Annotated in this window: 101 protein-coding genes, 1 tRNA gene, 2 pseudogenes and 2 riboswitches (1 of these 106 running past the window's edge); of the genes and pseudogenes, 30 read left to right on the forward strand and 74 right to left on the reverse strand. The window is 67.3% G+C overall.

The genetic code is table 11. From position 1 onward, the window contains the following. Positions 1-124: 124 nt before the first annotated feature. The 3 genes from ABLE94_RS17005 to ABLE94_RS17015 all read right to left on the reverse strand — a co-directional run bounded on the left by ABLE94_RS17005 (position 125) and on the right by ABLE94_RS17015 (position 3,228). Positions 125-781 carry a GNAT family N-acetyltransferase gene (locus ABLE94_RS17005; RefSeq protein WP_348809355.1) on the reverse strand — a complete coding sequence of 219 codons (657 nt, stop codon included), beginning with the start codon at positions 779-781 and terminating at the stop codon, positions 125-127. Positions 782-841: 60 nt separating this feature from the next. Continuing rightward, a complete protein-coding gene (glp, locus tag ABLE94_RS17010; RefSeq protein ID WP_348802994.1) occupies positions 842-2,146 on the reverse strand; it encodes a molybdotransferase-like divisome protein Glp in 1,305 nt (434 codons plus the stop codon). Between the two features lie 128 nt (positions 2,147-2,274). Beyond that, positions 2,275-3,228, reverse strand: a complete 954-nt coding sequence (locus tag ABLE94_RS17015) for a UTP--glucose-1-phosphate uridylyltransferase (protein ID WP_348809356.1) — start codon at positions 3,226-3,228, stop codon at positions 2,275-2,277. 74 nt (positions 3,229-3,302) lie between these two features. Between ABLE94_RS17015 and ABLE94_RS17020 the strand changes: the two genes are divergently transcribed. Further along, positions 3,303-3,887, forward strand: coding sequence for a 5-formyltetrahydrofolate cyclo-ligase (locus ABLE94_RS17020; protein ID WP_348809357.1), 585 nt, complete (start codon positions 3,303-3,305; stop codon positions 3,885-3,887). 52 nt (positions 3,888-3,939) lie between these two features. On the opposite strand, the gene ABLE94_RS17025 is transcribed toward ABLE94_RS17020, so the two are convergent. The 3 genes from ABLE94_RS17025 to nhaA all read right to left on the reverse strand — a co-directional run bounded on the left by ABLE94_RS17025 (position 3,940) and on the right by nhaA (position 6,342). Next, the gene (locus tag ABLE94_RS17025) at positions 3,940-4,371 is read right to left on the reverse strand and encodes a hypothetical protein (RefSeq protein WP_348809358.1); all 432 of its coding nucleotides are present in this window, start codon (positions 4,369-4,371) and stop codon (positions 3,940-3,942) included. Between the two features lie 173 nt (positions 4,372-4,544). Next, on the reverse strand, positions 4,545-4,874 hold the full coding sequence (locus ABLE94_RS17030) for an FmdB family zinc ribbon protein (RefSeq protein ID WP_348809359.1): 330 nt from the start codon (positions 4,872-4,874) through the stop codon (positions 4,545-4,547). A 106-nt stretch (positions 4,875-4,980) separates the two neighbouring features. Further along, positions 4,981-6,342, reverse strand: a complete 1,362-nt coding sequence (gene nhaA, locus ABLE94_RS17035) for a Na+/H+ antiporter NhaA (protein ID WP_425476231.1) — start codon at positions 6,340-6,342, stop codon at positions 4,981-4,983. A gap of 263 nt (positions 6,343-6,605) precedes the next feature. Between nhaA and ABLE94_RS17040 the strand changes: the two genes are divergently transcribed. Then, entirely contained in the window at positions 6,606-7,262 is a 657-nt protein-coding gene (locus ABLE94_RS17040; protein ID WP_348809361.1) for an SAF domain-containing protein, read from the forward strand. Positions 7,263-7,427: 165 nt separating this feature from the next. Continuing rightward, positions 7,428-8,279: a large conductance mechanosensitive channel protein MscL gene (mscL, locus tag ABLE94_RS17045; RefSeq protein WP_348809421.1), complete on the forward strand. Its 852-nt coding sequence runs from the start codon at positions 7,428-7,430 to the stop codon at positions 8,277-8,279. A gap of 54 nt (positions 8,280-8,333) precedes the next feature. Here the strand turns inward: mscL and ABLE94_RS17050 are convergent, their stop codons facing one another. From ABLE94_RS17050 to ABLE94_RS17095, 10 genes are all read right to left on the reverse strand, one after another. After that, positions 8,334-8,765, reverse strand: a complete 432-nt coding sequence (locus ABLE94_RS17050; RefSeq protein WP_348809362.1) for a hypothetical protein — start codon at positions 8,763-8,765, stop codon at positions 8,334-8,336. Positions 8,766-9,017: 252 nt separating this feature from the next. Beyond that, the gene (locus ABLE94_RS17055) at positions 9,018-9,632 is read right to left on the reverse strand and encodes an MspA family porin (RefSeq protein WP_348809363.1); all 615 of its coding nucleotides are present in this window, start codon (positions 9,630-9,632) and stop codon (positions 9,018-9,020) included. Positions 9,633-9,755: 123 nt separating this feature from the next. Beyond that, the gene (locus ABLE94_RS17060) at positions 9,756-10,415 is read right to left on the reverse strand and encodes an MspA family porin (RefSeq protein ID WP_348809364.1); all 660 of its coding nucleotides are present in this window, start codon (positions 10,413-10,415) and stop codon (positions 9,756-9,758) included. Positions 10,416-11,054: 639 nt separating this feature from the next. Continuing rightward, the gene (locus tag ABLE94_RS17065; protein WP_348809365.1) at positions 11,055-11,684 is read right to left on the reverse strand and encodes a MogA/MoaB family molybdenum cofactor biosynthesis protein; all 630 of its coding nucleotides are present in this window, start codon (positions 11,682-11,684) and stop codon (positions 11,055-11,057) included. 84 nt (positions 11,685-11,768) lie between these two features. After that, positions 11,769-13,346 carry a S1C family serine protease gene (locus ABLE94_RS17070; protein WP_348809366.1) on the reverse strand — a complete coding sequence of 526 codons (1,578 nt, stop codon included), beginning with the start codon at positions 13,344-13,346 and terminating at the stop codon, positions 11,769-11,771. A gap of 151 nt (positions 13,347-13,497) precedes the next feature. Then, on the reverse strand, positions 13,498-14,916 hold the full coding sequence (locus ABLE94_RS17075; RefSeq protein ID WP_348809422.1) for a HAMP domain-containing sensor histidine kinase: 1,419 nt from the start codon (positions 14,914-14,916) through the stop codon (positions 13,498-13,500). Positions 14,917-15,098: 182 nt separating this feature from the next. Next, on the reverse strand, positions 15,099-15,785 hold the full coding sequence (locus ABLE94_RS17080; RefSeq protein WP_348803008.1) for a response regulator transcription factor: 687 nt from the start codon (positions 15,783-15,785) through the stop codon (positions 15,099-15,101). 102 nt (positions 15,786-15,887) lie between these two features. After that, positions 15,888-16,259 carry a DUF2834 domain-containing protein gene (locus ABLE94_RS17085; protein WP_348809423.1) on the reverse strand — a complete coding sequence of 124 codons (372 nt, stop codon included), beginning with the start codon at positions 16,257-16,259 and terminating at the stop codon, positions 15,888-15,890. Positions 16,260-16,276: 17 nt separating this feature from the next. Continuing rightward, positions 16,277-17,860, reverse strand: a complete 1,584-nt coding sequence (locus tag ABLE94_RS17090) for an FAD-dependent oxidoreductase (protein ID WP_348809367.1) — start codon at positions 17,858-17,860, stop codon at positions 16,277-16,279. Next, on the reverse strand, positions 17,860-18,822 hold the full coding sequence (locus tag ABLE94_RS17095) for an AurF N-oxygenase family protein (protein WP_425476227.1): 963 nt from the start codon (positions 18,820-18,822) through the stop codon (positions 17,860-17,862). Before ABLE94_RS17095 ends, ABLE94_RS17090 begins: the two co-directional genes overlap by 1 nt. Positions 18,823-18,989: 167 nt before the next feature. On the opposite strand from ABLE94_RS17095, the gene ABLE94_RS17100 reads away from it, so the two are divergent. Next, complete coding sequence (locus ABLE94_RS17100; RefSeq protein WP_348809368.1) at positions 18,990-19,760, forward strand: SDR family oxidoreductase; 771 nt, start codon at positions 18,990-18,992, stop codon at positions 19,758-19,760. Positions 19,761-19,792: 32 nt separating this feature from the next. Here ABLE94_RS17100 and ABLE94_RS17105 read toward each other — a convergent pair whose 3' ends face one another. From ABLE94_RS17105 to ABLE94_RS17120, 4 genes are all read right to left on the reverse strand, one after another. Further along, entirely contained in the window at positions 19,793-22,081 is a 2,289-nt protein-coding gene (locus tag ABLE94_RS17105) for a CocE/NonD family hydrolase (RefSeq protein ID WP_348809369.1), read from the reverse strand. Between the two features lie 428 nt (positions 22,082-22,509). Further along, the gene (locus ABLE94_RS17110; protein ID WP_348809370.1) at positions 22,510-23,151 is read right to left on the reverse strand and encodes a trimeric intracellular cation channel family protein; all 642 of its coding nucleotides are present in this window, start codon (positions 23,149-23,151) and stop codon (positions 22,510-22,512) included. A gap of 83 nt (positions 23,152-23,234) precedes the next feature. Beyond that, on the reverse strand, positions 23,235-23,408 hold the full coding sequence (gene rpmF / locus ABLE94_RS17115) for a 50S ribosomal protein L32 (RefSeq protein WP_348803012.1): 174 nt from the start codon (positions 23,406-23,408) through the stop codon (positions 23,235-23,237). Between the two features lie 151 nt (positions 23,409-23,559). Continuing rightward, positions 23,560-24,243: a DUF4190 domain-containing protein gene (locus ABLE94_RS17120; RefSeq protein WP_348809371.1), complete on the reverse strand. Its 684-nt coding sequence runs from the start codon at positions 24,241-24,243 to the stop codon at positions 23,560-23,562. A 148-nt stretch (positions 24,244-24,391) separates the two neighbouring features. Here ABLE94_RS17120 and ABLE94_RS17125 point away from each other — a divergent pair, with 148 nt between their 5' ends. Continuing rightward, the gene (locus ABLE94_RS17125; RefSeq protein WP_348809372.1) at positions 24,392-25,324 is read left to right on the forward strand and encodes an AEC family transporter; all 933 of its coding nucleotides are present in this window, start codon (positions 24,392-24,394) and stop codon (positions 25,322-25,324) included. Positions 25,325-25,370: 46 nt separating this feature from the next. Here ABLE94_RS17125 and ABLE94_RS17130 read toward each other — a convergent pair whose 3' ends face one another. Further along, a complete protein-coding gene (locus ABLE94_RS17130; protein WP_348803015.1) occupies positions 25,371-26,876 on the reverse strand; it encodes an MFS transporter in 1,506 nt (501 codons plus the stop codon). Between the two features lie 84 nt (positions 26,877-26,960). Here ABLE94_RS17130 and ABLE94_RS17135 point away from each other — a divergent pair, with 84 nt between their 5' ends. Beyond that, entirely contained in the window at positions 26,961-27,605 is a 645-nt protein-coding gene (locus ABLE94_RS17135; protein WP_348803016.1) for a TetR/AcrR family transcriptional regulator, read from the forward strand. Positions 27,606-27,614: 9 nt separating this feature from the next. Here the strand turns inward: ABLE94_RS17135 and ABLE94_RS17140 are convergent, their stop codons facing one another. Next, the gene (locus ABLE94_RS17140; protein WP_425476232.1) at positions 27,615-28,223 is read right to left on the reverse strand and encodes a DUF1707 SHOCT-like domain-containing protein; all 609 of its coding nucleotides are present in this window, start codon (positions 28,221-28,223) and stop codon (positions 27,615-27,617) included. A 144-nt stretch (positions 28,224-28,367) separates the two neighbouring features. Here ABLE94_RS17140 and ABLE94_RS17145 point away from each other — a divergent pair, with 144 nt between their 5' ends. Beyond that, a complete protein-coding gene (locus ABLE94_RS17145) occupies positions 28,368-28,943 on the forward strand; it encodes a hypothetical protein (protein WP_348809373.1) in 576 nt (191 codons plus the stop codon). Positions 28,944-28,976: 33 nt separating this feature from the next. Here the strand turns inward: ABLE94_RS17145 and ABLE94_RS17150 are convergent, their stop codons facing one another. Then, a complete protein-coding gene (locus ABLE94_RS17150; protein WP_348809374.1) occupies positions 28,977-30,962 on the reverse strand; it encodes a vWA domain-containing protein in 1,986 nt (661 codons plus the stop codon). A 12-nt stretch (positions 30,963-30,974) separates the two neighbouring features. Beyond that, positions 30,975-32,420, reverse strand: a complete 1,446-nt coding sequence (locus ABLE94_RS17155; RefSeq protein WP_348809375.1) for a sigma 54-interacting transcriptional regulator — start codon at positions 32,418-32,420, stop codon at positions 30,975-30,977. A gap of 196 nt (positions 32,421-32,616) precedes the next feature. Between ABLE94_RS17155 and ABLE94_RS17160 the strand changes: the two genes are divergently transcribed. Further along, complete coding sequence (locus ABLE94_RS17160) at positions 32,617-33,093, forward strand: OsmC family protein (protein WP_348809376.1); 477 nt, start codon at positions 32,617-32,619, stop codon at positions 33,091-33,093. Positions 33,094-33,098: 5 nt separating this feature from the next. Here the strand turns inward: ABLE94_RS17160 and ABLE94_RS17165 are convergent, their stop codons facing one another. The 3 genes from ABLE94_RS17165 to ABLE94_RS17175 are packed head-to-tail and all read right to left on the reverse strand — an operon-like array spanning position 33,099 to position 34,536. Then, positions 33,099-33,683 (reverse strand): TIGR03086 family metal-binding protein, encoded by a 585-nt coding sequence (locus ABLE94_RS17165; RefSeq protein WP_348803022.1) that lies wholly within the window; start codon positions 33,681-33,683, stop codon positions 33,099-33,101. Then, on the reverse strand, positions 33,680-34,174 hold the full coding sequence (locus tag ABLE94_RS17170) for an SRPBCC domain-containing protein (protein ID WP_348809425.1): 495 nt from the start codon (positions 34,172-34,174) through the stop codon (positions 33,680-33,682). Before ABLE94_RS17170 ends, ABLE94_RS17165 begins: the two co-directional genes overlap by 4 nt. After that, positions 34,168-34,536, reverse strand: a complete 369-nt coding sequence (locus ABLE94_RS17175; protein WP_348803023.1) for an ArsR/SmtB family transcription factor — start codon at positions 34,534-34,536, stop codon at positions 34,168-34,170. Before ABLE94_RS17175 ends, ABLE94_RS17170 begins: the two co-directional genes overlap by 7 nt. 288 nt (positions 34,537-34,824) lie before the next feature. On the opposite strand from ABLE94_RS17175, the gene ABLE94_RS17180 reads away from it, so the two are divergent. Beyond that, the gene (locus tag ABLE94_RS17180; protein ID WP_425476228.1) at positions 34,825-35,631 is read left to right on the forward strand and encodes a hypothetical protein; all 807 of its coding nucleotides are present in this window, start codon (positions 34,825-34,827) and stop codon (positions 35,629-35,631) included. 87 nt (positions 35,632-35,718) lie between these two features. On the opposite strand, the gene ABLE94_RS17185 is transcribed toward ABLE94_RS17180, so the two are convergent. The 13 genes from ABLE94_RS17185 to ABLE94_RS17245 form a co-directional block, all read right to left on the reverse strand. Next, on the reverse strand, positions 35,719-36,615 hold the full coding sequence (locus ABLE94_RS17185; protein WP_348809377.1) for a TauD/TfdA dioxygenase family protein: 897 nt from the start codon (positions 36,613-36,615) through the stop codon (positions 35,719-35,721). Positions 36,616-36,936: 321 nt separating this feature from the next. After that, entirely contained in the window at positions 36,937-37,683 is a 747-nt protein-coding gene (locus ABLE94_RS17190) for a sulfite exporter TauE/SafE family protein (RefSeq protein WP_348803028.1), read from the reverse strand. A gap of 138 nt (positions 37,684-37,821) precedes the next feature. After that, positions 37,822-39,399 carry a bifunctional phosphoribosylaminoimidazolecarboxamide formyltransferase/IMP cyclohydrolase gene (gene purH / locus ABLE94_RS17195; protein WP_348803029.1) on the reverse strand — a complete coding sequence of 526 codons (1,578 nt, stop codon included), beginning with the start codon at positions 39,397-39,399 and terminating at the stop codon, positions 37,822-37,824. Then, positions 39,396-39,977, reverse strand: coding sequence for a phosphoribosylglycinamide formyltransferase (gene purN, locus ABLE94_RS17200; RefSeq protein WP_348803213.1), 582 nt, complete (start codon positions 39,975-39,977; stop codon positions 39,396-39,398). The genes purH and purN overlap by 4 nt, the downstream gene beginning before the upstream one ends. Before the next feature lie 117 nt (positions 39,978-40,094). Next, complete coding sequence (locus tag ABLE94_RS17205) at positions 40,095-41,708, reverse strand: cell division protein PerM (RefSeq protein ID WP_348803030.1); 1,614 nt, start codon at positions 41,706-41,708, stop codon at positions 40,095-40,097. Positions 41,709-41,855: 147 nt separating this feature from the next. Further along, positions 41,856-43,133, reverse strand: a complete 1,278-nt coding sequence (locus ABLE94_RS17210) for a DUF5336 domain-containing protein (RefSeq protein ID WP_348809378.1) — start codon at positions 43,131-43,133, stop codon at positions 41,856-41,858. Positions 43,134-43,620: 487 nt separating this feature from the next. Next, entirely contained in the window at positions 43,621-45,624 is a 2,004-nt protein-coding gene (locus tag ABLE94_RS17215; protein ID WP_348803033.1) for an acetoacetate--CoA ligase, read from the reverse strand. After that, the gene (locus ABLE94_RS17220) at positions 45,621-47,270 is read right to left on the reverse strand and encodes an AMP-binding protein (RefSeq protein ID WP_348803034.1); all 1,650 of its coding nucleotides are present in this window, start codon (positions 47,268-47,270) and stop codon (positions 45,621-45,623) included. Before ABLE94_RS17220 ends, ABLE94_RS17215 begins: the two co-directional genes overlap by 4 nt. Positions 47,271-47,274: 4 nt before the next feature. Further along, positions 47,275-48,153, reverse strand: a complete 879-nt coding sequence (locus tag ABLE94_RS17225; RefSeq protein ID WP_348803035.1) for an HpcH/HpaI aldolase/citrate lyase family protein — start codon at positions 48,151-48,153, stop codon at positions 47,275-47,277. A 58-nt stretch (positions 48,154-48,211) separates the two neighbouring features. Further along, on the reverse strand, positions 48,212-48,706 hold the full coding sequence (locus tag ABLE94_RS17230) for a MaoC family dehydratase (protein ID WP_348803036.1): 495 nt from the start codon (positions 48,704-48,706) through the stop codon (positions 48,212-48,214). After that, positions 48,703-49,848 carry an acyl-CoA dehydrogenase family protein gene (locus ABLE94_RS17235; protein ID WP_348803037.1) on the reverse strand — a complete coding sequence of 382 codons (1,146 nt, stop codon included), beginning with the start codon at positions 49,846-49,848 and terminating at the stop codon, positions 48,703-48,705. The genes ABLE94_RS17230 and ABLE94_RS17235 overlap by 4 nt, the downstream gene beginning before the upstream one ends. 61 nt (positions 49,849-49,909) lie before the next feature. Then, complete coding sequence (locus tag ABLE94_RS17240; protein ID WP_348809379.1) at positions 49,910-52,027, reverse strand: acetyl/propionyl/methylcrotonyl-CoA carboxylase subunit alpha; 2,118 nt, start codon at positions 52,025-52,027, stop codon at positions 49,910-49,912. 8 nt (positions 52,028-52,035) lie between these two features. Next, positions 52,036-53,631 (reverse strand): carboxyl transferase domain-containing protein, encoded by a 1,596-nt coding sequence (locus tag ABLE94_RS17245; protein ID WP_348803039.1) that lies wholly within the window; start codon positions 53,629-53,631, stop codon positions 52,036-52,038. Positions 53,632-53,875: 244 nt separating this feature from the next. Between ABLE94_RS17245 and ABLE94_RS17250 the strand changes: the two genes are divergently transcribed. Beyond that, positions 53,876-57,412 carry an indolepyruvate ferredoxin oxidoreductase family protein gene (locus ABLE94_RS17250; protein ID WP_348809380.1) on the forward strand — a complete coding sequence of 1,179 codons (3,537 nt, stop codon included), beginning with the start codon at positions 53,876-53,878 and terminating at the stop codon, positions 57,410-57,412. Positions 57,413-57,465: 53 nt separating this feature from the next. On the opposite strand, the gene ABLE94_RS17255 is transcribed toward ABLE94_RS17250, so the two are convergent. Then, the gene (locus ABLE94_RS17255) at positions 57,466-58,197 is read right to left on the reverse strand and encodes a DUF5336 domain-containing protein (RefSeq protein WP_348809381.1); all 732 of its coding nucleotides are present in this window, start codon (positions 58,195-58,197) and stop codon (positions 57,466-57,468) included. A gap of 228 nt (positions 58,198-58,425) precedes the next feature. Between ABLE94_RS17255 and ABLE94_RS17260 the strand changes: the two genes are divergently transcribed. After that, complete coding sequence (locus tag ABLE94_RS17260) at positions 58,426-59,934, forward strand: serine/threonine-protein kinase (protein ID WP_348809382.1); 1,509 nt, start codon at positions 58,426-58,428, stop codon at positions 59,932-59,934. A gap of 8 nt (positions 59,935-59,942) precedes the next feature. Here the strand turns inward: ABLE94_RS17260 and ABLE94_RS17265 are convergent, their stop codons facing one another. The 7 genes from ABLE94_RS17265 to ABLE94_RS17295 all read right to left on the reverse strand — a co-directional run bounded on the left by ABLE94_RS17265 (position 59,943) and on the right by ABLE94_RS17295 (position 65,683). Further along, positions 59,943-60,599, reverse strand: coding sequence for a hypothetical protein (locus ABLE94_RS17265; RefSeq protein ID WP_348809383.1), 657 nt, complete (start codon positions 60,597-60,599; stop codon positions 59,943-59,945). Continuing rightward, positions 60,596-61,255, reverse strand: coding sequence for a TetR/AcrR family transcriptional regulator (locus tag ABLE94_RS17270; RefSeq protein WP_348809384.1), 660 nt, complete (start codon positions 61,253-61,255; stop codon positions 60,596-60,598). The genes ABLE94_RS17265 and ABLE94_RS17270 overlap by 4 nt, the downstream gene beginning before the upstream one ends. A gap of 58 nt (positions 61,256-61,313) precedes the next feature. Next, positions 61,314-61,934: a nitroreductase family protein gene (locus tag ABLE94_RS17275; RefSeq protein WP_348809385.1), complete on the reverse strand. Its 621-nt coding sequence runs from the start codon at positions 61,932-61,934 to the stop codon at positions 61,314-61,316. 82 nt (positions 61,935-62,016) lie between these two features. Further along, entirely contained in the window at positions 62,017-62,427 is a 411-nt protein-coding gene (locus ABLE94_RS17280) for a hypothetical protein (RefSeq protein ID WP_348809386.1), read from the reverse strand. Between the two features lie 55 nt (positions 62,428-62,482). After that, positions 62,483-64,333: a carboxyl transferase domain-containing protein gene (locus ABLE94_RS17285; protein ID WP_348809387.1), complete on the reverse strand. Its 1,851-nt coding sequence runs from the start codon at positions 64,331-64,333 to the stop codon at positions 62,483-62,485. Continuing rightward, positions 64,330-64,929 (reverse strand): RDD family protein, encoded by a 600-nt coding sequence (locus ABLE94_RS17290; protein ID WP_348809388.1) that lies wholly within the window; start codon positions 64,927-64,929, stop codon positions 64,330-64,332. The genes ABLE94_RS17285 and ABLE94_RS17290 overlap by 4 nt, the downstream gene beginning before the upstream one ends. Beyond that, the gene (locus tag ABLE94_RS17295) at positions 64,922-65,683 is read right to left on the reverse strand and encodes a hypothetical protein (RefSeq protein ID WP_348809389.1); all 762 of its coding nucleotides are present in this window, start codon (positions 65,681-65,683) and stop codon (positions 64,922-64,924) included. Before ABLE94_RS17295 ends, ABLE94_RS17290 begins: the two co-directional genes overlap by 8 nt. Positions 65,684-65,794: 111 nt before the next feature. Between ABLE94_RS17295 and ABLE94_RS17300 the strand changes: the two genes are divergently transcribed. Then, positions 65,795-66,265: an SRPBCC family protein gene (locus ABLE94_RS17300; RefSeq protein ID WP_348809390.1), complete on the forward strand. Its 471-nt coding sequence runs from the start codon at positions 65,795-65,797 to the stop codon at positions 66,263-66,265. Between the two features lie 79 nt (positions 66,266-66,344). On the opposite strand, the gene sucD is transcribed toward ABLE94_RS17300, so the two are convergent. Continuing rightward, positions 66,345-67,247 (reverse strand): succinate--CoA ligase subunit alpha, encoded by a 903-nt coding sequence (gene sucD, locus ABLE94_RS17305; RefSeq protein ID WP_348803052.1) that lies wholly within the window; start codon positions 67,245-67,247, stop codon positions 66,345-66,347. A gap of 13 nt (positions 67,248-67,260) precedes the next feature. Further along, a complete protein-coding gene (gene sucC / locus ABLE94_RS17310) occupies positions 67,261-68,424 on the reverse strand; it encodes an ADP-forming succinate--CoA ligase subunit beta (RefSeq protein WP_348803053.1) in 1,164 nt (387 codons plus the stop codon). A gap of 363 nt (positions 68,425-68,787) precedes the next feature. On the opposite strand from sucC, the gene ABLE94_RS17315 reads away from it, so the two are divergent. Continuing rightward, positions 68,788-69,903 (forward strand): M23 family metallopeptidase, encoded by a 1,116-nt coding sequence (locus ABLE94_RS17315; RefSeq protein WP_425476229.1) that lies wholly within the window; start codon positions 68,788-68,790, stop codon positions 69,901-69,903. Positions 69,904-70,251: 348 nt separating this feature from the next. Here ABLE94_RS17315 and ABLE94_RS17320 read toward each other — a convergent pair whose 3' ends face one another. Continuing rightward, on the reverse strand, positions 70,252-72,732 hold the full coding sequence (locus ABLE94_RS17320) for a UvrD-helicase domain-containing protein (protein WP_348803055.1): 2,481 nt from the start codon (positions 72,730-72,732) through the stop codon (positions 70,252-70,254). A 343-nt stretch (positions 72,733-73,075) separates the two neighbouring features. Between ABLE94_RS17320 and ABLE94_RS17325 the strand changes: the two genes are divergently transcribed. Then, the gene (locus ABLE94_RS17325) at positions 73,076-74,659 is read left to right on the forward strand and encodes a hypothetical protein (RefSeq protein WP_348809392.1); all 1,584 of its coding nucleotides are present in this window, start codon (positions 73,076-73,078) and stop codon (positions 74,657-74,659) included. A 24-nt stretch (positions 74,660-74,683) separates the two neighbouring features. On the opposite strand, the gene ABLE94_RS17330 is transcribed toward ABLE94_RS17325, so the two are convergent. Beyond that, positions 74,684-76,654, reverse strand: a complete 1,971-nt coding sequence (locus tag ABLE94_RS17330; protein ID WP_425476230.1) for a hypothetical protein — start codon at positions 76,652-76,654, stop codon at positions 74,684-74,686. Positions 76,655-76,701: 47 nt separating this feature from the next. On the opposite strand from ABLE94_RS17330, the gene ABLE94_RS17335 reads away from it, so the two are divergent. Beyond that, a complete protein-coding gene (locus ABLE94_RS17335) occupies positions 76,702-77,076 on the forward strand; it encodes a chorismate mutase (protein WP_348803059.1) in 375 nt (124 codons plus the stop codon). A 56-nt stretch (positions 77,077-77,132) separates the two neighbouring features. Continuing rightward, complete coding sequence (gene pgi / locus ABLE94_RS17340) at positions 77,133-78,806, forward strand: glucose-6-phosphate isomerase (protein WP_348803061.1); 1,674 nt, start codon at positions 77,133-77,135, stop codon at positions 78,804-78,806. A 23-nt stretch (positions 78,807-78,829) separates the two neighbouring features. On the opposite strand, the gene ABLE94_RS17345 is transcribed toward pgi, so the two are convergent. Beyond that, positions 78,830-79,366: a hypothetical protein gene (locus ABLE94_RS17345; RefSeq protein ID WP_348803062.1), complete on the reverse strand. Its 537-nt coding sequence runs from the start codon at positions 79,364-79,366 to the stop codon at positions 78,830-78,832. Positions 79,367-79,384: 18 nt separating this feature from the next. On the opposite strand from ABLE94_RS17345, the gene ABLE94_RS17350 reads away from it, so the two are divergent. Further along, on the forward strand, positions 79,385-80,065 hold the full coding sequence (locus tag ABLE94_RS17350) for a hypothetical protein (protein WP_348803064.1): 681 nt from the start codon (positions 79,385-79,387) through the stop codon (positions 80,063-80,065). Between the two features lie 5 nt (positions 80,066-80,070). Here the strand turns inward: ABLE94_RS17350 and ABLE94_RS17355 are convergent, their stop codons facing one another. Genes ABLE94_RS17355 through ABLE94_RS17370 form a run of 4 tightly spaced genes read right to left on the reverse strand, consistent with a single transcriptional unit; the run spans position 80,071 to position 83,048 of the window. Then, the gene (locus ABLE94_RS17355) at positions 80,071-80,589 is read right to left on the reverse strand and encodes a hypothetical protein (protein ID WP_348803065.1); all 519 of its coding nucleotides are present in this window, start codon (positions 80,587-80,589) and stop codon (positions 80,071-80,073) included. 10 nt (positions 80,590-80,599) lie between these two features. Next, the gene (locus ABLE94_RS17360; RefSeq protein WP_348803066.1) at positions 80,600-81,343 is read right to left on the reverse strand and encodes an SDR family oxidoreductase; all 744 of its coding nucleotides are present in this window, start codon (positions 81,341-81,343) and stop codon (positions 80,600-80,602) included. Positions 81,344-81,360: 17 nt separating this feature from the next. Then, positions 81,361-82,131, reverse strand: coding sequence for a N5-glutamine methyltransferase family protein (locus ABLE94_RS17365; RefSeq protein ID WP_348803067.1), 771 nt, complete (start codon positions 82,129-82,131; stop codon positions 81,361-81,363). Between the two features lie 14 nt (positions 82,132-82,145). Beyond that, entirely contained in the window at positions 82,146-83,048 is a 903-nt protein-coding gene (locus ABLE94_RS17370) for an Fpg/Nei family DNA glycosylase (protein ID WP_348803069.1), read from the reverse strand. A 25-nt stretch (positions 83,049-83,073) separates the two neighbouring features. On the opposite strand from ABLE94_RS17370, the gene ABLE94_RS17375 reads away from it, so the two are divergent. Further along, positions 83,074-83,817: a 3'(2'),5'-bisphosphate nucleotidase CysQ gene (locus ABLE94_RS17375; protein WP_348803071.1), complete on the forward strand. Its 744-nt coding sequence runs from the start codon at positions 83,074-83,076 to the stop codon at positions 83,815-83,817. A gap of 20 nt (positions 83,818-83,837) precedes the next feature. Here ABLE94_RS17375 and cobF read toward each other — a convergent pair whose 3' ends face one another. The 3 genes from cobF to ABLE94_RS17390 all read right to left on the reverse strand — a co-directional run bounded on the left by cobF (position 83,838) and on the right by ABLE94_RS17390 (position 85,540). Beyond that, positions 83,838-84,593, reverse strand: a complete 756-nt coding sequence (gene cobF / locus ABLE94_RS17380; RefSeq protein WP_348809393.1) for a precorrin-6A synthase (deacetylating) — start codon at positions 84,591-84,593, stop codon at positions 83,838-83,840. A gap of 3 nt (positions 84,594-84,596) precedes the next feature. Continuing rightward, a complete protein-coding gene (locus tag ABLE94_RS17385; protein ID WP_348809394.1) occupies positions 84,597-85,430 on the reverse strand; it encodes an SDR family oxidoreductase in 834 nt (277 codons plus the stop codon). Positions 85,431-85,467: 37 nt separating this feature from the next. Further along, a tRNA-Arg gene (locus ABLE94_RS17390) sits at positions 85,468-85,540 on the reverse strand. 313 nt (positions 85,541-85,853) lie between these two features. Between ABLE94_RS17390 and ABLE94_RS17395 the strand changes: the two genes are divergently transcribed. The 4 genes and pseudogenes from ABLE94_RS17395 to ABLE94_RS17410 all read left to right on the forward strand — a co-directional run. After that, a complete protein-coding gene (locus tag ABLE94_RS17395) occupies positions 85,854-86,468 on the forward strand; it encodes a hypothetical protein (protein WP_348809395.1) in 615 nt (204 codons plus the stop codon). Beyond that, on the forward strand, positions 86,465-87,499 hold the full coding sequence (locus ABLE94_RS17400; protein WP_348809396.1) for an XRE family transcriptional regulator: 1,035 nt from the start codon (positions 86,465-86,467) through the stop codon (positions 87,497-87,499). The genes ABLE94_RS17395 and ABLE94_RS17400 overlap by 4 nt, the downstream gene beginning before the upstream one ends. 492 nt (positions 87,500-87,991) lie before the next feature. Next, entirely contained in the window at positions 87,992-88,717 is a 726-nt protein-coding gene (locus tag ABLE94_RS17405; RefSeq protein WP_348809397.1) for a M24 family metallopeptidase, read from the forward strand. Positions 88,718-88,798: 81 nt separating this feature from the next. Continuing rightward, positions 88,799-88,939: pseudogene (locus ABLE94_RS17410) on the forward strand (NAD(P)-binding protein); the annotation flags it as partial. Between the two features lie 47 nt (positions 88,940-88,986). Here ABLE94_RS17410 and ABLE94_RS17415 read toward each other — a convergent pair. Then, the gene (locus ABLE94_RS17415; RefSeq protein WP_348809398.1) at positions 88,987-89,439 is read right to left on the reverse strand and encodes a MarR family winged helix-turn-helix transcriptional regulator; all 453 of its coding nucleotides are present in this window, start codon (positions 89,437-89,439) and stop codon (positions 88,987-88,989) included. A 56-nt stretch (positions 89,440-89,495) separates the two neighbouring features. On the opposite strand from ABLE94_RS17415, the gene ABLE94_RS17420 reads away from it, so the two are divergent. Then, the gene (locus ABLE94_RS17420) at positions 89,496-89,864 is read left to right on the forward strand and encodes a cupin domain-containing protein (RefSeq protein ID WP_348803081.1); all 369 of its coding nucleotides are present in this window, start codon (positions 89,496-89,498) and stop codon (positions 89,862-89,864) included. Between the two features lie 3 nt (positions 89,865-89,867). Here the strand turns inward: ABLE94_RS17420 and ABLE94_RS17425 are convergent. The 7 genes and pseudogenes from ABLE94_RS17425 to ABLE94_RS17455 all read right to left on the reverse strand — a co-directional run bounded on the left by ABLE94_RS17425 (position 89,868) and on the right by ABLE94_RS17455 (position 98,649). Further along, positions 89,868-91,234 (reverse strand): annotated as a pseudogene (locus ABLE94_RS17425) (NtaA/DmoA family FMN-dependent monooxygenase). A gap of 12 nt (positions 91,235-91,246) precedes the next feature. Beyond that, on the reverse strand, positions 91,247-92,440 hold the full coding sequence (locus ABLE94_RS17430; RefSeq protein WP_348803083.1) for an LLM class flavin-dependent oxidoreductase: 1,194 nt from the start codon (positions 92,438-92,440) through the stop codon (positions 91,247-91,249). Beyond that, positions 92,433-94,004, reverse strand: coding sequence for a dipeptide ABC transporter ATP-binding protein (locus ABLE94_RS17435; RefSeq protein WP_348809399.1), 1,572 nt, complete (start codon positions 94,002-94,004; stop codon positions 92,433-92,435). The genes ABLE94_RS17430 and ABLE94_RS17435 overlap by 8 nt, the downstream gene beginning before the upstream one ends. Next, a complete protein-coding gene (locus ABLE94_RS17440; protein ID WP_348809400.1) occupies positions 94,001-94,891 on the reverse strand; it encodes an ABC transporter permease in 891 nt (296 codons plus the stop codon). Before ABLE94_RS17440 ends, ABLE94_RS17435 begins: the two co-directional genes overlap by 4 nt. Continuing rightward, positions 94,884-95,879: an ABC transporter permease gene (locus ABLE94_RS17445; RefSeq protein WP_348809427.1), complete on the reverse strand. Its 996-nt coding sequence runs from the start codon at positions 95,877-95,879 to the stop codon at positions 94,884-94,886. Before ABLE94_RS17445 ends, ABLE94_RS17440 begins: the two co-directional genes overlap by 8 nt. 8 nt (positions 95,880-95,887) lie before the next feature. Then, positions 95,888-97,516: an ABC transporter substrate-binding protein gene (locus tag ABLE94_RS17450; protein ID WP_348809401.1), complete on the reverse strand. Its 1,629-nt coding sequence runs from the start codon at positions 97,514-97,516 to the stop codon at positions 95,888-95,890. Further along, positions 97,516-98,649 carry an LLM class flavin-dependent oxidoreductase gene (locus ABLE94_RS17455; RefSeq protein ID WP_348809402.1) on the reverse strand — a complete coding sequence of 378 codons (1,134 nt, stop codon included), beginning with the start codon at positions 98,647-98,649 and terminating at the stop codon, positions 97,516-97,518. The genes ABLE94_RS17450 and ABLE94_RS17455 overlap by 1 nt, the downstream gene beginning before the upstream one ends. Positions 98,650-98,656: 7 nt before the next feature. Then, a riboswitch (SAM riboswitch) is annotated at positions 98,657-98,740 on the reverse strand. A gap of 136 nt (positions 98,741-98,876) precedes the next feature. After that, a riboswitch (ZMP/ZTP riboswitch) is annotated at positions 98,877-98,956 on the forward strand. Positions 98,957-98,978: 22 nt separating this feature from the next. On the opposite strand from ABLE94_RS17455, the gene ABLE94_RS17460 reads away from it, so the two are divergent. Further along, entirely contained in the window at positions 98,979-100,349 is a 1,371-nt protein-coding gene (locus ABLE94_RS17460) for an NAD(P)/FAD-dependent oxidoreductase (protein WP_348809403.1), read from the forward strand. A gap of 4 nt (positions 100,350-100,353) precedes the next feature. On the opposite strand, the gene ABLE94_RS17465 is transcribed toward ABLE94_RS17460, so the two are convergent. Together ABLE94_RS17465 and ABLE94_RS17470 are read right to left on the reverse strand one after the other, a co-directional pair. Further along, positions 100,354-101,205, reverse strand: a complete 852-nt coding sequence (locus ABLE94_RS17465) for an SDR family NAD(P)-dependent oxidoreductase (RefSeq protein ID WP_348809404.1) — start codon at positions 101,203-101,205, stop codon at positions 100,354-100,356. 5 nt (positions 101,206-101,210) lie between these two features. After that, positions 101,211-101,642, reverse strand: a complete 432-nt coding sequence (locus ABLE94_RS17470) for an SRPBCC family protein (protein ID WP_348809405.1) — start codon at positions 101,640-101,642, stop codon at positions 101,211-101,213. Positions 101,643-101,780: 138 nt separating this feature from the next. Between ABLE94_RS17470 and ABLE94_RS17475 the strand changes: the two genes are divergently transcribed. Next, positions 101,781-102,344, forward strand: a complete 564-nt coding sequence (locus tag ABLE94_RS17475; protein ID WP_348809406.1) for a TetR/AcrR family transcriptional regulator — start codon at positions 101,781-101,783, stop codon at positions 102,342-102,344. On the opposite strand, the gene ABLE94_RS17480 is transcribed toward ABLE94_RS17475, so the two are convergent. Then, on the reverse strand, positions 102,333-103,943 hold the full coding sequence (locus ABLE94_RS17480; protein ID WP_348809407.1) for a GMC oxidoreductase: 1,611 nt from the start codon (positions 103,941-103,943) through the stop codon (positions 102,333-102,335). The genes ABLE94_RS17475 and ABLE94_RS17480 overlap by 12 nt on opposite strands. Positions 103,944-104,196: 253 nt before the next feature. On the opposite strand from ABLE94_RS17480, the gene ABLE94_RS17485 reads away from it, so the two are divergent. Continuing rightward, on the forward strand, positions 104,197-105,714 hold the full coding sequence (locus tag ABLE94_RS17485) for an LVIVD repeat-containing protein (protein WP_348809408.1): 1,518 nt from the start codon (positions 104,197-104,199) through the stop codon (positions 105,712-105,714). Continuing rightward, positions 105,711-106,358: a DUF305 domain-containing protein gene (locus ABLE94_RS17490; protein WP_348809409.1), complete on the forward strand. Its 648-nt coding sequence runs from the start codon at positions 105,711-105,713 to the stop codon at positions 106,356-106,358. Before ABLE94_RS17485 ends, ABLE94_RS17490 begins: the two co-directional genes overlap by 4 nt. Positions 106,359-106,380: 22 nt before the next feature. Here ABLE94_RS17490 and ABLE94_RS17495 read toward each other — a convergent pair whose 3' ends face one another. Beyond that, positions 106,381-107,673, reverse strand: coding sequence for a DUF2254 domain-containing protein (locus ABLE94_RS17495; RefSeq protein ID WP_348809410.1), 1,293 nt, complete (start codon positions 107,671-107,673; stop codon positions 106,381-106,383). 17 nt (positions 107,674-107,690) lie between these two features. Then, positions 107,691-108,149, reverse strand: a complete 459-nt coding sequence (locus ABLE94_RS17500) for a MarR family winged helix-turn-helix transcriptional regulator (protein WP_425476233.1) — start codon at positions 108,147-108,149, stop codon at positions 107,691-107,693. A gap of 103 nt (positions 108,150-108,252) precedes the next feature. Between ABLE94_RS17500 and ABLE94_RS17505 the strand changes: the two genes are divergently transcribed. The 3 genes from ABLE94_RS17505 to ABLE94_RS17515 all read left to right on the forward strand — a co-directional run bounded on the left by ABLE94_RS17505 (position 108,253) and on the right by ABLE94_RS17515 (position 113,448). Then, positions 108,253-109,377, forward strand: coding sequence for an FUSC family protein (locus ABLE94_RS17505; RefSeq protein WP_348809412.1), 1,125 nt, complete (start codon positions 108,253-108,255; stop codon positions 109,375-109,377). Between the two features lie 147 nt (positions 109,378-109,524). Further along, the gene (locus tag ABLE94_RS17510) at positions 109,525-111,696 is read left to right on the forward strand and encodes a glutamine synthetase III family protein (RefSeq protein WP_348809413.1); all 2,172 of its coding nucleotides are present in this window, start codon (positions 109,525-109,527) and stop codon (positions 111,694-111,696) included. 120 nt (positions 111,697-111,816) lie between these two features. Continuing rightward, entirely contained in the window at positions 111,817-113,448 is a 1,632-nt protein-coding gene (locus ABLE94_RS17515; RefSeq protein WP_348809414.1) for a PucR family transcriptional regulator, read from the forward strand. Here ABLE94_RS17515 and ABLE94_RS17520 read toward each other — a convergent pair whose 3' ends face one another. Then, on the reverse strand, positions 113,449-115,343 hold the 3' portion of the coding sequence (locus tag ABLE94_RS17520; protein ID WP_348809415.1) for a DUF222 domain-containing protein. 94 nt of this gene lie beyond the right edge of the window; only the last 1,895 of its 1,989 coding nucleotides appear in the window; its start codon lies off the right edge, out of view; the stop codon is at positions 113,449-113,451.

Genomic DNA, 115,343 nt, shown 5'->3' on the forward strand with positions numbered 1-115,343 from the left:
CGTTTCCACCAACCACCCACAGTCAAACGACCGCAGCAACGCGTCGCCATCAACCTGCACCACCAACCCACCGCATAACACAACAAAATCGGGAACTGACTCACCACAGCTTGACACTCACCGATCAGAGGAAACTGGCCCGCCCGGACCGCACCAGGGCCTCGGCGACGCTGCCCTCGACCTCCTCGACGGTGAACCCGAACAGGTAGTGATCACGCCAGCGCTTGTTGACGTCCATGTAGCGTTCCAGCAGGCCCTCACGCCGGAACCCGAGTTTCATCAGTACCGCCTGCGAGGCCGCATTCTCCGGCTGCACGGTGGCCTCGAGTCGATGCAGCCCGACGGGACCGAAGCAATGGTCGACGCCGAGGGCGACGGCGGCGGTGGTGATCCCCTGCCCGGCATGTCCGGCGTCGATCCAGTAGCCGATCCACGCGGTGCGCACGGCGCCGCGCTGGATGTTGCCGACGGTGAGTTGGCCGACGTATCGGCCGTCGAGTTCGATGACGAACGGCAGCAGGGTGCCCCGCTTCGCCTCGGATTTGAGCACCGAGAACAGCGGCGGCCACGAACTGACCTGGTGTCGCGACGCCCATGACCCGGTGCCGGTCGGTTCCCAGGGCAGCAGCGAATTCTGGTTCCGAATCCGCAGGTCGCTCCAGTCCTTGGCATCGCGCAGTTTCACCGGGCGCAGACTCACCGCGCCGGCCCGCGTACCGAGCGGACCGAGCGTCGCAGGCCACCCCGGGCTGACCGGATCACCACTCAACCACCTGAACACATCTGGGAGTCTATGCGGTGACGATCACACAGCGGGCGGGTAACCGCCGCGCCGATCGCCTCAGCCCCGCTGGGCCAGGAACGCCACCTCGACCTCGTCGCCGATGCCCAGTTCCTCCACGTCGGATTCGACGATGATCAGGCAGTTGGCCTCGGCGAGTTCGGCGAGCAGGTGACTCGATCCGGTGGGTGAGGCGCCGAGTACCTGCACCAGGTACTCCCCCGACCGTTCGTCGCGCATCAATTGACCGCGCAGATATCCCTTGCGGCCCTTGACCGATGCGATGGGACCGATGGTGCGGGCCGTGATGACCCGGCGCATCGGTTGCCGCTTGCCCAGGGCGATGCGGATCAGCGGCCGGACCATCACCTCGAAGGACACCAGGGCACTGACCGGGTTGGACGGTAGCAGGAAGGTGGGCACCTCGTCGCGGCCGAGGCGTCCGAAGCCCTGCACCGAGCCCGGATGCATCGCCACCCGCACCACCTCGAGGTCACCGAGGTCCGAGAGCGCATCGACCACCGAGCGGCCGGCCTGACCGCCGATCGCCCCGCAGATCACCACGATCTCGGATCGGATGAGTTGCGCCTCAACGACTTCGCGCATGCGGGAACTGTCGCGTTCGGCGATGCCGACGCGGTTGACGTCGGCACCGGCGTCGCGGGCCGCGGCGGCCAGCGCGTAACTGTTGACGTCGAAGATCTGTCCGGGCCCGGGGGTGCGGTCGATGTCGACGAGTTCACTGCCGATCGAGATCACCGACAACCGCGGCCGCGGATGCACCAGCACTCGTGAATGTCCCACGGCGGCAAGCAGTCCCACCTGGGCGGGGCCGATGATGGCACCGGCGCGCACCGCCACGTCGCCGGGTTGGACGTCGTCACCGATCCGCCGGACGTAGTCACCGCTGTCGACGCCGTGGCCGACCTTGACCTTGGAGTCACCGCCATCGGTCCAGCGCAGCGGCACCACCGCGTCGGCGAGAGTGGGCATGGGCGCACCGGTTTCGACGCGGACGGCCTGCCGTGGCTGCAGTCGGGTGGGGGTGCGGGCTCCGGGTGCGATCTCGCCGACCACCGGCAGCGACACGATCATCGGTTCACCGGCCTCGAGGTCGATCAGGTCGGCGCCACCGGCGTCGAAGTCCTCGAGGTCCTCCGGTGCCGGTTCGCCGGCCAACACGACGTCGACCGCGCGCACCGCGTACCCATCGACGGCGGCCTGGTCGAATCCGGGCATCGGCGCCTCAGTGAGGACTTCCTCGGCGCACATCAGGCCCTGCGCCTCAGAGATCGCCACCCGCACCGGACGGGGTGCGACCGCAGCGGCCGTCACCAACGTCAGATGATCTTCAACCGAACGCATCTCACCTCACCTACCGCCGGGCCCGGCTCCATCGCATCGAGGTTAGTAGGCCCGCGATGCCCGATGTGTCAGGCGCGCGGGGACCCGACCGAGGTGACCCGATGCGGCGAGCGCGTCGCGGTCGACTGTCAGTCCTCGGCGAGCCGCTGGGTCAGCCACTCACGCAGGTCGGGGCCGTAGTCGTCGCGGTCGAGGGCGAAGTCGACGGCGGCCTTGAGGTAGCCGCCGGGGTTGCCGAGGTCATGACGGGTGCCGTGATGAACCACCACATGCACGGGCTCGCCCTCCTCGATGAGCAGGGCGATCGCGTCGGTCAGCTGCAGTTCGCCGCCGGCGCCGGGCTTGATGCGGCGCAACGCGTCGAAGATCTTGCGGTCGAGGATGTAGCGACCGGCCGCGGCCAGATTGGACGGCGCGTCCTGCGGTTCGGGCTTTTCGACCATGCCCTTGAGGCGTTTGACGTTCGGGTTGTTGGCGTCGGGCAATTCCTCGACGTCGAAGACGCCGTAGGCGCTGATGCGGTCCGGCGGCACCTCGATGGCGCACAGCACCGACCCGCCGCGGCGCTGCCGGGTGCGGGCCATCACCTCGAGGACCCCGCCGGGCAGGACCAGGTCGTCGGGCAGCAGCACCGCGATGGCGTCCTCGTCGTCGTCGAGGTAGTTCTCCACGCATCCCACGGCGTGGCCGAGTCCCAGGGGCTTGTCCTGGACCACCGAGGCCACCTCGAGCAGCGACGGCGCCTTACGCACCTTGGCCAGCATCGCGGCCTTGCCCCGCTTGGCCAGGGTGTTCTCCAGGACGAGGTCTTCGACGAAGTGCGCGACGACGCCGTCCTTACCGGGCGACGTCACGATCAGCAGACGCTCGGCGCCGGCGGCTTTCGCCTCTTCGGCGACGAGTTCGATGCCCGGGGTGTCGACGACGGGCAGCAGTTCCTTCGGGACGGTCTTCGTCGCCGGCAGGAATCGGGTACCCAGACCGGCCGCCGGGACCACCGCGGTGCGCGGAATCGGCGGAGTGTCGGGTACGTCGCTGTACTCGGGGAATTCGGTGGGCGAAGACTTCGTGCTGGCCGTCATGACCCCACCCTAATGTTGGATGCTGGCAACCAGCCACAGGAGCGGTGTGAGATCACGGGGCGAAGGGTGTTGAGGTGGGTACCACCAAGAGGCAACTGCGCGAGGAGTTCGTCGCGCGACGCGCGGCGATGTTGGCGGACGATCGGGATGCAGCTGCGGCACGGCTCTCCGCGCACATGGCAGCCACCCCGTTCGGACTCGATGAGCACGCGACGGTCGCGGCGTATGTGCCGGTGGGGACCGAACCAGGATCGGTGGCCATGCTCGATGCCCTCGCCAACACCGGCGCTACGGTGCTGCTACCCGTCGTACCGCCCGGAGATCCGCAACCCCTGGACTGGGTGCGATACGGGGGTCCGTCGTCGTTGGAGCGTCGACGCTGGGGTCTGCTGGAACCGACCGGACCGCACCTGGGCACCGATGCGATCGGGTCGGCGTCGGTGATCATCGTGCCCGCGCTGGCCGTCTCGAGGTCGGGGGTGCGGTTGGGACGCGGCGCGGGGTATTACGACCGGTCGATCGCAGGTGTGTCGGCGGAACTGGTGGCCGTGGTCTATGACGGGGAGTTGGTCGACGAACTCCCCGGCGACGCCTACGACGTTCCGATGGGGTGGGTGGTGACGCCGGGGGGCGGGTGCAGTGAGATCGAGACTCGGTAAGCAGAAATGCGCCCCCAGACAGTGCTGGGGGCGCATTTCGGAAGAGCGTCGATCAGTAGATAACGATACAGGTGCCGTCGCTCAGATTCTCGTTGGAGATCGCGAAGGTGCCGACCGTCAGAGGGTCAGTGCTTTTCGCCGCGGAGCTCGGCTGCTTGGCAGTGATCACATAGCTACCAGGTCCATCCGGCGTCCAAGTGAACTTGGCGGAATTCCCGGTTGGCGTGACATCTTCGGTCTCAACCGTCGCGCCACCGCTGGTGACGGTGAATGTCACTTTCTCACCCAAGTTCTGGTTGTTGACCGTGGCCTCTACCGTGTACTCACAGCCCGGGCCGTAAACACCCTCAGATGAGCCGTAGCCTGACGGAGTGGTGACCTCGACGCCGGTCACGTCTGCTGATGCGGGCGCAGCCATCGCGCTTGCTCCGGCAATTGCGGCGGTTGCTCCTGCGAGGCGGATGCTGCGACGTGTCTTACCCATGAAATTCTCCTTTTACGGAACTGCCCTCCCCGACTGAAAGGGGTCTGGATAGGAACCTAGCAAAGGACATAACTCACGCAACCCGAGACCGGGTTACGCATTACTAACCCATCGGCCAGACGACACGGTTCACCTCAACGTCACCAAGCGTCCACAAAGATTTCGGACAAGACTCACGCCGACGCCGGCGCTGCCGCCTTCTTATCGCTCGACGACGAGGACTTCGACTCACTGTTCGATGACGACGTGCTACTGCTCGACTCGCTCGATGAACTTGAGTTGGACGACGACTCGCTCGACGAGCTGGTCTCCGACGAGCTGGACCCGCCCCGGGAATCGGTGCGGTAGAAGCCGCTGCCCTTGAACACGATGCCGACGGAGTTGAACAGCTTGCGCAGGCGGCCGGTGCACTGCGGGCACTCGGTGAGGGAGTCCTCGGAGAACGACTGAACGATGTCGAACTTGTTGTCGCACTCTGTGCACGCATATGAGTAGGTGGGCACCGTAAACCTCCGCAGGAAATGTAATGACTGCCGCATAGTTTAACCGAAGTTGGCACTCCAGCATTCCGAGTGCCAACCTCGGCGTTCTCTGCAGGTCAGCGGTTGATCAGCCGCCGATGACCTCGATGTCACGGTCGGGGATGCCGTCGCGGTTCATGTCCGGGTCACGGGCCTGCCGCGCATCCCAGCGCAGCAGCAGCGCCGCGATGCCGGCGGCGAGGACCGAGCCGATCAGAATGGCCGCCTTGGCGGGTGCGGAGTGCACGGCGTCGTCCTCGAAGGACAACTCCGCGATGAGCAGCGCCACCGTGAAGCCCACACCGGTGAGCATGCCGACCGGCACCAGGTCACGCAGGCCGATCGCGTCGGGCAGCCGCAGCGGCGTGAACCGGACCATCACCGCGGTCGCGGCCATCACGCCGACGATCTTGCCGACGATCAACCCGGCGACGATGCCGATGGAGACGGGCTGGACCAGACTGCCCTCACCCCCGACAACGGAGACCCCGGCAGCGGCGAAGGCGAACACCGGCAACGCCACCGACGACGACCACGGCCGGATGGACTCCTCGAATAGCTCTGTGCGACTGAGCTTTTCACCGCGAATCGGTTTGGCCGGAACCACGAAGCCCAGCAGCACACCGGCGACGGTGGCGTGCACCCCCGAGGCGTGCATGAATCCCCAGGCCACCAGCGCGATCGGGAGCAGCAACCACCAATGGGTGCGTCGGGCACGCACGGCGGCGGCGAAGACGACCACCGCGATGATCGCGGCGCCGAGCATCAGCAGATCGATGGTGTCGGTGTAGACGGTGGCGATCACGATGATGCCCAGCAGGTCGTCGACCACCGCGAGCGTCAGCAGGAAGGTGCGCAACGCCAACGGCAGGCCCCGTCCGCAGATCGCGAGGACCGCGAGCGCGAACGCGATGTCGGTGGCCGTGGGGATCGCCCAGCCGTGCAGCGCCGACGAATCCCCGGACAGTCCGACGATCAGCAGGTAGATCGCGGCGGGGGTCACCATGCCGCCGACGGCGGCGGCGATGGGCACGCCGGCCAGGCGCATGTCACGCAGACTGCCGGCGACGAATTCGTGCTTGAGCTCCACGCCGACGACGAAGAAGAAGATCGCCAGCAGACCGTCGGCGGCCCAGTGCGCCAGCGACAGATGCAGGTGCAGCGCCTCCGGCCCGACCTCGATGGCCAGCAGATCGTGGTAGGTCTCGCGCCACGGGGTGTTGGCCCAGATCACCGCGACGGCGGCGAAGGCGAGCAGCAGGATGCCGCTCGTCGTATCCAGGGACAGGGTTCGGCGGAAGCGTTCTCGTCGATTCAGCGTGCGCCAGCGTCCGTCACCGGTGTCCGGGGTGTCGGCCGTCGGCGTGTCGGTGGCATCTGAATCGGCAGGGTACGGATCTGTCGAATCGGTTTCGGAGGACTGGGTCGTTCCGGACCGGGGATTGATCATGGGACCTGTCACGGGCGGCTCCTGGTAGCTGGGATCGCACGCGGTGACGCGGCGATCGGGGTCGTTGAGTAGAGCATTCCCGCCCGCGTTGTGGGGCGGAGCCGACCAGACTTCCCGGCACACCTGCGACAATTCTCCCAGTTCACTGCATGCCTCGTCCATTCGAACGGGTGACCTGTGCAGATGTCACCGGTGGGCGGTGTCTGTCCACAGGTTCGGGCTTCGTCGTTCCGTGGGCCTCACACCGCACTTACCGTGCCCGCATGCGGTTACCTCTGACCCGGACCACGATGGGTCCTCGACTGCGCGATCGGGCCGCCCACGCGATGCGTCCGGGTTGGGCGCGATCGGTGGCGATCCGTCGAACAATGTCCCTGGTGTTGATCGCCGCGGCGGTGGCGGTGGGCCTCCACGGTCAACGGACCGAGACCCACACGTCGGTGCTGGTGGCGGCGCACGATCTGGCACCGGGCCACGCGCTGGTCGCGGCCGATCTGCGGCAACAGTCGGTTCCGGTCGAACTCGTCCCCGAGGGTGCGCTGCGCCTGGCCGCCGACGGTGAGGCGCACACCGTGACCGGCCCCATCGGCTCCGGTGAGATCGTCACCGGATCGCGATTGCTGTCGCCGCGGTTGCCCGTTCAACTGACCGGTGACGACGACGCGCGGCTGGTTCCCGTCCGGCTCGCCGACGACACGGTGGCCTCGCTGGTGCGGGCCGGTGACGTCGTCGACGTGCTCACCGCCGACACCGATGTACTCGCCACCGGCGCGATCGTGGCGGTGGTGCCGACCGCCGTCGGCGCGTCACCGACGCGTGCGAGCGCCACTCCCCCGATCCTGCTCGCCATGGGCCGCACCGCCGCACATCGCGTGGCGGGAGCCGGTCTGGATGTGCCGTTGGCGGTGGTACTGCACTGATGTGACCCTGCGAAACTTCGCTGTCAATCGAACGCGCCCGCGAATTCAACCGAGCAGAAGGCGTCGCCTCGTTTACCATCCTGGATAGAGTTCCCTCAAGTCCGTGCCTTCTTGAGCACCCGGCATGGATGCCCGGCACCAATGATCAATCAGGAAGGACCGGAAGTGCTCAAGGGTTTCAAGGACTTCATACTCCGGGGCAATGTCGTCGAACTGGCCACCGCGGTCATCGTCGGCGCTGCCTTCACCGGGATCGTCACCGCCTTCACCACCGGAATCATCAATCCGCTGCTGGCGGCAATCCCGACCGGCAACGACAGTTGCGGACAGGCATCGAGCGACCCGGATGCCGTCCAGGCGCCGGTCTCGGTCTGTGGGCTCGGCTTCAAAGTCACCGATAACGACGCGACCTACCTGGACTTCGGCGCGTTGATCGCGGCGATCATCAACTTCCTGATCGTGGCCGCGGTGATCTACTTCATCATCATCGTGCCGTACAACAAGCTCGCGTCGCTGGGCAAGAAGCCCGACGAAGCCGAGGTCACCGAGATCGCGCTGCTCACCGAGATCCGCGACATCCTCGCTCCCGAGGACAGCTCGTCGGCCAAGGAGCAGGCGCAGGCGGTGCTGCCGCCGCATCTCAACGATCCGGGTGGTCCGCCGTCCGGTGGTCTTCCCGAGGGCGTCGGCGACCCGAACAAGACCCAGGTGATCGAGACCAAGCGGGTCACCCCGCCGCCGGCGTCGTTCTCGTCGGAGCCGGCGCCGTACTCCGATCCCTCGCCGTCGGGTCCGTTGACGCCGCCCGGATCGACTCAAGGTGTGTCCTACCCGGGAGGACCCGGTGGCGCCACGCCGCCGCCGGCTCCGGGCAACTACCCGCCGCCCGGCAATTACCCGCCCCCCGGCCAGGGCAGCTACCCGCCGCCGGGAACGTATCCGCCCGGCCAGGGATACCCGGGAGAGGAATTCCCCGGCGACTATCCGCCGGATGCCCCCGGACGGCATTCGCGCTGACAGTCACATCATGAACGGCCCCGCGTCTTCGGACGCGGGGCCGTTCGCTTCTGCTCAGGGCAGGACCGGGGTGGCGGGTGAGACAGTGCCTGCAGGGGTGACCGGCACTGCGGGAGTGACGGTTCCGGTCGGGGTCACCGGCACCGCGGGCGTCACGGAAGGCGTGACCGGGACAGCGGGCGTCACCGTCGGAGTCACCGGTACGGCCGGGTTGAGGGTCGGAGTCACCGGTACGGCCGGGTTGACGGTCGGAGTCACCGGTACGGCCGGGGATACCGACGAGCTCGACGACGGGGCGGTGATCGACGATGCGGGTGTCGCCGCTGCGTGGCTGTGGCCGGTCATCGTCACGCCGAACAATGCCGCGCCGGCGACTGCGACCCCGGCGATGCCGAACAGAATCGCATTGCGGCGGCGGGGGTCCTGTCGGGTGGACGCTGCGTCGCTGGTGGACCGCGGGGCCTGATTGCTGGTTGTGGTGCTCATGGTGGTCGCTCCTTGTTGGCCGAATCTCTGTGAACACCATTGAGTTTCGTCTCGGAAGGAGCGGGTCGACATCGACCGGGTGGTGGATCTGCCGGGGGAATCCGGCTTCCCCCGATTGGGGGAGGCCGGCCGTCAGCAGCAAGCACTCAGTGCACGCGACCCCCATCCTGCGGCACCAATAACGAAGGGCGGGAACCTGCTTCGAGGTTCCCGCCCTTGTTGTGTTGCGTCAGATGGTCCTGACGGCAGCTGTCAGCCGATGCTGAACGGCTGGCCGTACAGGGTCACGACACCCTTGACCGAGTCGGTGTCGACGGTCACGGTGACCTTCGCCTTGGCCTCTGCGTACCCTCCGCAGTTGTTCTCGGTCTTGAACGTCTCCTGGCTGTACGCGACGCCACCGGTGTTGCCGGTGAATGTGTAATCCGTCACGCCGTCGTCATCGCTGTCCGTGGTGTCGATGATCGGCACGTAGAAGGCTTGGCCTGGCCCGAGCGCAAGAGTGGTGTTTGCACCCGCCGACGGTGTCGCACTCGTATCGAGCCCGCCACCGGTGCTCGGCGCTGCCGAACCCTCGGCTCCACCGTCAGCGCCAGCCCCCAGTCCGATGTTGACCTGGCACCCGACGATGTAACCGGCAGCGATCGTTCCGCCGGTGGCCTCGCCGCCCACAGTGACGCGAACCTTGCCCGAGACCCAGACCTCGCGAACAAGGTTGAAGGACTCGACAATTGCGTTCTGGTAGCTGACGTCCTGACCGAACAGCTCGATCTTGACGGGCGTGCCGTCGACGAGCGTCTTGGTGATCGTGGTGTTCGCGACCGGAGCTGCGGCTGCGTCGCCGGCGCCGGTCGCGGTGACGGCCATCAACGCAGCGCCGGTGATACCGACGCCCGCCGCAACGCGACGCGTGATGATCTTGTTCATGATTCCCCTTCGTGGAAAGTAGATCTGCCCGGAGCAGATAGTTCGGTGTGGTTATCTGCTCGGTCAGCTGACGAAGAAGGGCTGGCCGTAGAGCTTGGACTTGAGGAACGTGCCTTCACCCGTGACGGTGTCGTCGTCATCACTGATCTCGTAGCCCTTGCCACCCATCACCTGGGCGATGGTGCGTGCCGAAGCGTACCCGCCACAGTTGGGGAATTCGATCTCGAAGTCTTGGAGTTGGACGTAGGCCTTGCTGCCCGCATCGAAGCTCTTGCTGACGGAGACCGGCTGGATCGTGGCCTCGCCCGGAGCGATGGGGAGTGAGATTCCCCCGGAAACCGTCAGCGACGGGGACGGGAGCACCGACAGCGTGCCACCGGTCTCACCCGAGAATCCACTGACATCGACCTGGCAACCGGCCAGAATGTAGATGGTCAGCTTGCCGCTGACGCCCTCGCTGCCCTCGGCCGAGAAGGTTCCCGACAGCAACGCGGTGCGGCCGAGGCCATTGTTGGCGACGCGCGCCACCGAGTACTGCGAGTTGAACTCGCTCTTCGTGGTGATCTTCTCGCCGTCAAGACCGCTGACGGACTTGGTTCCGTTCGCGAGCGGAGCCGCTGCCGCGTTCCCCGTTCCCATGCTTGCCAGACCGATCGCCGCCACGGCGGTGATGGCGCATGCCCCCGCAGCACGGCGCAGCCCAAGCTTGCTGAACTTGCTCATTCGTTCCCTCTCACAGGATTCGGTGTTTTCTGAGAATCGCACCCGCAATTCTCAGGTTGACCATTGGTGACCGACCCCGCCGCACTCGTAACCGTTCCCCCCAGAAACACCAGGAGCCATTACATGTGGACGATGTATGCCACCACAGCGGACCACAACCAGCTGCGTTCCGCAGGACTTGTACCGACACGCCACGTTGGGCACCGGTGTCGTCCAGGCGAACGCTATCTGAGAGGTCACGAAGAGGGCAACAGCTGGAATCAGCCGTGTCTCAGCCTTCCCATTACCGATCTCGAATACGACATCAGCAACGATGGAATCCAGAAATGTTAACGGAAGGAAAACTCCCTGAACCTGGCGTCGAGACGGTGCCAGAGCATTACAAATAATGCGGCGGACGGTCGCGGTCGTACGACGAACGATCGGATTCTCTGTGACTCAGATCACGTTCATCGGAGGTAACGCTGGGCAGGTCCTCGCCAAAGATCGCGTCCAGATCACGGCGCCTGCGCGCGGATCGTCGCGAACATCCGGACTGCCAGGCCGCTGACTGTTCATCTGCCGTTGGCTCGGGATTCGGCTCCTGACCGTCAGATGCGGACACGCCTATATCCTTTCGCCATTGCCGACCGTAGCGGATCAGAACTCGCTGATGTTAGAAATCACATATTTTGCGAGTGGTGCGACGGTGGCCATTCCGTCCCGTACCGCCGCCCGGGAATCGGCGATGTTGACCACCAGGGTCTGACCCGAGATCCCCGCCAGGCCACGCGAGAGCCCACCGTCGGTGGCGCCGGCCGCCAGCCCGGAACTGCGAACCGCCTCCTCGATACCGCGCAGACGACGATCCAGGAGTGGTTCGGTGGCCTCGGGGGCCACGTCGCGCGCTCCCACGCCCACACCGCCCACCGAGACCACCAGATCGACACCACCGATCACGGCGGTGTTCAGCGCGTTGCGGATCTCCACCTCGTCACCGGAGACGACGATCGTGGCGTCGACGTGAAAACCGGCCTCCGCCAACAACTCCCCCACCAGCGGGCCGAGCGGGCTGTCGACCTCACCGTGGGTGGCCCGGTCATCGACCACCACCACCAGAGCACGCCCCACCTCGTCGCCGGTGGGTTCATGCTCGGCACGTCCCTCGCGGGCGGCGGACGCACGTGCCGCGGCGTCGGCCGCGACCACGTCGGCGGGATCCAGATCCACGTCCAGATCGGCACCGTCCCCGACGGGATCGGCCACCTGAAAGCCGGAGTTGCTCGTCATTGCCCTCGTCCTCTCCGGCGGTCACCGACCGCCCGGCGCGCTGTGCTCTGGTGTTTCGTTCTCTGGTGATTCGATTGTGCGTGCTCAGTTGGATTGCAGTGTGGCCAGGGTGACCTGTGCCGTCCTCTCCTGCCCACCCGCCTGATAGGTGATGGTCACCGTGTCCCCGGGGTTGTAGGAGCGCACCGCCGCCACCAGGGCATCACCGGAGGTGATGTTGCGGTCATCGATCTTGGTGACGATCGCACCCTTGGGAATGCCCGCCTTGTCGGCCGGGCCGTCGGCGGACACCTCGGCGATCAGTGCGCCGGGGATGTCCGGGTCGGTGCTGGGCCGGACGGTGACGCCGAGTCCGGCGTGGGTGGCCTTGCCGGTGTCCCGGAGTTCATTGGCCACGCGGATCGCCTGATCGATCGGGATCGCGAAGCCCAGACCGATGCTGCCGGTCTGTTGCTCCTGGCTGCCACCGAGGGTGGCGATCGCGGTGTTGATACCGATCAGCGTGCCCTTGGCGTTGACCAGTGCCCCACCCGAGTTGCCCGGGTTGATCGCGGCGTCGGTCTGGATGGCGTCGATCACCGAGGTGGTTCCACCCTCCCGCGACGTCGACACCGGGCGATTGAGGGCGGAGATGATGCCGGTGGTGACCGTGCCCTCCAACCCGAGTGGCGCGCCGATGGCGATCACGTCCTGACCGACGGCCAGGTTCTTCGACGTACCCACGTCGATCGGGGTCAGTCCGGCCTTGTCTACCTTGATGACCGCGATGTCGGAAATGGAGTCGGCGCCGAGAACCTTTGCGGTGGCCCGGGATCCGTCGTTGAAGTTCACCACCACGTTGCTCGCCAAGCGGCCGTCGCTGCCGCTGACGACGTGATTGTTGGTCATGATGGTGCCGTCGCGGTCGAGCACCACACCCGAGCCCTCACCCTGCTCGTTGCCGGCCGTGACGTCGATGGACACCACCGACGGCAAGGTCTTGGCCGCCACTTCCTGCACCGAGCCGGCCGGAGCCGGAGCGGGTTCGGTGTCCTGCGCATTCGGATCACCGCCGAGCGGTTGCGAAGTGGCCGTGTTGGTCGCGGAATCGTCGCCGACTCGCGAACCCACGTACCCGCCGATGCCACCGGCCACCAGGCCGACGACGAGGGCGCCACCGATCAGCCCGGCGACGAGCCCGCCGCGCCCCTTCTTCTTCGGCTGGGGCGGCTCACCGGCCGGCACCGGATCGCCGAATCCGGTCGGCGGCGGCGTGGGTGGACCGGGTGGGGTCGACGGGCCCGAGACGGCCGTACCGTACTCCGGCGGCACCCCACCCGAGGGCGGCTGTGCGCCGTAGGGCGAGGACGATCCGTAACCAGGGCCCCCGTAGCCGGAGCCCGGTGCGCCGTAGGTCTGGGTCGGCGGTTCATAGCCGGACGCCGACGCGGTCTGTCCGGGGTCGGCGGCCGAGGAGGGGTCCGACGCCCCGTACGGGCTCGTCGACGGCCCGAAACCGGCCGTGCGTTCCCACGGCGCTCCCCCGTAGGCCGGGAACTGCCCACTGTCCGTCGAGCCGTCGCCGCCTGCGCCCTGGCCGTGTCGGCCCGACGCGGGCCACCCGGATCCGCCCGGATTCTGCGCATCGTCGAAGGGTCCGCGCTGCGAACCTCCACCGGTCATCCTCGTCGTCCCCACATCTGCTTGTTCCTTCGTTTCTCCTCGACGGCCCGGGCTGGACCGTGGGCGCCGCGCGGCGTGATTCGGCAGCGCAGACAACCCTAGGTGATCGGTACCGCGAACCGCCGGTAGAACGTCGTTCGCGTCCACTGATCTAGTGACGAACCACCTGCGGTGAAGGTTCCACCGGGACCGGATGCCCGGGCAGGGTCATTCGGATGAGTGCACCGCCGAGGTCGGATTGTTCGGCACGCACCGTCCCTCCCAGCCGGGTCACCACCTGACGCACGATCGCCAGCCCCAGACCCGATCCCGGCATGGATCGCGACTGGGTGGAGCGGTAGAACCGCTCGAAGACGAGGTCGCGGTCTTCCTCGGGGATGCCCGGGCCCGCGTCGGCGACGGTCAGCTCGGCCGTCGTCACGGTGATCTCGGTGAGAGTGACCACCACGGCACGTCCGCGGGGCGACCATTTCGCGGCGTTGTCGAGCACGTTGAGCACCGCACGCGCCAGGCCCTGCGGTTCGCCGAAGACATACCAGGGGCTGACCTCGACGGTGAATTCGACGTCGGTGCGCCGCCGACGGACCCGTTCGAGAGCATTATCGATCACCTCGGCGAGGTCGATCTCCTCGAGCACCACCTCCGGCGCATCCTCGCGGGCCAGGTCGACGAGGTCACCGACGAGCGTGGACAGCTCCTCGATCTGGGCCATCACATCCGAGCGCAGTTCCACCATGTCGGCCACCGGCACCGGCGGCGCCCCGGGTTCGCTTGCCGCGATCAGCAATTCGAGGTTGGTGCGCAAGGACGTCAGCGGCGTGCGCAGCTCGTGCCCGGCGTCGGCCACCAATCTCGCCTGCTGGACCCGTGATTCGGCCAGCGCCCGCAGCATGGTGTTGAAACTCTCTGTCAGACGTGCCAATTCATCGTTGCCGGTGACCGGTATCGGCGTGAGGTCCTGGGTGCGGGCCACCCGTTCGGTGGCCCTGGTCAGCCGGGCCACCGGTCTCAGACCGGTGCGTCCGACGGTCATCCCGGCCAGGGCGGCCAGGGCGACGCCACCGCAGCCGACGACGAACATCACCCACGCCAGACGTTTGAGGATCCGATCGGTGTGCAGCAACGACTGCGCCAGGACCAGGGTGTTGCCGTCGTCGAGTTTGCGGGCCAGCACCCGTTGTCCGTTGACGGTGCGCAGGCTCTGATTGTTGGTGCCCGGGCTGTTGGTCGACTCCGCGATGGCACGTTCGGTGTCGCCGAAGGGAACGATGCCGATCCGCAGTGCCGACCCGTCGGGCCGGACCAGGGCGATCGAGATGTTGGTGGAGAACACCGTGCCGGTGATCAGCGCGGTCGGACGCTGGTTGAGCGTGCCGAGTTTGGCGAGCAAGGTCATGCCGTCGGCACGGCTCTCGAGCCCGGAGTCGATCTCGTTGTACATCGCCCGATAGACGACGAAGTAGGCGGCGCCGGCCATCAGGCTGACCGCCAGCAACACCACCGTCGCCGACAGCAACGTCACCCGGACCCGCAGGGAGACGGTGCGGGTGAGGGTGAGCGGATCGCGCATCTCTCCGTCGTCCCTGCCGTTGCCGTTGCCGCCCAGCCGGAATCGACGCTTGGCAGCCGGCGGCGTCACCCGGTGTGCGCCGGTGGCCGACCCCGATGCGGCAGCGTCGGGCACCGACGCGTGCCGCTGCGCCGCGCCGGGCACGGGATCGAGATTCACCATGAGATCGTCCGGGTCACCCACTACGGCGGAGTCTCTCGCAGGACGTATCCGACACCGCGCACGGTGTGGATCAGCCGCGACTCACCCTCGGCCTCGGTCTTGCGTCGCAGATAGCCGACGTACACCTCGAGGGCGTTGCCCGACGTCGGGAAGTCATAGCCCCACACCTCCTCGAGGATGCGGCTGCGGGAGAGCACCCGACGCGGGTTGGCCATCAGCATTTCCAGCAACGCGAACTCGGTGCGGGTGAGGCTGATCTGCCGCTCGGCGCGGTAGACGTCACGGGTCACCGGGTCCAGGGACAGGTCGGCGAAGGTCAGCGTCTCGGATTCGGCTCCGTCGTCGGGTGCGGCGCGACGCAGCAACGCCCGCAGCCGGGCGAGGAGCTCTTCCATCGCGAAGGGTTTGGGGAGGTAGTCATCAGCTCCGGCGTCGAGCCCGGCGACCCGCTCGGACACCGAATCACGGGCCGTCAGCACCAGGATCGGGAGGTCGTCGCCGGTGGAGCGCAGCCGGCGGCACACCTCGAGTCCGTCCAGACGCGGCATCATCACGTCGAGGATGGCGACGTCGGGTCGTTCGGCGACGATCTTCTCCAGTGCCTCGATGCCGTCGCCCGCGGTGTCGACGGAGTATCCGTTGAACGTCAGCGATCGGCGTAACGACTCTCGGACAGCACGATCGTCGTCGACCACGAGTATGCGCATGTGTCTAGTTTTATCCACAACGTCTGAGATGTGGCTGAGCAACACCCGATGTCATCCGTGCAGGATGACGGGTACGGCGTCCGCGCCGGGCACGTGGCGCACTCAGCCCGCCAGCGCCCGTTCCCGCGCCATCAGGAAGAAGGGGATGGCCGTGGCGATCCCGACACCGAAGGTCAGTGCCACCGACGGCAGCCACCACCGCAGGATGCCCAATGAGCGCGCCTCGGCGAAGGCCCAGAGGTGGAATCCGATCACCACGAAGGCCAGGTCGACCATGGCGAACCGGCCGGGCGTCGACCGCAGGATGTCGCCGACGAAGAAGTCCTTCACCGAACCCGGGCCGTTCTTGATGACGTAGGGCACCGCGATGGCGTTCTGGGTGACCAACGCGGCCACGAACACCGCGAGCAACGAGCGTCGGTACCACGCCGGGTGGACGTCCGGCGTGGTACCTGCCGCCGTCGTCGCCGGCACCGTCACGTCCGGCACCATTACTTCCGACGTCTGCCCGCCGCCCCGACCATGTCGGGGATGTGGGTGAACTTCACGCGCGGACGGCCCTGCTCCTGGCCGCGTCGACGTTCGATCCGATCGATGGCCCGCATGCCGCGGTACCCGATGACGTGACGCGTCCGGGCCCGCAGCAGTTTGCCGAAGTCACCGGGTTCCCGGGCGCTGCGCGGCAGCACACCGTTGGCCGCGTCGGAGATGAAGTCCTCCACCGTGTTCTGCGCGCACAGCTTGTTCGCGCCGATGCCGCCGCTGGGGCCGCGTTTGGCCCAGCCGACGACGTACGCGCCGGGCATCACCGCGCCGTGCTCGTCGAGCATGCGGCCGTCGTCGTTCGGGAAGACGCCCCGCTCATGGTCGAACGGCAATCCGGCGATGGGCACCGAGCGGTACCCGATGGAACGCACGGCGAGGTCGGCGGCAATGCGGTGGTCACGTGTACCGGTGGTGACGTCCACTCCCTCGACACCGGCGGTGCCGAGGATCGCGGTGGGCGCGCTGTGGAACAGGAATACGATGCGTCGCGTCGACGGGTCGGCCGGACCCGACAGATCCGGCAACGGGGCCTCCGGGTCGTCGTGGACGACCACCTCCACTCCCGGAATGGTGGACAGCGCACGGTATTCCGCCGAGGTGTAGGCGGCATGGGCCTGATCACGACGACCCAGCACGACGACCTCGTGAACGTTCTGCTGTTCCAGGATGTGCAGTGCGCGATCGGCGATGTCGGTGGTGGCCAACAACTCCGGCGGCGACACCAGGATGCGGGCGACGTCGAGCGCCACATTGCCGGTGCCGACGATCACCGCGCGGCCCGATGCCGAGTCGTCGTGGCGGATCGGCGGGGCGACGTCCGCACCGGGCACCGCGTTGTACCACGCGACGAGTTCGGTGGCCGACGTCGAACCGGGCAGGTCTTCACCCGGAATGCCCAGGCGCCGTGACTCACTGGCGCCGACCGCGTAGAAGACGGCGTCGAAGTGCTCGGCGAGTTCGGCCGGCGTGATGTCGTTCGGGCCCTGTCCCACAGAGACATTGGTGGCCATCGTGACCCGCGGATCGCGGTAGAGCAGGTCGAAGCCGTGCAGCACGCCCTTGGTGCCGGGATGGTCGGGGGCGACGCCGGCGCGGACCAGTCCGCCGGGGGTGGGCAGCCGGTCGATGACGGTCACGTCGGCCTCGGTGCGATCGAGCAGAGTGCGCAACGCGTAGCCACCCGACGGCCCGGTCCCGACCAGTGCAACACGCAGTCCCGCAGGCAGTTTCGGGATGTCGGGGTAGGTGACGTCACTCCAGCCCGACGTCACGTCCGGGTTGTTCTTGTAGTAGTCGGCGTTGATGTCGAGGAAGACCTTGTCACGGGTGCCGAGCTTGTCGGCCGGGAAGATCGCGTCGACGGGGCAGGCGTCGGCGCAGGCACCGCAGTCGATGCAGGCGACCGGGTCGATGTGCAGAATGTCGGAGCTGCCGAAGCCGCGCTCTTCGGGGGTCGGGTGGATGCAGTTGACCGGGCAGACCGACACGCACGCCGCGTCGCTGCAGCAGGATTGAGTGATGACAAACATCAGAGCATGTTGGCTTTCCGGTAGTAGTACATCGCCGGACGGGTCAGCAGGCCGACCTCGTCGAGGAACTCCATCAGGTGCGCGCAGCTGCTGCGGATCATCGAGTGGAAGTGCGAGTTGGCGTTCATCTCGGCCACGGCGCGGTCGGCGTCGAGGCCGGCATCGACAAACGCCTGGCGCTGAACCAGATTCGACACGATGGTGTAGGCGCCGATAGAGATGTAGAGGGCGCTGAAGGCGCGTCGCGCGCGGCCGACACCCTCGAGGGCGTCACGGACTTCCTGGCGCGCGAACTTCATGTGACGGGACTCTTCGAGGACGTGGATCTCGTTGACGGTCCGGATGAACGGGAGCACCCGATCGTCGCGCATGCACCCGCGCTGGAACACGTCGAGCACCTCTTCGGCGACGAGTATGCCGGCGTAGGCGACCTCGTTCTTGGCGGTGGCCTTGAAGAACTTGCCCAGTCGGCCAACGAATTTGGACGGGCGGTAGGAGGTGCCGACCATCTTCTCGCTGGCCTTGGCGAACATGATGGAGTGACGGCATTCGTCGGCGATCTCGGTGAGCGCGAACTGGAACTCGGGGCTGTGGTACTCGCCGAGGTACTGGTCGCGGACGACCATCTCCTGCAGGATCATCTCGAACCAGATCCCGATGTTCATGATCGACGCGAATTCGTGGCGGGTCACCGAGATGCGCTGCTCCTCGGTGAGTTCGTCCCAGTACGCGGTGCCGTAGAGCGACGACCATTCCGGGCTGCACCCGTACTTGGTGGGGTCCATCGGGAGGTCCCAGTCGATCTCGGTCATGGCGTTGCGCGAAAGACGGGCGGCCGACGCCAGCAGCCGGGCCGACACCTCGTCGGTGTCCTGATCCTGCATGCTCACCACGACCGCATCCTGCTCGTCGCGGTCGCGGTTGTCGTGATCATGTGCGGCGTGTTCCATTGCGGCGGTCATATCGCGTGCCTCCGAATCATTTAAGTTGATGACAACAGACGTTGTCTTATCAACGCTTGTTGTCAAGATAGCAGGGCTGTGTGACGGAGTAAACAGACACGGACATATACTCGTGAGTAAGTTCTGCGGAGCGAAGCATCTATGCAGTTCAGACGCTAGGAGAGCGCATGTCATCGATCTTCATCACCGGCGGTGCGGCCGGTATCGGGCTGGCCACGGCCGAGCGATTTGAGCGGGCCGGCTGGACCGTCGGGATCTACGACGTCAATCAGGATGCCGTCGACAAGGTCAAGGCCAACCACCCGGACTTCATCACCGGCGTCCTCGACGTCCGCGAGCCCGAGCAGTGGCAACAGGCACTGGCCGAGTTCACCTCGCACACCGACGGCACCCTCGACGTGCTCGACAACAACGCCGGCGTGCTGGTGGCCGGTCGCCTCGACGAGATCTCCCCCGCCGCGATCCGCGCGCAGATCGACATCGACGCCCTCGGCGTCACCCTCGGCGCGCAGGCCGCCTACCCCTACCTCAAGGCCACCCCGGGCGCCCACCTGGTCAACATCGCCTCGGCGTCGGCGATCTACGGCCAGCCGGGCATCGCCACCTACAGCGCCGCAAAGTTCTACGTCGCCGGCCTGACCGAGGCCCTCGAGCTGGAGTGGGAGCCCGACGACATCCGCGTCGTGAGCATCTGGCCGCTGTGGGCCAAGACCGCCCTCGCCGACAACGACGCCAAGTCCACCAAGACCCTCGGCGTGCATATCACCCCAGAACAGGTGGCCGACAAGGTCTTCGAGTCGGTCCACCCCAACCGCGTCGATCGGCTGCTGCATCGCACCAGCTACTCGGTGGGCACCCAGACCCTGGTGCTGGGCAATGCCGCCAAGTTCATCCCGAACGTCGTCAACCGGACAGTCAACAAGTTCCTGGCCCAGTAGTCACCCTTCTCGGTCCAGCGACTTCCCGTCCCCTATCCGCCGTTGAACGCGGCGCGGTAGGGACGGCAGGGTTGACCGCGCAGTCCTTGGCACCCGGCCGGCGGCACACCCGCCGTCGCTCCCGGAACCACGGGCAACACCAGGGATGAGCCACCCGCACCGAGTGCCAGGGTGTCAACGACACGACCGCCGGTCTGCGGCGTGGCGAATCTCCACGAGGTGCGGTCACCGCCCGGTGCGGTGATCACGACGCGAATCCGGGAACCCTTCCGGAAGGCGTAGGCGATCGGATTCAGCGCGATCCGGACCGTCTGGAATCCCGCGGCGAGCGGTTGCGGGGACAACCAGTCGCGGCTCGGATTCAATGCTGTCGCAGCCGAATCGACGCTCCGCATCGATGCCCTGAGCCAGCCCGAGGTGACGTAGGTTTCCGAGCCGTCGGCCCGGACCTCGGAGATGGTGGCCTGCAGATCGGTGTCCGGTGCCGACGACGCGAGCCGCAGATCGAGTGACGCCGACCCCACGACGACGGCATCGCGCTGTTGAGGCGCGCCGAGGAATCCGACGCCGGTGTCACCGGCGACCGGTTCCCAGTGATAGGGCGGCTGCGCCGTCCACGGGAGCATCGACGGACCGATCACATCCAGCGTCCCGGCCGGACGCGATGTGGGATCCGGCCGGAATGCCACCTGCCCGGCGGGACCCGGATCGCCAAGGCGCCCCCCAGAATTCAGTGCCAGTCGGGTCCCCGATCCCACCGAGCCGGGTGGCCACGACGAGTACCCGTGCGACCACGGCGCCGACAGGTTGCCGACGGGGAGCGTCGAGGTGCCGTTGCCGAAGAACACCGTGACACGCGGCGTGCCGGCGAATTGCGCCCGTGCCGCGGCCGGGGAGGGCGCTCGGGCGAGCCGGTCGGTCACGATCGGGATACCCGGGGTGCCGGTGATGACTTCGTACATCACCGGCCCCAACGCGGTCAGCGCCGGACTCGGCGGTGGAACCCGTTTGGCCACAAACAGATTGAGGAACTCGTACCAGGAGGACATGATCTGCGGGTGTGCGGAGTCGAAGTGGGCGCCGTTGATCATCTGTACCCACACGTTCGGATTGCCGGCGAGCCGCGGGATGATCGAGGTCCACTGCGGTCCGGTCTGCTCATCCTGCAGGGCGCCGGAGAGGAACACCGGCACCCTGATCCGCGACGCCCAGTACGCCGGCGACCGGTGATCGTGCAGCGACGGGGTACGTGTCGGGTTGTCCTCGATGATCTGCTTGATGTCCTGCGTCTGCAGCCGCAGCCGCTGATTCGCGGCGCACGTGCGATCACCGGCAGCGATCGCCGCACGCGGATACGGTTGTCCGCCTTGCGGTGCGGGCTGCGCATCGTGCTGCCGGTCGGTCAGCCAGGTGTTGGCGAAGCCGGTGTTGAAGATGCCGCCGGGGAATCCGGTGGAGTACAGATCGTCGGTGATGCTCATCGGCGCGATGGCGGCCAGGCTCGGCGGTCGGGTACCGGCGACCGCCATCTGCGAGATACCGGAGAACGAGATGCCCACCATCCCGACCTTGTGACCCGACACCCAGGGTTGCCGCGCCACGGTCTCGATGGCGTCGTAACCGTCGTAGGTGGTCGGATAGTCGAACAGATCGAAATCCCCACCGGAGCAACCACTTCCGCGCATCTGCACCCCGACGGTGGCGAATCCCGCCGCCGGGGCGAGGATGGCACTGAACATCGCCGAGATGGATGGCGCCGTCGGGTCCGGCCGTTTGGCGAGGGCACCGGCCGCACCGAGGACGAAGTCACCGGGCGCCGCGGTCTGGTATCCGGAGTATTCGATCAGTGTCGGGAACGGTCCGTCGGCGAGTGTCTTGCCCGGTGGTAACCGCACCTCGGCGGCCAGGGTGATGCCGTCGCGCATCCGGATGTAGTTGAACCCGGGATGCAACTGCTGGTCGTACAGGTCGGTAGACGGGGCGGCCTGGTCGAGGACGGTGAACGCATTGCCGGCCCGGCCACCGACGACGAACCGGTATCCCCCACCCGGCGCGAGGTCACGCACCAGGAACGATCCGAGGTCGTCGACTCGACCCGCGCCGACCTGCCGATTGCCGCCGTCTCGCAGCACCACCGACGCACCGCGGGTGGCATCGGTCAGATATGCCTGTGTGACGCTCCCGGCGCCCGTCCCCACCGACGGCGCGGCCTGAGCCGGGGTCACCGACACGACCGCGATCCCGATCCCCAGCAACAGCAACAGCACGACGATGGCGACCACGAAACGACCTGCGACGCCCCGACCCATCTCGCTCGCCATGCATGGCAACGTTACGACAGGGAACTCCCGGCAGCGTGTTGATCGACTGATTCACTCGCGCAGAGTGAAACCCGGCCCCGTTGACAGCGCTCTCGCTTCCGTTGACAGCGCTCTCGTTTCCGTTGACAGCGCTCGCGTCGACGTTCACAGCGCTCACCTCGACGCTGACAGCGCTTGCCTTCCGTCGGTCGAGACTCCCTTCCGCCGGTCGAGCCCGTCGAGACCCCCCACACGACGTCTTTGGGCCGGAACCAGCAGCCGCACAGGAGGTCTCGAGGCTCGTCGCTAGCGCTCCTCGCTCCTCGACCAGCGGAACGGGTGGGCGGGAGCCGACGAGCGGGCGGGGTGGGCGGGCGCCAGCGGCGTGGACGGAAACCGGCGGGGTGGGCGGAACGGGTGGCCGGCTGACCACCGGACGGGGCCGTGGGTCAGGACCGCCGACTGCGCCTCGGCCACCGGACGATGTTGGGTGCGGTGGGCAATCCCCAGCGCCACGCCAGCCCGGCCAGACGCAGGGCGGTGGCCGTGATCGCCGAGACGATGAGGACGATGTTGTGGAACTGCGGCAGCCACGTCTCGCCGGCCACGTACAGGCACGCACCCACCAGCGCGGGCACCGCGTAGAGGTCGGCCGGTTGGAGCAGCAGCGGGATCTCGTTGGCGACAGCGTCACGCAGGACGCCGCCGCCGATCGCGGTCAGCATTCCGACCAGGATCGCCGCGAACACGCTGGCGTCGACGTCGAGTGCGATGCCGGCGCCCGTCGTCGCGAACAGACCCATTCCGAAGGCGTCGAGCACCAGGATCGTGCGTCGGAGTTCGGCAAAGGCCGGGTGAAAGAAGAACACGACGAGACTCGCGATGACCGCGGTGAGGATCGGCGGCCAGTTCTGCACGGCTGTCGGCGGGGTGATGCCGAGCAGCACGTCGCGCAGGATGCCACCGCCGACACCGGTGAGCACGCCGACGGTGAGGATGCCCCAGAGGTCGAAATCCTTGCGGACACCGAGGAGTGCGCCCGACGCGGCGAACACCGCGATGCCGGCGATGTTGAGTATCTCGAGAAGCATGGAAGCCTACGACCAAACAAAACGACCGCCCCGGTCTCCCGGAGCGGTCGTGGTGTCAGTGACCGGTGACCGGTCGGCCTAACTCAGCGGCGGTCGAGATCGATGATCCCGGCCTGCGCGGCCCTGGCGTAACGGCGCGGGATGCGCTGCGCAACGCCGGCGACCTTCACCTCTTGGAGTGCGGGGTTCTCCGCCTTCCACTGCGAACGACGGGTACGGGTGTTCGCCCGCGACATCCGGCGCTTCGGTACAGCCATGATCGTGCCCTTCTCTACGTGGTCTCGCGTACCATCCGCTCCACGAGGGGGATGGTTGCTCCTGGTCAGCGCGTCGTCGGCCAACTCGCGCGACACGCAACCCGACCAGACTACAACCCCGGCGGGCCGGGATCCAAAACGGCCGGGAGAGTCAGTACCCGCTCGACGCGGCGAGACCGATGAGGAACACCCAATAGATGCCGTACGCGATCACACCGACGAGGCTGATCGCGCCGATGACGATGCCGGCGATCGCCATCCCGTCCCCGTCCTCGGTGCCTTGGGACTCGCGGATCTGCTTGCGGCCGATCAATCCGAAGACAATGCCCAACCAGCCCAGGCACATGCACGAACCGACGAGAGACACCACGAGCGCGGCAACCGCCATCCCGTTGGTGCGTCGGGCCGGCGCACCGACCACAAGCGGCGTCACATAGACCGGTTGCCCGTACGCGGGGACACCGATCGGCGGCGGAGCCGACGGTGTGCCGTAGGTGGGCAGCGGCGGTTGCGGCGCGCCGTACACCGGTGGCGGCGTGGCCGCGGCAGGCGGCGTGGCCGCGGCAGGCGGCGGCAGCGGCGGGAGGGCCGGCGGCTGAGGCGGACGGGGCGGCTGCTGCGGCGGCGACGGTGTCGGCGCCGACACCGGATTGAGCCGGGTCGGCTGCCACTGCGACGAGTCAGCACCCGACGGCGTCGACGATCCGTGCGACGACCCCGGCGACGGCTTCTTGGAGAAGTCGATACTCGGCCGCGGCGCGATGGTCGTCTTCTCGCTCTCGACGGGGTCGAACGGACCCGACCCCGGCACGGGATTGTCGGTCGGTTCGGGCATGGAACGGCCTCCCTGCATCACTGTCACACGTCGTGTGTGCGCGCCCAGCGTAACCAGCCGTCGACGCTGCGCAAGCGCCGGAGCCACTCGATTCATCCGAACGCACGCGTCGCGTCCGGCCCGGACGCGCGGTCATAGACTCACTCGAGTGTCAGGAGTCGTGTCCGGTTTCACCGCCATCTTCATCATGGTCGGCGTCGGCTTCCTCCTCGGCCGCACCGGCGCGCTGGGCGAGCACGCCCACGAGGTGCTCTCCCGACTGGTCTTCTTCGTGTCGACGCCGGCGTTGCTGTTCTACTCGCTGGTCACCACCGATCTGTCGACCATCTTCTCGGCAACGCTGGTCATCGCGGGTGGCTCGGCGCTCGCGGTGGGCGCACTGTACGCCGTCGTCGCGAAAGTGATCCTGCGTCGCGACACCCCCGACCTGGTGATCGGCGCGCTCGCATCGTCGTATGTCAACAGCGTGAACCTCGGCGTCCCGATCGCGATCTTCGTGCTCGACGACGCCTCGTTCATCGCGCCCCTGCTGTTGTTCCAGATCCTGATCTACTCGCCGATCGCGCTCGCGGCACTCGACATGACGGCCCTGGAACGCGGGACCGGGCACCCGTTCCGGGACGCGGTGGTGTTGCCGCTGACCAACCCGATCGTCATCGGTGGGCTCGCCGGCGTCGTCATCTCCGCACTCGGATGGCACCTCCCGCAGGCGGTTCTGGAACCGCTGAAGATGCTCGGCAACATGTCGGTGCCGGGTGCGTTGCTGGCGTTCGGTCTGTCGCTGACGGGTGCGGCGATCTTCAAGAAGGGTGAGAGTCCGCGTCGCGACATCGTGCTGGCGACGGTCCTCAAGATGGTGGCGATGCCCCTGCTGACCTACGTGATCGCCCGCTGGGGTTTCCACCAGACCGGTCACCAGCTGTTCGCCCAGACCGTCATCGCCGCGCTGCCGACCGCACAGAACGTCGTGGTGTACGCCACCCGCTATCGGCGAGGCCAGATCCTGGCCCGCGACACCGCGCTCATCACCACCCTGGCCTCGATCCCGGCCATCGCGATCATCGCGTGGCTGTTGGCCTGAGTAGCCGGCGCCGACCGACCGCCGACGTATCAGTCGACGTCGCGCATCAGTCGACGTCGACCGACGCGGTGGCGAACTCGCCGGCCGCGCCGAGGGCGATCTCCTCCTCGCGCTGATGGGCCGTCAGTTGATGCGCCGCATGCCGTGGGATGGCGAACGCCGCCAGCAACGCCGCGAGCGCGAACGCGCCGGCACCCAGCAGGAACGCCACCCGGTAGGCGTTCTCGGTGGGCAGTGACACCGACGTACCACCCACCGCGTGCGACGCGGCCTCGGCGGCCAGCACCGTGATGATGACGGCACTGCCGACCGCCCCGCCGACGGTCCGCATGATCGAGTTGATCGAGTTGGCGATGCCGGTTTCGTGCGGTTCGACGTTGCCGACCAGCAGCGCGGGCATCGCCGCGTACGCCGCCGCGACAGCGACGTTGGCGATCACCAGCCCGACGATCATCTCGCCGGTGTTGGCGTGCAGGAAGGTCAGCAGCAGCATGCCGATGATGCCGACGACCGCGGCGACCAGCAGCACCACGCGCGGACCGCGGCGGGCCACCGCCGCACCGGCGACGGGTCCGACCAGGATCGAGACCACCGCGCCGGGAAGCATGAACACCACGCTGGTCGTCAGCACCGACGCACCGAATCCGTATCCGGCGATCGCGTCGGGGGTTTGCACGAAGTAGGTGGCGCCGAGGAACACGCTGAACATGGCGAATCCGACGCACAGCGAGGCGGTGTTGGTGGCGAGCACCGCGCGCCGGGTGAGCAGGTCCACCGACACCAACGGAGAACGCTTGCGCGACTGCAGAATCCAGAACCCGACCAGGACGACGACGGCCGCGACGTAGAGGCCGATGACGCGGGCCGATCCCCAGCCCCAATCGTGGCCCTGCGAGGTCGGCAGCAGCAGACACACCAGCCCGACGGCCAGGACCAGGGCACCGACGTAGTCGACGCTGCCGCCGGCGCCCCGACGATCCGGGACCGCGAACACCATCATCACCAGCACGATCGCCGTCATCGCGACGCACAGCCAGAAGATGCGCCGGTAGTCGGCGTCGCCCTTGGTCAGCAGCCCGGTCGCGACCAGCGCCAGACCACTGCCCACCCCGAGCGCCGAGGCGGTGATCGCCATGGCACCGGTGAGCCGCTGGTGGGGAAGTTCGTGCCGGAGCACGCTGATCGCCAGCGGGAACAGGCCGAAGCTCGCGCCCTGCAACACCCGCGCGACGATCAGCACTCCGATCGAATGGGTCAGTGCCGCAAGCAGACTGCCGACCAAGGTGATCACCAGCGCGATCAGGATGATGCGCTTGTGGCCGTAGACGTCACCGAGACGGCCGAGCAGCGGCGTCAGCGCCGACGCCGAGAGCATCGTCGCGGTCGTCACCCATCCGACCGTCGTCAACGAGACACCGAGTTGCTCTCCGATCTGCGGTAGCACCGGCACCGCGAGGGTCTGGATCATCGCGAGAAGCAGCACCGACGACGCGGCGGCGACGAGGATCAGCGTCGGCGACGACGCCCTCGTGGAGGTCTGAGATGCGGTCATGACGACCACCATAAGACGAAAGTCGACATCGTGTCGATTCGAGTCGACACAGTGTCTGTTTTGGGCGGGTTCTACGATGAACTCATGGCCAGTAGCACCGCGCGGACCACCTCCGCCCGTCGCCGGGGTACCCCCTCCAAGGGTGACCAACGCGAGGAGCAGATCCTCACCGCCACCCGGTCATTGCTGACGCACCGTCCGATGGCCGACGTCACGATCGACGAGATCGCTTCGGCCGCAGGCATTTCCCGAACGAGCTTCTACTTCTACTTCCCCTCGAAGCAGGCCGTGCTCGCGACGCTGATGGAGCAGACCTGGGATCAGTTCTCCACGACCCACGAGTGGTTCGACTCCGACGGCCCGCACCCGGACCTGCTCCGCGCCCAACTCGACGCGATCGCCGACATCTGGCGCGCCAATGGCCCGATCCTGGCATGCGTCGGCCAGTCCCCCCAGGGTTCGGGCTATCCCCCACTCGAGGACTTCATCGGTCGTGCGCGGCAGCGGTTCATCGAACGACTGGCCACCAAGATCGACCGCGACCGGGCACTCGGGCTGGCGCCGGACGGCCCACCGGCGACCGAATTGGCCACGTTGGTCTACATCGTGCGTGACGGACGTCTCGCCGATCTGACGGCCACCACCACGACGTCGGAGACGGCCTACATCGCCACCCGGAATGCTTTGGCGGAGGCCATCATCCGCATGATCTACGGAATACTCGACTGACTCACCCGATCAGCCACAACCCCAGAACTTCTTGGGCGCCTCGCCCCGTTCCCTGCGTTTCACCTCGACGCCACCCATCAACGCGAATCCGGTGACGCGCACGGCCGGAGCGCCGGGTGCCCCCGGTCCCGCCGCCTTGCCGCCGAAGCCGCCCATCACCGCCGATCCGTCAATCTCGACGGTGACATCCGGCGGCACGGTGATGTCGACGCCACCCATGATGGCCACGCACTGGATCGTCAGGTGCGGCTCGGTGAACTCGACCTGGCGCAGGTCGATCTCGACGCCACCCATGATGGCGGTGGCCGACAGATGCTCGGCGACGGCCGCCTGCCCCTTGAGTTCGCTGCCGGACATGATCGCCAACCGCGACCGCACCGGCTCACGACCACTGTGCGGGGTGACCCGCGACGGATACGGCGCCCCGGCGGCCGGCAGCCGCACTCCGAGCTGGGTGACCGGCAGATCGTCGGTCAACGCGTCGAGATCACCGAATGTCTTCGCCGTCAACGCTTTTCCTGCTCGGTCGGAGTACTCCTCGGGAGACAGACTGCCCTGTTCCATCGCCGCCGACAGGATCTCGTGCACGAGTTCCCGATCGGCGTCGGCGGCACGCATCCGCGCCGCGCGGTCGTCACCGAATGCCGTCGAATCGTCAGAAGTGGTCACGCCACCAAGGTTAGGCGGGTCGGTCGCCCCGACGCATGAGTGATGACCCTGAGATACACCCTGAGTCGGCCGGTTTTCTGGCACGATCGCCTGATGACACGAGTCGGCAAGGTCCTCACCTTTCTGGGCGTCGTGGCGCTGGTCCTCAGCGTCGGTGCCGGAGTGCTCCTCGCGGTCACCGGCATCTCCAAGGTCACCGATCAGACCAACAGCGCCTTCGAGATCCACGGCCCGACCACCAAACACTTCTGGGCCGATGAGAGCCTCGCCCTCTACGCCCCCGGCACCCAGAACGCCTTCGAGGACGCACTGCCGCAGTGCACCATCACCGGACCCGGTGTGCAGAGACAGGCTTCGAACGTCGCGTCGTCGTTCACCTACAACCACACCACGGTGCGTTCCTTCGCGCAGTACTCCTTCACCGAGACCGGCGATTACGTCATCGACTGCGGCAACGGCTACGTCGTCGGCGCACCGCCCCTGGCCGTGGGCGGCGTGCTCTCCGGGGTCGGCGGTATCCTGCTGGCCGTCTTCGGCGGACTGTTCGGACTCTTCATCGCCATCGTCGGGATCGTCCTGTGGGTCGTCGGCCGCAATCGCGACCGGCGCACTCCACCACCCCTCGGTCCGCCCGAAGGTCCTGCCGCCCGGCCGGGATTCACGCTCTGACCCCGCTTCACGCTCTTCCCCGCGACTGCCCGCCTATCCGCGTCGACGACCCCGCCGTGATTTCAGGTAATCGCCGACGACGGCCGCGCCGAGTCCGTCGACGTCGGGGGCCACCACTCGCCCACCGATGCGCCGAGCGATCTGATCCATGAAATGCGCGAGACCGGGATCCTCCCCCAACCGGAAGAAGGTGACCTGCGCACCGAACCGGGCGACGTGGTCGAGTTCGCGGACGGTCAGCGCGATCGTCTGCGGATGCGGCGGATAGAAGAAGAACGGTTCGCCGCTGGGATCGAGGTGGGCGGTCGGCTCGCCATCGGTGACCACCAGCACCACCGGCTGGGCGTTCGGGAATCGCCGCAGATGCCGCTGTGCGAGCAGCAGCGCGTGATGCAGGTTGGTGCCCTGCTCCATACGCGGTTGCAGCCCGGTCAGCTCGGCGATGTCGATGGACCGCGCATACCGCCCGAACGCGATGAGGTGCAGCTCATCGCTGCGGAATCGGGTGGAGATCAGGTGATTCAATGCGATCGCCGTGCGCTTCATCGGCGTCCAGCGACCCTCCATCTCCATCGAGAACGAGGTGTCGACCAGCAGCACCACCGCCGCCTGGGTGCGCGCCTCGGTCTCGGCGACCTCCACGTCGCGGACGTCGATCCGCACCGCCGGCTGCCCGGCGGTGCTCGGCGCGCCTTCGGCCGCCGTCCGCAGCACGGCGTTGGACACCGTCCGCGACACATCCCACGGATCGGTGTCACCGAACGCCCACTCGCGGGTGGCTCCGGTCGGTTCACCGAGCAGCCCACTGTTGCGGGTCTGACGGTCGCCGCGGCTGTGCATCTGATCGGCGATGTCTTTGAAGATCGACTGTCCGAGTTGACGCATCGCCTTGGGGCTCAGGCGAAGTCGGCCGTCGGAGGTGCGGTCGAAGAAACCCTCCTCCCGCAGCGCCTTCTCGAGTTCTTGCAGCGTGCGCGCGTCGACACCGGCCTGCTCCCCGAGCTGACGTTCGAGGGCGTCGATGTCGATGTCGTCCATCTGCGCACCGGCATACTGCTGCGAGAGTTGTTCGGACAGCGCCTCGAGTTCGGAGATGTCGCGTAAGGCCGCGGCGCCCTGCCCGAGGCCCATCTGCTGATCCCCCGAGAACTCTTGCGAGCCATCCCAATCCAGCCCGGGACGCGCCTGCCGCAACGCCGAATCCATCTGCGCGAGTTGACTCATCAGCTCCGGCGAACCGAACGCCTGCTGGGCGAGCTGGTCGAGTTCGGCGCGTTGTTCAGGGCTCAGCGAGTTGTAGAACTGCTGCGCCGCCGCGGCCCGCTGCGCCAGCGAATCGATGAGTTCTTCGGTGTTGCCGGGGTTTTCGGGAAAGTGGTCGCCGTGTTTGTCCATGAAGTCGGCGAACTGTTCGGTGGTGTCCTCACCACGGTTGTGGGCGTCGAGGAGTGCGTTGAGATCCGACAGCATCTGCGAGATCTGTTGGCGGTCCTGCTCGGTCGCCCCTTCGAGCGCCTCCTTCATGCCGGCGAATCGTTGGTCGAGCAACTCCCGGCCGAGCAGATCCTTGATCTTCTCGTAGTCCTCGCGGGCCTGCGGGCTGCGCCACCGGTAGTCGGCGAGTTCCTCGACGGCCTGCGCGGTGGACGGCGGCAACGACCCGATCTGCATCTCGGCGAAGCGCGCGTCGTCGTCGAGGTCGCGGGCGAGTTGTTTGCGCTCCTCGAGTACCGCGCGGTCGAGCAGTTCCCGGATCTCGGTGAACGTCCCGTCGAGGTTGCGTTTCTTGAGCAGTTCCTGGCGTCGCCGGTTGACCTGCTCACGCAGCTTGTCCAGACCGGTCATGTTCTGCGATCCGCGGCGCAGGAATTCCCGCAGCGCCCGCTGCGGACTCGCGCCGCTCATCACGTCGTCGCCGATCTCGCTCAGCGCCTCCCGCAGATCCACCGGTGGCGCAAGCGGATCCGGCCCACCGGTGTAGCGCTGATAGCGGGACCGGTGAAAGTTCTTTCCCACCACGGGGTTCTCCCCTCAGCCGTAGATGGTCTGCCCCGACTCATCGGCTTCCTTGCCGATGCGTCGGGCGAGGAACAAGCCCTCCAACGCGAGTTCGACGGCGCTGGCGCGTTCACCGTCGGAGGTCGCCTCGAGCCGTTCGGCGATGTCGTCGATGACCTCGCCGGTGGTCTCCGGTGACGGCAACGAGTCGAGGAAGTCCGCGGCGGTGATCCGGTCGCCGGTGACGACGAGGTCACCCGATTCCAGCGCGGACACCAACGGCGCCATGTCGATTCCGCCCAGGTGCGCCCGCACGGTGTCGGCGACCGACTTGCGCATCAGGTGTTCGAGGATCTCCAGTTCGCGGCCTTCCTCCCCGGATTCGAATTCGATCTTGCCGCGCAGTACCTCGATCACCGACTCCAGGTCGACGACGCGGGCAACGGGTGTCTCTTCGCCGGTGACCGCGGCGCGATGCAACGCGGCGGCGGCGACGGTCTCGGCGGCCGCGATCGAGAAACGCGCGGACACACCGGATCGTTGGTCGATCGACGGATGATCACGGGCGTAGCGGGTGAACCGGGCGAGGATCTCGATCAGGAAGGTCGGCACCGTCGCGGTGAGGTCGGCCTCCTGCTCGATGACGGCGATCTCGTCGTCGAGTTCGAGCGGATAGTGCGTGCGGATCTCCGCGCCGAAGCGGTCCTTGAGCGGGGTGATGATGCGACCGCGGTTGGTGTAGTCCTCCGGGTTCGCGCTTGCCATCACCAGGACGTCGAGGGGCAGGCGCAGCGTGTAACCGCGGACCTGGATGTCGCGTTCCTCCATCACGTTGAGCATGGAGACCTGGATGCGTTCGGCGAGGTCGGGCAGTTCGTTGATGGCGACGATCCCGCGGTGGGCGCGTGGGATCAGCCCGAAGTGGATGGTCTCCGGGTCACCGAGGCTGCGGCCCTCGGCCACCTTCATCGGGTCGATGTCGCCGACGAGGTCGGCCACCGACGTGTCCGGGGTGGCGAGTTTCTCGCTGTAGCGTTCGCTGCGGTGTCGCCATTCGATCGGCAGGTCATCGAGCAGATTGGCGGCCTTGCGGATCGACGCGGGGGTGATCGGCTCGTACGGATGCTCACCGAGTTCGGAGCCGGCGATCACCGGCGTCCACTCGTCGAGCAACCCGACGAGCGTGCGCAGCAGTCGCGTCTTGCCCTGACCGCGTTCGCCGAGCATCACCACGTCGTGACCGGCCAGCAACGCACGTTCGAGCTGCGGCACGACGGTGGCCTCGAAGCCGACGATGCCCGGCCACGGATCGTTCCCCGCCCGCAGGGCGATCAGGAGGTTGTTGCGGATCTCGTCGCGCACGCTGCGCTGAATGTGGCCGCTCGCGCGGAGTTCACCCAGCGTACGGGGTGAGGGGTGGCGGGTTTCGGTTCTCTGAGAGGTGGTCGCGATGGTGTTCTCCTCTGGCACCTTCTCCACGGTACTCCCGTTGCCGAGGCGGGCAGGCGGTTCGCGATCGGCCCTCCCCTCGGGGTGCGGCGGGCCGCGGCGACGCCGGCGGGCCGGACGGCTTGCGCCCAGCACGCGCACAACCCTGGGCGCGCAGCCGCCTCCCCGGGAAACTCGTGACGTTCCCGCGACCCAGTTGCCACCCCATCGGCCCCGAGGAGCCCACATGACATCCACCATCCGTACCTCCGTCGTCCCGTTCGTGGTCAATGCGACCGGCACCGGCGTCGCGCAGCATCTCGTCGTCGACGGCGACGCCGGCCACGAGTTCGACACCGACGCCTACCCCGCCTTCGGTGGTCGCGACGAGGCGCCGAGCCCGCTGTTCTACGCCCTCGGCGCCCTCACCTCGTGTAATCAGGTGACCGCCGCTCTGGTGGCCAAGGACCTCGGAATCAGGCTGGGCTCATTCGACTTTCGCATTCAGGGCGATCTGGACACCGCGGTGCTGGTCACCGGCGCCGACGGCAACGCGAACTTCGAGGCGGTCACCGTCGAGGCGACCGTGAGCTCCGATGCGTCTCCGGAACAGTTCGACCGCTTCGTCTCCGAGGTGGAGCGTCGGTGCCCGGTGAGTCAGCTGTTCATTCGCAGCGGTCTGCGTTTCACCAATCGTTGGACTCAGGCGCCGCTCGACGTTTGAGCGTGTCAGGTGCCCCGACGCCACTGCGGATCGCGGCCGATGAACCCGACGAGACGGGTGACCGGGTCGGCGTCGGGGTCCACCGGCACCGCCGGTCCGTACTGTCCGGATGATCGCAGGATGTCCTCCATCCCGACCATCCCGTCGAGGAGGTGTTCGGCGAAGCGGGCGTCCAGGTCGGGTGTGATGCCGACCGCTGTGGCCAGGTCCCAGGTGTGCATGAAGACGTCGGCGGTGTAGAAGGTGTCGATGGCATCGGCGAGTGGGAACCGCCCCACCATCGGGTGGCTGAAGGTCTGGCGCGCCGACGGCCCGTCGAGCAGGTCCTGCACGGCGGCGGCGTGCGCTCGCCAGGCGGCGACCGGGCGGTCGGCGGGGTGCGGCGTCGGCGGCAGCGTGATACCGCCGCCGGCAAGGAATCCGGGGAACCATTCGACGAGGTGGGCGACGACATCGCGCGCGGTCCATTCCGCCACGGGCGTCGGCGCATCCCAGTCCGAAACGGCGACAACCACATTGGTGAATCCGTCGGCGATGAACCGGTGGCGTTGCGCCGCAGGCAGATCGGTCACCGCCGGTGGCGCGTTCACATCTGTCCCGATTCGATCAGCGACTGGAGGGCGGCGTATCCCTCGTTGACCCCGACCTCCATCCCCGACGCCAGCCAGCCGTCGCGGGCGGCGAACGAGTCGCACAGCGACTGGGCGTGCAGGCGGGTCATCCCGTCGCCGAGGTCTTCGAACCAGAGTGTCTCCAGCGCAACCTGATCGGGCATGCCCTCGAAGGTGAAGGTCTGAACGATCGTGTCGTCGGAGACGGTGTGGAAGCAGCCACGGAAGCCGAACTCGTCACCGTCGCGTTCGGAGACGTAACGCCAGCTGCCGCCGTCGCGGACATCCCAGTCGATGATGCGGCTGGAGATCGACGACGGCCCGACCCAGCGCACGAACAGTTCGGGATCGGTGTGGGCGCGCATCAATTGCGCTGGGGTACCGCGGAAATCGCGGGTGATCCGGATGATGGGTACCTCGGCGTCGGCTTCGATGACGGCTTCGGGGTAGCGGGTGGACGTGCTCATGATGCGCGGCCTTTCTGGTGGTGGGGTGATGCGTCATCGTTCATGTCGTTCATGTCGTCCAGAAGTGCGTCGAGGCGGCGGTAACGCTCCTCGGCGGCATGCTGGTATCGGTCGATCCACGCGGCCATCAGATCGAAGACCTGCGCCTCCAGGTGGACCGGACGTTTCTGTGCCTCACGGGTTCGGGAGACCACCCCGGCGTCCTCGAGCACCTTGAGGTGTTTGGAGACCGCCTGGATACTGACGTCGTAGGGTTCTGCGAGTTCGCTGACCGTCGCATCGGAGACCGCCAGCCGCGCGACCATGTCGCGTCGCGTCGGATCCGCCAGTGCGGCGAACACTTTCGAGAGCTCGTCGTCGGCCACCCTGCCCTCCTCAACCGTTTGGTTGAATACGACTCTGCGCCGGTACGGCCTGTTTGTCAACCTTTTGGTTGAATTCGGCGGGTCTGGTCGGAGCCGGACACCCGAGACCGAAGGGCACCGGCGCCGATGACCACAAACGTCCCCGTGGCACCGGCTCACCGGAATATTGCGACGAGACCGCGTCACGGGGACGTTTGTGGGCATTGCGCGTTGCGCCACCTTTTCCCACGGTTCCGACGGAACCGTCGCGGCCCGCCGCGCGTCCAATCCCGCATGAACCTCGGAATCATGTCCCGCGCCGAACTACTCGCATCCGACCTCACCGACAACGACCTGCGCCGGATGGTGCGCAGAGGCGAACTGACACAGGTGCGGCGCGGTTGGTACGCAAAGCCCGATGCCGACACCACCGCACTGTCCGCATGCCGACGCGGCGGAAGCCTGAGCTGCGTCTCGGCGCTGAAGAAGCACGGGGTATGGGTGCCGCCCGGCTATGACTCCCTGCACGTTCGGGCCACCAAACACGCTCAGTGCCGTCGCCGTGACTTCTGCGTACTGCCCGGACGACCGCTGCCGATCGACACGATTCTGGACTCCGTCCCGGTCGCACTGGCCTGCGCCGCGAGATGCATGACGGACGAGGACTGGATCGCCTGCGCCGACTCGGTGATGAACTCCCAGGGCATCAAGGTCGCCGAGTTACGCTCCCAGTTGCCCTACGTCAGCGCCCATATCGACCGACTCCTGCTGCGGTGCGACCATCGTTCCCAATCCGGCACCGAGAGCCTCGTTCGAGATCGCCTGTACCTGAGAGGCTTTCATGTGGAGGTGCAGCCGGCGATCGACGATGTCGGCCACGTCGACCTCAAGCTCGGACGCTTACTCCTCGAGTGCGACAGCAAACTGCACCACACCAGCCTCGAGAGCTACCGAAAGGACCGGCGACGTGATCGAAAATCGGTCGCGCAGAACCTCATCAGCATGCGCCTGACCTACGACGACGTGCTATACGGCTGGGACGAGACACTCGAGGACATCCTCGCCATCACCAAGCCGGGGAAGCACCGTCTGTCACGACCGAAAACGTCCCCCTGAGCCGGTCTCACCGCAATAATCCGGCGAGACCGTCCCACGGGGACGCTTTCAGTCACTCGAGTTGGCGCCTCGCTCGGGTGGACCGGATCAGCGTGCGACCCCGCGCGGCTCATCGCCACGCAACGTGATGCGATGCATGACGCGGCGGTTGTCGCCGTAGTCGCGGTTGGCGTAGTGCAGGGTGTTGCGGTTGTCCCACAGCACCAGGTCACCGGCACGCCAGCGGTGGCGCACAATGTGTTCCGGTTTGGCGAGGTGGGCATACAGCAGATCGAGAATGCCGCGGCTCTCGGCGTCGGACACATCCTCGATGTGGGAGGTGAAGCCCGGGTTGACGAACAGCGACTTACGTCCGGTCTCCGGGTGCACGCGCACCACCGGATGGCTCACCGGCGGAAGCTCGGTGACTTCCTTTCCGTCCCAGACATTTCCACGCCCGCTACGCCGTTGCTTGAGGTAGTACCCGAATTCCCGGCTACCGTCGTGCACCGCCCGGAGCTGCTCGACGAGCGCCTTCACCGGCTCCGACAACGACCGATACGCGAGTTCGGCATCGGCCCAGTTGGTGTCACCGCCGTTGCGGGGCAACACCACCGGGCGCAGGATCGATCCCATCGGCGGACGCGGCATGAACGTGACGTCGGTGTGCCAGACGTCGGCGAAACCGTTGTCGGCACTGTCGAGGGCGTACACCTCGTCGGGCACATCCCCGCTGTCCCACACCGGATGTCCGATCGTGAGATCGCCGAGTCGGCGACCGAACTCGATGTGCTGGGCGTCGTCGAGGTGCTGATCGCGCAGCACGAACACCTTGTAGTCGATGAGTGCCGCCCGGATCGCGCGGACCTCGTCGTCGGTGGCCAGCGCCGCGTTGGTGCCGCGGATCTCGGCACCGAAACTGGGGCCGAACTCGTCGATGTCGAGTTCGACACCGGAGGTGACGATCGCGTCAGAAGCGGGCCGGCCGGGGATGGAGATGGTCATGCGGGTTCCTTCTCGGATGCAGGTGAGTGATTCCGGGGATTCCGAGAGCCCACGGTGGTGATCCGTGATGCGAACCGTCCGACCAGTTCATGCGATGGCCGATGCCGTACCGAGTCATCGCGTACCTTCCCTGCCGCCGTCGAAGCGCGTATCGAGATCCGCATCGACCGACCGCTGGTAGAGCGAAGTGTCGCACGGATGACGACGGGCGGCACGTCGAGGCGGGTCGGCTGGATCGGGTCACCCCACCTGTTTATCCGGTCCCGGCACATCGGCGAAGGGTTGGCGTCAGCGTGGGAAAAACCCTCGAACACCGAACCGTCAGGGATTGACGGCGAGCCACACCGCCAGGCCGAGTCCGCCGATCCCGACCGCGATCCGCAACGGCCCGGCGGGCAGGCGTTTGACGACCGGTGGTCCACACCACCCACCGATCAGACATCCGATGGCCATCGCGAATGCCGCCGGCCAATGCACCGGCCCGAAGAAGGCGAACCCGATGGCGGCGACGAGATTGGCGACGCCGAGAAACAGTGACTTCAACAGCGTCGCCCGCCACAGCGGTTCGTTGGTCACCACCAGCGCGAGGGCCAGCAGCAGGATCCCCGCGCCGGCCCCGAAATAGCCGCCGTACACCGAGATCATACCGAGCCCGAGGAACCAGATCCACGGGCGGTCGGCATGTTTGGCGGCGATGCGCCGCAGTTGCGGCTGGATCAGCAACGCCACCGCGGCCAGCGCCACCAGGTAGGGAACGATGATCTTGAAACTGTCGGCCGGGGCGAGCAGCAGGATGAGCGCACCGACGGTTCCGCCGATCAGCGACGCGACCACGCCGGTGTACAGGCGACGACGGTCACCGTCGAGCAGAATCCGACCGGACTGCCCCATGCTGCCGACGCCGACCGTCACCAACGCCACGGTGTTGGTGACATTGGCCGCGATCGGGCTCAGGCCGACGGCCAGCAGCGCGGGATAGCTGACCACCGACGCCAGGCCGGTGACATACCCGATGAGACCCGCCCCGAAGCCCGCCAGGATCAGCAAACCGAATTCGAGAACGCTCACCCGCGGCCCCGTCGAGTGGGCGCCATTTCCCGTCGAGTGGGCGCTATATCCCGTCGAGTGGGCGCAATACCCCGTCGAGTGGGCGCTATATCCCGTCGAGTGGGCGCCATATCCCGTCGAGTGGGCGCCGCAGGTCGGTCAGTGTGCGAAATGTCGTGCACCCGTGAGGTACAGGGTGATCCCGGCCTCGTTCGCCGCTTCGATCACCTCGTTGTCGCGGATCGATCCACCCGGCTGGACCACGGCGCTGACTCCCCCGGCGATGAGGACCTGCAGGCCGTCCGGGAAGGGGAAGAACGCGTCGGACGCACCGACGCTGCCCACCGAACGCTCACCCGCACGAGTGACCGCGAGGTGTGCCGAGTCGACGCGGTTGACCTGACCCATGCCGACACCGACCGACGCGCCGTCCTTGGCCAGCAGGATCGCATTGGACTTGACCGAACGGCATGCCCGCCAAGCAAATTCGAGATCGGCGAGGGTGTCATCATCGGCGGGGGCACCGGCCGCGAGGGTCCAGTTGCCGGGATCGTCACCGTCGGCGTCGAGGATGTCGCGGTCCTGCATCAGCAGACCACCGGTGATGGGACGGGTCTCGATGCCGCCGCGGACCGGGGGAACCGCACGCAGGATGCGGATGTTCTTCTTGCGCTGCAGAACCGAGAGTGCACCGTCGGCGAAACCGGGGGCGATGATGACCTCGGTGAAGATCTCGGCGACCTGTTCGGCCATCTCCACGGTGATCTCACGATTCGCCGCGATCACACCGCCGTAGGCACTGACCGGGTCGCAGGCGTGCGCCTTGCGGTGCGCCTCACCGATGTCGGCGCCGACGGCGATGCCACAGGGGTTGGCGTGCTTGATGATCGCGACGGCCGGGACGTCGAAGTCATGGGCACTACGCCACGCCGCATCGGAGTCGGTGTAGTTGTTGTAGCTCATCTCCTTGCCGTGCAACTGTTCTGCCGACGCCAGACCCTCGTAGTCGGAGGTCGACAGATACAGCGCTGCGGCCTGATGCGGATTCTCGCCATAGCGGAGTACCGCCGAACGACGGTAGGTCGCACCGGCCCACTCACCGAACTCCGAGCCGTCCGCTGCGGGCGAGACCACCTCCGACATCCAGGACGCCACCGCCACGTCGTACTCGGCGGTGTGCCGGAATGCCTTGGCGGCGAATCCCTGTCGTTCGGCGAGGGTGAATCCGCCCGCCCCGGCAGCGGCGGCCACCGCGTCATAGTCGTTGGGGTCGACGATCACCGCGACGCTCGGATGGTTCTTGGCCGCACCACGAACCATCGACGGACCGCCGATGTCGATCTGCTCGATGCACTCGTCCGGCGTGGCACCGGAATTGACGGTGTCGGTGAACGGATAGAGGTTCACGACGACGAGATCGAAAGCGGCAACGCCCAATTCGGCGAGTTGCTCGACGTGCGAGGGCTTGCGGCTGTCGGCCAGGATGCCGGCATGGACCTTGGGATGCAGGGTCTTCACGCGACCGTCGAGGCATTCCGGAAAACCGGTGACGTCTGCGACCTCGACCACCGGAATGCCCTCGGCGGCGATCGTCTTGGCGGTCGAACCGGTCGACACGATCTCCACGCCCGCAGCGTTCAGCGCGGCCGCGAGCTCGGCGAGTCCACTCTTGTCGTAGACACTGACCAGTGCGCGGCGGATGGGGCGACGAGTCGCGTCGGTGCTCGGTGCGTTCACGGAATGTGGGCCTTTCGTCCGTCGATGACAACTCCTCGGGTGACAAGTTCTGTCACCACGTCGGTGAGCAGCACGCGCTCCACCGATTTGATGCGTTCGTGCAGGGATTCTTCGGTGTCCCCGGTGTCGACGGTCACCGCGACCTGCGCCAGGATCGGGCCGGTGTCGACGCCGGCGTCGACGAGGTGCACCGTGGTGCCGGTGACCTTGACCCCGTAGGCGAGTGCGTCGGCCACACCGTGCGCCCCGGGAAACGCGGGCAGCAATGCCGGATGCGAGTTCACGATCCGGCCGGCGAACCGTTCGAGAAAACTCGGCCCAAGGATCTTCATGAAGCCTGCCGTGACAACCCAGTCGGGTCCGACCGTGGCCACCGCATCGCGCAACGCGACGTCCCACGCCGCACGATCAGGGTGATCACCGACCTTGCAGGTGAGGACGTTGATGCCGGCCTGCGCGGCGAGGTCGCCTGCGCGGCAATCACGGTCGACGACGACCGCGGCCACCGTGAACGGCGCCGCCGGACCGGCGGCCCGCGCCAGGATCGCCTCAAGCAACGACCCGGTTCCCGAAGCCATCACGACGATCGCCGCGCGCGGGGCGAAGGTGCCGTCGGATGGAGCAGGTGTCACGACGCAAAGCCTAGTGGGCGGGCACCGACCCGGATGCGCCGGGGCGGCATGACGATCGTTCGATCAAGATTGGGTCGGGGCCTGCCGGTCGCCGGTGGAATGGCCGAGATCACGTGTGGTGGTGTCCCACTCCCCATCGCCGTCCTCATCCCACTCGTCGGCGGGATCGGAACGCGGACCCGCACGGTGTCGCGCGGCGTCGACGCGGTCGTCGGCGGTCGGGGCGGCCATGTCTTGCGGGTCCCGATCAGCGGCGACATCGACTGGCTCGTCATCACCGTCGACCGATTCCGCATCCAGAACGGCTTCGTCGTCCGGGTCCTGGTCGTCCCAGGCCTCGTCGTCCCGGAGTTCGTCGTCCGCGGCCGCCTCGTCGTAGTCCTCGGCCAGGTAATCCTCGTCGTAGTCGTCGTCGTAGTCCTCGGCGAGGTAGTCGTCGTCGAAGTCCATCTCGTCAAGCCAGTCATCGTCGTCTGCGACAGGGGCGGAACCACGGCGCAGCATGGGCACGATGTTGTGAATCAATGCGACAACGATTCCGGCCGCGGCGAACCATCCCAGGGTGAACACGCCGGCGGTGACCACCGTGACCCCGGTCGTCCCGATCTCGCCGAGCGATCCGCCGGCCAGCCACCCGAAGAACACCATTGCCGTGGCGGCGAGGGCTGCGGCCATCCCCACCGACCGCGCGTACCCGGCCAGATCCGCCGACCGGCATTTCCACGCCGCGAACATAGCGATGGCGGCCGGCACGACCAACCCGAATGCGGCCCACCACACCGACTGCGTCGGGAGCACGGCCAGGACGGGAAGCGGGGGTACCGAACCACCCCGCACCGCGAAGAGATCCGCGGACACCGGCCCCACATGTACCTGCGAGCCGACCAGCACCGCGGCGGCCCCGATCATGATGTTGGGCAGGTACAGGATCGACAGCATCGTCAGACCGAGATGGCCGTCGAAGTCGACGCCGGTCGCGATCAGGTCGCACAGAACACGGAATCGCAGCACGAGGCGGAGGACGACGAACAGTCCGCCGGCCGCGAAGAGCGCGAGGACGGCGACCACGCCGTAGCGGATTCCCCGCCGATCGGCGGCGCTCGCCCGGTCGCGCAGATCGCGGTGTCCCAGGATCACGCCGAGTCCGGCGGCCAGCCCTTGGATCAGCAGGGTCAGCGCGAACGCCTTGAGCGGGCTCGGACTCTGGATCGGCAGCGACGACGACCCGTCCATCACCACGGCCAGCGCGATGGCCGTGACCAGCAGTGACCCGCCGACCGCGGCAGCACCCGCGGAAACGAGCTCCGGCAGGCGACGGCGACTGCGACCGCTGGACGCCACCACTTTCACGGTGCCCCCGGCGACGAGGAAGGTGGGCAGGAGCGGGAGCACCCCGACGGTCACACCGCTCACGGTGATCGGGGTCTGGTTGATCGCCAGCCAACAGGTGGCGACTGCCGCACCCACGCCGGACAGTCCGCTCCCCGCCATCAGCAGCACGGCCAACACGATGACGAGGCAGGCCAGGGTGGTGATGACCGGTACGGCGAAGGCGATCAGAACCAGTTCACGTGGCCGGTGTTCGGTCGCCTCCGTCTGCGCGCGACGGGCCCGCCGCACATCACGGAGGCGGGATGCGAGGTTGTCGGCGACCGGGACGGATTTGAGCGTGGGCATCGAATCGAGAGTGACATGTGTGACCAGTGAGGTCCCGTAGACGCGCCGCGTCGTCAGCAGAAAGCGACCGACGACACCCGTGGAGAAACGAGTCGGCCCCCGATCCCGGCAGGGATCGGGGGCCGATGTCGATGTGCTGAGCGTCGCTCACGGGGCCTTCGGCGGCTCCGGCTTCTGGAAGATCGACGTCGCGTTCTCCGAACCGGGTGTGGCCTCGCCGGCGGCCTGCGGACTCGCCGACGCTCCCGGGGTTCCGGGGAACGACGCGCCGGGAATCGAGGCGTCGGGAACGGAGGCACCGGGGACCTGGGCTCCGGGCGTCGACGGCGATGCGGCCGCGTGCTGACCGTGACCGTATCCGGCATACGCCGACGGGTCATAGGCGGACGGCGCCGGGGCTGCGGCCGTCCCCGGCTGCGAGGCCGTGGCCGGCGTGGCCGCTGCCGGGGTCGACGCGGCCGGAGCCGACGCTGCCGCGGACGGGTACACCGTCGTCGCATGCTCGGAACCGGCCGGGATGACGCTGGTGGCCTGCGGCTGCGACACCGCTCCGTAACCGGCCGGCTGGCCGTATGCCGACGCGGCGGGTGCGGTCGGGTCGGTGGACGCCTGGTCGGTGACAGTGGCTGCGGTGGCTCCGGCGGCGGTCGCGTCGGGCACGGGTGCGGTCTTGATGACCTTGAGGTCGAGGAGCAACCAGAAGATGGCCAGCAGGAAGATCAGGATCGACAGCACGAGCAGGATGATGGCGCCCGCGCCGTGCTCCGTGTTCTCCTGCAGATCGGAGCCGACGTAGGTGAGGATCGTGATGAACACCCCGGCGACCGACGCCGCTGCGACTGCCGGAGCCACACGATAGGACTTGAGCAGCCCGGTGAAGGCGAGAAATCCGGTGAGGACGACAAGGACGTAGGCCGCGTTCAGATAACTCGCGAACAGTTCGATGGACCCCTGGACTTCCTGGCCGGTGAACGGATCCGTCTCGCTTCCGGTCAGCCCTGCGGCGAAACCGCAGAACAACACGACCACGCCGAGGACACCGATGGTGGCGGCCAGCACGGGTGCAACGATCGGCGGGAACCCGGCAAACGGCTGCTTGGGAGCGGCGGGCTGGCCGTAGCCCTGCTGGCCATTCCCTTGTTGGCCGTATCCCTGCTGACCGTAGGACGACGGATCACCGTATCCCTGCTGGCCATATCCCTGCTGGCCATAGCCCGATTGGTCGCCATAGCCCTGCTGGCCGTATCCCTGGGGATAGCTCTGCTGCCCGTACGTGGACGGATCACCGTAGCCCTGGCCGTACTGCCCGTAGCCCTGGGACGCGGACGCATCGCCGGGCTGGGAGTATCCCCCGCCCTGCTGTCCATAGGACTGTCCCGGATCGGGTTGCTGCCCGTAACCGGCACCTCCGGATGGGTAGGTCATCTACTTCTCCTGCCACAAAGACGTCTTGGTTTCGCTGCACCCCCGAACGCCATGCGTTCACCGCACCCCGGGGCACACTTTTGACCACGCTAATACATCTCGCGCACGGGCCACAGGGCCGACGTCGACGTTGTGGATCATTCCGGCAATCCCGACCCGCGGTTCGGTCGCCTGAATGACCCCGCGTCGTTGACAGCGCTCTCGTCCTCACTGACAGCGCTCCCCTCTTCACTGACAGCGCTCTCGTCGACGTTGACAGCGCTCTGGTCTCCACTGACAGCGCTCTCCTCCTCACTGACAGCGCTCTCGTCGACGTTGACAGCGCTCTCCACACCGCCACCGGACGTCGGGAGTGCTTGTCACACAGTCGAATCAGCAGCGATCACCGTCGGAACGTCGACGAGGCAAGCGCTGTCAACGACCAGCAAAGCGCTGTCAACGCCAGGGAGAGCGCTGTCAACGACAGGGAAGCCCGACGATCGCGGGCTCACCACCGATGTTGGGCGCCCTGCTGCGCGTACCAGTCGATCAGCGAATGATCGTCGACGGACCGCGGGTCGATGTCGACGGGACGACCGGCCAGCACCGAGGTCACCGGCACCTCGAGCTTCTTTCCGGTCCGGGTGTGCGGAATGCCCGGCGCCAGGATCACCTCGTCGGGGACGTGGCGCGGCGACAGCCGTTTCCGGACGTCGGCGGCGATGCGCGCGCGCAGGTCGTCGTCGAGTTCTGCTCCGGGGACGAGGGTGACGAACAGCGGCATCCAGTAGGCGCCGTCGGGTCCGTCCACTCCCAGGACGAAGGCCTCGGCGATCTCGTCGATGCTCTCGACGACCTCGTAGATGTCGGCCGAACCCATCCGGATTCCGTGACGATTCAACGTCGCATCACTGCGTCCGTGGATGATCAGCGATCCGCGATCGGTCACGGTCACCCAGTCGCCGTGCCGCCACACCGGGGACGAGTCGGCCCCACCGTCGGTCCATTCATGCTCGAAATATGCTGCGCGATAGCGCTTTCCTTCGTCATCGCGCCAGAATCCGACGGGCATCGACGGCATCGGTGCGGTGATGACCATCTCGCCGACCTCACCGATCAGCGGCGTCCGATCCGGCGCCCAACTCTCCAGTGCCACAGCGAGATAGCGCACCGAGAGTTCACCGGGAACCACCGCCACCCCGACCGATCCGCCGGCGAACGCGGTGACGACGTCGGTGCCCCCACTGATGGACGAGACGGGAAGTCCGTGTGCCACATTCTCTTCGACCCAGTCGAACAGGTCGCCGGCCAGCGACGATCCGGTACTTCCCAGGGCACGCAACGCCGACAGGTCGTGATCACGTCCGGGCACGAGTCCCGCCTTACGCGACGCCTGCAACTGTCCGGGGCTCGTGCCGAAATACGTGACCTTCTCGTCGGCGACGATCCGCCACAGATGGTCGGCGTCCGGATAGAGCGGAGATCCGCTGTAGCACACGATGGTCGACCCGCACAGCAGACCGGCCACCTGGAAGTTCCACATCATCCAGCTCAGCGCGGTCTGCCAGAAGAACACGTCGGATTCGCCGAGCCCGGCATGCAGACCGGCGGCCTTCAGGTGCTCGAGGACGACGCCGCCGTGTCCGTGCACGATCCCTTTCGGCCGTCCGGTGGTACCCGAACTGAACAGCACCCACAGCGGGTGGTCGAAGGGCACCGGCTCCGGCCGCACCACCGCGTCGGCGGCCACGGCTTCCACATAGGAGAGCACCCGAACGCCCGAATCCTGGTGACGCGCAGCATCTCCCACCACGATGTGGGCCACCAGGCCGGGCAGCGACGACGCCAGCGCCGCACTGTCGGCGACCTTGTCGACATCTTTGCCGTTGTAGCGGTACCCGGAGGCACTGAACAGGACCTTGGGTTCGAGCTGGCCGAGTCGGCCGGCCGCTCCCTCGGGTGCGTAGTCCTGCCCGCAGCCCGACCAGATGGCACCGAGAGAGGCGGTCGCGAGGAAGGCCACCACCGCCTCGGGCACGTCGGGCAGGTAGGCGGCGACGACGTCACCGGCCCCGACTCCCAACCCGCGCAGCGTCGAGGCCAATCTCCCGACGAGGTCCGGCAACTCCGCCCACGTCACCTCCGACCGCACGCCGTCCTCGTCGATTCCGACGATCGCCGCGCGGGCACTGTCGGCCGACCCGATGGTCACCGCATGACGCAACACCTGATCGACGTAGTTGAGGTGAACGCCCGGAAACCATTGCGATCCCGGCATGTTCGTGGACGCGAGAACCGCAGCATCGCCGTCGTCGAGTTCTCCGCCGATCTCCACCAATGCGTAGAACTCCCACACGGCCCGCCAGAACTCGGCGGGCCGCGTCGTCGACCACTCCCACAGCGACGCGTAGTCGCCGACGTCGACCCCGTACCGGTCGGCGACGGCCGCCGCGAAGGCGTCGAGTTGTGCGGTCTCCCCCACCTCGACCACGTCCGGGACGCTTCCGGTCATCGCAGCAGTCCCAGGATCTCGACGGATTCTTCGCGCATCTGCACCTTGCGAACCTTTCCGGTGACCGTCATCGGGAACTCCTTGACGACGTGGACGTAGCGCGGGATCTTGTGCCGGGCGATCTGTCCGGTCGCGAAGTCCCGGACGTCGTCGACGGTGAGTTCGGTTGCGCCCTCCCGCAACCGGATCCACGCCATGAGTTCCTCGCCGTACTTCGCGTCGGGAACGCCGATCACCTGGGCGTCGAGGATGTCGGGATGGGTGTAGAGGAACTCTTCGATCTCACGCGGATAGATGTTCTCACCACCGCGGATCACCATGTCCTTGATGCGGCCGGTGATGCGCACGTAGCCGTTCGGGTCCATCACCGCGAGGTCGCCGGTGCGCATCCACGGTCCGCCGTCGGGATCGTCGGCGTCGGGCACCAGTACCTCGGCGGACTTGTCCGGCTGATTCCAGTATCCCTTCATGACACTGTAACCGCGCGTGCAGAATTCGCCGGTCTCGCCGCGCTGCAGGGTCTCGCCGGTCACCGGATCGATCACCTTGATCGACAGGTGCGGACCCACCCGCCCGACGGTGCCGACCCGCAGGGACAGTTCGTCGTCGACGCGGGTCTGCGTGGACACCGGCGAGGTCTCGGTCATGCCGTAGCAGATGGACACCTCGCTCATGTGCATGCGGTCGACGACCTGGCGCATCACGTGTTCGGGGCACGGCGAGCCCGCCATGATGCCGGTGCGCAACGTCGACAGATCGAACTCCGCTCCCGAATCCAGCAGGGCGAGTTCAGCGATGAACATGGTGGGGACGCCGTACAAACTGGTGCAACCGTATTCGGCGACCGCCCGCAGCGACGCCTCGGGATCGAAGGTGGGCGCCGGGATGACCATGGCCGCACCGTGACTGGTGGCGGCGAGATTGCCCATCACCATGCCGAAGCAGTGATAGAACGGCACCGGGATACAGATCCGGTCATCGGCGGTGTAGTTGAGCAGTTCACCCACCAGGTAGCCGTTGTTGCCGATGTTCGCATGCGACAGGGTGGCACCCTTCGGGAACCCTGTTGTGCCGGAAGTGTATTGGATGTTGATGGCGTCGTCGGGACGCAACGACGCGGCCCGCTCGGCCACCGCGTCGAGCTCCGCATCGGTCGGAGTGCTCGTCACCGACGCCCACTCCGCCGAGTCGAACAGGATCACCTCACGCAACTCGGGCGCGTTCGGGCGGGCGGCCGCGAGCATCCCGGCGTAGTCGGAGTCCTTGTATCTCGACGCGGCGACGACGACGCTCGCGCCGGACTGGGTCAGCGCGTACTCGATCTCGTGTTGCCGGTAGGCGGGGTTGAGATTGACCAGGATCGCCCCGATCTCCGCGGTCGCGTACTGGGTGAACACCCATTCCGCGCGGTTGGGTGACCACAGTCCGACCCGGTCACCGGCCTGGACACCCAGCCGAACCAGCCCCGCCGCGAGGGCGAGCACATCCCGCCGGAACTCCGCGTAGGTCCACTGCCGACCGCTGGGCGCATCGATGAGGGCGATGCGATCACCGTGGTCGGCGGTGATCCGCGCCAGGGTCTGCCCGATCGTCTCCGTCAGCAGGGCAGGCTCGGATTCGCCATGGGCGTAGGCCAGTTCGGACATCGGTTCACTCTTCCTTCGTTGACTCGGTGGTGGTGGCCGCACGCGAGAGAACCGCCTCGGCCTGGCGGAATACGGGACCGTCGATCATCTGCCCGTCGATACTGAAGACACCGCCCCCGAAGTCCGCCGATCCGTCGATGACGCGCCGGGCCCAGGCGACCTCGTCGTCGGTCGGCGTGTAGCCGGCACGGATCGTCTCGACCTGCGACGGGTGGATACATGCGGTGGCCACATATCCGAGTGCCACCGCGTCGGTGACCTCGAGGGCCAGGCCCTCGGTGTCACGGAAATCCAGATGCACCGCGTCGACGGCGAACTTGCCGGCGGCCGCGGCGGCGAGGCGGACCACCGACCGGGTGTAGCGGGCCACGTCGCGGTAGGTTCCCGGGTTGCGTTCCTCCGGGCCGAAGCGGCTCGACTTGCCGCCGAGCCCGGCGACCAGATCCTCGGCGCCCCACATCAATCCGATGCAGTTGACGGCGGCGGCGATCTCGTGGGCGCGGACCGCCCCGGCCGGTGTCTCGATCAGGGCGATCGTCTGCAAGGCGGTCTCGGTGATCGACTCGGCCGTCTCCGACTTCGCCTGCATCACCACCCGGTAGTTGGTGTCGCCGAGCGCTGCGAGGTCACGCCGGTAGTCGCCGGTGCCGGCGGGATTGATGCGGACCACCACCCGATCGGGGTCGAGCGGATGGGCGACCAGGGCCTCGCGGGCGGCCACCCGGTTCTCCGGGGACACCGCGTCCTCGAGATCGAGGATCACCACGTCGGACCGTTCGAGGGCCTTCTGATAGCGTTCGGGCCGGTCGGCGGGACAGAACAACATCGCCGGTCCCCCTGGCAGCCAGGACTTTCCGAACGATTCCACCGGTTGCGAGGTCATGTTATCGGGCGCTCCTCCGTCGTCGTCATCGTTGACACTCTTCTCCGACGCCCCGTCGTCACTGGAGGGGACGCCGCCGAACCAGCGTCGCACGAGCGGCCCGCGCCACCACCACCCCGTCCTGGTTACGCCCCACATGCAGCAGGTTCACCACGCCCTCACCGGGGCGGGACCGCGATTCGCGGATACCCGTGCATTCGGTCTCCGCGTACAGGGTGTCACCGGCGAACAGCGGTGCCGGAAAGGCCACTTCGGAGAACCCGAGGTTGGCCACCAATGTGCCCTGGGTCAACTGCGACACCGACAATCCCACGATGGTCGACAGCGTGAACATCGAGTTGATGAGCCGCTGTCCACCGAAACCGGGCTGCTGCGCCGACCACGCGGCGTCGAGGTGCAGTGCCTGGGTGTTCATCGTCAGCGTCGTGAACAGGACGTTGTCGGCCTCGGTGACGGTCCGCCCGGGCCGGTGCTCGTAGATGGTGCCCTCCTCGAACTCCTCGAACCACAGTCCGCGCTGCACGATTCGGGTGGGCGTCTGCTGCTCACTCATGCGAACCCCAGTTCCCGGGCGATCAGCATGAGCTGCACCTCGGTGGTGCCCTCGCCGACCTCGAGGATCTTGGAGTCACGGTAGTGCCGCGCCACCGGGTACTCGTTCATGAAGCCGTAGCCCCCGTGGATCTGGGTGGCCATCCGCGCATTGTCCATCGCCGCCTCACTGGCCACCATCTTGGCGATCGACGCCTCCTTCTTGAAGGGCTTGCCCGCCAGCATCTTTGCCGCGGCGTCGTAGTAGGCGGTGCGGGCGACGTGCGCGCGGGCCTCCATACGTGCGATGGCGAACGACACCGACTGGTACTCCCCGATCGGCCGGCCGAAGGACTGACGTTCCTTGGCGTACTTGACGCTCTCGTCGACGCAGCCCTGCGCGGCGCCGGTGGCCAACGCGGCGATCGCGATTCGGCCCTCATCCAGGATCGACAGGAAGTTCGCGTACCCGCGTCCGCGCACCCCGAGGAGGTTCTCCTTGGGGACCCGCACGTCGGTGAAGGTCAGCGGATGGGTGTCCGAGGCATTCCAGCCGACCTTGTTGTACGCCGGTTCGGCGACGAATCCCGGCGTGTCGGTGGGGACGATGATCGTCGAGATCTCCTTGCGTCCATCGTCTTTCGTACCGGTGACCGCGGTGACGGTGACCAGCGAGGTGATATCGGTACCGGAGTTGGTGATGAACTGCTTGGAGCCGTTGATGATCCAGGAATCGCCGTCGTCCTTGGCGGTGGTGGCGGTGGCACCTGCGTCCGAGCCGGCACCCGGTTCGGTGAGTCCGAAACCGGCCAGATTCTCACCGGCGGTCAGCGACGGCAACCACCGCTGCTTCTGCTCGTCGCTGCCGAACTTGTGGATCGGCATGGCACCGAGGCTCACACCGGCCTCAAGGGTGATGGCCACCGACTGATCGACCTTGCCGAGCTCCTCGAGGGCCAGCGACAGCGCGAAGTAGTCACCGCCCATTCCGCCTTCCTCTTCGGGGAAGGGCAGTCCGAACAGTCCCATCGCGCCCATCTGGGCGACGACCTCATACGGGAAGCTGTGTTCGGCATCGTGTTTCGCCGCGACCGGTGCCACCACCGATTGTGCGAAGTCACGCACCGTGTGGATCAGGTCGAGGTAGTCCTGGGTCAACTCCATGGCTGGGGTTCCTTTGTGCGTGTGATGAACTCGGGCGAATGTGCGATGACGGCCGCGATCGTCATGACCGATCCGCCGCGGGGTCGTGATGGGCGTCGACATGCGCGAGGAGTTGGCCCGCGGACACCTTGTCGCCCACCGCGACCGAGACCGTCACGGTCCCGTCGACGGGCGCGGTGAGGCTGTGTTCCATCTTCATGGCCTCTACGACGACGATCGCGGTTCGGGCGGTGACCTCGTCGCCGTCGGACGCCGCGACGGCGACGACGGTGCCCGGCATCGGCGAGGCGATGTCGCCGGCCGCCTCACCAGTATCGGCATCGAGGGTGGTGCGCGTCAGCTGGACGATCCAGGTTCCCTGTGGCCCGCCTGCCCACCACTGGTCGCCGATCTCGGCGAGCGACCATTGCTGGCTGATGCCGTCGACGATCAGCCGGGCGGTGCGACCGGAGGTGGTCGCATGCGCGGCAAGGTATTCGACATGCGCCGACCACGGTGGCGCCGCGTTCTCCTCGTCCGCATCGACGATGGTGACATCCGCGGTCACCCACCGATCGTCTGCTCCGTGCACCGCCGCGGACACCGTCCGCGAATGCGTTCCCGCCGACAGCCTGCTGATGACCGGCGCGTGGTCGCCGATCCGGAAGCCCACCGCCGCATCCCACACGTCGTCGGTACGTCGTTGCCCCACGCGGGCCAGGCCGACCAGTGCGAGCGCCTCGGGAACCGGTTCCGGGGCAACGTAATCGGCCGCCAGACGGTCCAGCAGCTCGGTGTCGAGGCGGGCCGCCTGAACCTCGGGGCGGGCCAGGACGTAGCGACAGAAGTCGATGTTGGTGACCACTCCCAGAACCCGGGTGTCGCTGAGCGCGTGGTCGAGTCGTTCGATGGCCTCGGCGCGATCGGCCCCGTGGGCGATGACCTTGGCCAGCATCGGGTCGTAGTCACTGCCGACCACCAGTCCGGGCAGCATGGCCGAGTCCAGTCGCACGCCCTGTCCCGCACTAATATCGGGTTCGGCGAGTGCGACGATCTCACCGCCGGTGGGCAGGAAGCCGTTTGCAGGATCCTCGGCGTACACCCGGGCCTCGATGGCGTGCCCGGTGAAGGTGACGTCGCTCTGCGCGATGGCCAGCGTCTCACCGCGCGCCACCCGGATCTGCTGCTCCACCAGGTCGATTCCGGTGACCATCTCGGTGACGGGGTGTTCCACCTGCAGTCGGGTGTTCATCTCCATGAAGAAGAACTCGTCGGGTCGGTGCGCCGACACGATGAACTCGACGGTCCCGGCGCCGGTGTAACCGACGCTGCGCGCGGCGTCGCAGGCAGCCTGCCCGATGCGATCGCGGGTCGCGGCGTCGAGCAACGCCGACGGCGCCTCCTCGATGACCTTCTGATGGCGCCGTTGCAGCGAGCATTCCCGCTCACCGAGATGGATGACGTTGCCGTGGGTGTCGGCGAGCACCTGCACCTCGATGTGCCGGGGCGTGTCGACGAAATGCTCGAGGAACAGGGCGTCGTCGCCGAAGGCGGCGGCCGCCTCGCGGCGGGCGCGGGTCAGCGCATCGGGCAGTCCCGCAGCCGATTCCACCCGGTGCATGCCTTTGCCGCCACCACCGGCGCTCGGCTTGATGAGCACCGGGAAGCCGATCTCGGGGGCGGCGGCGATGAGGTCGGAGTCGGTGAGCCCGGGACGAGACAGACCCGGTACCACCGGCACACCACGTTCGGTGACGGCGGCGCGGGCGGTGATCTTGTCACCCATCGTGGCGATGGCCGATGCCGGCGGGCCGATGAAGGTGATCCCGGCGGCGGCCAGTGCCGCCGCGAATTGCTGGTTCTCCGAGAGGAATCCGTAGCCCGGGTGGACGGCGTCGGCGCCGGTCGCCTGGGCGGCGCGCACGACCGCGTCGATGTCGAGGTAGCTGGCGGTCGCCGCCGCCGGTCCGATTCGCACGGCGGTGTCCGCCTCCCGCACGTGACGGGCGTGGGCGTCCGGGTCGGAGTAGATGGCCACGCTGCGCAGCCCGAGCCGACGAAGGGTGGCGATGACGCGGCAGGCGATCTCGCCCCGATTGGCCACCAGCACGGTGCGGATCACGCGCGGAGCGGCGGACACGCCTCGATCGTCATCGATGTGTTCACCTGTGGTCGAGGGGATTTCAGAAGTCACAGACATTGCCTGCCTCACATCCGGAAGACGCCGTAGCGCGGATCGGTCAACGGGGCGTATCGGCAGGCCTCGAGTGCCAGGCCGAGGACGGTGCGGGTGTCGGCGGGATCGATGATGCCGTCGTCCCAGAGTCGCGCCGTCGAATAGTACGCATCGGATTGGTGTTCGAACTGATCGCGGATGGGTTGTTTGAAGGCGTCCTCGTCGTCGGCGGACCACTCGCCCCCGGAGCGTTCGATCTGGTTGCGGCGCACCGTCGCCAGGGTGTCGGCGGCCTGCGGTCCGCCCATCACCGAGATCCGGGCGTTGGGCCAGCTCCACAGGAAACGCGGCGAGTATGCGCGTCCGCACATCGAATAGTTGCCGGCGCCAAAGGAGCCGCCGATCATCACGGTCAGCTTGGGGACGCGTGCGCAGGCAACGGCGTTGACCATCTTGGCACCGTTCTTGGCGATACCGCCTTCCTCGTAGGCGCGTCCGACCATGAAGCCGGTGATGTTCTGCAGGAAGATCAGCGGGATGCGGCGTTGGTCGCACAGTTCGATGAAATGTGCTCCCTTGAGCGCGGATTCGCTGAACAGCACCCCGTTGTTGGCGATGATGCCGACCGGGTGCCCGTGCAGATGGGCGAAGACGGTGACCAGGGTGGTCCCGTAGTTCGCCTTGAATTCGGTGTACTCGCCACCGTCGACGAGGATCTCGATGACCGAGCGCACGTCGTAGGGGATGCGTGGGTCAGTGGGGACGACGTCGTAGATGTCGGTCTGGGGCCGCGTGGCGGGTTGCGCCGCGGTCAGTTCCCACTGAGCCGGGTCGCGCGGTCCGAGGGTCGCGACGATCTCGCGGACCTTGGCCAGGGCCTGCTCGTCGTTGTCGACGAGGTGATCGGTCACCCCGGACACCGACGAGTGCATGGCACCGCCACCGAGATCCTCGGCGGTGACGTCCTCGCCGGTCGCCGCCTTCACCAGCGGCGGGCCGGCCAGGAAGATGGTGCCCTGGTTGCGCACGATGACCGTCTCGTCACTCATGGCGGGCACGTATGCGCCGCCGGCGGTGGACGAGCCGAGCACGGCCGAGATCTGCGGGATGCCCGCGGCGCTCATGTTCGCCTGATTGAAGAAGATCCGGCCGAAGTGCTCGCGGTCGGGGAACACCTCGTCCTGCTGCAGCAGCATCGCGCCACCGGAGTCGACGAGATAGATACACGGCAGCCGGTTGGCGGCAGCGATCTCCTGGGCACGCAGGTGTTTCTTCACCGTCATCGGGTAGTAGGTGCCGCCGGAAACGGTGGCGTCGTTGGCGATGATCATGCATTCGCGGCCTGCCACCCGCCCGATCCCGGCGACCACACCGGCGGAGGGCACCTTGCTGTCGTACATGTCGATCGCGGCGAGCGGGGCGACCTCGAGGAACGGCGATCCGACGTCGAGGAGTCCGTCGACGCGGGCGCGCGGGAGGAGTTTGCCGCGGGATTCGTGGCGCGCCCGGGCACGCTCGCCACCGCCGGCAGCCGCGGTCCGCAGCTTCTCGCGGAGTTCGGCGACATTGGACAGGTGGACGGCGCGAGGACCCGTGGTCGGGGCGGAGGTTGTGACTGTCGGACCCACCAGCTCCCTTTCAGTTAGTGACAATTAACTGAAGTGACTGTAGCGTACGTCACTGCCCACTGTCACGCGCCCGCCGTTTTTTCATCGGCTCTGCTGCACATCGACCATTCTCCACCCGGACGTGACGGCCATCACGATTTTTCGTATGGTGTGGGTGAGCCCACCACCCCCGGGCCCATCACGCACGACGGCGGACCGACACCCACGGTTCGCGCGCCACAACTACAGAAGGCCAGGTAAACCCATGACCCTCGCCCCGCATGCCCCCGCGACCAGCGGTCTGGAAGACCGTTACGTCCGCGAGTCGGGCACCGTCTTCCTCGGCGGCATCGCCGCCCTCGTCCGCATGGTGCGTGATCGCGCTCTCGTCGATCGACGCATGAATCAGCGGACCGCCTCCTTCATCTCCGGCTACGAAGGTTCCCCCCTCGCCGGATACGACCTCGAGCTCGCCAAGCGCCGGGCGCTCCTCGAACCCCTCGACATCGTCCACCGCCCCGGCCTCAACGAAGAGCTCGCCGCGACCTCGGTGATGGGATCGCAGGTCGCCGCGCAGGTCACCGGGCTCGCCCCGGACGCCGCCGGTCAGGCCCGCTCGGGCATCGTCGGCTACTGGTACGGCAAGGCACCCGGCCTCGACCGCGCATCCGACGCCCTGCGCCACGCCAACATCATCGGCACCCATCCCGACGGCGGCGCGGTCGCCCTGGTCGGCGACGATCCCGGCGCGAAGAGCTCCACGGTGCCGTGCGCATCGGAGATGGCCCTGGCCGATCTCTACATCCCGATCCTCTATCCCGCCGATTCGCAGGACATCCTCGATCTCGGGGTGCACGCGGCGCACATGAGCCGGGCCAGTGGTCTGTGGACCTCGCTGAAGATCTCCGCGCATGTGGCCGACGGCGCGTCGACCGTCCAGCTCGATCCCACCCGGGTCGATCCCCGCTACGGCGCCCTCGGACGCAGCCCGCACATCCCGTCCGGCCGCCTGCTCGGCGCGAATCTCATGGAGCTGGAACAGAATCAGCTCACCACCCGCCTCCCCCGTGCCCTGGAGTACGCCCGCCTCAACGGCCTCAATTGGATCACGGTGCGCAGCAGCGACGATCGCATCGGGATCGTCGCCGCGGGCAAGACCTATCTCGACGTCCGCGAGGCGCTGCATCTGATGGGGTTGACCGAGGCCGACCTCAATCGCCTCGGTATCCGGATTCTCAAACTCGGCATGGTCTATCCGCTCGAGCAGGACATCCTGCGGCGCTTCATCACCGACACCGCCTCGGGACACCTCGACGAGGTGATCGTCGTCGAGGAGAAGCGTGACTTCGTCGAGACGATGATGCGCGACATCCTGTTTCGTGACCCGATCGCCCCGCACATCGTCGGCAAGGTCAATGAGAACGGCTCAACGCTGTTCTCCCGCTTCGGTGAACTCGACGTCGACGCAGTCACCCGCGGACTCGCGATGCGCCTGGCGCGGCATCATCACGTCGACGAGGCCATCGACTGGCTCGACCGCTCGTCTCGTCGACGTACCCGCATCGAACTCCCGCTGGCCGTGCGTACCCCGTACTTCTGCTCGGGATGCCCGCACAACAGCTCGACGAAGGTCGCCGACGACACGTTGGTCGGCGCCGGAATCGGTTGCCACGCCATGGTTCTGCTGATGGACCCGCATCAGGTGGGCGATGTCGCCGGCGTCACCCAGATGGGTGGCGAGGGCGCGCAGTGGATCGGCATGGCACCGTTCGTCACCGCCGATCACTTCGTGCAGAACCTCGGCGACGGCACCTTCACCCATTCGGGTTCACTGGCCATCCGCGCGGCGGTCGCCGCGGGTGAGAACATCACCTACAAGCTGCTGTACAACGGCACGGTGGCGATGACCGGCGGTCAGGATCCGGTGGGCGAGTTCAGCCTGGGACGCATCACCGCACTTCTCGCCGCCGAGAATGTCGCCAAGATCGTCGTCACCTCCGATGACGTGACGCGCACCCGCAAGGCCGGTCTCGCCCGTGGCGTCGAGGTGCGTCCGCGGGCCGATCTCGCCGACGTGCAGCGGGAGCTCGCCGCGATCAGTGGTGTCACCGTCCTCATCCACGATCAGGCGTGTGCCGCGGAGAAGCGCCGTAAGCGCAAGCGCGGCACCGTCGAGACCCCGACGACGCGGGTGATGATCAACGAACGCATCTGCGAGGGGTGCGGTGACTGCGGCGAGAAGTCCAATTGTCTGTCGGTGCATCCGGTTCCGACGGAGTTCGGCCGCAAGACCCGTATCGATCAGAGTTCCTGCAACCTGGACTACTCGTGCCTGAGCGGTGACTGCCCGTCGTTCGTCACGGTGACGCCGGGCACCGCGACGCGCGCCATCGGGGCTGTGGCCGCCGACCTGGACGCGAATACCGTTGCCCCACCGGCACTTCAGCGGCCACGCCTGGGGGTCGACACCGACGTCGCCACCATCCGGATCACCGGTATCGGCGGCACCGGCGTGGTCACCCTGTCCCAGGTGCTGGCGACCGCGGCCAATCTCGACGGTCACGCCGCCCGCACCGTCGACATGACCGGCCTCGCGCAGAAGGGCGGCGCGGTGGTCAGTGACATCAAGATCTCCTCGCGGCCCATCGAATTGGCCGCCAAGGTGGCCGGCGGCACCTGCGATCTGTATCTGGCCTGCGATTCGCTGGTCGGTGCCGACGCCACCAACCTCAAGGTCACCTCGCCGGAGCGCACCACCGCGGTCGTCTCCACCACCCGCATCCCGACCGGGTCGATGGTCGTCGACACCTCCGTCGGATTCCCCTCCGACACGCAGATTCACGACGTCATCGAGCCACGGGTGGCACGCACCGTCTATCTGGATCCGGGAGCACTGTCCACGGACCTGTTCGGGCATGAGCAGTACGCGAACATGCTCGCCGTCGGTGCCGCCTATCAGTCCGGGGCGCTGCCGATCACCGCGGCTTCCATCGAGCGCGCGATCGGCCTCAACGGCGTCGCGGTGGCCGCCAACATCCAGGCCTTCCGGCGTGGCCGCCAGGCCGTCGCCGACCAGGATGCGGTGAGCACCGAGATCGCCCGGCTGCATCCGCAGTTGGCGGCGACGCAGCCCAGCGATCGTGCGCGCGCATGGGTTTCGACGTTGGGCACCATCACCGACGAGTTGGCGCAAACCATCGCACTGCGCGCCGACGATCTCGTCGACTATGCCGACGAACGCTACGCGCGCCGCTACGTCGACGACATCGCGCGGGTGCATCGTCTCGGCGCCGGTGACGCTCTCACTGACGCGGTGGCGCGCAATCTGTACAAGTTGATGGCCTACAAGGACGAGTACGAGGTGGCCCGCCTGTCCGCCGATCCGGCCTTCGCCGCGCAGATCGCCGACCAGTACGGCCCGGACGCCAAGGTCGCCATCCGGCTGCATCCGCCGACGCTGCGGGCGTTGGGGATGAAGGAGAAGATCTCGCTGGGCGCATGGGCGAAGCCCGGGATGACCGCACTGAGCCGCATGAAGAAACTGCGCGGCACCAAGTTGGACCCGTTCGGCCACAACGAGATCCGACGCACCGAACGCGCGCTGATCGTCGAATACCGCGAGCTGCTCGACGCGCTGTGCACCGGACTTGCATCGGGTCGGATCGGTGCCGAGGAGATCCCGGCCGCGGTGGCGTTGGCCGACCTACCCGACATGGTGCGCGGCTACGAGCACATCAAGATGGCCAATGTGGAGAGGTACCGGGAAGCGCTGGCAGAGCGACGCGACGCTCTCGGGATCTGACCGACGCGGGTGGTGGGCTCGGTGCCCACCACCCGTCCCCCGCCACCCCTACCTCACTCCTTGCGCAACCCGCCCAGAACCGCCGCTCCGAGGAGCAACCCCACCTGGAGGAAGCCGAAGATCAACGCCACGATGGCACCGGCACCGATGCCGATGACCGGAACCGACGTCGTCGTCACCGCGGCGGAGAACAGCGCCAGCCAGGCCCCGGCGGCGGCCACCGCAAGGAACGGCACGGCCTTACGGAACCGGGGTATCAGGACCAGGGCGGCGGCAATCGCGATGGCGCCCAACACGATCAGGAACTTGCCCGGGTTGAGCACGATCTCATACGACGCGAATCCCGGGACGCCGGAGCTCCCGTTCGCATAGTCCTCCGCCCAGTTCTCGATCTCGGAGTCCGGGATCGAGTTGTCGGGAACCACCCAGCTGACGAAGCCCATGAAGTAGGTGATCAGACCGGCGACGCTGGACGCGATCAGCAGCAGTGACGGCATCTGTGCCCGCGCATCGAACTGACGGGCCGGGGCCGGCGGTGGCGTCGCACCCCAGCCCTGCGGACCGGGCTGGGCACCCCACTGTCCCGACGGCACCGGCTGCTGCGGCATGGGTTGCTGTGGCACCGGCTGCGAGGGCGGATAGGGCACCTGCCCGGGACTCGAGTACTGGCCGGGCGCGGCGTACTGACCGGGCACCGCACCCGGGACTCCCGGCGCAGCGGTCTCGGGTGCCGGTTGCCCGGCAGCCCAGGTCTGTTGCGGTTGGTTCGGATCGCCTGGATTCACGTCGTCGTCTTCCCTTCACCTCTGTCGCGGCCTTTACATGGCACGGCCTTCACGTGGTGGTCAGAGTAGAGGCCACGTGCCGTGCCAGTGCACCCCGGAAGCGAGATTCATTCACCCCGACCTGTCCTTTTCGTCCGATTGGATGATCGCCACAGACGGCCCTCAGTGGTAGTGTCCGAAGCTCCTCTGGCAGCCCTATGCCCGAGATACTCCAGGAGCGACACCCCGATGTTCCCGTCAGGAACCGACCGCGCGGGAACCATGCTGGGACAGTATCGGCTCGAGGAGTTGCTCGGTCGCGGCGGGATGGGTGAGGTGTACCGGGCCACCGACACGCGACGCGGTCGCACGGTCGCGATCAAACTCCTCAGCCGCACGGTCAACGACGACCCGACCGCTCGGGACCGTTTCATTCGCGAGTCGCACATGGCTGCGGCCCTGAATGATCCGCACGTCATCCCCATTCACGACTGGGGCACGATCGACGGCCAACTCTTCATCGACATGCGGCTGGTCAACGGCCGCGACCTGCGCCAGGTGCTCGCCGAGGACGGCCCGCTGCCTCCCGAACGCGCCCTGCACATCGTCGAGCAGATCGGCGCCGCCCTCGATGCCGCGCACCAGGAGGGCCTGACCCACCGGGATGTCAAGCCGGACAACATCCTTGTAGATCGGCACGACTTCGCCTACCTCGTCGACTTCGGACTGGCGATGACCGATTCGGATACGCGCTTCACCCAGGCCGGGTATGCGATCGGGTCGTTTCGCTACATGGCGCCGGAACGATTCGCCGACGACACCGTCGGCCCGCCCGCCGACATCTACGCACTGACCGGCGTTCTCTACGAATGCCTCTCCGGCCAAGCACCTTTCGCGCAGCTGACGAATCCCGAACAGATCATCTCCGCCCACCTTCAACAGTTCCCGGCGCCGCTGAACTCACCGGTCAACGCGGTGATCGGGCGGGGCATGGCCAAGGATCCGGCGGATCGCCATCCCGATGCCGCGACGCTCGTGGCCGATGCCCGGCGCGCCGTGCACCAGCCACCGGCGGCAGGAATGGCGACCGCGGTCAATCCGGCGGGGCTCGATCCGGCTGGGTTCGATCCGGCTGGTCTCGTCAGTGCACCGCCCCAGGTACCCACAGCGCGACCCACGACGGAGTTCAGTCAGCCCACGGTGGTGCGCACCGCCCGCGAGCCGGTTGCACCGATACCGACGCAACCGGTCCGGGGGACCTCCCGAGCGTCGACCTACGCCTTGATCGCCGTCATCGCGGTTCTCGTGATCGCCCTGCTCGGCGTCGGCGGATGGTTCCTCACAACCACGGCCTCCGACGAACCGGCGGAGAACGCGGCAGCGCCGTCCCTCCCCGCATCCTCGGTCGTCTCCGCGCCGTCCGTCGTGCCGTCGCAGGTGCCTGCCCCGCTGTCGGCCGCGCCGTCGGCGCCGGTCCTGCCCGCCAACGGTCGACAGGTCTGGCGGATGCCCCTCGGTAATGCGGTGGTGATCCTGTATCTGTCGCCGTCGGGATACAACTGGCTTGAGGTCGCCACGCCGGGTGGCCTGGCCGGCAGTGCCCGCATCTGGTCGCAGGCGTCCGGATGGCAGGCATCACCCTCCTATTCGGCTGCGCCGCAACAGTTCTTCACCCCGGCGGTGTATGCGCCCGCCAACACCTGCATTCGGATCATCGTCAACTATGCGGGCAATACGATGAACCGGAAGATCTGTTAGGCCGGGTCTCAGCTGTAGGTAGAACCGTTCCACTGCAACGTCCGACGAGTGATGGTGCCGCTCGCACAATCCGGCTCGCAGTCGTTGGCGCTCGCCTCAATCGCATAGCGACCACCCTGCGGACCGACCAATTCGGCGTAGTAGTAACGATTTTGGCCCGTTTGGTAGGACTGTTCGATCGGCGCGAAGCCGTCGGCGGTGGGGACGAGGACGATCACCCCGTCGTAGCGTCCCGGGTTGTAGATGACGAACGTGTTGCCGGTGTTGTCGGTGGCCGGGTTGGCGAACCGCCACTTCACGGTGGTCGGGCCGGAGTCCTCGGCGTGGCTCCACTGCACCCCGGCGGCGTTCTGCGCCACGAGGCACGCCTCTCCCCCACCAGAACCGGCGGCCGTGGTGATCGCGAAGATCCGGGTCGGTCCCCAACCCGGATGGGTGATGTCGGTGGTCCCGACGACCGATCCACCCGAACACACGGTGGCGGCCCCGGAGAACTGCGGGGCCGCCGGCAACGGCGCCGAGGCGTTCCCACCACCGGCGGCGTCGTCCTCACTGGTGGCCGACCCCGAGACCGAGCAGCCGGTGACACCGACGGCGAGGGCGACGAACACGGCGACCGACGCCGGCCGGAGTGCCCGGATCGGTGACGACAGGCGGCGCGTCACGGTCGACTCGTCCCGTCTCCGGGCGCGGTCGCCGGGACATGCAACGCCGCCAACGCCATCGCGGCCAGCAGCCGGCGCAGGCGGCACGGATCGAACTCGGGAAGTCGTGGTGAGGAGTTCAGCAGACCGAACATCGCATGGACGCGCACCCGCGCCTCGTCCCGTTCCAGACCGTCGATGCTCTGCGCGGATTCGGCCATCAGCACATCCACCCACCGCTCGACGTACCGGCGCTGCAGGCTGCGGACCTCGTGGTTGGCCTCGGGCGTCAACGACGACAGGTCACGGTCCTGCACCGCGATGAGATCCGGCTTGGTCACCAGCACGTCGATGTGAAATGCGATGAGCGCGTTGAGGGTTGCGGCGGGCGGATCACCACGCTCGACCACCTCGGTACCGCCGGCGTAGAGCCGCCGGCTGATGTCGAGGAGCATCTCGTCGAGCAGTTCGGATTTCGAGGCGAAGTGACGGTACATCGCCGGTCCACTGATGCCGACGGCGCCGCCGATGTCTTCGAGCCGCACGCTCGCGAATCCACGTTCGGCCATCTGCCGGGCGGCCGCGGTCAGCAGATCGGCGCGACGTGCCGCCTTCGCCGCGGATCGCCGATTGGGCGGGCGATCGGCAGGCGGGCGCGGGGTCTCGGAGTCGGCCATGGTGTCTGTGAACTCTACCGGTCACACCCGTACGGGTCCGGTAGCCGCTCCAAACGGCTCACCATCCGTCGATGTGCAGGACGTCGTCGAGCGGCTTGCGACCGGCGGGTTTGAAGTCGGTGCCCTTGGTGTAGGCCACCGGCAGCAGCACACCCTGGTGCACGGTCGACGGGATGCCGAGCAGGTCGGCGATCTCCTTCTCGTAGGTCAGGTGCAGCGTCGTCCACGCCGAACCCAGCCCGCGGGCGCGCAGCGCGAGGCTCAGACTCCACGCACCGGGGAGCAGCGATCCCCACACTCCGGCCTGATTGCCGGCCGGCAGGTCACCACCGGTGTAGATCGCGCCGATCACCAGCACCGGAACCTCCCCCATCACGTCGGCGAGGTACTGGGCACTCGACGCCACCCGACGAGCGGTGTCATCGGGCAGGGTCTTGGCGGCAGAGTAGGCGGCGAAGGATCGGGCGTAGAAGTCGCCGACCTTCTTCTTCAGTTCCGGATCGGTGAGCACGATCCAGTGCCAGGTCTGACTATTGCTCCCGGTGGGCGCCTGCATCGCCACCTCCAGCGCCTCCCGCACCACGTCGATCGGGACGGGTCGCTCGAGGTCGAGGCGTTTGCGCACCGACCTGGTGGTGGTGAGCAGTTCGTCGGGATTCAGTGGCAGTAACTCGGTCATCTCACTCCTCGGGTGGTGGACGGTCGACGCGGTGGCCGTCTTCCCATCTTGCACGCCCGAGGCGAGGTGCCGGCCCGGGATGTCAGTCGCGGTGGAACTGCGCGGTGACATCGCCTCCGGTGGCGGTGATCGACGTGTCGGTGATGGTGATCGTCCAGTCACCGGCCGGGCAGTTCCCGTAGGTCACCGTCGACGTGGCCGTCACAGTGGAGCCCTCACGCGACGTCTCCTTCCAGGTGGCGCCGCACGACCCGGCGACATCGACCGTGGCGAGGAACGGGTTGTCGGAGACCACTCCGAGGTGCGCCTCGCTCGAGCGTCCACCGGCCTTCCAGGTGCCGGTCCACGATCCGGACAACGCACTCGATGCGGGCACGTCGATCGAGCTGGAAACACCCGACACCGGTTCCGATGTGTCACTGCCGCAGGCGGTTACCCCGATCGCCAGACCTGCCGTCAACAGCACCGCCGACATCCACCGACGCTTGTCCATCCCCCACTCCCATCCGTTGCGCTTCGCGACCCGCGAGCCTATCAGTCCAGCAGCCTCAGTCCAGGAGTCCGTGCCGGTCGAGGTAGGTGATGAGTCCCGGCGTCAATGGCAACTCGCGCATCTGCTCGATCGTGATCCATCCGGCGTCCGCGGCGTCGTCGGCGGCGGTCACATCGGTGGTCAGCGGCGTCGCCACGAAGTCGTGGACCTCGAAGACCGCGCCCGTCCCATCCGGGATGTCGACCACCCACGCCTCGTCGAGCACCTCGATGACGATCCCGGTCTCCTCGGCTATCTCCCGGATCACCGCCTGCTGCAACGACTCTCCGGGCTCGACCTTGCCACCCGGGACCGTCCACAGACCGGCTTGCGGTTCGTGTGCACGCTGCACGAGCAGGAATCTGCCCGCGTCGTCGCGCACGATGGCACCGACCGCGGGGATTCGCCGGGCCACGGGTACTCGCGTCCGTGCCGCCGGAGACGGCTGCGCGATCCCGTCGAGTGCGGCACCGATCGCCGCCCGAATCCCGGGCATCGACGACGGGGACGGCGCGTCGACGATGGTGTCGATCACCGACCTGCGCGCCAGCTCAACCGCCAGAACATGTTGTTGTGCAGCCATTTCCGCGGCGTGCTCGATGTCTCGGTGCACGATCAGGCTCGCACCCTCCGGCGGCAGCGGCGACAACCAGGAGTCGACGGTCGCGATGCGCCGATCCGCCGGGAACAGTGACAGCGCCGCACCGCCACCACCTTGGCCGAGCAGCACCGATACCGTGGCCGCCGGCAGCGCGATCAATTCGGCTGTGCACCGAGCGATCTCACCGGCGATGCCACCCTCCTCGGCGGAGGCCGACAGCCGGGCTCCCGGGGTGTCGATGACGGTCACGACCGCAATCCGCAGGTCCCGGGCGAGGGCAAGTCCCCGTCGGACCATCCGGAGATGTTCGGGTCCGATGAACTCTCCGGTCCGCTGCCGGTCGGCGTCCTGGCCGATGACCAGTGCGGTGCGGACACCGAAGCGGCTCAGCGCCAGCACGATCGGACCATGATCCGCGATGATCACGGCGTCTTCCGGCAGGAGTTCGCGAACCCCGGGGCGCCCCGGGTGACGGGTGGCGGTGATCGCGTCCCATGCGGACAGCGGCGTGCCGAGAGCGGCGGGTCCGGTCGATGGTATCTGTTGCGGCGCAGGTGAATCTGCGGATTCCCGGATCGCCGACATCAGGATTGTCACCAGCCCCGCGAGCCGATCACGCAGCTCGTCCGCCGGCACGACGTCGTCGATCAGCCCGTGCCGCAGGAGGTTCTCCGCGCGCTGCACACCGTCGGCGATGGGTTCGCCGGTCAGTCCTTCCACCACTCGTGGGCCCAGGAACCCCACCAGCGCATCGGGTTCGGCCCAGGTGACGTGGCCGAGCGAGCCCCACGACGCGAACACTCCGCCGGTGGTCGGATGCCGGAGGTAGACCAGGTAGGGCAGCCCGGCGGCCCGATGATCGACGACGGCGCCGGTGATCGCGGCCATCTCCAGGAATGCCGGTGTGCCCTCCTGCATTCGGGTGCCACCCGAACACGGCAGGCCCACGACCGGCAGCCCGTCGGCCGTCGCCCGTCGGATGGCGGTGGCGATGCGATGGCCGGCCACCCGGCCGATCGAGCCGCCCAGGAAGGCGAATTCACTGACGATGAGCGTGACCGGTTCGCCGGCGATCTCGGCCCGGCCGGTGATCACCGACTCGTCGGTGCCGGATCTCGTGGCGGCACGGCGCAACTCGTCGGTGTCGACGTGCTGCGGGATGTCGTCGGGAGTGTCGTTCCACGCCGTCCAGGTGCCCGCGTCGACGAGGCCGTCGATCAGCTCCAGAGCACGGGAACCCTTGTGCCCATTGGTTTCCCCGGTCACCGCGAGTACATCACCCGGGTGCGTACGACGAGGTCGGCCGCCGAACGCCGCTTCCGGTCGACGGCCACCCACAGCAGCCCGACGGAGAAGAACACGCAGATCAGCGCACGGACGAAGGCGACCGACGGACGTACCCGCGGTTTTCCTTTGCGGCTGACCAGACGCAAGCCCATGACCACCGAGCCGGCGGTTCGCCCCGAGACCGCCCAGCAGGAGGTCAGATACAGCAACGACACCAGGACGAAGGCACCGACGGTGAAGAACGGGTTGGCCTCGGGCAGGGAGAAACTCTGCACGTTGTAGATCAGCCGGGCGACGACGAAACCCACATACATCCCACCCATGATGATGACGACCACCAGCACATCCACGATGGCCCCGATTCCGCGACTGACGATTCCGGCCGGTCGGTCGGTGTCGAGAATCTGGTTGGTACCGGGCTCGGAGACCGGGACGTGATGCGCATGCGACTGTCCGGCACTCGGTGTGGCGGACGACGCGGGGCGCCCCGGATGCAGTGGCGTCACCGTGGCCGGTGGCGTGGGGTCGTCCGGCTCCGGATTCGGGGATACCGAATGTGGTTGGGGTTCAGCCATTTCGGCGTTCCTCCACACTCTTGCGGCGAAGCATCCGGTTGACGAGTTCGGCGACGGCGTCGTCGGCCCGCTCGCTGGTGCCGCGTACGTCGGTCATCACGTCGGCGGTGACCGAGGTGCTCGCCTCCCGGATGATGTCGGGGAGGTCGACGCCGTCGATGATCTCGTCGGCCAGCCCGATGAGATCGATGCGGTTGATGATGGCGTCGATGTCGACGCGTGTCACCGCCCGGTCGAGGTCCACCTGGGCCACGATCGCGTCGATGTCGACGGTCTCGACGACGGCGCCGATGTCGACCTTGTCGACGATGGCCGCCACGTCGAGTCGCCCGATGAGGGCGTCGAGGTCGATACCGGCGAGCAGGGCGTCGAGATCCAGGCGCGCCAGGATCGCGTTGAGGTCGAGGCGCCCGAGCAGGGCATCGAGATCCACCTGGGCGAGGACGGCGTTGAGATCGACCGCCCCGAGGAGTTGATTGAGGTCGACGTTGTCGACGATGACCTCGGTGACGTCGACGGCCGCGGTCACCTCCTCGACGACGGTCCGGATGGTGGCACGCAGCGATGTGCGAGACGCCTCGAGGGCTGCGGCGCCGGCGCCGTCGACGACGTCGTGCGCGGTACGGCGCACCGATGCCACCGCACCACCGGCCACCGGGACCCGCTCGGCGATGTCGGCGGCGGCGGACGCGATCTGCCGCGGAATGCCCAGCACGGCGAACACGCCGGGCCGCGCGGATCCATCGTCACTCACCGACGGATTATCGCACGCGCCACGCCTCGAATCCGACGATCACCGATGACTTTTCAGCGACCCGGCGGTCATAATCGCCGACAACACCGCACCGATGACAGGAGCCCTGCCGTGGCCGATTCCTACTCCGTGACCCGCCGCACGACGATCGCCGCATCACCGTCGGAGATCTATGCGCGCATCAACGATCTGCACCGGTGGGTCGACTGGTCACCCTGGGAGGGGCTGGATCCCGAGTTGCAGCGCACCTTTTCGGGATCCGAGGCCGGGGTCGGCGCACGCTACGCGTGGTCGGGCAACCGCAAGGCCGGGGCCGGCGAGATGGAGATCATCGAGGCCACCGAACCGTCGCGCGTCGCGGTCGATGTGCGGTTCGAGAAGCCGATGAAGTCGACCAGCGTCAGTTCCTTCGACATCGTCGGCAGCGGAGCCGACGGACCCAGCGAGGTCACCTGGACGATGACCGGCAAGCACTCACTGTTCAGCCGCGTGGCCGCACCGCTCGGCTTCTTCGACAAACTCCTCGGCAAGGACTTCGAGAAGGGGTTGGCGCAGCTGAAGTCCGTCAGCGAGAACGGTTAGGCACCAGAAACACGAAAAACTCCCACCTGCACGGGAAACATTGTGTGCAAGTGGGAGTTTTGCGTGTGGGGGGTGAGGCTTACAGCGCCTCGTACAGCTCCCGGGCCAGCTTGGCGGTCTCGGACGGCGTCTTGCCGACCTTGACGCCGGCGGCCTCGAGGGCCTCCTTCTTGGCCTGCGCGGTTCCGGAGCTACCGGAGACGATGGCACCGGCGTGACCCATGGTCTTGCCCTCCGGTGCGGTGAAGCCCGCGACGTAGCCGACGACCGGCTTGGAGACGTTGGCCTGGATGTAGTCGGCGGCACGCTCCTCGGCGTCGCCGCCGATCTCGCCGATCATCACGATGACCTTGGTCTCGGGGTCCTTCTCGAAGGCCTCGATGGCGTCGATGTGGGTGGTGCCGATGACCGGGTCACCGCCGATGCCGATGGCGGTGGAGAAGCCGAGGTCACGCAGCTCGTACATCATCTGGTAGGTCAGGGTGCCGGACTTGGAGACCAGGCCGATCGGCCCCTTGCCGGTGATGTTGGCCGGGGTGATGCCGACGAGGGACTCGCCGGGGGTGATGATGCCGGGGCAGTTCGGCCCGATGATGCGGGTCTTGTTGCCCTTCTCGACGTTGTAGGCCCACGCATAGGCGCTGTCCTGCACCGGGATTCCCTCGGTGATGACGACGAGCAGCGGGATCTCGGCGTCGATGGCCTCGATGATGGCGTCCTTGGCGAACTTCGGCGGCACGAAGGCGATCGAGGTGTCGGCCCCGGTCTCCTTGATGGCCTCGGACACGCTGCCGAAGACGGGCAGCTCGAGATCCGAGCCGTCCTTGGCGGTGTGGGCGACGGTGGTGCCGGCCTTGCGCGCGTTGACACCGCCGACGATGTTGGAGCCCGCCTTGAGCATCAGTGCGGTGTGCTTGGTGCCCTCACCGCCGGTGATGCCCTGCACGATGATCTTGTTGTCTTTGTTCAGGAAGATCGACATGGCTACTCAGTCCTCACTTGCTCGCCAGTTCGGCGGCCTTGTCGGCGCCGGCGTCCATCGTTTCGGCGAGCGTCACCAGCGGGTGATTCGCATCGGCCAGGATCTTGCGGCCTTCGTCGACCTTGTTGCCGTCCAGACGGACGACCAGCGGCTTGTTGGCCTCGTCACCCAGCTTGTTCAGCGCGCCGACGATGCCGTTGGCGACCGCGTCACACGCGGTGATGCCACCGAAGACGTTCACGAACACGCTCTTGACCTGCTCGTCGTTCAGGATGACGTCGAGTCCGGCGGCCATCACCTCGGCGGAGGCACCGCCACCGATGTCGAGGAAGTTGGCGGGCTTGACGCCGTTGTGGGCCTCACCGGCGTAGGCGACGACGTCGAGGGTGGACATGACCAGTCCGGCGCCGTTGCCGATGATGCCGACCTCGCCGTCGAGCTTGACGTAGTTGAGGTCGTTCTCCTTGGCCTTGAGCTCCAGCGGATCGGTGGCGTCGCGGTCCTCGAAGGCCTCGTGGTCGGGATGCCGGAAGTCGGCGTTCGCGTCGAGGGTCACCTTGCCGTCGAGGGCGAGGATCTGATCGTCGGGGGTACGGACGAGCGGGTTGACCTCCACCAGGGTGGCGTCCTCACCGACGAAGACCTCCCAGAGCTTCTGGATGGTCACGGCCGCGGCGTCGAGCACCTCGGCGGGCAGCTTGCCCTTCTCGGCGATCTCACGGGCCAGCGCGAGATCCACACCGGTCACCGCATCGACCGGCACGCGTGCGAGTGCGTCCGGGTTCTCTTCGGCGGTCACCTCGATCTCCACGCCGCCTTCGACCGAGCACATGGCCAGGTAGGTGCGGTTGGCGCGATCGAGCAGGAAGGAGATGTAGTACTCCTCCGCGATGTCACTCGCCTCGGCGACGAGCAACTTCTTGACAACGTGGCCCTTGATATCGAGGCCCAAGATGTTTTCGGCATGCGACTGTGCGTCATCAGGGGTCGCGGCGTACTTCACGCCGCCGGCCTTGCCACGTCCACCGACCTTGACCTGAGCCTTGATCATCACAGGCTTGCCGATTTCCTCGGCGATCGCCCGCGCGTCGGCGGCAGTATCGGTCACCCGCCCGGGTGTGGTGGGAACCCCATGCTTGGCGAACAGTTCCTTCGCCTGGTATTCGAAGAGATCCATTCAGCTCACCATTTCGTAGATTTGCCCGCTGGTCTGGGTGTAACGCGGGCCATATCGGACTCTAAACCTGCCGCAGATCGGCGTTTCGGAGACCTCCTCACCTTGTGCGACAGATCACTCGGTCGGTCGCCCCGATGCCCTCGACGCCCGATCTACATCTCATCGCATTGATGCTTCGCCAGATCTCAATTCTGCAACACATCCTGTGACCCAACTCACTTTCGGTGCCGTTTCTTGTGCGCAGGGTTGGACTTGTCGCAATCATTTCGTTACCGTCGGCAGGCAGTCAGGGTCATTCAGGGGGTACAAACGCCCGCGGGACAAAGGTTTTTTCGGAGCCCTGAACTCACACAGGTAAGCGAGGTGGACGACTTGGCGGGACATGGTTTTCCAGGCGGGTCGTCTGCCGGCAGCACCATGACAGGTGGGCGCAGGCGTCTCGACGATCGATTCGACGACGTCACCGCCGATGAGATGACCACGATCATCCCGATCGACGAGTCCGACGCCGCCGATCTCGACTGGGACGTCGACACCGAGCCGGCCTCCTCGCGCCGCACCCGCCGAACCACCACCTCGGAGATCACCCAGGACATCCTCATCCCCGAGGGTGAGTTCGACGAGTACCGCCATGACGAACCGTTCGACGTCGTCGGTGCCGCCGCCGACGATTTCGACGACGACGCCGACCGCGGCGCCCTCTCCGATGAGCCGGCGTTCCGTCGCAACCCGGCGAGCGCCCCGAGTCGCTCCCGCGGCAAGCACCGCATCAGCGCGCCCCCCAAGGCCCTGCGTGGCGGTCGCGCCGCATTTGTCGCCATGGCAGCTGGCGCAGCCGTCGCCGCCGCGGTGACGCACTCCGAAGCCTCCGATGACGCCGCACCGGCCACGTCGCCGATGCCCGCGGCCGCCACCGGCGATGCCGCAGCCGCACCGGCCGTCACCGGCCCCGGGATCGCGCCGTCGACCCCCGATCAGGACATGAGCATGTACGCCGACCAACTCGTGGTCGGCAAGCAGCTCGCCGATGCCGAGGCCGCCCGCGTCGCCGCCGCGAGCAAGCCGCTGTTCGCCTCCCCGCTTCCGCTGGGGTCCTACCAGTTCACGTCGACCTACGCGATGCGCTGGGGCAGTTTCCACGCCGGCGTCGACTTCGCCGCCCCGCTGGGCACCCCGATCCACGCCGCCACCGACGGTGAGGTGATCGCGGCCGGACCGGCGTCGGGATTCGGCAACTGGATCAAGGTCAAGGCCGCCGACGGCACCGTGACCGTGTACGGGCACATGTATTCCAACGGCGTCCTCGTCCACAAGGGACAGCACGTCGTGGCCGGAGACGTGATCGGCCTGGTCGGCAACGACGGCCAGTCCACCGGCCCGCACTGCCACTTCGAGGTGTGGCTCAACGGCACCACCAAGATCGATCCGGCCCCGTGGCTCGCCTCGCACGGTGTGCGGATGGCCGCCTACACAGGCTGACGGCAGCACCACCCCCGCATCACTGACAGCGCCCTCTGCACCACTGACAGCGCTCTCTACCGCGTTGACAGCGCCCTCCGCACCACTGACAGCGCTCTGGTTTCCGTTGACAGCGCCCTCATTTCCGTTGACAGCGCTCTGGTTTCCGTTGACAGCGCTCTGAATTCCGAGCAGGGCGCTGCCAACGTCCTGTAGAGCGCCGTCAACGTCGAAGCGAGCGCTGTCAACGTCGAGCAGAGCGCCGTCAACGTCCAGCAGAGCGCTGTCAACGTCCTGTAGAGCGCTGTCAACGCAAAACCGAGCGCCGTCAACGGAATTCAGAGCGCTGTCAACATCGCGCGGTCGCGGCTACAGCTTCTCCCCCGGTATCCCACCGATGGTCAGCAGGGTCATCCGTCCGGTATTGCCGCCGTAGTCGATGACGACACGCTCGGTGGCGCCACTGCCCTCCTTGGCGACCACTTTGCCCATCCCGTACTTGGGATGATTGTGCCGGTCGCCCACCTCGAGGTGAATCTGCTTGTTACGCCCACGATTCGGGTCCGCGGAGAACGACGACCGGCCCAGGCCACTGCGCCCCTCATCCCGGCCGAACACGCCGCCGGAGGAGCCGAAACCACGGCCGCCCCGCTTCTTCTCGGTCTTGCGCCAATCCACCAGGTGCTGCGGAATCTCTTGCAGGAAGCGCGATTCCGGATTGGACACCGGCTGGCCCCAGGACGCCCGGGTGAGCGCACGACTCAGGTACAGCCGCTCCTTGGCGCGGGTGATCCCCACATACGCCAGGCGGCGCTCCTCGCTGAGTTCGTCCGGGTCGCCGAGGGCCCGCAGATGCGGGAAATGCCCGTCCTCCCAACCGGTCACGAAGACCACCGGGAACTCGAGGCCCTTCGCGGTGTGCAGCGTCATCAGGGTGACCACGCCCTCACCCTCGTCGGGGACCTGATCGGCGTCGGCGACCAACGACACCCGCTCCAGGAACGCCGCGAGCGATCCGGGCGCGGGCTCCCCCTCCCGTAGCTGCGCGCGCTCGGAGTCGTCATCATCGTTGAGCTCGTCCGCCTCCGCGGCATCGCGACTGAATTCGATTGCCACCGAGATCAATTCGTTGAGATTGTCGAGCCGGGCCGCATCCTGCGGATCGTTCGAACCCTCCAGCTCGGTGCGGTATCCGCTCCGATCGATGATCGCGTCCACCAGCTCGCCGATGTCGGCTCCGTCGCCGGTCGCGTCGACGACGGCGGCGTCCGGGTCACCCGACTCGGCGTCACCGAAGGTGGTGAGGAAGTCGTTGCGCAGCCCCTCGATGAGGTCGACGAACCCACCGATCTGCTTGACCGCACGGGTGTTGAGCAGCGGAACCCCGCCCTGGGCGCCCTCGATGAGTGCCTGATAGAAGGAGATCCCCCGGTTCTCCGAATGCACCGCCACGCAGGCCTCGGCGCGATCGCCGATCCCGCGACGCGGCGTGTTGAGGATGCGGCGCAGACTCACCGAGTCCTCCGGGTTGGCCACCACGCGCAGGTAGGCGACGACATCGCGCACCTCCTTGCGCTCGTAGAACTTCGTGCCACCGACCACCTTGTACGGGATGCCGTGGCGGACGAACACCTCTTCCAAGGCGCGGGAGCCGGTGTTGGTGCGGTAGAAGACGGCGATGTCGGAGTAGGTGTTGGACTGCGCACCACCGATGGTGTGGTCGGTGAGACGCTCGATCTCGGTGGCGATGAACATCGCCTCCTCACGATCGGACTCTGCCACATAGCCGACAATCAGTTCACCGTCACCCGAGTCGGTCCACAGTCGCTTGTCACGACGGTTCGGATTCTGCGCGATGACCGCGTTGGCCGCCGACAGGATCGTCTGCGTCGATCGGTAATTCTGTTCCAGCAGAATCGTTTCGGCGTTGGGGAAGTCACGCTCGAATTCGACGATGTTGCGGATGGTGGCACCACGGAAGGCGTAGATGGACTGATCGGCGTCACCCACCACACACAACTCCGACGGCCCCACCGCCGACTCGTCGTCGTCACGCCCGACCAACTCCCGGACCAACACGTACTGTGCGTGGTTGGTGTCCTGATACTCATCGACCAGTATGTGCCGGAATCGACGACGGTAGTACTCGGCAACCGACGGGTGACTCTGCAGCAGTGCCACCGTCTCGCCGATGAGGTCGTCGAAGTCGAAGGCGTTGGCGGTCTGCAGGCGCCGCTGGTACTCCGCGTAGATCTCGGCGATCGTGCGCGCGGTCGGCTCCTCCCCCGCTGCGGCGTGCGCGTCGTCGGGGGCGATCAACTCGTTCTTCAGATTCGAGATGCTCACCGCCACCCCGCGGGGACTGAATTTCTTCGGATCCAGATCGAGATCGCGGATGATCATCCCGAGCAGGCGCTTGGAATCATCGGAGTCATAGATGGAGAAGTTGGAGTTGCGATTCTCCAGCAGTCCGGACTGCGCGCGCAGGATGCGCACACAGGTGGAGTGGAATGTCGAGACCCACATGTAGGCGGCGCGCGGTCCGACCAGATCGATCACCCGCTCGCGCATCTCGGCGGCGGCCTTGTTGGTGAAGGTGATCGCCAGGACCTGTCCCGGCGTGACGTCACGAGCCGCGAGCAGGTAGGCGATGCGGCGGGTGAGCACCGCGGTCTTGCCCGAACCGGCACCGGCCACGATGAGCAGTGGCGGGCCGCTGTGCAGGACCGCGGCCCGCTGCTGCGGGTTGAGCCCGTCGAGCAGACGGGCAACACGGTCGTCGGCCGCCGCACCCGCGGAATCGGGCCGGCCGGGAACGACTCGGGCGGGGGGAACAGAGCTGGTGGTCATCGGTAGTTCAGGCTACTCCGGGGCTCCGACAGGACTCGCGGGGGCGAAATCGTCGCGATCCCGCCGATTCGCCATGCGGCAAACCGGGCATCGGTCGGTGCGGATACGATGACGGAGCACCGCGGGGGGCGTCGATGCGAGATCGGTCACCTTCTGCCACCGCCAGGGAGGAACGAGCAGGAATGTGGTCGCATCCGGATCCACCCGTTACCGGGCCGCGGCCGTCATTCGGTCGTCGCATGCCGAGTGCCGGTGACGCCTCACTCGTGCTTGACTCCACCCGAATGACTCAGGATGGTCCACCCGTCCGCCGGCCGATGCCGACTGCGCAGGGAAGCGAGCTATGAACACCTCGAAGATCACTGGCCTGGTACTCGCCGCCGTCGGCGCAGTCGCCGTCATCATCGCGCTCATCTTGTCGTTCATCCCGTGGGGTATCGAGGGCTCCGGCGGGCCGACCGCAGCATTCGCGGCACAGAACGACCTGGACGACACCGCGTTCCAGTACGGCACCAGCCCGGGAGCCAAGTACAGCGGTTCGCTGACACGGACCTACTCCGACGGCGACGTCGTCAAGGTGGAGTTCACCGATCTGATCGTCACGCTGTCGGAGAACGCCAGCGGGACGATCACGGTCAACAATCAGCAGGCCGAGTACACCCAGATCGGCAACTATTACTTCGCCAAGGGGCCGACGGCCTTCTGGAACGGCATCCTCACCGAGCAGCAGAAGGAGAATCTCGACCTCGGTCCGGTGGACAACAAGTGGGCCAGCGCCGAGGCCGCGTTGCCGAAGCTGGGATACGTGCTGTCGCCGAACATCCTGGCCGGGCGTCTCAACGCCGACCTCGTCGACGCCCCCGACCTCGGCGCACAACTGTCGACGCCGAACAAGGACACCCCGGACGCGCGGTTCTGGCCGACCTCCGATCCGCCGATCACCGCCATCGGTGACAACCAGGTGAAGACCGGCGAGTGGACCATCACCTTCGATCCGTCGACCAAGGCCATCACCCACATCAAGGGCTCCTACAAGGTCGAATCGACGACCACCGCCATCGACGCCGATGTGACGCCGTTGCCGTTCGCCGAGGTGTCGTCGGTGTTCACCGAGCAGCATTCCCTGGTCGCCGATCTGACGTCGGTGCCCATTCCGGGCCTGCAGATCGACGACGTGCCCGGCGGTCAGGCCGGTCAGGTGGGCTGGAAGCAGACCGGTGGCTGCACCACCGCCGCATGCGGATACGACTTCACCGTCGGCGGTACCCCGGCGGCGGGCTCCGACGGCCGGCCGGGCCACGTCAATTACGGGTTGAAGGTCAACTTCATCGTCAACGATCTTCCGGCCGGCGCGCTCGGCGGCACCTGCTCGCCGGTGGTCCGCACCGACTTCGACCGCACCGCGGGGACCCGATGCACGGCCACCAATCTCGGCAGCGGCGACGGCAGCATCAAACCCAACGTCACCTACACCTACCTGCCGTTCCTCGACTACACCGCCGACCGGCTCAACTCCTACATCGACGACAACAGCACCGCCACCCAGCGCCAGTTCACGATGATGCGCACCGGTTCGAAGAAGCCCGACGCCGCGAATTACGGCTTCAGCGTCACCGCACTGCCGAGCAGCTACGCCGTCAAGGCCGGCGACTACCTGTTCGACGGATACGGCCCGGCGGGCGACTATCTGGTGTCGTTCGCCGAGGGATATGCCCAGCACGTCACCGGAACGACCTTCGATCCGAGTTGGCCGGGTACGCAGACGTTGCGTGATCAGATGCGTCAGCAGATCCAGGCCGTCGGCGACAACGGGAGCATCGCGTATTACGCGGCGGAGCAGTCGACCACCGATGCTCTCAAGGCGATGGTGGCCGAGGCCGGGTACGGCGACAAGATCTTCGTCTTCTACAGCGAGCCGGAGGACTGACCGGCACGCCTACTGACCCGACTCCTATTGCCCCAGCAACCGGGCGTCGACGACCTCACCGACCCGCCCGTCGCCGGTGTGCAACGCCAGCCCCGGGGTGATCGGTGTGATCGCGACGGCAGTGCCCCGTCCGTCGAGCTGGACGTAGACGACGTGCAGGCCGGCCTGGACGGGGACCCGCACCGCCGGGCCGCCCTGCAGTGACAACTCGACCGTGCCCGCCGCGTTGGCGCAGTAGCCGAGCGCGACGGTCCAGCGCCATTGGATGAGCGGGCCGTCGAGTTGCAGGCGGTCGGCACCGGTGAGCTCCGGGCGGGCGCAGGTCCCCGACCCGGCGGCGAAGGTGCGTCGCGGGGTGACCGCGCCGGGCGTGAGGTTTCCCGCGGCGTCGAGTACCGAGAGCTTGTCGGTCCACGAGCCGAAATCCGGGCGGTCGGTCAGCCGCCCGAACGTCGCACTGATCTGGTTGTACGGATAGGCAACGGGCAGAAGCACTTCCAGCGGTAGCGCCTGATCGAACATCGGATGGTTGCGGTTGGCCGCGAGCGATTTCTTCGCGTTGGCCAGGTAGGGACCGGTCGGGTCGTCGCTCCACGACGACTGGTACGACGCCGTCGAGATGAGCGAGGACGCGACGGCCAGCGCAGCGAGTACGCCCACTCCGACCGCCAGGATCGGTCCCCGCTCGGAGTGCCGATCCCGATCGCGGTCGGTCGCCGTCGCCTCGTGTCGGTGCCGACGGGTCGACCGGGCCGGCGCCGCGATCACCAGGGCCAGGGCGGCGACGATCACCAGCGCCGAGTCCGGCAGGTACCGCATCGTCTGGGCCAGTTCGAGGGCGGTGTTGGCCGAGGACCGGTTCCACATCACCGGCACCTGCGCGATCGCCACGTAGAGCGCGGCACACACGAGCACGGCGATCACGCCGCGCCGGGTCAGCACCGCCCACGCGACGAACGCGGCCACCACGACCCAGCCGGCCACAATCATCCACACCGCCGAAAATCCCATCGGCGGGCTGGGGATCCACCGTTCCCAGTCCCACGGCCCACCGACCAGAGACGGGACGACGGCATGGTTGATCGAACGCCAGACCAGTTGGGCAGTCTGGGAGAGGGAGTGCGCGCCGGCGGTGGCATCCGACACCGAGAAGAACAGCAGCACCCACGCCACGAAGATCGCGCCGAGAGCGGCCCACAGCGCGCGGGCCCGGACGACCGCGATCCCGAGCGGCCCCAGGTGGGTGTCGCGATCCGGTTCGTCGTCGGGCGTCGTGGGTGGTGAGGTCGGCGGCGGCGAGGTCGGCGAAGCGAACCGGGTGACCAGCACCGCGACCACCAACGCCACCGGCGGGATGTACAGCGATTTCTCGAAGAACGCCAACGCGACGACGAAGATCACCGCGGAGCGGATGACGATCAGTCGTCGTCGACGCGGTGTCGGATCGTCGCGCACCGCGATCACCGCGTCGGCGATGATCCACGCCATCGCCGCCTGGAACGGCAGCGAATTGAGGCCGGCCGACCACCAGATGAAGGCCGGCACGGTCATCGGGGTGAACAGGTAGAACACCAACGCGCCCAACCCCGCCAGGTCGCGTGCGACATCGCGCGGTCCGCCGACGGGTGCGAGCAGCACCCGGATCATGCGCCACACCGCCAGCGATGCGAGTGCCTGGAAGATCACCAGGGTGAGCGCCGGCGCCATCCACTGCACCGGCGCCAGGACCGTGGAGACCCCGGCGACCAGGAAGGCCGCGGGCATGAAGTGACCGTCGTGACTGTTGCCGAGGAACTCCCACGACAGGATCGGCATGGTCGAGGCGCGCCCGATGAGGATCAGGTCGTCCCAGTAGAAGTTCCCCGTCGCGACCAGCCAGCCGCGCACCACGAGCTGCGCAATGATCAGTGTGAACGCGGCGGGCATCACCAGGGCGGCCAACCGCGCAGTGGTGGCAGGTGCGGGGGCGGACGACGACGTCACGGCACTCGGCATGGCGACCAGTGTCCCTGCCGTGGCGAGCGCGTGGCAAAATCGGCACGATGACCGACCCCAGCAGCCAGCCGTCGCCCGGAGCGCGGGTGCCCGGAGCCCCGTCGACCGGCACGGGCGCATCGTTCGCCGATTCGATCGACCTGTCGTACTACGAGCTGTCCGCCGATGTCGCCGAACTCTCCGACGACATCGATGTGCTGCGGGGCGAGATCGATCGTCTCGACGCGATCATCCTGGCCGCGGTCAAACGTCGCTCGGCGGTGTCGAAGAAGATCGGCGCCGCGCGGATGGCCTCCGGCGGACCGCGTCTGGTGCACAGTCGCGAGGTCAAGGTCCTCGACCGGTTCGCCGAACTCGGCCAGGAGGGACACACCCTCGCCATGCTGTTGTTGCGCCTTGGACGGGGCCCGCTCGGCCGCTGAGGACTCCTGGCCGGGAGGTGTCGCGGGGCACGCCATCAGCACATAGGGTGGTGTCCATGAGTGACCTCGATGGCACCGAGCACGACATCACCGCTACCCTGTCCTGGCAGGCCCTGACCGCACATCAGGATCACATCGCATCCATGCATCTGCGGGAGGTGTTCGCCGCCGACCCGGATCGCGGTCGCGAACTCGTCGTCGACGTCGGCGATCTGCACATCGACTACTCCAAGCATCGCGTGCTGCGTGAGACGCTGGAACTGCTGTTCAGCCTCGCCCGCGACGCCGGCCTCGAGGACAAGCGCGACGACATGTTCGCCGGCGTCCACATCAACACCTCCGAGGACCGCGCGGTCCTGCACACCGCTCTGCGCCTGCCCGCAGATGCCGAACTCGTCGTCGACGGCCAGAACGTCGTCGCCGACGTCCACGAGGTCCTCGACGCGATGGGCGCCTTCACCGACACACTGCGCAGCGGAGAATGGAAGGGCCACACCGGAAAAGCGATCACCGACGTCGTCAACATCGGCATCGGCGGCTCCGATCTGGGCCCGGTGATGGTGTATCAGGCGTTGCGGCACTACGTGGATTCGCCGATCCGCTGCCATTTCGTGTCCAACGTCGACCCCGCCGACATGGTCGCCACCCTCGACGGCCTCGACGCCGAGACCACCCTGTTCATCGTGGCGTCGAAGACCTTCAGCACGCTGGAGACGCTGACCAACGCGGCCGCGGCCAAGCGGTGGCTGCTCGAGGCGCTCGGCGCCGGCGAGGCTGCGGTCGCGAAACACTTTGTGGCCGTGAGCACCAACGCCGATCGGGTGTCGGCCTTCGGTATCGACACGGTCAACATGTTCGGCTTCTGGGATTGGGTCGGCGGCCGGTATTCGGTCGACTCGGCGATCGGACTGTCAGTGATGGCGGCCATCGGCAAGGACCGATTCGGCGAGTTCCTGCACGGCTTCCACCTGGTGGACGAACACTTCCGCACCCAGCCGCTCGAGCAGAACGCCCCGGTCATCCTCGGCCTGATCGGCTTGTGGTACTCCAACTTCTGGGATGCCCAGTCACGGGTGGTGCTGCCCTACTCCAATGACATGGCGCGATTCGCGGCGTATCTGCAGCAGTTGACGATGGAGTCCAACGGCAAATCGGTGACCGCACACGGCCATCACGTCACCGCCGACACCGGCGAGGTGTTCTGGGGTGAGCCGGGCACCAACGGTCAGCACGCGTTTTATCAACTGCTGCACCAGGGTACGCGGATGATCCCGGCCGACTTCATCGGATTCGCCGATCCCACAGACGATCTGCCGACCTCCGACGGCACCGGTTCGATGCACGACCTGCTGATGAGCAACTACTTCGCGCAGACCAAGGTGCTCGCGTTCGGCAAGACCGCCGACGAGATCGCCGCCGAGGGTGTCGATCCAGAAGTGGTGCCGCACAAGGTGATGCCGGGAAGCCGGCCGTCGACGTCGATCATGGCGCCGACGCTGACGCCGTCGGTGATCGGCCAGTTGGTCGCCCTGTACGAGCACCAGGTGTTCGTCGAGGGCGCCATCTGGGGGATCAACCCCTTCGACCAGTGGGGTGTGGAACTCGGCAAGACCCAGGCAATGGAACTCCTGGGCGTGATCACCGAGACCGATGCGCCTGCGGCACTGGATGATTCGTCGACCGACGAGCTGGTGCGCTGGTACCGCACGCATCGGGGCCGGAAGGCTTGAGACGCTCGCCGCTCCCGCCCGGTTCAGTCCCAGCGAGCCGAATCGAAGACCTCGTCGGGAATGACGTCACCGGGTTGCAGATCGAGGGCCTCGATCCGCGCCATCAGGGCGGCGCACGAGGCGATGTGGGAGATCAGGTCGGCGGGTTCGGCAGCACGTTCGGCCGGATCACCACCGATGAACTCGGGGACGGTGGGCGGGACGCACTGACCCAGCGCGAGATTCTCGACACCGGTGGCCGCACGCCACGCATCGAAACTCTCACCGTCCACCGCTTCGGCGATGTCACCGTCGGCGATCGCGGCCAGCACCTCGTCGACGGTGGCCAGCGGCCCCGAACTCCCGCTGGAGGCGTCGAATCCGACGACGGTGTTGGCGTCGAGTGTCTCGTCGTCGGCAAGGGTGAAGTAGACGATGCCGCGCCAGTCGGCGGCGAAGGCGGCGAGGTCCTCGCGCCCGAAGACATCGCGCAGCAATTCGTTCACGGCCCCGGTCACCTCCGACGAACCGAAGACCGCAAACACCCCGTGGGCCACCACCTGGCTCGTCGTATTCGACACATCGGCTACCTTACGCAGGTGACATCGTCTGCGCCGTCCCCTTCCCGGGGGTGCTCACGCATCCTCGGCACGGCACTGGCCGCTGCCGCGCTCGCCGCGACCGCGACCGCCTGCTCGTCGTCGACCCCCTCGTCGGCGCCGGGCACATCGTCGTTCCCGACATCGGTGCCGGTGTCGGTTCCGCCCGGTGCCCCCGCCCGTACCGGGCCCGGCACGACGCTGGACTTCGGCGACTCCGCGGTGCTTCCCGTCAACGCCTTCGCACCGTCCGGGGCGACCGCGATGTACACGGTCACCGGGATCACGCCCGGTGAGGGCGTCCCGGACACCTCGACCCAGGGCGGTAAGGCGTACTTCGTCTACCTCACCGTCACGTCGCTGGCGTCACGTCCGTCGCCCGCTCCCGGGGTCGTCGGGTTCGCCGGCAGCCCGGACGGCCATACCGCCGCGCTGACGCTGCCGCCACCCGTGCCGTTGACGGCATGCGCCAACCCGGAACCGCCGGAGACGATGAAGCGTGGCGACTCGTATGCCACCTGCCTGGTCGCCTACGCCGACTCCGACCAGCAACTGACGAGTGTCATCTACTGGGCCGACACCACCAGCGATGAGGGCTTCGACTTCAAGTCCTCGCCGGTGCTGTGGGGGACGCCGGTCGTCCCGTCGGGCAGTTCGACGGCCTCGTCGGCGCCTGCCTGAGTCGCTCAGTCGTCGATTCCGAGCACTACGACGTCGCCGGTCGCCGGCAGTAGATACGCCGTCGCCCGCCAGTCGTCACCGGTGAACGCCGCGTCGACCCCCGGTCCGCCGAGCACTTCTCCGGCCGGGAGGTCGGCGGCCAGTTCGGCCCGCAGCTGCGGTGCCGCGACCGGGACCGCGTGGTGCGTGTCGGCCAGCGCGGCAACGCGATCCGCACCGAGGTGCACCACCGCCTGTATCCAGTACGTCGACGGCCCCGGCGGCGACAGCCGGTCACCACCGCCGGGCAGGCCCCAGGTGATCCATGACGCCGAGCTCGCGCCGTCCAGTGCCGGGAACCGCGCAAGGAGCGGGCCCAGGTCGGTGCGGACCGGCAGCGCGGACGCAGATGTGGCGGCCGACGTGGTTGCCACGTGGGTGGCCGAGGTCCGCGGGACCGGTGGGCTCGCCGGTGTGCATGCGCTGCCGACCACCAGGACGATCAGCACGCCACCGGCCACCGCCCATGACCGGCGCCTGCACATCACGCGAACCTCAGATCATCCGCCGGGTGATCGCCGACGGCAGGAACTTCAGGGCCGCGGCGATCGGCAGCCAGGGCCACGACGGCACCGGAGCGTAAGCCTTCTCGGCCTCGATGGCTGCGACCATGGCGCGCACACCGTCGTCGGTGTCGGCCATCAGTGACGTCTTCACGCCCCGGTTGATGTCGGTCTCGATGTAGCCGGGCAGCACGATCGACACCGTGATCGGTGAGTTCGCGAACTCCGCCTGCAGGCCCTGCCCGATCGCGGTCAGTCCCGCCTTCGACGCCGAGTACGCGGTCTGCGCCTTCGGCATGCCGCGGATGGCGCTCATCGAACTGATCAGGACGAGATGGCCGTGATTCTGTGCGCGGAAGATCTCCAGCGCCGCCTCGGCCTGCGCGAGCGCGCCGATCAGGTTGGTCTGGATGGTCTCGATGTTGGCGTGCATCTTGCCGGTGCCCAGTGGCGCACCCTTGCCGAGGCCGGCGTTGACGATGACGCGGTCGAGGCCGCCGAGTTCGTCGCGCAGTTTCCCGAACGCCACGGGCACGGCGTCGACGTCGGTGACGTCGAGTCCGGTCACCGCCACCTGCGCGGCCGTCGGCCGCAACTCGTCGGCGAAAGTCTCGAGCCGATCGATGCGGCGGGCCGCGAGCCCGAGGGACCGGCCCTTCGCGGCGAACTCGCGGGCCATCCCCTCGCCGAGTCCCGAACTCGCACCGGTGATGATGATCTTGTTGCGTGCACTCACACCGGCCAACCTACCGATCACCACCGCTTCAGGAGTACCGCGGTCTGGCCGTCGGGTCCCTCGATCACCTCGGTCCGTGCGTCCGGGGCGAGTGCGGCGGCCGCGGGGGCCTGCGCGAGATTCATCTCCAGCGCCAGCACGCCGTCATCGGCGAGGTATCGGGATGCGGCGGCGACGAGCCCGCGGATGTGGTCGAGGCCGTCGGCGCCCGCGGTCAACGCGGCACGGGGTTCGTGGTCGGCCGCCTCGCGGGGCATGAGGTCGATCGCCGCGTCCGGGACGTAGGGCGGGACGGCCGCGATCACGCTGACGGCTCCGACGAAGCACGTGGGTAGTCCCGACAGGCCGTCGCCTCGATGAACGTGACCGTGTCCCAGCAGGTTCCGACGCGCGTACCGCAGTGCGCGGTCGTCGATGTCGGTCGCGTGGACGTCGGCGTCGGGCAGCCACGCCTGCGCGGTTGCCGCGATCGGGGCGACCCCGCTGAACGCCTCCACGATGAGTGGGCGTCGGACGGTTGCCCCGTGCGCGATCGTCACCGCCGCGATCATCTCGGATCGCTTGCGCGGCACGAAGACACCGGGGCCCACCGAGAGGCGTCGGCCGGCGAATTCGACCCAGCCGACGATGTGCTCGAGTGGTTCACCGGCGATGCGGCGTGCGAGAAAGCGCTCGAGTTCTCCGGTGTCGCGGGCGGATTCGCGCAGGATCGACGCCTCCTCCTCGGCGAAGACGCATCCCGCCCGCCGCAACGCGGTGACCAGCGAATCCCGTTGGTGCGCCGTCACTGTCGCGCCGGCGCTCACTTGAGCAGTCGGGACATGCGACGGTCGGCGAGAATCTTGCCGCCGGTTTGGCAGGTCGGGCAGTACTGAAAGGAGCGATCCGCGAAGGACACCTCGCGGATCGTGTCACCACACACCGGGCAGGGCAGACCGGTACGGGCGTGCACCTTGAGTCCGGTTCGCTTCTCGGACTTGAGCTTCGCCACCCCCTGACCTTCGAGCCGGCCGATGGCGTCGGTGAGGACGTCCCGCATGCCCGCGTACAGGGTGTCGACCTGTTCTGCGTTCAGGGTTTTCGCCGACGCGAACGGTGACAGCTTGGCGGCGTGCAGGATCTCGTCGGAGTAGGCGTTGCCGATGCCGGCCATCACCCGCTGATCGGTGAGGACGTTCTTGATGCGTCCCGTCGCGCCCGCCAGGATGTCGGCGAACTCGTCTCGGTCGAGCGCGAGCACGTCGGGCCCGAGGGTCGAGATGCGTTCGACGTCGGTGATGTCGCGGACGATCCACACCGCCAGACGTTTCTGGGTTCCGGCCTCGGTGACGTCGAAGCCCTCCCCACCGCCACCGGCGGCCGGCATGCCGCAGTGCACCCGGAGCGCGATGGGGCTCTTGCCGCCGGGACGCAACGGCCGCGGCGAGAGGTCGTCACTCCAGCGCAGCCAGCCCGCCCGGGAGAGGTGGATGACCAGGCTGATCACCGGTTCGGGGTCGTCGGGTGTGCCCGGGATCGTGCGGATGATGAGGTACTTCCCCACTCGGCCCACCGATTCCACGGTCCGGCCGACCAGGGCGGTGTACGGCGGATCGGCGGTCTTGAGGACCGACAGCGACGCGACGTCGACGCGGCGGATCGGCAGTCCGGCGGCACGACCGTCCACGAAATCGGCGATCGCGGCAACCTCGGGCAGTTCGGGCATGGCTCCAGTGTGCTCTAGTAATCAGATGAGTTCCGCTCTTTCCGACGCCGAGTTGGCCGCTCGTATCGCGGCGGGTGCCGGTGAGATCCTGCTCGGCGTGCGGTCCGGCGGCCTTCTCGGCGGCCGGCTTCTCGGTGATGCGGGTGATGCGCTGGCACAGGCGTGGATCGGGACGGTCCTGCAGCGTCACCGGCCGCGCGATGCGGTGTTGAGCGAGGAGGCCGTCGACGTCGGCGACCGGATGAGCGCCGATCGTGTCTGGATCATCGACCCGCTCGACGGCACCAGCGAATTCGCGGCCGGCAGCAGTCACTTCGCGGTGCACGTCGCCCTGACCCGGCACGGCGTGGTGACCGATGCGGCCGTGTCCCTGCCCGCGACCGGCGAACTCTTCCGCACCGACACAGTCGATCCCCCGCCGACCCAGCCCTCCGGCCGGATCGCGACGTCGCGCTGGGGAACCAGCTACGAGGTGGCGGTGGTGGCGCAGCGTCTGCATCTGCGTACGACGCCGATCGGGTCCGCCGGAGCGAAGGCGATGGCCGTGGTGCGCGGTGACGCCGATGCGTATGTGCACTCCGGCGGGCAGTACGAGTGGGACAACGCCGCACCCGTCGGGGTCGCACTGGCCGCCGGTCTGCACTGCAGTCGCCTCGACGGGTCGGAGATCGTCTACAACCAGCCGCAGCCGTATATGCCGGACTTCGTGATCTGCCGGCCCGAGCTCGCCGCGCCGATCCTCGACATCATGGGTGAGACGTGGTGGTGAGGCTCAGCGCTTGAGACCACTCAGCCCTTGCGGATGAGGTAGATGTCCATGATCCAGCCGATGCGCTCACGCGCCTCGGCGCGCGCGCGGACGATCTCGTCGGTGACGTCGCCGACGCGACCGGAGATGAGGATCTCGTCGGCCGTGCCGAGGTAGGCACCCCACCAGATGTGGTCGTCGGCATCGGCGGTGTGCCGGAACGCGAGATCGGCGTCGAGCATCACGATCTGGTTGGTGTGGGCACCCGGCGGAGTGTCGGCAAGCCGACGCCCGGTGGTGATGTGGATCGGTTCGCCCACGCGGTTGGCGACGATTCGGTGCGCGGCGGTCAAGGCGCTCGCACTGGTCACGCCGGGAATGACCTCGACGGCGACCTCGAGGTCGTCGCGGGCGGCGAGATCGTCGACGATGCGCAGCGTCGAGTCGTAGAGGGCGGGATCGCCCCACACGAGGAATGCGGCGATTCCTGCGTCGGGGACGTGCTCACCGATCACGCCGGCGATCACCTCGGCGCGGGCGGCGTGCCACCGGCGGACCTCGGCGTCGTAGTCGGCGGGGTTCCGGTCGCGCGGCGGATCACCGATCTCGATGAGCGAATAGCCGTGTGGCGCATGCCGGTCCAGGATGTTGCGGCGCGCATCGAGCAGGCCGCCCTTGCTCGTACCCTTGTCGAGGGCGAGGAAGGCATCGACGTCGGCCATGGCCTCGATGGCCTGGAGTGTGATCTGTCGTGGGTCGCCGGGTCCGATACCGATGACGCGGATGGTGACGTGCATACCTTAGATCTTGACGCGCGGCAAGCCGTGTTTGCGCGCGGTGATGTCGAGTATCAGTTGGCGAGGTGCCAGGCGGCGCAGCAGAAAGACGATCCCCGCACTGTTTCCCTTGGCGTAGAACGGCTTCGGGTGCTCGGCGAGGGCGGCGTCGACGATGGTCGCGGCCATGGTCTCGGCGTCGATGCCCTGTTCCTCGTTGCGGCGGGTGGCCGCGGCGAGTGTTTCGTATTCCTGCGCATACGGTGAGCCGTCGGCGATGTGGATGCTGCGGCGGTCGCCGATGCCGGTGGCGATGGTGCCGGGTTCGATGCTGATCATCCGAATGCCGTACGGCGCAACCTCTCTGCGGGTGGCGAGGGCGAAGGCCTTGAGCGCCGACTTGGTGGCGGCGTAGTTGGAGCGGAAGGCGACCGGGAAGCTCGACAGCATGGACCCGACCATGACCACCGTGCCGTGGCGGCGCTCCCGCATACCGGGCAGCACCGCCTTGGTGATGGCGACGGGCCCGAAGACGTTGACGCGGAACAGATCTTCGATGGCACTCATCGTGGTGTCCTCGAGGGCACCGGCCTGTGATTCGCCGGCGTTGTTGATCAGGATGTCGACGGCACCGACCTCGGCCACCGCCGCGGTCACGGAATCGTAATCGGCATTGTCGAGCCGGACGTAGGTGACGCCGGGGATCGGGTCGGCCACCGTGTCGGGATGGCGGCTGGTTCCGTACACGCGGTGGCCGCGTGCGACCATCTGGCGGGCCACCTCGGCGCCGATGCCGCTGGTCGCGCCGGTGACGAGGACGGTCTGGGGGTTCGCGGACGAAGTGTTCTCGGGAGCCACGCGACCACCGTACTGTGCGGCAGGCAGAGTCGTACTGTGCCCCAGGCAGGATTCGAACCTGCGACCCTTCCTTTAGGAGAGGAATGCTCTATCCCCTGAGCTACTGAGGCGGGGACCGGGTGAAGTGATGGAGGAAGTTCCCGCGATGCCGTGCTTTCGCGGGGCTTCTACCTGGGATTTCCTTCGTCCGGCCCGTGTCGGTGACCGCGCGCGCTCCGGCTGCCGACGTGAGGAGTCTACGGCAGGCGGGTGCGGACATGGCAACGCACCTCACGCCGGTGAGGTGACGCCCTCACAACCAGCCGACGCTCCTGCGCATTCGAATCGCGACAGGTCGAGCTTTCGGTCGGTCATCTCCCGCGACTGGCGCCACGCGCTCCAGCCACACCCAACCACCGCAACCCCGGTGGTATATTTTCCGGCATGAAATCCGCATATGAATCTTCAGCGGTGCTCGACGACCTTGGCGACAAGGTTGTCGATGGTATCGCGATCGCGGTGCGTGAGACCCGTCGGGACCTCGCCGAGTATCGGGAGATGCGGCCCGCGTGGGTGGCCGAGCATTCGGAGCGCGGATTGGCGAACTGGATTCACGATCGGCTGTGGGCCCACCTGCAGCGCCAGTTGGAGCATCTACCGGAGTGCACGTTCGACAACGATGAGCCCGAACGGCACTTCCGCGTCGGTACCAAGTACCACTTTCGCGCCAAGCGACACGACGAATACGGTTCCATTGCAACGTATCCCACCCAGGGTGCGCTCGATTTCATGGAGCAGCAACTCACGCTCGATGGCATGGAAGAAGTCCGGCTCATCGGCGGCTACCTGTGGGACCGCGAAACACGCGCGGTCCTCGATGCTGTCATCTCCCTGCGCGATTCAATAGACAATGTCATCTGGCTGGAACTGCTGGGCACACCCGCCACCGGCAGTTCCGCCACGCCGCTGTCGCCGACCGGCCCCGAGGGCCCGCGGCTACCAGATGTGGTCACCGACACCGACACCGATGCCGGGTCCTCGACCGGCGATGCATCGTGAGAAACCTCGGGCAGCTTCTGGAGACACTCCGTCTCGCCCGAGGCTGGACCCAAGCCCAACTGGAGGCGCAGACCGGTATCCGGCAGGGCACGCTATCGCGCTACGAAAACGGGATGCGCACACCCGAACCCGATGCCATCGACACACTCGCGAGAGCGTTCGGCGTGACCATCGAGTTCCTCCAGCACGGGCAGCAGCGCCACGCGGCGATGGCCGTTGACGCGCACATGCGCCGCCGCGCCTCGGCCAAGGCATCGCTGTGGCGGCAACGCGAAGCACAACTCAACGAACTCCGGCTGCATGCCGGCACCCTGTTCGAGGAGGTGTCGCTGCACTCCGACCAGATCGTGCCCCGCTTCGATGGGGATGATCCAGACACCGCCGCCCGGATGGTGCGTATGCAGTGGCGCATGCCCGTCGGCCCCGTGCGCACCCTGGTTCACTGGCTCGAAGCCGCCGGATGCCTCGTCATCGTCGAAGACTTCGGCAGCCCACGCCTTGACGGGTTGTCGCAATGGATCGACGACCACCCCCTCATGCTCGTCAACGCCGCAGCACCGACAGACCGGCTGCGGTGGACACTCGCCCACGAACTCGGACACCTGGTACTGCACAGCGACTACGTCACCGGCGACGTCGAAGCCGAAGCCGACGAATTCGCCGCCGAATTCCTGATGCCTGCCACCGCCATCCGCACCAGCCTCACCAAACCCACGCTCGGCAAACTTCTTGACCTCAAACAAGAATGGGGAGTCTCCATCGCCGCACTCATCCAACGCGCCCATACCCTGGGCACCATCACAAACGTCGAACGCACCCGTCTCTTCAAGATGCTCAGCGCGAAGGGGTTCCGTATCACCGAACCCGGTTCCGATCGAATCCCACCCGAAACACCTCGTCTCCAGCGACACCTACGATCAACACTCGAAGCCAAGGGACTGACCGCGGCTGAGATCGCCCACATCACCGGTTACCACTCAGACGCCGACAACCGACTACTCCCCACAACCGCCCCTCTCCGCGCGGTATGAAACGGCCGACTTACCTGCCCGGAGACGAATACTTGGTGCTGTTCGGCCGGGTGAGGTTTGTGCGGGGTCATGTCGTTCGCCAATGCCGCGTCGAGGGCTTTCGCCGCGAGCGGTACTGCTTCGGCATCGGGTCCGGGGTGACCGGGGGCAACCACACAGCAATCGCAGGCTACACTGCTGAACTCGCTGACCTGTGGGCAGTTACACCGTTCTCCACCACCGATCTGACCCCTATGGCAGCGCGCCTGGATCGGCTTGTCGCCGAGTACTCTTCGAGACGCCGGGCGGTGCAGCTCGTCCCGGTCACGCTGTAGGTAGACACGATCGGTGGGGAACCGTGGTCGGAAGGTTCCAGCCTTCTCTCACCGGGTCTCGACGCCTCCTCAGCTTCGCTTCGTCGGGCTCGACCGGCGAGATGGGGGCGATCGGCGAGGCCGGGGTGACCAGAGAGGTGGAGGCGACCGGCGTAGACACCGTGGGCCCTGCGCAGGCATGCACCGGCGCTCGCCGTGCGACCATGACCGTGTGACGACCCCCGAAACCGAACGCGTGGCACGACTGCTCGATGCGCAGGCCAAGGCGGAGAGCCTCTTCCAGGAGGTCACCGACCGCGGCATGATCCGGGCCGGCGTCACCGAGCGTGAACTTTCGAACGAGATCCGCGATCTGGCCGCCGACATGTTCGGCGTCACCCGCCACTGGCACAAACGCATCGTTCGGGCCGGCGAGAACACCCTGGAGACCTACCGGGCCAATCCCCCGGACCGGGTCATCGCCGACGATGAGATCGCCTTCCTCGATTTCGGGCCGATCTTCGAAGAGTGGGAGGCCGATTTCGGGCGCACCTTCGTCCTCGGCGACGACCCGGCCAAACATGCTCTGGCCCAAGCCCTTCCCGTCATCTGGGCGGCCGGACGCGAGTACTTCCGGACCACTCCGGACATGACCGGCGCCCAGCTCTTCGATCACGTGGTCGCCCTGAGCGAGGACGCCGGCTTCATCTTCGGCGGCCAGATCGCCGGACATCTCGTCGGCGAGTTCCCCCACGAGACCATCGACGCCGCCGAGATCGAGAGTTACATCGCCCCCGGTTCCGACGGGCCGATGCGCCGAACGGACAAGCGCGGCAACATGTGCCATTGGATTCTCGAGGTCCACCTGGTGACCACCGACCGCCGGTTCGGCGGATTCCACGAGGAACTTCTCGACCTTCCCTGACGAATACCCAAGCAGTCTGGACTATTCGCATTTCTATGGCTGGCATCTCAGCCATGCCGACAGCCCGGACCGTCTCCACCGATGCCGATTCCCCCCGACCATTACGACGACGTCGTCGTCTTCGGTTCCGGTTTCGGCGGTTCGGTCGCGGCCCTGCGGCTCACCGAGAAGAGGTATCGCGTCGCCGCCCTCGAGGCCCGCCGATGCTTCGCCGACGACGAGTTCGGCGGCGCGGGTCCGGAACGTCACACACGGACTGATCGCGCTCCTCACCACGACGGGCGGGGTGAGGCGCCCTCGCCGAGGATGCGTAATGCGTCGACGACCACGCGCGTGGCGGCGTCGCCGATGACGGCGGTCAGCGCCGAGATCTCCGCCGCGGCGGCCGCACCGGCCAGCCGCATCACCGACTCGCCCCGATCGGTCAGTTCGATCAGTCGCGCCCGGCGGTCACTCGGATGCGCCGTCCGCACGACGTACCCGTTCGATTCCAGCGCCTCGACGATGGCCGCCGCCGACTGCTTGGTCATCCCGAGGTGCCGGGCGATGTCGTTGATCGATGCCCCGCCGCCGGCGATCCGGGCGAAGACCAGCCCGTGGACGGGACGCAGCCCGTGGTGGCCGGCCTCGATGACGCGACGGTTGATGCGTTCGTTCACCCCGGACTCCGCCTGCATCAGCAAGAACGGCAGCATCGGTTCGACCGACGGAACACTTGACATATGGACAGTCTAGCTGTCCTATAAAGACAGTCACACTGTCTACCTGGGAGTCCGGCATGCCGCTCATCGATTCGCCCCGCCACCACGACCTGCACGGGGCCACCTTCAGCAGTTACGTCTGCCCGTCCACCGGGAGTCGCGAACTGTGCGCCTGGCGGACGACGCTGGGCCCCGCTCAGCCCGGAGCCGACCACCGCGTCGACCACGAGGAGGTGTTCCTGGTACTCGCCGGCTCTCCACGGATCACGCTGGACGGCCTGGTCACCCACGCCCACGTCGGTGACGTGGTGTTTGTGCCCGCGGGAAGCTCTGTCCGCCTGGACAATCCGGGAGCAGACGAATGCCAGGTGTGGGTGTCCGCGCCCGTGGGGCTGACGGCGACCACCGCGCAGGGGCAGCGGATCACACCGCCGTGGACGTTGTGAGCGTCACGACGCCGCTCGGCCGGCGTCGGCTACCCGATCCAGTCCCAAGTGCTCGCGCAGGGTCGTCCCGACGTATTCGGTGCGGAAACTACCCCGCTCCTGCAGTAGCGGAACCACCTCGTCCACAAACCGATCCAGACCGCCCGGGGTGATGTGCGGGACGAGGATGAAACCGTCGCTGACGTCGTTCTGCACGAATCGATCGATGGTGTCGGCCACGGTCCGAGCACTGCCCACGAACGCCTGCCGTCCGGTCACCTCGATGATGAGTTCGCGGATGGACCACCCGTGGGACTGCGCGCGTTCCCGCCACTCGCGGGCCGTCTCGAGCGGGTCGCGGTAGGAGCGCACGCTGGCCCGGCCGCGCGCGATGGTGTGCTCGCCGAGGTCGGGGTCGATATCGGGCAGTGGCCCGTCGGGATCGACGTCGTAGAGGTCGCGATTCCACACCTGTTCCAGGAAGCGGATCGCGGTGGCCCCGCTGACCTGGGCCAGTCGCACCTCGTGCGCCAACTCGGCGGCCTCGGCGTCGGTGTCACCGAGGACGAAGGTGGCCGCCGGCAGGATGAGCAGTTGCTCGCGGTGACGCCCATACTTCGACAGCCGTGACTTCACGTCCCGATAGAACTTCTGTCCTTCGTCGAATGTACTGTGCCGGGAGAAGATGGCGTCGGCCTTCGCGGCGGCGAACTCGCGGCCTTCCTCGGAGTCACCGGCCTGGAAGATCACCGGACGCCCCTGCGGACTGCGCGGCACGGCGAACTGGCCGGCGATGTCGAATTGCTCTCCGGTGTGGACGAATTCACCGACGTCGCCGTCACGCAGGAATCGGCCGGATTCCTTGTCGGCGACGATCTCGTCACCACGCCACGATCCCCAGAGTTCGACGGCGGTGTCGAGGAACTCCTTGGCGCGTGAATACCGTTGCTGCTCGCCAGATAGCCGCCGCGACGGAAGTTCTCACCGGTGAACTCATCCCAGGAGGTGACGACATTCCACGCGGCCCGCCCGGCGGTCAGGTGATCGAGACTGGCGAATTGCCGCGCCACCTCGTACGGCTCGTTGAAGGTGGAGTTGATGGTGCCGGTGAGCCCGAGTCGTTCGGTCACCGCGCCGAGTGCGGCGAGGATCGAGAAGGTGTCGGGTCGTCCGACGACGTCGAGATCGTAGATCAGGCCGTTCTGCTCGCGCAGTCGCAGCCCTTCGGCGAGGAACAGGAAGTCGAACCTGCCGCGTTCGGCAGTCTGCGCGAAGTGCCGGAAGGACTCGAATTCGATGTGGCTGCCCGCCGTCGGGTCGCTCCACACGGTGGTGTTGTTGACGCCCGGAAAGTGGGCGGCGAGATGGATCTCCTTGCGTGGCGTGGTCATGGCGCTCTCCGATCAGGCTGCGTAGCGGTTGGCGGGTCGAGCAAGGCCGAGGTGGCCGCGGAGTGTCGGGGCGGTGTAGCGATCCCGGAATCGGCCGCGACGCACCAATTCCCGGGTGAGGTCGCGGCTGATCACGATCAGATCGTCGGGCAGTACCGCGGGCCGCAACCGCACCCCGGCAAGGGCCTGGCCGCCGTCGCCGCGCGGCACCCACTCCTCGATGAGATCGGCAAGTCCGGCTGGGGTGCCGACGAAGATCCGCGCGTCACTGACGAATTCGCTCCCGGCCAGATCATCGAGATGCGCTTGCCGCGCTGCGGCGGCCGCATCCGTCTCCGCGAGGATGACCGTCAGGTCCGCGAAGACCCGCACCGGAGGATCGCCGCCGGCCGCGCGTCGGGTGGCAGCGATCTCGGCCACCGACGCGACGGCCTCCGCGGCCGAGTTCGGGGTGATGAATCCGATGTCGGCCGACGCCCCGATCAGGGCGTAGGCGGCACTGTTGTGCCCAAGGATCGCGATCGGAGGTGCCCCTTGAGGCGGCCGTGGCGTGATCGCGGGACCACGCACGCGGAAGTACTCACCTTCGAAGTCAATGTAGTGCAGCTTGTCCCGGTCGATGAACCGGCCGGTCGCCACGTCACGGATCTCGGCGTCGTCCTCCCACGAATCCCACAGGCGCCGAAGGACTTCGGCGTGGTCGCGGGCCTCGGTGAACAGCGCGTCGACGACCACCGGATCGAGGTCACCGGGCACCAGATCCGGTAGAGTCCGGCGGCCGAAGAGTCCCGCATCGGCGGCGCTGCCGTCGACCCGCAACTGCACGCCCGCCCGCCCGGAACTGACAAAGTCCAGTGTCGCAACCGCTTTGGATGTGTGGAATGGTTCGGTGTGGGTGGTGATCGCGGCCGGGACGATACCGATCGCCCGCGTCGTCGGGGCGATCCGATTGGCGATGAGCACGGCGTCGAGCCGGCCCCGCACCCGGTCGGTACGTCGGTCCGGGACGAACGGATGATCACGCTGCAGACCGAGTCCGTCATCGATGGTGACGAAGTCGAGCACTCCGGCCTCGGCCTCGCCCACCAGGTCCGCCCAATAGCCGCCGGTGAGCAGTTCGGTGGGCCGCGCGGCCGGTTCGCGCCACGCCCCCGGATGCCATCCGGCATCGGCAAGGGCGACGGCGAGGTGGATGTGATCAGCCATGAGTGGCCTCCGTGGGGCGATGGGCGCGACCCTCTCCGGGGATGGCCGCGATGAGTTGGCGGGTGTAGTCGTGACGTGGATCGCCGAAGATATCTGCGACGTCGCCCTCTTCGACGATGTCACCGGCCCGCATGACCGCGACGCGGTGACTGATCTGACGGACGACCGCCAGATCGTGGGAGATGAACAGATACCCGATGCCGTGGTCGCGTTGCAGGTCGGCGAGCAATGCCAGCACCTGCGCCTGCACGGTGACGTCGAGCGCGGACACCGGTTCGTCCAGAATCAGCAGGCGCGGTGTGGTGGCCAGTGCCCGGGCGATCGCCACCCGCTGACGCTGGCCGCCGGACAGCGCGGTCGGGCGACGGGTGGCCAGAGCCGGATCCAGCGCCACCGCGATCAGCAGCTCCCGCACCCGGCGATCTCGTTCGGCGCGCGGTGTCCGGCCCAGCGGCTCGGCGATGATCTGCGCCACCGTCAGTTTCGGGTTCATCGCGGCGTAGGGATTCTGATAGACGAACCCCACGTCACTGCGTCGGTCACCCACCTCGATCCGACCGGCGTCATTCGATTCGAGGCCGGCCAGGATTCTCGCGGTGGTGGTCTTTCCCGACCCGCTCTCCCCGACGAGCGCGAGCGTCTCCCCGGACCGCACCCGCAGCGAGACGTCGTTCACGGCCGCGATCCGACCGGCGCGCCCGACCCGGAAGGTCTTCGAGACATGTTCTGCGCGTGCGACGATCGGCGCCTCCGGCGGTATCGGGGCGACCAGCCGTCGCGAGGTGAGCCCGGGCGCATCGGCGATCAGGCGTCGGGTGTATCCGTGCTGCGGATCATCGAGGATCTGCTGTGCCGTGCCGGTTTCGACGATACGTCCGCCCGCCATCACGATGATGCGGTCGGCCCGGTCGGCGGCGACGCCGATGTCGTGTGTGATCAGCAGCAGTGCCGTCGCCCCACTGCTCGTCCGCTCCTCGAGATGATCGAGGATGCGTCGTTGCACCGTGACATCGAGCGCGCTGGTCGGCTCGTCGGCGATGATCAACTCCGGTTCGCAGGCCGCGGCGATGGCGATCAGCACGCGTTGCCGTTGTCCGCCGGAGAGCTGGTGCGGGAGTTGACCGTAGCGTAGGTCGGCATCGTCGAGGCCGGCCTCCACGAGATGCTCGACGGCGTGCGCACGGGCGGTCCTGCGTGCAGCACGACCATGAATCCGCAAGACCTCGGCGACTTGATCACCCACCGGTTGTACGGGATTGAGCGCGGTGCCGGGGTCCTGGGGAACGAAACCGATACGTGCCCCACGGATCCGGTTGAGGGCCCGCACCGACAGGCCGTCGATCCGATCGCCGGTCAACTCGACGCGTCCCGACGCGGATGCGTTGCGCGGCAGCAACCCGATGATGGCGTGGGCCAGCGTCGATTTGCCGGACCCGGATTCCCCCACCACCGCCACGGTCTCGCCCGGTTCGATCCTCAGGTCGACCCCGGCGACGGCGTCGGTCTCGGAATGGTCGACCCGATAGCGCACCCGCAGATCCGACACTGTCAGGAGCGTGCTCATCGCTGTTCTCCCTCGGCGATGCGGTGGCCGATGGTGTGCGCGGCGAGCACCACCGCGACAATCGCCAACCCCGGCAGGGTGGTCATCCACCACGCGGTGGCCAGATAGTTGCGGCCTTCGGAGATCAACGAACCCCACTCCGGAGCCGGTGGGGTGGCTCCGAACCCGAGGAACGACAGGGAGGAGATCAGCAGGATCGCCATGCCGAATTCGGCTGCGGCCAGCGCGAGTACGGGAGCATACGAGTTGCGCAGCACGTGACGGCCGAGGATCACCGGTCGCGGCACCCCGAACGCCCGGGCGGCCTCCACGTACGGTGCATGACGCACCCGTAACACCTCGGCCCGCATGACGCGCGCGAATCCCGCGATGAGCACCACCGCGACGGCGATGGCGACCTTGGTGGTGCCGAATCCGAGTGCGGCGATGATCGCGAGTGCCAACAGCAGTTGTGGAATCGCGAGCATCACGTCGATGGCGCGCATGATCACACCGTCGGTGAGATCACCCGCGGTGCCGGCGATCAACCCGAGCAGGGCACCGATCGCCAGTGCGATCGCGACGGCGGAGACCGTGGCGGTCAGCGACAACGCCGCGCCGTGGACGAATCGCGTGTAAACATCCCGACCAAGATTGTCGGTGCCGAACCAGTGCTCGGCACTCGGCGCCCGGAGCTTGTCGGCGGGCACCGCGAGGAGTGGATCGCCATCGGCGAACACCGATGGTACGACCGCGAATCCGAGTGCCAGCGCGATCACGGCCACGCTCAGGACCGTGGTGGCGTTGCGGCGCAACCACACCCCGATCGCGTCGGGGCGCGCACGCCAGACCGGCCACGACCACGACGACGCGGACGACACCGAGGACGGGGCACTCTGCTCAGACATTGACCACCTCACGTGGGCTGCGATCGTCGACGGGCGAGGCGGTCGGTGTCGGGGCGGACCGCCTCAGCACTCGCGGATCGATGAACGGATAGGCGATGTCCACCAGCAGGTTCACCGTGACGAAGACCGCGGCGGAGAACGTCACCAGGGCCAGAACCAGCGGGATGTCCTGCGCCAGCACGGCACTCTGGGCGAGCTTGCCGACACCCGGACGCGAGAACACGGTCTCCACGACCACCGCACCGCCGAGGAGGTTGCCCACCACGACCCCGGCCACGGTCAACGCGGGCAGCGACGAGATCCGCAGGATGTGATGGCGGATGACCCGAATCCGGCTCGCGCCCTTGGCGGTTGCCGTCTGGACGAACGGCTCGGCATCGGTCCGGGTCATACTCGTGACCAGGACCTGACCGATCACGCCGGCATACGGGATCGCCAGGGTGAACGCCGGCAGGATTAGAGATCCGGGCCGGGTGTCACCGAAGGCCGGGAACCACACCAGCCGGAACGCGAAGACCTGCAGCAGGATCAGACCGACCCAGAACGTGGGCAGGGCCACCACCAGCGGCGGGATCGACAGGAGTCCGCGTCGCAGCCATGACCACGAGGTGTAGGTGGCGGTAACCGCCAGTCCCACCCCGAGGACGACGGCGAGCAGCACCGAGGTGAGGGTCAGGGCGACGGTGCTCGGCAGTGCGTCGGCGATGACCGCGGTGACCGGCCGGCCCTGCGAGATGGACAGGCCGAAGTCGCCGTGGATCGCACCGGTCAACGCCGACCAATACTGCTGCCACACCGACCGATCCAGGCCGTAGCGGGCCTTGAGTGCCTCGACCGCGGCCTGATCCACCGGTGTCGACGCATCACCCGAGGTGGCGATGGCCACCGGATCGGACGGCAGCAGGATCAGGATGACGAAGGCCACGGTGAAGGCCGCCCACAGCACCCCGAGGGCCGAAAGGAACCGTATTCCGAGATAACGCAGCATCGTCGCGTTCACCGCCCGGACAACCACGTGTCGTGGAACTGCAACCGGGACGAGGCATCGAACGTCACCTGGTGGGTGGTGGCCGCGGCACCGATGGCCTGCGACAGTTCGATGGTCGGGACGAACAGTCCGTTGTCGAGGATCTGTTGTTGTGCGGTCGCGAGGTCGGCATTGCGTTGCGGGATGTCGGTGGTGGACTGTTCCCCGGCCAAGGCCGTGTCCAGAGCGGGTATCGGTCCGCGCCGGTTCAGGTTTCGTCCGGTGAGCCCGAACTGGGTGCGCAGGATGTCGCCGTCGGCACGCGTCACGTTGTAGTAGATCGCGTCGTAATCACCGGAGTTCTGTCGGACCGTGGCCGTGGCCGCCGGCACCACGTCGAGTTTCAGCTCGACGCCGACATTCTTCAGTTGTTGCTGGACGAGTTCGAGGATGGCCTGGTTGCCCGCGAACACCGGACTGTAGAGCACCGAGAAGCTCAGGCGTTGACCATCTTTGGTCCGGATTCCGTCGGCGCCGGCCCTCCAGCCGGCGTCGTCGAGAATCTTCTTCGCCCTGTCCGGATCGAAGGTCAGGGCCGACGAAAGGTCCGAGTACCCTGGGGTATTCGACGCCAGGACGCCGGTGGCGGGATGGAAGTCGTCGTCGAGGACGGTGGTCACCAACTCCTGCCGGTTGATCGCCGGCAGCAGTGCGCGCCGCACCGCGGCGTCGGCGAGGACACCACGGGATACGTTGGGCTGCAACCCGAACGGCACACCCGGGTTCACCGCGGTGAGGACCTGTCCACCGGCCCCGGTGATCTGCGGCTTGTCGTTGGGCAGGGCATCGCTGATCGCGTCGAGCTGCCCGGAGGCGAGCGATCCGGTGCGCACCCCGGACTCCGCGATCACCGTGAAGTCGATGCCGTCGAGGTAAGCGTCACCGGCGTGACCGAATACCGACGATCCCCAGCGGTATCCGGTGCGTTTGCGCAGTGACGCCGACTTGCCCTGCGCCCAGCCCGAATACACGAACGGTCCCGATCCGATGTTGGTGCCCTGGCACCTCTCCTCCGGCGTCGCGGCGACGGTGGTGTCGGACTGAATCCCCAACTGTGGAGTCGAGGTGGCCTGCAGGAACTGCGCATTGGGCGCACCGAACGCCACCCGCGCGGTCAGCGGATCGACGACGGTGGTGCCGGTGTATCCGCCGAGGTAGGTCGCCGCCAACGGTGCCTTGGCCGCGCCGAGCGGCCCGACGATGGCGTCGAAGTTCTCCTTGACGGATTCGGCGGTGAGCGGGGTGCCGTCGCTGAAGGTGACACCGGGCTTGAGGTGGAAGGTGAAGGTCCGCGCATCCGGGCTCACCTCCCAGCTCTGGGCGAGCCAGGGCTTGAGTTGGCCATCACCCGGGTCCTGATCGGTGAGTGAATCGACGACCTGCCGGGTGACATAGATCGTCTGGTTGGTGCCGCTCTGGGCCGGGTCCGAGCATGTGGGGGCGTCGGAGAGTCCGTAACGCAGGGTGCCTCCCGGCACCGGCGGTCCGGCGTCGTCGGAGCCCGAGGACCCAGAACCACAGGCGGTGAGCACACCGGCCACGGCCACCACGGCGAGTGTGGAGACGGCCGGTTTCGCGGTGACAGCGATGCGCTTCATCAGATCAGCCCCCACGCCTTGGCGAGCAGCTCATGCGACCTCAGCCGGTCAGCATGGTCATGGGTGACCGAGGTGATGACGAGTTCGTCGGCGTCGGTGAGGCGCCCGAGTGCGGCGAGCCGCTGCACGACGGTGTCGGGTGAGCCGACAAACTGGGTCTCGAGCCGATCGGCGACCAGTGCCAGCTCGTCGGCGGGCAGCGGCTGCGCCGTCGCCGGGTCGGGGTACTCGATGGCGCCGTGGCCGGTGCGGATGCTGTGCACCCACCGCCCGTAGCCGTTGGCCAGATGCCGCGCGGTGTCGTCGTCGTCGGCCACCACCACGTCGGCGGACACCACCACATAGGGTTCGGCCAACACCGACGACGGGCGGAACGCCTGCCGGTACGCCGCGACCGCTTCGCGGGTGGTGCCGGGGCTGACGTGGTAGTTGGCCGCGAACGGGAGTCCGCGGGCACCGGCGACGTGAGCGCTCTGCCCCTTGCTGCTGCCGAAGATCCACACCTGCACGTCGGCTCCCTCACCCGGAACCGCATGTAGCTGCTGACCCGACGGACTGGTGTAGGTGCCGTCGAGGAGCGACAGGATGTCGTCGACCTGCTCGTCGAAGTGCGGTGGCTGCGCACCCGGCTGCGTCAACACCTCGAAGCTGCGTGCGAGAGGCGAATGTGCCAGTAGCGCAGTCACATCGACAGGTTCAGGGATCACCACCCCGTCGACGAGCCGACTCGCGCTCGGTGCGGAAATCGCGACCGGGCCCGCGGGTGTTGCCGCCGCCTCAGCGCGTCGCTGTCCGGATCGGCCGAGCCCCAGATCGATTCGGCCCGGGTGGAACACGTCGAGCATCCCGAAGGACTCGGCCACCGATACCGCCGTCGTCTGCCCGACCTGCACCGCCGCCGATCCGACGCGGATCGATCGGGTCGCGGAGGCGATCTGACCGATGAGCAGCGCCGGCACCGAACTCGCGACGGCGGCGAAATGGTGTTCGGCCACCCAGTAGCGGCGATACCCCCACTGCTCGGCGTGCTGCGCGAGATCGATCGTATTGTGCAGCGCAGCAGCAGGATCGGAACCCTCGCTGATAGGTGCGAGGTCGAGCACCGACAGCGGGGCATGGTCACGAAACGTCACGGGGTGTCTCCCATCGATCCCGGCGTTAGCACCCTGGGGCGGGTTGCTGCGACGTCGACGAGCCGGGTCTCTCGGTCGCTCCAGATGGTCGATTCACCGTAGGCCCGTGATGCTGAGACAGGCAAAGAGAATGTCGGGACGGACGCCGTCCACGCCCGAATGCGGCGACGATTTTCTCGCGCCGAAGAATTTAAGTCGGCCTCGCCACCGGTTGCTCGATGGGCTATCGTCGGTTGTGCGACTGGCGCAGCCGGAGTCCACCGGCAAGGAGCACCGTTTCCCGACATCGTCCGCCTGGGTGTCGATTCCACACCAGAAGGAAACGTGCCATGACCCAGCGCGTACCGGTTCCCGGCGGCAGGACCCGCCGGCACCATGTCGTCATCGTCGGATCGGGGTTCGGCGGGCTGGCTGCCGCTCGTCGACTCGAGCATGCCGACGTCGACGTCACCCTGATCGCACGCACGAGTCATCATCTGTTCCAGCCGTTGCTGTACCAGGTCGCCACCGGGGTGATCTCGCAGGGCCAGATCGCACCGCCGGTGCGGGTGATACTTCGCGACCAACGGAATGTGACGGTGGCACTGGGCGATGTCGAGGCCATCGACCTGGAGAATCGTGCGGTGACCTCACGCATGCTCGAACGTGTCACCACCACTCGGTATGACAGTCTGATCATCGCCGCCGGTGCGGGCCAATCCTATTTCGGCAACGATCATTTCGCGGAGTTCGCGCCGGGCCTCAAGACCGTCGACGATGCACTCGAGTTGCGCGGCCGCATCCTCGGGGCGTTCGAGCAGGCCGAACTGTCCACCGACCCGATCGAGCGTGATCGCCTGCTGACGTTCGTGGTGATCGGAGCCGGGGCCACCGGCGTCGAGATGGCCGGTCAGATCGCGGAGATGGCCGGCACGACGCTGCGCGGCACCTTCCGGTCCATCGACTCGACGCAGGCACGGGTGATCCTGCTCGACGCCGCACCGGCGGTGTTGCCGCCGTTCGGTGAAAGGTTGGGCTCCCGAGCCGAGAAGCGTTTGCGCGCACTGGGAGTCGATGTGCAACTCGGTGCGATGGTCGTGGACATGGACTACGACGGACTCGTGGTGCGCCAGGCCGACGGTTCGACGCGTCGCATCGAAAGTCAGTGCAAGGTGTGGTCGGCGGGGGTCGCGGCCAGTCCGCTCGGCCGACAGCTCGCCGAGCAGTGCGGGGTGGAACTCGACCGCGCGGGTCGGGTACGGGTCGAACCCGACCTGACCATCCCCGGCCATGCCGAGGTGTTCGTGATCGGCGACATGATGGCCGTCGACGGAGTCCCCGGTCAGGCCCCGGCCGCCAATCAGTCCGGGCGGTACGCCGCCGACGCCGTCGTCGCCCGGATCAACGGCACCTATCGCGACCGAAAGCCGTTCGCCTACTGGGACAAAGGCTCGATGGCGACCGTCGCCCGGCATTGCGCGGTCGCCCGGGTACCCATCCCGGGCACCTCACGGGCCGTCGAGTTCTCCGGCTTCTTCGCCTGGCTGGGGTGGCTGTTCCTGCACTTGCTGTACCTGGTGGGGTTCCGCAACCGGTTCATCACGTTCATCGACTGGACCCTGGCCTTCACCTCCCGCAACCGTCATCAGTTGGCGGTCACCGAGCAACAGGTGTTCGCGCGGGCGGCGATCGATCGGCTGTCACACGACCTCGCGGCCTGATCTCTCAGGTGATGGCGCCCATCGCGCGGTCCGCGGTGGGTGCCGAGAGGTAATCGAGGACCGGCAGCACCGTCCGCAGGGCGGCGGGAGCGATGCGTTCGGGCCGGTGGGTGATCGCCCGGACGATCCAATTCGCCGCCTCGTCCACCGACAGTGCCGCCACGTCGTCGTATTCGGCTGTGGGCGAGATCATCTCGGTCCGCACCAGTGGATAGTAGATATTGGTGGCACGCACGCCCGGATGGGGCCGTTCGGCGTTGAGGCTACGCCCGAAAATCGACAGCGCATTCTTCGACGCCGCGTAGGCGGAGAACCGCGGGAAGGTTCCGGCCATCAGTCCCCACGTGCAGACGTTGACGATCTGCCCGTGACCGCGCTCGACCATGCCGGGCAACAGTCCCAGGCTCAATTGGACGGCGGCGAAGTAGTTGATCGCCATGGTGCGCCGGTAGTCGTGGAGCCGGTCGGTGGAGTCGATGATGGACCGCCGGATCGACCGGCCGGCATTGTTCACGAGGACATCGATCTCCCGCCCGGACAGCTCACCGAGCAGCCGGTCGGTGTCGGCCTCGTCGGACAGGTCGGCCACCAGATAGTCGCAGCCGGTCTCGCCGGCCAGCGAGGCCAACTCCTCCTCGCGGCGCGCCACGGCGATCACCTGCGCCCCGCGCGCGGCGAGTTGCTGCGTGGCCACCCGGCCGATGCCGGCGGATGCGCCGGTCACCACCACCCGCAGGCCGGCGACGTCTCGTCCGCGACCGGTGAGGGTGTCCTCGATGACGGCCGGCAGCATCGTCCGACGCTGCATGACGTCGAAAACCGCCGACGACACGGCGCCGGGAGAGAGGGAGACCATACGAATCACTCCAATTCGTCGCGCAGTTTTTTCTCCGTGTGCCGGACCGCCTGGGCCGCGAACGGCTCCATGATCGCGCCCAGCGCCCGGCCGGCCAGTCCGCCGGGAAGGAGGTACTCGAACTCGGCATGGACCTCGGTGCCGCCGTCGGTATCGCGGAACTTCCAGGTGGTGTTGGCCTGGAACCCGTCGATCGCCTTGAGCACGATGAACTCGTGTTCGACCCACTCGATCGTCTCGACGACCGACTTCAGGGTCTTCGGCCCGGCCTTCAACTCGACGTCGAAGACCGACCCGACGCCGCTGGTGACCTCGGTCTGCGGCGCGAACTTGTGCACCCCGAACATGTATTCGGGGACGTTGGTGTAGTCGTTGATGTACTCGAACACCGCAGCGCGCGGCACGGAAATCTGGGACGAATGCCTGACAACGCCCATGACGGACCCCTCCTGTCGGTTCGCCGAGGCGCACGGCACGTGCGCCTCGCCACGCGCCACACTACGCACTGAGACAATGGCCGACGGCATGTACCCCGTCACGGCCTTCGGTCTCCGCCATCCGAGCCATAATGACGTATGCGATCGCGAGGCAAGATCATCGAGGCAACGCTCGACCTGATCTCCACCGAGGGCTTCGCAGCCGCCAGCATCGCTGCGGTCGCCGCGAAGGCCGGAGTGTCCCGGCAGACGGTGTACTCGATCTTCGGTTCCCGCGAGGACATGGTGTCCCAGGCCATGGGTGAACTCGCCATCTCCGCCATGCGCGAGATCCACGATCGACTCGAGGGCATCACCGACTTCGGTGACTTCCTGATCGAGTTCATCATCGCGGGTCGTTCGATGGCCATCGCCGACCCGGCCCTGTCGGTGTTGCTGAACTCGCAGGAGAGTCACCCGTTCTTCGACGAGGGGGCGATGGCGCGCACCCGGGAGGTGGCTGCGGAGATCCTGCGACCGGCCGTCACCGACAAACCCGAGTACCGACCGCACTTCGCCGACATCGTCGACATGACCGCACTGTTGAGCGTCTCACTCGTCGCCGTCGACGACGGCCACCGCTCCGACGACGAACTGCGGGCGTTCCTCGGTCGCTGGCTTCGGCCCGCACTCGATGCGATGGCCCGCCCCTCAGATGGCTGATCCGACGTCGTTGGCGACGATGCGGTCCAGCGCCCGCTCGGCGATGGCCGCGATCGTCATCGACGGGTTGCACGCCGCGGAGTTACCCGGCATGAGCGCGCCGTCGACCACATAGAGGCCCCGCTGTCCCAGGACGCGTCCGTCGAGGTCACAGACCGACCCCATGTTCGCGCCGCCCACCGGATGCCACGTCGACGGCACGATCGCGTTGGTGTCGACGAGTGTCGATCCGGGACCGGCAATCCGGGTGGCGGCCGGATGCAGGTGGCGGGTCTGGATCGAAGCATCGCCCTCGTGCGGCCATCGGAGTACCGCCTGGTGTCGCGCTGCGTCATAGACGAAGTGACCGCGAGCGTTGCTCACCCCGTACCCGACCATCATCGTGCTGTGCGCATCCACCGGTAGCGGCGGGATGGAGGCCTGGATGAGGGTGAAGGCGTTCGCGGGATCGGACCAGTTGGGACTGCCGTAGACCACCGGACCACCTTGCGTGGCACCGAAATCCGAGGTCGGGCTGTTCCAGATGTAGATCCGGTCGGCGTTGGTCCCCCACCCCTGCCCCAACGTGTCGGGTAGGTCGCCGATGGCATCGGTCGCCCTGGCGCGCATCAACATTCGCGTGGTGTTCATGCTTCCGGCGGCCAGGATCAGCGCGCCGGTCGTCAACACCTTGGTCTCCAGGACGCGTCCGGTCTCGTCGGTGCGGTGCACCTCGACGACCCATCGTCCATCGCGCGCCCTGCGAATGTCGGTGACGTCGTGCAGGGTTCGGACGTCGAGGAGTCCGGTGCGTTCGGCCTGCGCGATGTAGGTGACGTCGACGCTGTGTTTGCCGCCGTTGTTGACGCCGATGGCCCCGCTTCCGTCTGTGTAGGCCGGACGCATCCTTCCGGCCAGTTCGGCGAGGGCGTAGTCCCAGTCGATGGGCATCGGGATCTTCTGCACGGGCAGTCCGGCGCGGCGGGCGTGGGCGGCGAATTCCCGTGCGGCACGATAATTCGGACTCCGGATCAGCGAGTCGGGCGCCACCGCGGCGCCGAGCATTCTGGCGACCCGGGGGTAGTAGATGGTGTCCATCGCACGCCAGTCGATGCCCGCGGGGAAGTGCGAGGTGAACACGGACTCGATCGGCTTGAGCGTCATCCCTTGATACACAAGCGATCCGCCACCGAGCCCGGCCGCGACCATGACGGTCATGTTCTCGTCGCTGATCGACTCGAAGAGTCCGACATAGGGATCGACCGACAGCGGCCTGCCGAACACCTGCGGGGTGGACTGATGCCAGAGGATGCGCTTGTCCGGGTTGGTCGCGTTCGGGAAGGTGGTGGCATTGGGGCCGGTGACCCAGCGCCGACCGCGTTCGAGGAGTGTCACCGGCACACCGGCGGAGGTGAGGCGCAGTGCGGCTACCCCACCGCCGAAACCGGACCCGATCACGACGACGCGATGTTCTTCGCGGGTGACGGGGGTGGTGCGGGTCGGTGCGCCGAAACCGCGGCCGACGCCGGCCGTCGCGGCCACGACACCGGCGGCGCCCGCGGATGCGGCACCGATCAGAAATCCGCGGCGCGAGACCGACGATGTGACGAGTGATGACATCAAAGAAGATCCCCCTCAGGGTCGACGCCCCACACGGGGCTCAACACGGACATGAAAACGACTGCAGGACAGGACAGTACGACGTCGGCGCCGGAACGACCCCCCGACCGCGCCGATCACCGGGACACAACGACCCCAAAACTAGACAACTGCAGTGGTATGTGTCAATAATTGGCGGCACAGTGGTCCACCACACTCATTTGCTCCGACTGTCGCACCCGCCACTCTCCAAGGGGATTCCGTGCGTCTCTGCATGCTTGTCACTCGCCATCAGGCCTGCGCGTCGATGATCGCCGCGACCGTCGTCGCCGCCCTCGTCGGCTGGCCGGCCCACGCCGATCCGGCACCCGCCGCGGTCGCCGTTGCCCAGTGCGGACCCGGTTCCCACCCGGAACCCGGCCTGCAGGGCGATGTTCCTGCCGCCGAACGCGATTCGGGACGCAGCGCGGGCGGCTACTCGTGCAACATCTCCGCGGTCGGCGCATATGCCGGACGAGGCGGCGGAATCACCTCGACGAGCCATGACACCTGCGCCTACATGGGGAGCCTGTTTCCCGGCAGCCTGTTCGGACCGGAAACGGGCGTGCAGGTGATCGACGCGAGCGATCCACGGAATCCGCGTCCGACCCAGCGACTCACCGCGCCCGCCATGCTCGCCGGAACGTGGGAATCCCTCAAGGCCAACCGCACCTCGAAGTTGTTGGTCGGCACCGGGGTGCCCGCCCTCTTCGGCGCGGGTCTTCTCGCCGTGTACGACGTATCCGACTGTGCCGCACCCAGACTCCTCAATCCGGATACCGGGTCGACCTCGATGCCGTTGCCGGTCACCGCGCATGAGGGCGGCTTCTCCCCCGATGGGCGCACCTATTGGGCGTCCGGACTCGGCCCGGGATTCCTCAGCGCCGTCGACCTCACCGACCCCGCACATCCGCACGTGCTCTGGCAGGGCGTCACGGGGCTGTCCACGCACGGCATCGGGGTGAGTGCTGACGGCAATCGTCTGTATCTCGCGAGCAACACCGGCGGGATCAGCGTCTGGGACGTCTCCTCGATCCAGCGTCGTGAGCACCATCCGAGTGCGGTGCGGCTGTCCGAACTCACCTGGAGCGACGGCTGGGCCACCCAGCACGCCATTCCGGTCACCTACGGCGACAAGCCTTTCGCGTTCACGGTCGACGAGGGCGGTTCCGGCGGGGTCAAGGTGATCGACGTCTCCGATCCCCGCAATCCGCGTATCGTCAACCGGCTGAAACTACAGATCAACCTCCGACAGAATCAGGATTCGTCGGTCGCATCGAGTTCGGGCGGCGGCGTCTTCGCCTATGAATCGCACTACTGCGCGGCCGATCGCCCGACGAATCCGACGGCGTTGGCGTGCGGGTGGTTCTCCTCCGGAGTCCGCGTCTTCGATGTCCGTGATCCGTTGCAGGTCCGCGAGATCGCGTACTACAACCCGCCGACACATCCTCGCCACGGCGACGTTCTCACCAACTCGCCACACGCATTGCTCGCCGCGCTCGGGGTACCGCTGCTCAGCGCTCCCGCGATCCTGCACTCCATCGCCGACGGCTCGTTCGATCCCGATCAGGCCATCAGCCCACGCATCGGTTCGACGACGGCCGACCAGTCCACCGACTGGTGCGCCTCACCGCCGGAGTGGCGCGGACGTGAACTGTGGGTTACCTGTTCGGACAGCGGTTTTCAGGTTCTCCGGCTCGCCGACGGCGTGTATTCGCCACCGGCGGATCAACAGTCGACGGTGGGATCATGATCCTGCCCCGACCCCGGCCGAGTGCTGTGGTGGTGGTGATTGCCCTCCTCGTGGCGACCATCGTCGGATACACCCTCCGCCTCTGGGTCGAGCATCCACCCATCGCGAGCGCCGCGCCGCTGACATCGGTGGAAACGGCTTTCCTGCAGGACATGATCGGCCACCACCAGCAGGCTGTCGTCATGGGCAAGTCCGTCGACCGCGACGGCATCGATCCGGGAGTTCGCGCGCTGGCACGTCAGATCTCCGAATCACAGCGATATGAGCTGGGGACCATGATCGGATGGCTGCGATTGACCGGCGCACCGATGCAGAACCCCACCCCCATGACCTGGATGCATGCCGGCCACGACACGACCATGCCGGGTATGGCCATGCCACATACCGCCATGCCTGGGATGGCGACGACCGAACAACTCGATCGCCTGGCCGCCGCGTCGGGGCAAGCGGCCGAGGACCTCTTCCTCACGCTGATGTATCGCCACCATCAGGGCGGCATCGCGATGGCACAGACGGTCGACCCGATGGTGAGTCACGGGGCGGTGCGTCAGACGGTGCGGGACATGATCAGCACTCAGTCGTCCGAGGTGGGACTGATCGGCGTGATGCTCGAACAGCGCTCGGCCACCAGGCCGGTCGGGTGAATCCAGCGCATCCCCGGAATGCTCATGCCGCCGCAATCGCGGTGCGCGCCTCGTCGATCTCGCCACGGCAGAACTGGGCGTCGACCTGGTCGTCGACACGATCGAGAGCGTCGTGGATGAGCTCGAGATGCGACAGCACTGCGGCGCGGACATCGGGTTCGACCGCCGCGACACCGAGCCGACGGGCCAGAAGGATCGCCGCGGTCATCGCGATCGGATGGCCGATCGCATACGTGCGCACAGCCCCGAACACGTCGTCGATCAGCTCGGTCAGCGGCAGCCGGGTCACCACCAGCCGCAAGGTCCCGTCGTCGCCGCGCCGACCCAGTTGCGGTGCGCGGCGTCGGGCCAACGGCACCAACGACGCCGCGAGTTCATTGAGGGCGTTGTGTGCGGTGTAGGGATCGTTGGTTCCCGGCGACAGCGCCCGCACCGCCATCTCGGTGAGCTGCTGCACCGCGAATTGGATGTCCTGGTACGGGGTTCGCGTCTCGCCCAGATGGACGTGGCGGCACACGTCCGCGCTCACGCTCTGCCGATCATCGGTTCCGTGCAGCGTCGCCAGGCGGTCACCGTCGATGACGTGATCGCCGGGACGCACACGGAGGACGATGAGACAGTCCGACTTCTCGGCCTCGTCGAGCAGACCGTCCTCGTCGATTCCGATGACGAATCCCGAGGTCCGCGAGTCCACCGCGCTACCGCCGTCGGGCGCCGGAGCCGGGCACGACTCTTCCGGTTCGGACTCGGGGTACTGGGTGCGCACAACGGCATCCAGCTCGCTGCGTACGCGCGCCGAGAGCGTCGACACCTGGATCGAGCGGGCGATGTGATTGATGAAGTACACCAGGACGATCACATCGATGATCGCGAGGAGTACCGCGACGTTGATGGCGATGTCGGGCACGAACTCCTCGCCGACCTCGCTGCCACCCCGAATCGCGCGGAGCACCATCAGCGAGTACAGGAACGTTGCACCGAACATTCCCAGGACGAACTGGTTTCCGCGATCGTTCATGAAGTTGCGCACGAGCCGCGGGCCGTACGTCGAACTGGCGGTGGCCAATACCGAGATGGTGATCGAGAACGAGGTGGCCGCCACCGCCAGCATCGACCCGCCGATCGCGCCCAGGATGTCGCGGCCACCGCTGACCCCGACCTGATAGAGGAGTGCACCCTCTCCACCCGAGCCGGCCGACCCCACCTTCCGGTCGACGGCAACGAGGATCTGAGCCAGTGCGATCCCGGCGATTCCGAGCAACATCGGCACGAGCCAGAAGGCGTCACGCAGTTGCGCCAGACGTAGCCTGCCCACAGACACTCCCCCTGCTCTCATTCCCCCAGTGTCATCGAAATCTTGCGCAACAGTTCGGCGAGCACGCCTCGCTCCGCACCGCTGAGCGCCGACAACACGCGCCGGTCATCCTCCAGCCGCCGCGGAATCTCCTCGTCGACGAGGCGTCGTCCCTCGTCGGTCGCCACGAGCAGCACCACCCGCCCGTCCCGATCGGACTTGCGACGTTCGAGCAGGCCCCGGCGAGAAAGACTGTCACTGATCTTGGTGACCGACGCCCCGCTGAGCATCGTCGTCGACACGACCTCGCTGGCCCGCAACGGACGGGTGGCGCGGACGAGGGCGCCGAGGACGTCGAACTCCGAGCGGCCGATCCCGTGTGCCTCGAGGTTGCGGTCGAGCTGGGCGCTGGTCACCGACGCGATCCGCTGCACCCGCCCGAGGATCCCGATCGGCGAGACATCCAGATCGGGGTAGGCCGCCGCCCACTCACCCATGATGCGATCCACCAGGTCCGGCGGGCGCGCGGCGTCTTCGGTCACCTCGTCATCGTAGTGACCATCACATATTTCACTAGTAAAATAGTGATAAAGTAATTCTATGACGTCCGCTGTTCATCCCATGCCCAACGCCGTGCCCCACCGCCGCGCCGCCCTCCGGCACGCGGTGAGCACTCAAGCGTGGCGCGATGCGATGCACATCGACCTGAGCCGCGCGGGTGTGGCCGCCCCGATCCGAGTCGGGATCGCCGTCGGGGTCGTCCTGATCGCCGGCGGAGCGCTCGGGCACCGCGACGTCGCCGGCCTCGCCGCACTCGGTGCGCTGGTCTCGGCGTTCTGCCGGCCGGACCCCTACCCCGTGCGCGCGACCCGCCTGGTGGCACTCGGTGTCGCGATCACCGGGGCCATCGCCGTGGGTGCGACGCTCGGCGCGTCATCGGCACCCCTGGCGGTGGAGATCGTCGTCATCTCCCTGCTGGCCGGTGTCGCGTCCTATCTGGTCTCGGCGCTGCACATCGTCGGTCCGGGTGCGGTCATCCTGGTGTTCGCGGCGGCGGGCGCCGCCGGCTTCGCCCACGATGCCGCCGACGTGGGACGTGCGGTCACCGCCACCGCGGTCGGTGCGGTCATCGGGATCGCGGCGGCGTTGGCGCCCTGGTTGTTGCGGTCGGGCCCCTCCACCACCGCGCCCGACTCGGCCACGCGCGAATCCCTGTGGCGCACCCTGGTCGGCGGCCGTTCCGCCGCCGGGCACCGTCACCTGCTGGTGATCGCCGGGCGGATGGCGGCGGCATCGGCCATCGCCGCGACGATCGCGGCCGGCGTCGGACTGGCGCATCCGATGTGGGCGGCGATGGGGGCGATCGCGGCGATGCAGGGGGTCACGTATCACCACACGGTGAGCCGCGGATATGCCCGACTCCTCGGCAATGTGGCCGGTGCCGTGATCGCGGCCGCATTGCTGGCATTGCCGCTGGGATACTGGGGTGCGGTCGCCGCGATCATCGTGTTCCAGACCCTCGCGGAGATCTTCTCCACGGTGAACTACGCGCTGTGTTCGACCGCGGTGACACCGATGGCGCTGCTGCTGACCGGCCTGGGTGCCGCACTCTCGCCACAGATGGCACTCGACCGCGTCGGCGACACGGTGATCGGCATCGTGCTCGGCATCGTCGTCGCGGCCGTCACCATCAGGCCGGCCGACGTGATTCGTCCAGCCACGTGAACTGAGTTTTCACGGGCGTCACATTCACGCAACGATGCGGGTACCTGCCACTCATAGCGTCGTATCGCTCGACCAACGTCCCGGTCAATGTGATCAGCGCACCGTCAAGCGCCCACGCGCCGGGGACCCACACCCCAGGAGTATTGAATGAGTGGCAGCATGTCGCGCCGTCAGGCCATCGAGGCCGTGACCACCTACGAGATGGATACCGAAGGCTTCGATGAGCCGTTGGCCGGCACTTTCGGGCGCAACGTCTTCAGCCTGTCGGTGATGAAGTCTCGTCTCCCCAAGCACGTGTTCAAGGCCGTTGCGGCCACCATCGACAAGGGCGCACCGCTCGATCCGACCCTGGCCGACTACGTCGCCTCCGCGATGAAGGACTGGGCCATGGAGAAGGGGGCGTCGCACTACGCCCACGTCTTCTACCCGCTGACCGGCTTCACGGCCGAGAAGCACGACTCCTTCCTCGAGCCCGACGGCGCGGACGGTTCGCTGGCCGAGTTCCAGGGCAAGACGCTGCTGCAGGGTGAGCCCGACGCGTCGTCGTTCCCCAACGGCGGCCTGCGCGGCACCTTCGAGGCACGCGGCTACACCGGCTGGGACGTCACCAGCCCCGCCTACATCCTGGAGAACAAGAACGGGAACACCCTGTGCATCCCGACGATCTTCATCTCGTGGACCGGTGAGGCCCTCGACAAGAAGACGCCGCTGCTGCGCAGCCAGCAGGCGATGAGCAAGCAGGCCATGCGTCTGCTCAAGCTCTTCGGCCACGACGACGTCGACACCGTGGTGTCCTTCGCCGGTCCCGAGCAGGAGTACTTCCTGATCGATCGCCACTTCTACTTCGCGCGGCCGGACCTGATGACCACCAACCGCACCCTGTTCGGCGCCAAGCCGTCCAAGGGCCAGGAGTTCGACGACCACTACTTCGGCGCGATCCCCGACCGCGTGCTGGCCTTCATGATCGAGCTGGACCGGGAGCTGTTCAAGCTCGCCATCCCGTCGAAGACCCGCCACAACGAGGTCGCCCCGGGGCAGTTCGAGATCGCCCCGGTCTTCGAGCGGTCCAACATCTCCCACGATCACCAGCAGCTCATGATGACGACCATCAAGAAGGTCGCCGAGCGCTACGGCATGGTGGCGTTGCTGCACGAGAAGCCCTTCGCCGGCGTCAACGGTTCGGGCAAGCACGTCAACTTCTCGCTGGGCAACTCCAACCAGGGCAATCTGCTCCTGCCGGGTGACACCCCGCACGACAACGTGCAGTTCCTGGTGTTCTGCGCCGCCATCATCCGCGGTGTGCACAAGTACAGCGGCCTGCTGCGCAGCTCGATCGCCTCGGCCTCCAACGATCACCGTCTCGGTGCCAACGAGGCCCCGCCGGCGATCATCTCGATCTTCCTCGGCGAGCAGCTGGCCGACGTGTTCGATCAGATCGCCAAGGGTGGTGCCAAGGAGAGCAAGCAGGCCGGCGTCATCGAGCTCGGTGTCGACACCCTGCCGCCGCTCAAGGCCGATGCCGGCGACCGCAACCGCACCAGCCCGTTCGCCTTCACCGGCAACCGCTTCGAGTTCCGTGCACCCGGCTCCAACCAGTCGATCGCCGACCCGATGATCGCGATCAACGCGATCCTGGCCGAGTCGCTCGACTACGTCTGCACCTACCTGGAGAAGGCGATCGGAGACGGCGCCGAGTTCAACGACGCCGTGCAGAAGCTGCTCGAGGAGATCATCACCGAGCACGGCAAGGTGGTCTTCAACGGCGACGGATACTCCGACGCCTGGCAGGAAGAGGCGCAGGCCCGCGGTCTGCTCAACCTGCGCACCACCGTCGACGCAATGGCCCAGCTCGACGAGCCGGCGAACATCGAACTGCTGAGCAAGTACGGCATCCTCTCCGATCGGGAACTCAAGGCGCGCAAGGACGTCGTCCTCGAGCAGTACGCGCTGGCACTGCTGGTGGAGGCCAAGGAGACCCTGGAGATCGCCAAGACCCTCATCCTGCCCGCCGCCACGCGGTACATGGGTGAGCTCGCGAGCACCGCGGCCAGCCTGAAGGCCGCCGGCATCGACATGGAGACCCCCGCGTTGAACACCATGACCACCTCGGTCAAGGCGCTCAACAAGGTGATGGACGCCCTCGAGGAGGCCATCGACGGATTCCACGGCGAGGGTGTCGAGGAGGAGTCGGAGTACGCGCTGAAGTCGCTGATCCCGGCGATGACCGCGGTCCGTGAGGTCGCCGACAAGCTCGAGACCGTCGTCGCCGACGATCTGTGGCCGCTGCCCACCTACAACGAGATGCTCACCATCCTCTGAGTCGCACACCCTCTGAGTCGCACCACCTCTGGGCCACTCTGCAGCCCCAGACGGCGTCCGCCGGGATCTCTCCCCGGCGGACGCCGCTCTTTTGTCTGTGCGGACAGTATCTTTGTCGACATGGACAAAGGCGGGATCGGCTTGGGGCAGTTGGTACTCGCACTCGACCGCACCCTGGTGTCGCTGGATGCGGCGCCCCGCGGCCTCGATGTCCCCATCGACTCCGTCTCGTTGCTCGATCCCGACGATCTCCATCTCCCGTTGCGGGCCTCGACCCGCTCCGCCGACCTGTTCCTGTTGGTCGGGGCCACACCGGAGGCCGTGACCGCCTGGCTGTCGACCTATGACAGCGCCCGCCCGGCCGCGGTGATGATCAAGTCCCCCACCCCGGAGCTCACCGCGCATCTGACCGATCTCGGTGTCGCCGTGGTTTCCGTGGACCCGCACGCACGGTGGGAGCGCATCTACAACCTGGTGACGCATGTGGTCGGGGCCGCGGCCGCACCATCAGCCGACGCCGAATCCATGCGGTCGGGCACCGTCGGCGATCTGTTCGACCTCGCCGCCGAGGTCGCCCGCCGCACCCACGGGCTGGTGAGCATCGAGGACGATCATTCCCACGTCCTGGCCTACAGCAGCGCCGGGGACGAGGCCGACGAACTCCGGCGATTGTCCATCCTGGGACGCGAGGGGCCGCCGGAGATGCTTGCGTGGCTTCGGCAATGGGGTGTGATGGATGCGCTGCGCACCACCACCGAGGTGGTCTCCGTCGACGAACGGGCGGACCTCGGACTGCGCCCACGACTCGCGGTCGGCATCCGCGCCCCGCACGAGGACCCGATCCGCGGAGAACACCTGGGCACCATGTGGATTCAGCAGGGACGTGAGCCGCTGTCCGACGACGCCGCCGAGGTGCTGACCGGTGCCGCCGCCGTGGCCGCCCGGATCATCGTCCGACGCCGCAACGCCGGAACCGGACACGACGAATTGGTGCGGCGCCTCCTCGGGGCGCGCGGCGATGTCGTCGATGTTCCGTATCTCTGTGCGCAACTGGGCATCTCGCCGTCTTCGGGTGTGATTGTCGTGGCGTTTGACGGATTGTCCGGAGCCGAGACCGATGCGGCGGCCCCCCTCTCGGCGGCGGGCGTGGTGTCGGCACTGACCCTGCATGCCAGCGCATTCAGTCCACTGTCGGTCACCACGACGCTGGCCGGCCGCGCCTATGTCGTACTCCCCGGTGCCGCGTTGGACGCCACCGTCGACTGGGCCACCTCGGCCGTCACCGCTGCGCGCCGGCAGTTCGGAGTCGATGCCCGTGCGGTGATCGCGGGACCGGGTCCGGAGGTCGCGAGCGTGCCGAACCTCCGCGGCCAGGCCGACCGGGTACTCGACGCCGCGCACCGCGAAGCCGGTCTGATCCAGGCCGTGACGACGGTCGGCGAGTCGAAAACCGGTGTGCTGCTCGGTGAGATCATCGCCCTCATCGAATCGAATCCGGAACTGATCGACTCCCGGGTGATCGATCTCGCCGAGCGCGATCGCCGATCGGGTGGCGACCTGACGATCTCACTTCGGGCATACCTCGACCATTTCGGCGACGTCCGCGCCGCCGCAGACGCACTCCACGTGCACCCCAACACGCTGCGCTACCGCATCCGACGCATCCAGGAACTCACCGGAATGGACCTCGACGATCCCGCCACCCGATTGGTGGTCGCCCTGACCCTCCGCGCGAGCATGGCGTCAGGGTGACTACTCGACTGCGCCGCGTTCCCGGGCTTCGCGGTGTTCTTGCGCTTCGCGGCGGCGTTTGTTGCGTTCGCGTTCCTGGCGTCGGCGGGCGTGTTTGGCCTCCACCCGACTCATGCGTCGGGTGGGTTGCAGAATGCGCGCCGACTCGGCAGGTGCTGCCTCGCCCGGGGCCGGCGTGGGTGGTGCCCGGAACCGGATGCGCGCCAACCCGGGAAACAGGTCTTCGAGGGTGAACGGATTACCGAGAATCACCATGCCCTCGGGAGTGAGGAACTCCGTGCGCAACCGACCGTCGGCGTCGCGGTACTGCTCATCGAGCCAGCCCGCCCCGAATGTCTTGAGCAGGTGCGCAAACCGTGACTTCGCATTCAGGTTGTCCGGCACCGTCGCACCACCCGCACCGGGGTTGCGGTGATCGAACTCGGCGACGTGATCGACCTCGGCGCTCATCGCCGAGCGATCCTCACCCGGGGTGACCGTCCACCCGTCACGGATCCGTACGAACCGATCCAGCACCGACGACGGCCGATACGGATTCCCCGGCGCGGTCGCCGACACCTCGATACCGCCATCGGGACCGACCACCGCATGCGGCCCGATCAGCCGCCGCACCACCGCATCGGGCCGGGTGATCAACCCGAACGCCTGTACATCCGAGACCACACCCTGCCCGAAGATGAACGCCGCAGAACCAGCAGACGCAGGCGTATCGCCGGTATCTGACTGCGCGGCAGCTACATTCGCGTCGCTTGCCGCAGCACCGCCGACGAGGTCACCGTCAACAGTGGATGGCTCAGTGGTGGACGGCTCGGCGGTGGATTCGGCTGGTTCACCGTCGGCGACGCACTGCTGCACCCCACGACCCGACCCGGATGCACCCTCGGTGAACACGTCCTCGGCATCAACGGCCACGGAATCAGCCTGCGCCGCTGCGCGTTCAGCCGCTGCAGCCCGCTCTTGCGCCGCGGCCCGCTCGGCCGCCGCGGCTTCTTCGGCCGCCGCATAGGTGCGCTCATCACACACCACATGCACCATCACCGCCGCCGCAGCCGGCGGCACCGTCCCCGCCTCCGGAATCACCGCCGGACACTCCTCACGACCGCACAAGCACTCGAACGCCGTCCCCGACAACAACGCGAAACACGCATCCGAACACCGCTGCCGCCGCGTCCGCGGATCCTCGGCACACACCGCATCAGCCAACCGAGAAATCCCCGCCATCGCGATCGCCACATTCTCCGCGGTCATCGTCGCCGTGATCGAGGCCATCCCATCCGGACGCGGCCGAGCGATCACCGACCGCTTGTCACCGGCACGCCGACACCGCTCCCGCACCGCATCCGGATCATGACGGAACACGATCCGATCCACCATCGTCGCCAACTGCGCCCGCGACCACGCCCCACCATGCCGCGCCAACTCCTCGGCCACCTCGGCATCGACCGCCGCCGCCGTGTCGCACCCGTCGAGCAACTCGGTGCACGCCACCACCACCGGCACCAACTCCGGCACGATCCGACCCTGCCGCAACTGCTCGAACACCTTCGGCACCCGCTCATGCATCACATCGGCATGCTCCACCAGCACCTCCGCCGCCCGCTGCGAGATGCTCAGCAACTGCCCGACCCGCGCACCGATCAACGCCGTGGTATCCGCCAACAGAAAGTCATGAACCTCATCGGCCGGACGTAACCGCCGCACCCGCTGCGCGATCTCCCGCACCGCCACGTACCTGTGATAAGCGAGATAGCAGGCGCCGCGCTGCAGCGTGATCAGCTGCCCCGACCAACCGTTCACCGCCTCATCACTGACGCCGATCACCGGACCCGTCGGCGTATCATCACCATCGGCACGGTACGAGGCGATCACCTCGGCCACCACATCATCACTGACGA

The sequence above is a fragment of the Gordonia sp. VNK1 genome, from assembly GCF_040049135.1.
Lineage (GTDB): Bacteria > Actinomycetota > Actinomycetes > Mycobacteriales > Mycobacteriaceae > Gordonia > Gordonia oleivorans.

Bases quoted from the DNA above. Each gene is read 5' to 3' on its own strand.
- pgi (WP_348803061.1), top strand. From the start codon at position 77,133: ATGAGTGACCTCGATGGCACCGAGCACGACATCACCGCTACCCTGTCC.
- ABLE94_RS17460 (WP_348809403.1), top strand. From the start codon at position 98,979: ATGACCCAGCGCGTACCGGTTCCCGGCGGCAGGACCCGCCGGCACCAT.
- ABLE94_RS17025 (WP_348809358.1), bottom strand. From the start codon at position 4,371: ATGGGTAAGACACGTCGCAGCATCCGCCTCGCAGGAGCAACCGCCGCA.
- ABLE94_RS17510 (WP_348809413.1), top strand. From the start codon at position 109,525: ATGAGTGGCAGCATGTCGCGCCGTCAGGCCATCGAGGCCGTGACCACC.
- ABLE94_RS17430 (WP_348803083.1), bottom strand. From the start codon at position 92,440: ATGGCTGATCACATCCACCTCGCCGTCGCCCTTGCCGATGCCGGATGG.
- ABLE94_RS17415 (WP_348809398.1), bottom strand. From the start codon at position 89,439: ATGTCAAGTGTTCCGTCGGTCGAACCGATGCTGCCGTTCTTGCTGATG.
- ABLE94_RS17280 (WP_348809386.1), bottom strand. From the start codon at position 62,427: ATGGACAAGCGTCGGTGGATGTCGGCGGTGCTGTTGACGGCAGGTCTG.
- ABLE94_RS17465 (WP_348809404.1), bottom strand. From the start codon at position 101,205: ATGGTCTCCCTCTCTCCCGGCGCCGTGTCGTCGGCGGTTTTCGACGTC.
- ABLE94_RS17290 (WP_348809388.1), bottom strand. From the start codon at position 64,929: ATGGCTGAACCCCAACCACATTCGGTATCCCCGAATCCGGAGCCGGAC.
- ABLE94_RS17470 (WP_348809405.1), bottom strand. From the start codon at position 101,642: ATGGGCGTTGTCAGGCATTCGTCCCAGATTTCCGTGCCGCGCGCTGCG.
- ABLE94_RS17070 (WP_348809366.1), bottom strand. From the start codon at position 13,346: ATGACCGGTGGAGGTTCGCAGCGCGGACCCTTCGACGATGCGCAGAAT.
- ABLE94_RS17500 (WP_425476233.1), bottom strand. From the start codon at position 108,149: ATGGGTGAGTGGGCGGCGGCCTACCCCGATCTGGATGTCTCGCCGATC.
- ABLE94_RS17110 (WP_348809370.1), bottom strand. From the start codon at position 23,151: ATGCTTCTCGAGATACTCAACATCGCCGGCATCGCGGTGTTCGCCGCG.
- ABLE94_RS17435 (WP_348809399.1), bottom strand. From the start codon at position 94,004: ATGAGCACGCTCCTGACAGTGTCGGATCTGCGGGTGCGCTATCGGGTC.
- ABLE94_RS17505 (WP_348809412.1), top strand. From the start codon at position 108,253: ATGACGTCCGCTGTTCATCCCATGCCCAACGCCGTGCCCCACCGCCGC.
- ABLE94_RS17055 (WP_348809363.1), bottom strand. From the start codon at position 9,632: ATGGCCGTCACCGCGACCGGCGCCGGCGACGCAGCCGCAGCTCCGGTC.
- ABLE94_RS17215 (WP_348803033.1), bottom strand. From the start codon at position 45,624: ATGACCGGAAGCGTCCCGGACGTGGTCGAGGTGGGGGAGACCGCACAA.
- ABLE94_RS17095 (WP_425476227.1), bottom strand. From the start codon at position 18,822: ATGACCGCCGCAATGGAACACGCCGCACATGATCACGACAACCGCGAC.
- ABLE94_RS17450 (WP_348809401.1), bottom strand. From the start codon at position 97,516: ATGAAGCGCATCGCTGTCACCGCGAAACCGGCCGTCTCCACACTCGCC.
- ABLE94_RS17375 (WP_348803071.1), top strand. From the start codon at position 83,074: ATGAGTTCCGCTCTTTCCGACGCCGAGTTGGCCGCTCGTATCGCGGCG.
- ABLE94_RS17185 (WP_348809377.1), bottom strand. From the start codon at position 36,615: ATGACCATCTCCATCCCCGGCCGGCCCGCTTCTGACGCGATCGTCACC.
- ABLE94_RS17160 (WP_348809376.1), top strand. From the start codon at position 32,617: ATGACATCCACCATCCGTACCTCCGTCGTCCCGTTCGTGGTCAATGCG.
- ABLE94_RS17205 (WP_348803030.1), bottom strand. From the start codon at position 41,708: ATGCCCACGCTCAAATCCGTCCCGGTCGCCGACAACCTCGCATCCCGC.
- ABLE94_RS17250 (WP_348809380.1), top strand. From the start codon at position 53,876: ATGACCCTCGCCCCGCATGCCCCCGCGACCAGCGGTCTGGAAGACCGT.
- ABLE94_RS17210 (WP_348809378.1), bottom strand. From the start codon at position 43,133: ATGACCTACCCATCCGGAGGTGCCGGTTACGGGCAGCAACCCGATCCG.
- ABLE94_RS17040 (WP_348809361.1), top strand. From the start codon at position 6,606: ATGCGGTTACCTCTGACCCGGACCACGATGGGTCCTCGACTGCGCGAT.
- ABLE94_RS17420 (WP_348803081.1), top strand. From the start codon at position 89,496: ATGCCGCTCATCGATTCGCCCCGCCACCACGACCTGCACGGGGCCACC.
- ABLE94_RS17140 (WP_425476232.1), bottom strand. From the start codon at position 28,223: ATGCGTGCCGCCGACGCCGATCGGGAACTCGTGCACGAGATCCTGTCG.
- sucC (WP_348803053.1), bottom strand. From the start codon at position 68,424: ATGGATCTCTTCGAATACCAGGCGAAGGAACTGTTCGCCAAGCATGGG.
- ABLE94_RS17490 (WP_348809409.1), top strand. From the start codon at position 105,711: ATGATCCTGCCCCGACCCCGGCCGAGTGCTGTGGTGGTGGTGATTGCC.
- ABLE94_RS17080 (WP_348803008.1), bottom strand. From the start codon at position 15,785: ATGCGCATACTCGTGGTCGACGACGATCGTGCTGTCCGAGAGTCGTTA.
- ABLE94_RS17330 (WP_425476230.1), bottom strand. From the start codon at position 76,654: ATGCCGAGTGCCGTGACGTCGTCGTCCGCCCCCGCACCTGCCACCACT.
- ABLE94_RS17075 (WP_348809422.1), bottom strand. From the start codon at position 14,916: ATGCGCGATCCGCTCACCCTCACCCGCACCGTCTCCCTGCGGGTCCGG.
- ABLE94_RS17335 (WP_348803059.1), top strand. From the start codon at position 76,702: ATGACCGACCCCAGCAGCCAGCCGTCGCCCGGAGCGCGGGTGCCCGGA.
- ABLE94_RS17485 (WP_348809408.1), top strand. From the start codon at position 104,197: ATGCTTGTCACTCGCCATCAGGCCTGCGCGTCGATGATCGCCGCGACC.
- nhaA (WP_425476231.1), bottom strand. From the start codon at position 6,342: ATGATCAATCCCCGGTCCGGAACGACCCAGTCCTCCGAAACCGATTCG.
- ABLE94_RS17440 (WP_348809400.1), bottom strand. From the start codon at position 94,891: ATGTCTGAGCAGAGTGCCCCGTCCTCGGTGTCGTCCGCGTCGTCGTGG.
- ABLE94_RS17105 (WP_348809369.1), bottom strand. From the start codon at position 22,081: ATGGCGAGCGAGATGGGTCGGGGCGTCGCAGGTCGTTTCGTGGTCGCC.
- sucD (WP_348803052.1), bottom strand. From the start codon at position 67,247: ATGTCGATCTTCCTGAACAAAGACAACAAGATCATCGTGCAGGGCATC.
- ABLE94_RS17120 (WP_348809371.1), bottom strand. From the start codon at position 24,243: ATGCCCGAACCGACCGACAATCCCGTGCCGGGGTCGGGTCCGTTCGAC.
- purN (WP_348803213.1), bottom strand. From the start codon at position 39,977: ATGGCTTCGGGAACCGGGTCGTTGCTTGAGGCGATCCTGGCGCGGGCC.
- ABLE94_RS17060 (WP_348809364.1), bottom strand. From the start codon at position 10,415: ATGAGCAAGTTCAGCAAGCTTGGGCTGCGCCGTGCTGCGGGGGCATGC.
- ABLE94_RS17320 (WP_348803055.1), bottom strand. From the start codon at position 72,732: ATGACCACCAGCTCTGTTCCCCCCGCCCGAGTCGTTCCCGGCCGGCCC.
- ABLE94_RS17275 (WP_348809385.1), bottom strand. From the start codon at position 61,934: ATGACCGAGTTACTGCCACTGAATCCCGACGAACTGCTCACCACCACC.
- ABLE94_RS17355 (WP_348803065.1), bottom strand. From the start codon at position 80,589: ATGTGCAGGCGCCGGTCATGGGCGGTGGCCGGTGGCGTGCTGATCGTC.
- cobF (WP_348809393.1), bottom strand. From the start codon at position 84,593: ATGCACGTCACCATCCGCGTCATCGGTATCGGACCCGGCGACCCACGA.
- ABLE94_RS17050 (WP_348809362.1), bottom strand. From the start codon at position 8,765: ATGAGCACCACAACCAGCAATCAGGCCCCGCGGTCCACCAGCGACGCA.
- ABLE94_RS17230 (WP_348803036.1), bottom strand. From the start codon at position 48,706: ATGAGTGAGCAGCAGACGCCCACCCGAATCGTGCAGCGCGGACTGTGG.
- ABLE94_RS17130 (WP_348803015.1), bottom strand. From the start codon at position 26,876: ATGACCGCATCTCAGACCTCCACGAGGGCGTCGTCGCCGACGCTGATC.
- glp (WP_348802994.1), bottom strand. From the start codon at position 2,146: ATGCGTTCGGTTGAAGATCATCTGACGTTGGTGACGGCCGCTGCGGTC.
- ABLE94_RS17145 (WP_348809373.1), top strand. From the start codon at position 28,368: ATGACACGAGTCGGCAAGGTCCTCACCTTTCTGGGCGTCGTGGCGCTG.
- ABLE94_RS17270 (WP_348809384.1), bottom strand. From the start codon at position 61,255: ATGGCCGACTCCGAGACCCCGCGCCCGCCTGCCGATCGCCCGCCCAAT.
- ABLE94_RS17515 (WP_348809414.1), top strand. From the start codon at position 111,817: ATGGACAAAGGCGGGATCGGCTTGGGGCAGTTGGTACTCGCACTCGAC.
- ABLE94_RS17220 (WP_348803034.1), bottom strand. From the start codon at position 47,270: ATGTCCGAACTGGCCTACGCCCATGGCGAATCCGAGCCTGCCCTGCTG.
- ABLE94_RS17015 (WP_348809356.1), bottom strand. From the start codon at position 3,228: ATGACGGCCAGCACGAAGTCTTCGCCCACCGAATTCCCCGAGTACAGC.
- ABLE94_RS17480 (WP_348809407.1), bottom strand. From the start codon at position 103,943: ATGTCATCACTCGTCACATCGTCGGTCTCGCGCCGCGGATTTCTGATC.
- ABLE94_RS17180 (WP_425476228.1), top strand. From the start codon at position 34,825: ATGTCCCGCGCCGAACTACTCGCATCCGACCTCACCGACAACGACCTG.
- ABLE94_RS17235 (WP_348803037.1), bottom strand. From the start codon at position 49,848: ATGGAGTTGACCCAGGACTACCTCGACCTGATCCACACGGTGCGTGAC.
- ABLE94_RS17405 (WP_348809397.1), top strand. From the start codon at position 87,992: ATGCACCGGCGCTCGCCGTGCGACCATGACCGTGTGACGACCCCCGAA.
- ABLE94_RS17135 (WP_348803016.1), top strand. From the start codon at position 26,961: ATGGCCAGTAGCACCGCGCGGACCACCTCCGCCCGTCGCCGGGGTACC.
- ABLE94_RS17225 (WP_348803035.1), bottom strand. From the start codon at position 48,153: ATGACCTCGCAACCGGTGGAATCGTTCGGAAAGTCCTGGCTGCCAGGG.
- ABLE94_RS17370 (WP_348803069.1), bottom strand. From the start codon at position 83,048: ATGCCCGAACTGCCCGAGGTTGCCGCGATCGCCGATTTCGTGGACGGT.
- ABLE94_RS17240 (WP_348809379.1), bottom strand. From the start codon at position 52,027: ATGTCTGTGACTTCTGAAATCCCCTCGACCACAGGTGAACACATCGAT.
- ABLE94_RS17260 (WP_348809382.1), top strand. From the start codon at position 58,426: ATGTTCCCGTCAGGAACCGACCGCGCGGGAACCATGCTGGGACAGTAT.
- ABLE94_RS17325 (WP_348809392.1), top strand. From the start codon at position 73,076: ATGAACACCTCGAAGATCACTGGCCTGGTACTCGCCGCCGTCGGCGCA.
- ABLE94_RS17395 (WP_348809395.1), top strand. From the start codon at position 85,854: ATGAAATCCGCATATGAATCTTCAGCGGTGCTCGACGACCTTGGCGAC.
- rpmF (WP_348803012.1), bottom strand. From the start codon at position 23,408: ATGGCTGTACCGAAGCGCCGGATGTCGCGGGCGAACACCCGTACCCGT.
- ABLE94_RS17445 (WP_348809427.1), bottom strand. From the start codon at position 95,879: ATGCTGCGTTATCTCGGAATACGGTTCCTTTCGGCCCTCGGGGTGCTG.
- ABLE94_RS17100 (WP_348809368.1), top strand. From the start codon at position 18,990: ATGTCATCGATCTTCATCACCGGCGGTGCGGCCGGTATCGGGCTGGCC.
- ABLE94_RS17065 (WP_348809365.1), bottom strand. From the start codon at position 11,684: ATGACGAGCAACTCCGGCTTTCAGGTGGCCGATCCCGTCGGGGACGGT.
- ABLE94_RS17090 (WP_348809367.1), bottom strand. From the start codon at position 17,860: ATGTTTGTCATCACTCAATCCTGCTGCAGCGACGCGGCGTGCGTGTCG.
- ABLE94_RS17475 (WP_348809406.1), top strand. From the start codon at position 101,781: ATGCGATCGCGAGGCAAGATCATCGAGGCAACGCTCGACCTGATCTCC.